At 45.0% G+C, this 115,343-nt stretch carries 98 protein-coding genes (2 of these 98 cut by a window edge); 60 read left to right on the forward strand and 38 right to left on the reverse strand.

What is annotated here, in order from left to right:
* On the forward strand, positions 1-292 hold the 3' end of the coding sequence (locus NL645_RS13000; protein ID WP_170902930.1) for a glutathione S-transferase family protein. Its footprint begins 656 nt before the window's first position; 292 of the gene's 948 nt are visible here — the last part of the coding sequence; the start codon falls outside the window, past its left edge; its stop codon occupies positions 290-292.
* 114 nt (positions 293-406) lie between these two features.
* Here NL645_RS13000 and NL645_RS13005 read toward each other — a convergent pair whose 3' ends face one another.
* A complete protein-coding gene (locus NL645_RS13005; protein WP_012841581.1) occupies positions 407-829 on the reverse strand; it encodes a hypothetical protein in 423 nt (140 codons plus the stop codon).
* Positions 830-1,115: 286 nt separating this feature from the next.
* Here NL645_RS13005 and NL645_RS13010 point away from each other — a divergent pair, with 286 nt between their 5' ends.
* Positions 1,116-2,390: a DUF4010 domain-containing protein gene (locus NL645_RS13010; protein ID WP_253651810.1), complete on the forward strand. Its 1,275-nt coding sequence runs from the start codon at positions 1,116-1,118 to the stop codon at positions 2,388-2,390.
* A 114-nt stretch (positions 2,391-2,504) separates the two neighbouring features.
* Here the strand turns inward: NL645_RS13010 and pta are convergent, their stop codons facing one another.
* The gene (gene pta, locus NL645_RS13015; protein WP_005396636.1) at positions 2,505-4,649 is read right to left on the reverse strand and encodes a phosphate acetyltransferase; all 2,145 of its coding nucleotides are present in this window, start codon (positions 4,647-4,649) and stop codon (positions 2,505-2,507) included.
* A gap of 136 nt (positions 4,650-4,785) precedes the next feature.
* A complete protein-coding gene (locus tag NL645_RS13020; protein WP_005396635.1) occupies positions 4,786-5,982 on the reverse strand; it encodes an acetate kinase in 1,197 nt (398 codons plus the stop codon).
* A 346-nt stretch (positions 5,983-6,328) separates the two neighbouring features.
* Between NL645_RS13020 and yfbV the strand changes: the two genes are divergently transcribed.
* The 6 genes from yfbV to NL645_RS13050 all read left to right on the forward strand — a co-directional run bounded on the left by yfbV (position 6,329) and on the right by NL645_RS13050 (position 13,600).
* Positions 6,329-6,781, forward strand: a complete 453-nt coding sequence (yfbV, locus tag NL645_RS13025) for a terminus macrodomain insulation protein YfbV (protein WP_005380809.1) — start codon at positions 6,329-6,331, stop codon at positions 6,779-6,781.
* Positions 6,782-7,110: 329 nt separating this feature from the next.
* Entirely contained in the window at positions 7,111-8,076 is a 966-nt protein-coding gene (locus NL645_RS13030; protein ID WP_253651811.1) for an ABC transporter substrate-binding protein, read from the forward strand.
* Between the two features lie 177 nt (positions 8,077-8,253).
* On the forward strand, positions 8,254-9,189 hold the full coding sequence (locus NL645_RS13035; protein WP_054574798.1) for an ABC transporter permease: 936 nt from the start codon (positions 8,254-8,256) through the stop codon (positions 9,187-9,189).
* Positions 9,186-9,980 carry an ABC transporter ATP-binding protein gene (locus NL645_RS13040; protein WP_005396631.1) on the forward strand — a complete coding sequence of 265 codons (795 nt, stop codon included), beginning with the start codon at positions 9,186-9,188 and terminating at the stop codon, positions 9,978-9,980. The genes NL645_RS13035 and NL645_RS13040 overlap by 4 nt, the downstream gene beginning before the upstream one ends.
* Positions 9,981-10,121: 141 nt before the next feature.
* Positions 10,122-11,948: a maltodextrin glucosidase gene (gene malZ, locus NL645_RS13045; protein WP_253651812.1), complete on the forward strand. Its 1,827-nt coding sequence runs from the start codon at positions 10,122-10,124 to the stop codon at positions 11,946-11,948.
* Between the two features lie 176 nt (positions 11,949-12,124).
* Positions 12,125-13,600, forward strand: coding sequence for a sensor domain-containing diguanylate cyclase (locus NL645_RS13050; RefSeq protein ID WP_139059459.1), 1,476 nt, complete (start codon positions 12,125-12,127; stop codon positions 13,598-13,600).
* Positions 13,601-13,635: 35 nt separating this feature from the next.
* Here the strand turns inward: NL645_RS13050 and dusC are convergent, their stop codons facing one another.
* Positions 13,636-14,595, reverse strand: coding sequence for a tRNA dihydrouridine(16) synthase DusC (gene dusC / locus NL645_RS13055; RefSeq protein ID WP_074191588.1), 960 nt, complete (start codon positions 14,593-14,595; stop codon positions 13,636-13,638).
* A gap of 170 nt (positions 14,596-14,765) precedes the next feature.
* Between dusC and NL645_RS13060 the strand changes: the two genes are divergently transcribed.
* Positions 14,766-15,383: a YecA family protein gene (locus NL645_RS13060; RefSeq protein ID WP_048625767.1), complete on the forward strand. Its 618-nt coding sequence runs from the start codon at positions 14,766-14,768 to the stop codon at positions 15,381-15,383.
* Between the two features lie 91 nt (positions 15,384-15,474).
* Here NL645_RS13060 and dsbB read toward each other — a convergent pair whose 3' ends face one another.
* On the reverse strand, positions 15,475-16,011 hold the full coding sequence (gene dsbB / locus NL645_RS13065; protein WP_005396949.1) for a disulfide bond formation protein DsbB: 537 nt from the start codon (positions 16,009-16,011) through the stop codon (positions 15,475-15,477).
* An 83-nt stretch (positions 16,012-16,094) separates the two neighbouring features.
* The gene (gene nhaB / locus NL645_RS13070) at positions 16,095-17,681 is read right to left on the reverse strand and encodes a Na(+)/H(+) antiporter NhaB (RefSeq protein ID WP_005396952.1); all 1,587 of its coding nucleotides are present in this window, start codon (positions 17,679-17,681) and stop codon (positions 16,095-16,097) included.
* A 639-nt stretch (positions 17,682-18,320) separates the two neighbouring features.
* On the opposite strand from nhaB, the gene fadR reads away from it, so the two are divergent.
* Positions 18,321-19,160 (forward strand): fatty acid metabolism transcriptional regulator FadR, encoded by an 840-nt coding sequence (gene fadR / locus NL645_RS13075; RefSeq protein ID WP_237308101.1) that lies wholly within the window; start codon positions 18,321-18,323, stop codon positions 19,158-19,160.
* Between the two features lie 119 nt (positions 19,161-19,279).
* Here the strand turns inward: fadR and NL645_RS13080 are convergent, their stop codons facing one another.
* Both NL645_RS13080 and metG read right to left on the reverse strand, forming a co-directional pair.
* Positions 19,280-20,089, reverse strand: coding sequence for a hypothetical protein (locus tag NL645_RS13080; RefSeq protein WP_046874414.1), 810 nt, complete (start codon positions 20,087-20,089; stop codon positions 19,280-19,282).
* Positions 20,090-20,295: 206 nt separating this feature from the next.
* Positions 20,296-22,371 (reverse strand): methionine--tRNA ligase, encoded by a 2,076-nt coding sequence (gene metG / locus NL645_RS13085; RefSeq protein WP_253651813.1) that lies wholly within the window; start codon positions 22,369-22,371, stop codon positions 20,296-20,298.
* Positions 22,372-22,532: 161 nt separating this feature from the next.
* On the opposite strand from metG, the gene apbC reads away from it, so the two are divergent.
* The 3 genes from apbC (at position 22,533) to NL645_RS13100 (ending at position 26,706) form a co-directional block, all read left to right on the forward strand.
* Positions 22,533-23,609, forward strand: coding sequence for an iron-sulfur cluster carrier protein ApbC (gene apbC / locus NL645_RS13090; RefSeq protein WP_074191583.1), 1,077 nt, complete (start codon positions 22,533-22,535; stop codon positions 23,607-23,609).
* Between the two features lie 180 nt (positions 23,610-23,789).
* The gene (gene udk, locus NL645_RS13095) at positions 23,790-24,431 is read left to right on the forward strand and encodes a uridine kinase (RefSeq protein ID WP_005396962.1); all 642 of its coding nucleotides are present in this window, start codon (positions 23,790-23,792) and stop codon (positions 24,429-24,431) included.
* Between the two features lie 187 nt (positions 24,432-24,618).
* Complete coding sequence (locus tag NL645_RS13100) at positions 24,619-26,706, forward strand: AsmA family protein (RefSeq protein ID WP_253651814.1); 2,088 nt, start codon at positions 24,619-24,621, stop codon at positions 26,704-26,706.
* Between the two features lie 62 nt (positions 26,707-26,768).
* Here NL645_RS13100 and cobO read toward each other — a convergent pair whose 3' ends face one another.
* The gene (gene cobO / locus NL645_RS13105) at positions 26,769-27,374 is read right to left on the reverse strand and encodes a cob(I)yrinic acid a,c-diamide adenosyltransferase (protein WP_170902936.1); all 606 of its coding nucleotides are present in this window, start codon (positions 27,372-27,374) and stop codon (positions 26,769-26,771) included.
* A 117-nt stretch (positions 27,375-27,491) separates the two neighbouring features.
* Here cobO and NL645_RS13110 point away from each other — a divergent pair, with 117 nt between their 5' ends.
* Positions 27,492-27,941 carry a low molecular weight protein-tyrosine-phosphatase gene (locus tag NL645_RS13110; protein ID WP_145473674.1) on the forward strand — a complete coding sequence of 150 codons (450 nt, stop codon included), beginning with the start codon at positions 27,492-27,494 and terminating at the stop codon, positions 27,939-27,941.
* A gap of 60 nt (positions 27,942-28,001) precedes the next feature.
* Here the strand turns inward: NL645_RS13110 and NL645_RS13115 are convergent, their stop codons facing one another.
* Together NL645_RS13115 and rne are read right to left on the reverse strand one after the other, a co-directional pair.
* A complete protein-coding gene (locus tag NL645_RS13115; RefSeq protein ID WP_005380840.1) occupies positions 28,002-29,561 on the reverse strand; it encodes a SulP family inorganic anion transporter in 1,560 nt (519 codons plus the stop codon).
* 333 nt (positions 29,562-29,894) lie between these two features.
* The gene (rne, locus tag NL645_RS13120) at positions 29,895-32,978 is read right to left on the reverse strand and encodes a ribonuclease E (RefSeq protein ID WP_253651815.1); all 3,084 of its coding nucleotides are present in this window, start codon (positions 32,976-32,978) and stop codon (positions 29,895-29,897) included.
* Positions 32,979-33,617: 639 nt separating this feature from the next.
* Between rne and rluC the strand changes: the two genes are divergently transcribed.
* Entirely contained in the window at positions 33,618-34,562 is a 945-nt protein-coding gene (rluC, locus tag NL645_RS13125; protein ID WP_005396975.1) for a 23S rRNA pseudouridine(955/2504/2580) synthase RluC, read from the forward strand.
* A 59-nt stretch (positions 34,563-34,621) separates the two neighbouring features.
* Here the strand turns inward: rluC and NL645_RS13130 are convergent, their stop codons facing one another.
* The gene (locus NL645_RS13130) at positions 34,622-35,203 is read right to left on the reverse strand and encodes a nucleoside triphosphate pyrophosphatase (RefSeq protein WP_104971955.1); all 582 of its coding nucleotides are present in this window, start codon (positions 35,201-35,203) and stop codon (positions 34,622-34,624) included.
* A 149-nt stretch (positions 35,204-35,352) separates the two neighbouring features.
* On the opposite strand from NL645_RS13130, the gene yceD reads away from it, so the two are divergent.
* The 15 genes from yceD to NL645_RS13205 all read left to right on the forward strand — a co-directional run bounded on the left by yceD (position 35,353) and on the right by NL645_RS13205 (position 48,503).
* Positions 35,353-35,877 (forward strand): 23S rRNA accumulation protein YceD, encoded by a 525-nt coding sequence (gene yceD / locus NL645_RS13135; RefSeq protein WP_005396977.1) that lies wholly within the window; start codon positions 35,353-35,355, stop codon positions 35,875-35,877.
* Between the two features lie 59 nt (positions 35,878-35,936).
* Positions 35,937-36,107: a 50S ribosomal protein L32 gene (gene rpmF, locus NL645_RS13140; RefSeq protein ID WP_005396978.1), complete on the forward strand. Its 171-nt coding sequence runs from the start codon at positions 35,937-35,939 to the stop codon at positions 36,105-36,107.
* Between the two features lie 10 nt (positions 36,108-36,117).
* Entirely contained in the window at positions 36,118-37,143 is a 1,026-nt protein-coding gene (gene plsX / locus NL645_RS13145; protein WP_253651816.1) for a phosphate acyltransferase PlsX, read from the forward strand.
* 5 nt (positions 37,144-37,148) lie between these two features.
* Positions 37,149-38,099 carry a beta-ketoacyl-ACP synthase III gene (locus NL645_RS13150; protein WP_005396980.1) on the forward strand — a complete coding sequence of 317 codons (951 nt, stop codon included), beginning with the start codon at positions 37,149-37,151 and terminating at the stop codon, positions 38,097-38,099.
* A gap of 75 nt (positions 38,100-38,174) precedes the next feature.
* Positions 38,175-39,098: an ACP S-malonyltransferase gene (fabD, locus tag NL645_RS13155; RefSeq protein WP_012841591.1), complete on the forward strand. Its 924-nt coding sequence runs from the start codon at positions 38,175-38,177 to the stop codon at positions 39,096-39,098.
* A gap of 46 nt (positions 39,099-39,144) precedes the next feature.
* Positions 39,145-39,879 (forward strand): 3-oxoacyl-ACP reductase FabG, encoded by a 735-nt coding sequence (gene fabG, locus NL645_RS13160; protein WP_031780596.1) that lies wholly within the window; start codon positions 39,145-39,147, stop codon positions 39,877-39,879.
* A gap of 246 nt (positions 39,880-40,125) precedes the next feature.
* Positions 40,126-40,359 (forward strand): acyl carrier protein, encoded by a 234-nt coding sequence (gene acpP, locus NL645_RS13165; RefSeq protein ID WP_004406112.1) that lies wholly within the window; start codon positions 40,126-40,128, stop codon positions 40,357-40,359.
* A gap of 93 nt (positions 40,360-40,452) precedes the next feature.
* Entirely contained in the window at positions 40,453-41,703 is a 1,251-nt protein-coding gene (fabF, locus tag NL645_RS13170; RefSeq protein WP_005396984.1) for a beta-ketoacyl-ACP synthase II, read from the forward strand.
* A gap of 107 nt (positions 41,704-41,810) precedes the next feature.
* Positions 41,811-42,626 carry an aminodeoxychorismate lyase gene (pabC, locus tag NL645_RS13175; RefSeq protein ID WP_253651817.1) on the forward strand — a complete coding sequence of 272 codons (816 nt, stop codon included), beginning with the start codon at positions 41,811-41,813 and terminating at the stop codon, positions 42,624-42,626.
* Positions 42,623-43,639 (forward strand): endolytic transglycosylase MltG, encoded by a 1,017-nt coding sequence (mltG, locus tag NL645_RS13180; RefSeq protein WP_253651818.1) that lies wholly within the window; start codon positions 42,623-42,625, stop codon positions 43,637-43,639. Before pabC ends, mltG begins: the two co-directional genes overlap by 4 nt.
* The gene (gene tmk, locus NL645_RS13185; protein WP_031780597.1) at positions 43,636-44,268 is read left to right on the forward strand and encodes a dTMP kinase; all 633 of its coding nucleotides are present in this window, start codon (positions 43,636-43,638) and stop codon (positions 44,266-44,268) included. Before mltG ends, tmk begins: the two co-directional genes overlap by 4 nt.
* Positions 44,269-44,295: 27 nt before the next feature.
* Positions 44,296-45,258 carry a DNA polymerase III subunit delta' gene (locus NL645_RS13190; RefSeq protein ID WP_253651819.1) on the forward strand — a complete coding sequence of 321 codons (963 nt, stop codon included), beginning with the start codon at positions 44,296-44,298 and terminating at the stop codon, positions 45,256-45,258.
* Complete coding sequence (locus tag NL645_RS13195) at positions 45,249-46,016, forward strand: TatD family hydrolase (RefSeq protein WP_145532886.1); 768 nt, start codon at positions 45,249-45,251, stop codon at positions 46,014-46,016. The genes NL645_RS13190 and NL645_RS13195 overlap by 10 nt, the downstream gene beginning before the upstream one ends.
* A gap of 444 nt (positions 46,017-46,460) precedes the next feature.
* Positions 46,461-47,891: a PTS glucose transporter subunit IIBC gene (gene ptsG, locus NL645_RS13200; protein ID WP_006743155.1), complete on the forward strand. Its 1,431-nt coding sequence runs from the start codon at positions 46,461-46,463 to the stop codon at positions 47,889-47,891.
* Positions 47,892-48,101: 210 nt separating this feature from the next.
* On the forward strand, positions 48,102-48,503 hold the full coding sequence (locus NL645_RS13205; RefSeq protein WP_253651820.1) for a hypothetical protein: 402 nt from the start codon (positions 48,102-48,104) through the stop codon (positions 48,501-48,503).
* Between the two features lie 63 nt (positions 48,504-48,566).
* On the opposite strand, the gene NL645_RS13210 is transcribed toward NL645_RS13205, so the two are convergent.
* The 3 genes from NL645_RS13210 to NL645_RS13220 form a co-directional block, all read right to left on the reverse strand.
* A complete protein-coding gene (locus NL645_RS13210) occupies positions 48,567-48,662 on the reverse strand; it encodes a MetS family NSS transporter small subunit (RefSeq protein ID WP_005372963.1) in 96 nt (31 codons plus the stop codon).
* On the reverse strand, positions 48,659-50,125 hold the full coding sequence (locus NL645_RS13215) for a sodium-dependent transporter (protein WP_005398219.1): 1,467 nt from the start codon (positions 50,123-50,125) through the stop codon (positions 48,659-48,661). The genes NL645_RS13210 and NL645_RS13215 overlap by 4 nt, the downstream gene beginning before the upstream one ends.
* Positions 50,126-50,695: 570 nt before the next feature.
* The gene (locus NL645_RS13220) at positions 50,696-51,286 is read right to left on the reverse strand and encodes an outer membrane beta-barrel protein (protein WP_005398217.1); all 591 of its coding nucleotides are present in this window, start codon (positions 51,284-51,286) and stop codon (positions 50,696-50,698) included.
* A 127-nt stretch (positions 51,287-51,413) separates the two neighbouring features.
* On the opposite strand from NL645_RS13220, the gene NL645_RS13225 reads away from it, so the two are divergent.
* Both NL645_RS13225 and NL645_RS13230 read left to right on the forward strand, forming a co-directional pair.
* Complete coding sequence (locus NL645_RS13225; RefSeq protein ID WP_005372970.1) at positions 51,414-51,506, forward strand: YnhF family membrane protein; 93 nt, start codon at positions 51,414-51,416, stop codon at positions 51,504-51,506.
* Between the two features lie 44 nt (positions 51,507-51,550).
* Positions 51,551-52,702: a patatin family protein gene (locus NL645_RS13230; RefSeq protein WP_005398215.1), complete on the forward strand. Its 1,152-nt coding sequence runs from the start codon at positions 51,551-51,553 to the stop codon at positions 52,700-52,702.
* Between the two features lie 121 nt (positions 52,703-52,823).
* Here NL645_RS13230 and pyk read toward each other — a convergent pair whose 3' ends face one another.
* Positions 52,824-54,266 (reverse strand): pyruvate kinase, encoded by a 1,443-nt coding sequence (pyk, locus tag NL645_RS13235; protein ID WP_005398214.1) that lies wholly within the window; start codon positions 54,264-54,266, stop codon positions 52,824-52,826.
* 412 nt (positions 54,267-54,678) lie between these two features.
* Here pyk and NL645_RS13240 point away from each other — a divergent pair, with 412 nt between their 5' ends.
* Entirely contained in the window at positions 54,679-55,896 is a 1,218-nt protein-coding gene (locus tag NL645_RS13240) for an ROK family protein (protein WP_005398213.1), read from the forward strand.
* A gap of 370 nt (positions 55,897-56,266) precedes the next feature.
* Positions 56,267-57,223, forward strand: coding sequence for a chemotaxis protein CheV (locus NL645_RS13245; protein ID WP_253651821.1), 957 nt, complete (start codon positions 56,267-56,269; stop codon positions 57,221-57,223).
* A gap of 68 nt (positions 57,224-57,291) precedes the next feature.
* On the opposite strand, the gene NL645_RS13250 is transcribed toward NL645_RS13245, so the two are convergent.
* The 4 genes from NL645_RS13250 to NL645_RS13265 form a co-directional block, all read right to left on the reverse strand.
* The gene (locus tag NL645_RS13250) at positions 57,292-60,366 is read right to left on the reverse strand and encodes an error-prone DNA polymerase (protein WP_253651822.1); all 3,075 of its coding nucleotides are present in this window, start codon (positions 60,364-60,366) and stop codon (positions 57,292-57,294) included.
* A gap of 27 nt (positions 60,367-60,393) precedes the next feature.
* Positions 60,394-61,797, reverse strand: a complete 1,404-nt coding sequence (locus NL645_RS13255) for a DNA polymerase Y family protein (RefSeq protein ID WP_253651823.1) — start codon at positions 61,795-61,797, stop codon at positions 60,394-60,396.
* Positions 61,798-61,801: 4 nt separating this feature from the next.
* Positions 61,802-62,494: a translesion DNA synthesis-associated protein ImuA gene (gene imuA / locus NL645_RS13260; protein ID WP_253644406.1), complete on the reverse strand. Its 693-nt coding sequence runs from the start codon at positions 62,492-62,494 to the stop codon at positions 61,802-61,804.
* Between the two features lie 129 nt (positions 62,495-62,623).
* Complete coding sequence (locus NL645_RS13265; protein ID WP_253651824.1) at positions 62,624-63,370, reverse strand: YciK family oxidoreductase; 747 nt, start codon at positions 63,368-63,370, stop codon at positions 62,624-62,626.
* 253 nt (positions 63,371-63,623) lie between these two features.
* Between NL645_RS13265 and sohB the strand changes: the two genes are divergently transcribed.
* From sohB to NL645_RS13305, 8 genes are all read left to right on the forward strand, one after another.
* Positions 63,624-64,685, forward strand: a complete 1,062-nt coding sequence (gene sohB / locus NL645_RS13270; RefSeq protein ID WP_005385819.1) for a protease SohB — start codon at positions 63,624-63,626, stop codon at positions 64,683-64,685.
* Positions 64,686-64,893: 208 nt separating this feature from the next.
* Positions 64,894-65,574, forward strand: coding sequence for a (d)CMP kinase (gene cmk / locus NL645_RS13275; RefSeq protein ID WP_005397113.1), 681 nt, complete (start codon positions 64,894-64,896; stop codon positions 65,572-65,574).
* A gap of 110 nt (positions 65,575-65,684) precedes the next feature.
* Positions 65,685-67,355, forward strand: a complete 1,671-nt coding sequence (gene rpsA / locus NL645_RS13280; RefSeq protein ID WP_005385817.1) for a 30S ribosomal protein S1 — start codon at positions 65,685-65,687, stop codon at positions 67,353-67,355.
* 213 nt (positions 67,356-67,568) lie between these two features.
* Positions 67,569-67,850, forward strand: a complete 282-nt coding sequence (gene ihfB, locus NL645_RS13285; protein WP_005385816.1) for an integration host factor subunit beta — start codon at positions 67,569-67,571, stop codon at positions 67,848-67,850.
* A 263-nt stretch (positions 67,851-68,113) separates the two neighbouring features.
* On the forward strand, positions 68,114-68,410 hold the full coding sequence (locus NL645_RS13290) for a LapA family protein (RefSeq protein WP_005397112.1): 297 nt from the start codon (positions 68,114-68,116) through the stop codon (positions 68,408-68,410).
* Positions 68,411-68,428: 18 nt separating this feature from the next.
* Positions 68,429-69,604 carry a lipopolysaccharide assembly protein LapB gene (gene lapB, locus NL645_RS13295; RefSeq protein ID WP_005376665.1) on the forward strand — a complete coding sequence of 392 codons (1,176 nt, stop codon included), beginning with the start codon at positions 68,429-68,431 and terminating at the stop codon, positions 69,602-69,604.
* A gap of 83 nt (positions 69,605-69,687) precedes the next feature.
* Positions 69,688-70,389 (forward strand): orotidine-5'-phosphate decarboxylase, encoded by a 702-nt coding sequence (gene pyrF, locus NL645_RS13300; RefSeq protein WP_253651825.1) that lies wholly within the window; start codon positions 69,688-69,690, stop codon positions 70,387-70,389.
* Between the two features lie 497 nt (positions 70,390-70,886).
* Positions 70,887-72,725 (forward strand): extracellular solute-binding protein, encoded by a 1,839-nt coding sequence (locus NL645_RS13305; RefSeq protein WP_114323270.1) that lies wholly within the window; start codon positions 70,887-70,889, stop codon positions 72,723-72,725.
* Between the two features lie 65 nt (positions 72,726-72,790).
* On the opposite strand, the gene NL645_RS13310 is transcribed toward NL645_RS13305, so the two are convergent.
* The 9 genes from NL645_RS13310 to dsrO form a co-directional block, all read right to left on the reverse strand.
* On the reverse strand, positions 72,791-73,030 hold the full coding sequence (locus NL645_RS13310) for a hypothetical protein (protein WP_005397103.1): 240 nt from the start codon (positions 73,028-73,030) through the stop codon (positions 72,791-72,793).
* 206 nt (positions 73,031-73,236) lie between these two features.
* Complete coding sequence (locus NL645_RS13315; RefSeq protein ID WP_046874433.1) at positions 73,237-73,815, reverse strand: membrane integrity-associated transporter subunit PqiC; 579 nt, start codon at positions 73,813-73,815, stop codon at positions 73,237-73,239.
* Entirely contained in the window at positions 73,815-75,461 is a 1,647-nt protein-coding gene (pqiB, locus tag NL645_RS13320) for an intermembrane transport protein PqiB (protein ID WP_253651826.1), read from the reverse strand. Before pqiB ends, NL645_RS13315 begins: the two co-directional genes overlap by 1 nt.
* Positions 75,454-76,785, reverse strand: coding sequence for a paraquat-inducible protein A (locus NL645_RS13325; RefSeq protein WP_006742665.1), 1,332 nt, complete (start codon positions 76,783-76,785; stop codon positions 75,454-75,456). Before NL645_RS13325 ends, pqiB begins: the two co-directional genes overlap by 8 nt.
* A 308-nt stretch (positions 76,786-77,093) precedes the next feature.
* A complete protein-coding gene (locus NL645_RS13330; RefSeq protein ID WP_253651827.1) occupies positions 77,094-78,143 on the reverse strand; it encodes a c-type cytochrome in 1,050 nt (349 codons plus the stop codon).
* Positions 78,144-78,151: 8 nt separating this feature from the next.
* A complete protein-coding gene (locus NL645_RS13335; protein WP_012841600.1) occupies positions 78,152-78,763 on the reverse strand; it encodes a c-type cytochrome in 612 nt (203 codons plus the stop codon).
* A 160-nt stretch (positions 78,764-78,923) separates the two neighbouring features.
* Entirely contained in the window at positions 78,924-82,016 is a 3,093-nt protein-coding gene (locus NL645_RS13340; protein ID WP_253651828.1) for a tetrathionate reductase subunit A, read from the reverse strand.
* Positions 82,017-82,033: 17 nt separating this feature from the next.
* On the reverse strand, positions 82,034-83,164 hold the full coding sequence (gene nrfD / locus NL645_RS13345; protein WP_253651829.1) for an NrfD/PsrC family molybdoenzyme membrane anchor subunit: 1,131 nt from the start codon (positions 83,162-83,164) through the stop codon (positions 82,034-82,036).
* Positions 83,161-83,928, reverse strand: coding sequence for a sulfate reduction electron transfer complex DsrMKJOP subunit DsrO (gene dsrO / locus NL645_RS13350; RefSeq protein ID WP_225462071.1), 768 nt, complete (start codon positions 83,926-83,928; stop codon positions 83,161-83,163). Before dsrO ends, nrfD begins: the two co-directional genes overlap by 4 nt.
* A 179-nt stretch (positions 83,929-84,107) precedes the next feature.
* Between dsrO and NL645_RS13355 the strand changes: the two genes are divergently transcribed.
* The 5 genes from NL645_RS13355 (at position 84,108) to NL645_RS13375 (ending at position 89,748) form a co-directional block, all read left to right on the forward strand.
* Entirely contained in the window at positions 84,108-85,931 is a 1,824-nt protein-coding gene (locus NL645_RS13355) for a sensor histidine kinase (protein ID WP_225462072.1), read from the forward strand.
* 25 nt (positions 85,932-85,956) lie between these two features.
* Positions 85,957-86,559 carry a response regulator transcription factor gene (locus NL645_RS13360; protein WP_047010025.1) on the forward strand — a complete coding sequence of 201 codons (603 nt, stop codon included), beginning with the start codon at positions 85,957-85,959 and terminating at the stop codon, positions 86,557-86,559.
* Between the two features lie 101 nt (positions 86,560-86,660).
* Positions 86,661-87,059: a hypothetical protein gene (locus tag NL645_RS13365; RefSeq protein ID WP_253651830.1), complete on the forward strand. Its 399-nt coding sequence runs from the start codon at positions 86,661-86,663 to the stop codon at positions 87,057-87,059.
* A gap of 65 nt (positions 87,060-87,124) precedes the next feature.
* Positions 87,125-89,236 carry a protein-disulfide reductase DsbD gene (locus NL645_RS13370; RefSeq protein ID WP_253651831.1) on the forward strand — a complete coding sequence of 704 codons (2,112 nt, stop codon included), beginning with the start codon at positions 87,125-87,127 and terminating at the stop codon, positions 89,234-89,236.
* Positions 89,233-89,748 (forward strand): protein disulfide oxidoreductase, encoded by a 516-nt coding sequence (locus tag NL645_RS13375; RefSeq protein ID WP_041852915.1) that lies wholly within the window; start codon positions 89,233-89,235, stop codon positions 89,746-89,748. The genes NL645_RS13370 and NL645_RS13375 overlap by 4 nt, the downstream gene beginning before the upstream one ends.
* Before the next feature lie 49 nt (positions 89,749-89,797).
* Here NL645_RS13375 and NL645_RS13380 read toward each other — a convergent pair whose 3' ends face one another.
* On the reverse strand, positions 89,798-90,331 hold the full coding sequence (locus NL645_RS13380; RefSeq protein ID WP_253651832.1) for a hypothetical protein: 534 nt from the start codon (positions 90,329-90,331) through the stop codon (positions 89,798-89,800).
* 376 nt (positions 90,332-90,707) lie between these two features.
* Between NL645_RS13380 and NL645_RS13385 the strand changes: the two genes are divergently transcribed.
* The 7 genes from NL645_RS13385 to NL645_RS13415 all read left to right on the forward strand — a co-directional run bounded on the left by NL645_RS13385 (position 90,708) and on the right by NL645_RS13415 (position 97,800).
* Entirely contained in the window at positions 90,708-91,520 is an 813-nt protein-coding gene (locus NL645_RS13385) for a TIGR02594 family protein (protein WP_046874446.1), read from the forward strand.
* A gap of 2 nt (positions 91,521-91,522) precedes the next feature.
* Positions 91,523-91,957 carry a hypothetical protein gene (locus tag NL645_RS13390; RefSeq protein ID WP_052708172.1) on the forward strand — a complete coding sequence of 145 codons (435 nt, stop codon included), beginning with the start codon at positions 91,523-91,525 and terminating at the stop codon, positions 91,955-91,957.
* A 227-nt stretch (positions 91,958-92,184) separates the two neighbouring features.
* A complete protein-coding gene (locus NL645_RS13395; protein ID WP_253651833.1) occupies positions 92,185-93,318 on the forward strand; it encodes an efflux RND transporter periplasmic adaptor subunit in 1,134 nt (377 codons plus the stop codon).
* On the forward strand, positions 93,311-94,582 hold the full coding sequence (locus NL645_RS13400) for a TolC family protein (RefSeq protein ID WP_253651834.1): 1,272 nt from the start codon (positions 93,311-93,313) through the stop codon (positions 94,580-94,582). Before NL645_RS13395 ends, NL645_RS13400 begins: the two co-directional genes overlap by 8 nt.
* The gene (locus NL645_RS13405; protein WP_253651835.1) at positions 94,579-95,793 is read left to right on the forward strand and encodes an ABC transporter permease; all 1,215 of its coding nucleotides are present in this window, start codon (positions 94,579-94,581) and stop codon (positions 95,791-95,793) included. The genes NL645_RS13400 and NL645_RS13405 overlap by 4 nt, the downstream gene beginning before the upstream one ends.
* Before the next feature lie 2 nt (positions 95,794-95,795).
* On the forward strand, positions 95,796-97,079 hold the full coding sequence (locus NL645_RS13410; RefSeq protein ID WP_253651836.1) for an ABC transporter permease: 1,284 nt from the start codon (positions 95,796-95,798) through the stop codon (positions 97,077-97,079).
* 22 nt (positions 97,080-97,101) lie between these two features.
* The gene (locus NL645_RS13415; protein WP_253651837.1) at positions 97,102-97,800 is read left to right on the forward strand and encodes an ABC transporter ATP-binding protein; all 699 of its coding nucleotides are present in this window, start codon (positions 97,102-97,104) and stop codon (positions 97,798-97,800) included.
* A 78-nt stretch (positions 97,801-97,878) separates the two neighbouring features.
* On the opposite strand, the gene NL645_RS13420 is transcribed toward NL645_RS13415, so the two are convergent.
* Complete coding sequence (locus tag NL645_RS13420; protein ID WP_253651838.1) at positions 97,879-98,562, reverse strand: topoisomerase I; 684 nt, start codon at positions 98,560-98,562, stop codon at positions 97,879-97,881.
* Between the two features lie 68 nt (positions 98,563-98,630).
* Positions 98,631-99,548, reverse strand: coding sequence for a leukocidin family pore-forming toxin (locus NL645_RS13425; protein WP_053809756.1), 918 nt, complete (start codon positions 99,546-99,548; stop codon positions 98,631-98,633).
* A 1,101-nt stretch (positions 99,549-100,649) separates the two neighbouring features.
* Here NL645_RS13425 and NL645_RS13430 point away from each other — a divergent pair.
* Positions 100,650-101,624, forward strand: a complete 975-nt coding sequence (locus NL645_RS13430) for a DUF1852 domain-containing protein (protein WP_124008320.1) — start codon at positions 100,650-100,652, stop codon at positions 101,622-101,624.
* Between the two features lie 30 nt (positions 101,625-101,654).
* Positions 101,655-102,683, forward strand: coding sequence for a methionine synthase (locus tag NL645_RS13435; protein WP_145473720.1), 1,029 nt, complete (start codon positions 101,655-101,657; stop codon positions 102,681-102,683).
* A gap of 440 nt (positions 102,684-103,123) precedes the next feature.
* Here the strand turns inward: NL645_RS13435 and NL645_RS13440 are convergent, their stop codons facing one another.
* Positions 103,124-104,143: a DUF2955 domain-containing protein gene (locus NL645_RS13440; RefSeq protein WP_253651839.1), complete on the reverse strand. Its 1,020-nt coding sequence runs from the start codon at positions 104,141-104,143 to the stop codon at positions 103,124-103,126.
* A gap of 9 nt (positions 104,144-104,152) precedes the next feature.
* Positions 104,153-105,217 carry an HlyD family secretion protein gene (locus NL645_RS13445; protein WP_017448397.1) on the reverse strand — a complete coding sequence of 355 codons (1,065 nt, stop codon included), beginning with the start codon at positions 105,215-105,217 and terminating at the stop codon, positions 104,153-104,155.
* A 99-nt stretch (positions 105,218-105,316) separates the two neighbouring features.
* On the opposite strand from NL645_RS13445, the gene NL645_RS13450 reads away from it, so the two are divergent.
* Together NL645_RS13450 and NL645_RS13455 are read left to right on the forward strand one after the other, a co-directional pair.
* Positions 105,317-106,177: a LysR family transcriptional regulator gene (locus tag NL645_RS13450; protein WP_005376746.1), complete on the forward strand. Its 861-nt coding sequence runs from the start codon at positions 105,317-105,319 to the stop codon at positions 106,175-106,177.
* Between the two features lie 150 nt (positions 106,178-106,327).
* Positions 106,328-106,870, forward strand: a complete 543-nt coding sequence (locus tag NL645_RS13455; RefSeq protein WP_253651840.1) for an isochorismatase family protein — start codon at positions 106,328-106,330, stop codon at positions 106,868-106,870.
* 39 nt (positions 106,871-106,909) lie between these two features.
* Here the strand turns inward: NL645_RS13455 and NL645_RS13460 are convergent, their stop codons facing one another.
* Positions 106,910-107,806, reverse strand: a complete 897-nt coding sequence (locus tag NL645_RS13460; RefSeq protein ID WP_053316013.1) for a 1-aminocyclopropane-1-carboxylate deaminase/D-cysteine desulfhydrase — start codon at positions 107,804-107,806, stop codon at positions 106,910-106,912.
* Between the two features lie 280 nt (positions 107,807-108,086).
* Between NL645_RS13460 and NL645_RS13465 the strand changes: the two genes are divergently transcribed.
* Entirely contained in the window at positions 108,087-109,325 is a 1,239-nt protein-coding gene (locus NL645_RS13465) for a leucine-rich repeat-containing protein kinase family protein (protein ID WP_253651841.1), read from the forward strand.
* 95 nt (positions 109,326-109,420) lie between these two features.
* Here NL645_RS13465 and NL645_RS13470 read toward each other — a convergent pair whose 3' ends face one another.
* Positions 109,421-110,710, reverse strand: coding sequence for a HAMP domain-containing sensor histidine kinase (locus tag NL645_RS13470; RefSeq protein WP_104971921.1), 1,290 nt, complete (start codon positions 110,708-110,710; stop codon positions 109,421-109,423).
* Entirely contained in the window at positions 110,707-111,384 is a 678-nt protein-coding gene (locus NL645_RS13475) for a response regulator transcription factor (RefSeq protein ID WP_152811957.1), read from the reverse strand. Before NL645_RS13475 ends, NL645_RS13470 begins: the two co-directional genes overlap by 4 nt.
* A gap of 577 nt (positions 111,385-111,961) precedes the next feature.
* Here NL645_RS13475 and NL645_RS13480 point away from each other — a divergent pair.
* The gene (locus tag NL645_RS13480; RefSeq protein WP_253651842.1) at positions 111,962-114,058 is read left to right on the forward strand and encodes a methyl-accepting chemotaxis protein; all 2,097 of its coding nucleotides are present in this window, start codon (positions 111,962-111,964) and stop codon (positions 114,056-114,058) included.
* A 134-nt stretch (positions 114,059-114,192) separates the two neighbouring features.
* On the opposite strand, the gene NL645_RS13485 is transcribed toward NL645_RS13480, so the two are convergent.
* Positions 114,193-115,343, reverse strand: partial view of a YgiQ family radical SAM protein gene (locus NL645_RS13485; RefSeq protein ID WP_253651843.1) — the final stretch only. The gene runs 1,189 nt beyond the window's last position; 1,151 of the gene's 2,340 nt are visible here — the last part of the coding sequence; its start codon lies off the right edge, out of view; the stop codon is at positions 114,193-114,195.

A 115,343-nucleotide genomic window follows, 5' to 3' on the forward strand; every position in this document is an offset into this window, starting at 1 on the left:
GGGGAATACTATTACTGAGGCTGATTGGCGTTTGTTTACGACTCTGATCCGTTTCGATGCCGTGTATGTAGGTCACTTCAAATGTAACAAGCAGCGCATCGCAGACTACGAGAATATTCAAGGATACTTAAAAGAGTTGTATCAAGTCGAAGGCGTCGAAGAAACCACGGATTTCTACCATATTAAACGTCACTACTATTTCAGCCACACTGGTATTAACCCGACGCAAGTTGTACCCAAAGGGCCTGATTTAGACTTAAACTCTCCTCATGGAAGAGAAATAATTAGCTAGTTTGCTGCCTCCATCAGAAATGAAAAAGTACTTAACGGTTAGCAATGTCGTTAAGTACTTTTATGCTAACTAAATACTAGGAGTAGGAGAGTGACTTTTAAGTGTGCGCTCGTCTTACTTAGCGCGTACGACGTCCATCACTAGTTTTCCGTCGACTTTTACAGGGCCATCTTCTTTGGCTCCGAGTGTATATTCAAATACGCCAGTCTTCATTCCCCCTTTTTCTCCGTGGACCATTAGCATCAGCATGTCGCCAGACTCAACCGGTTCCATCAAAATTGCATTCACGTTCTCATTCTGTCCCATCTTTAATGGGGCATAGCCGATAACAGGGCCAGGCTTCATTGATTCGTCTGTTCGGTGGACTACCATCCATCCGTTGTCGTCAGCATGAGCCATTTTTGCGGTTACCGTTCCTCCGGACATATCTTGATCAACGCCTTTAATGCTTGGGGCAGAAAAGCTGAATGAAGAAAAACTGAACAGAATTGCAGCTAAACCAAGCTTTAGCAGTGAGTTGTTGATGGAGTTGTTCATATGTATTCCTTACTTATGTGTGAGTTTGCTTAATAGCAGTCCATCTTCGTTACGTAGTTCGAGTAAGAAAGTTCAGTTGAAATGTAAATAATGCTGATAAATTGAACAGGGAGGGCCGCTTCGTTCTATTACGTTTTGGTGGTAGATAAAAGAATAATGAAATTATAAGACGCAATGGTAAGCAGGGAACCGGGGCCATTTTCTGATTATCCTCTCATCGTCACAGCTTCTTACCCATATTCAAATAAACTAATGATATAACAACCGCTTTTTAACGGGGTGATGCATGGATATCAATGAGTTTGTCAGTGGCGAGCATCTAATTTGGAATCTGCTTATTGCTCTATTACTAGGGGCAATTGTTGGCATCCAACGTGGCTGGGTGATGCGCAATAGCGCAGAAGGCAGTCGTGTAGCAGGCATTCGTACTTTTTCTTTAGTCGGTTTACTCGGTGGTTTAGTTGGCATTCTCGCCAACATCTATACACCTTTACTCATTGGTTTTGCGCTTATCGCTTTAGTCATCCTCACTTGCATCGCTTTTGTTATACAGCAGAAAAAGAGCGGAGATGTGAGCATCACTGGCGTGGTTAGTATCATGGTGGTGTTTGTTCTGGGTAACCTTGCCGTGTCGGGTGAGGCTGTTTTGGCAGCAGCAGCGGCCGTCATAACCGCGGTAGTGCTCGATAACAAAAGAGAGCTACATCAAGCGCTACAAAAACTGCAAGAGTATGAGTTAGACGCAGCACTGCGTTTATTACTTATCTCGATAGTCATGTTACCACTGTTACCAAATCAATCTTACGGCCCTTGGAATGCACTTAACCCGTATGAGATTTGGTGGATGGTTGTGCTGATCGCTAGTATCTCGTTTGTCGGTTATTTTGCGATAAAGATCGGCGGGGCGAAGCGAGGTATTTTGTTTACGTCTGTATTTGCGGGGCTTAGCTCTTCGACAGCATTAACGTTGCAGTTTTCCCATCTTTCTCGTGAGCAAGCGAGCATCAGCCCGTTACTCGCTAGTGGTATTCTTTTGAGCTGCGGAACCATGTTCCCTCGTTTACTTATCGTACTGTCCGTTATCAATCCACAATTAGTGAAACTGCTTTGGCCAATTGTGATGGCGATGATGGTTGCGCTGTACATTCCGGCATGGTGGATTTGGCGCAGAAGTGAAGTTGAGCAGATTGAGCAATCAAATAAGCAAACGAACCCTCTTGCTTTGCAGTCGGCACTGTTCTTTGGCCTCGTGTTGGCGGTGATTATGCTGCTTGCTCATGCTTTGTCTGACTGGTTCGGCAACGCGGGTGTGTTGATCCTTTCTGCTTTATCAGGGATTACTGACGTTGATGCGATCTCGTTAACCCTCGGGCGTCAAAGTACGCAAACATTGAGCGTGACCACTGCTGCGTTAGGCATTTTGATTGCCGCTTCGGTTAATACCATTGTGAAAATGGGGATGGTCATCGCGATAGGGGATAAGAAGCTTTGGCACCGAATCGCACCAGTGATGACAGGTTGTGTTGTGGTTGGGGCTGGGGTATTTATGGCGCTATATTGATAAGAGCGTATTAGTGCTATTGCTCATAGCCTCTTTGCTGTGTGGCCAACAATAGAAAAAGCCCTCGACGAATCGAGGGCTTTGGATAGTTGTCCAACTAGATGTCAGAAGCGATTATTTAGCTTCTTGGTCTGCTTGGATTGCTGTTAGAGCGATTGTGTACACGATATCGTCTACTAGCGCGCCACGAGACAAGTCGTTTACAGGCTTGCGCATACCTTGCAGCATTGGACCGATAGAAACTAGGTCAGCTGAACGTTGTACTGCTTTGTAAGTCGTGTTACCCGTGTTTAGGTCTGGGAATACGAATACTGTCGCTTTACCTGCTACTGGAGAGTTAGGCGCTTTAGACGCTGCCACGTTTTCCATGATAGCTGCGTCGTACTGCAGAGGACCGTCGATCACTAGATCAGGACGCTTCTCTTTCGCGATGCGAGTTGCTTCACGTACTTTATCAACGTCTGCACCCTTACCAGATTCACCAGTAGAGTAAGAAATCATCGCAACGCGAGGGTCGATACCGAATGCTGCTGCAGAGTCAGCAGATTGGATAGCGATTTCAGCAAGCTGTTCAGCGGTTGGATCTGGGTTGATCGCACAGTCACCGTAAACCAGTACTTGATCAGGCAGAAGCATGAAGAATACTGAAGATACGATAGACGCATTTGGTGCAGTCTTGATGATTTGGAACGGAGGAACGATAGTGTTCGCCGTAGTATGAACAGCACCAGAAACTAGGCCGTCAACTTCGTCGTTCTCAAGCATCATTGTGCCTAGGAATACTGAATCTTGTAGCTTCTCACGAGCCACAACTTCAGTCATGCCTTTCGCACCGCGTAGCTCAACTAGACGAGCAACGTAGTTTTCACGAACAGCATCGGCATCGATGATGGTTACGCCAGTACCTAGCTCAACGCCTTGTTGAGCTGCTACGCGACGGATTTCATCTGGGTTACCTAGAAGCACACAGTCTGCAATACCGCGTTCAGCACAGATTGCTGCCGCTTTAACAGTACGTGGTTCGTCACCTTCTGGAAGAACGATACGCTTGCCTGCTTTACGAGCAAGTTCAGTTAGCTGGTAACGGAACGCTGGTGGGCTTAGACGACGAGACTTCTGAGTACCTTCAGTCATTGACTCGATCCAGTTACCGTCGATGTGACCAGCAACGTGCTCGTTGATGAACTCGATACGCTCTTTATCGTCTGCAGGTACTTCGATGCTGAAGCTCTGTAGGTTTAGAGATGTCTGCCAAGTGTTACCTTGTGCTTTGAAGATAGGTAGACCAGTGTCGAACGCTGGTTTACATAGACCTTCGATTTCGCGAGGGATGTCGTAACCGCCAGTTAGCAGTACAGCACCAATATCCACACCGTTCATTGCAGCAAGAGAAGCAGCAACGATAACATCAGGACGGTCTGCAGAAGTAACAAGTAGAGAGCCAGGCTTGAAATGCTCAATCATGTTTGGCAGAGAACGTGCACAGAAAGTGATGCTCTTGATGCGACGAGTGTTGATGTCACCTTCGTTGATGATATCTGCTTTCAGGTGCTTAGCCATGTCGATTGCACGAGTCGCAATCAGATCAATGCTCCATGGCACGCAACCTAGTACACGAATTGGAGAAGTGTTGAAGATTTCCATCACTTTCAATTCGTTTTGTTTCGCGCTATCTGCATCGTCAAAGATTTCAGATAGGTCAGGGCGAGTACGGCCAGCTTCGTCAACAGGAGCGTTTAGCTTGTTGATGATAACGCCAGAGATGTTTTTGTTCTTAGTGCCGCCGAAGTTAGAACATGCTACTTCGATACGCTCTTTCAGTTGCGCTGGGTTATCAGTACCTGGAGTCGCAACTAGCACGATTTCTGCACCAAGTGTTGCCGCGATTTCCGCGTTTACTTGGTTTGCAAATGGGTGCTTACGAGTAGGTACAAGACCTTCGATTAGCGTAACGTCTGCGTCTTTGTTGATTTGGTTGTAACGTTCAACAACGGTTTCTAGCAGCTCGTCCATGTTGTCGTTACCGATTAGGCTTTCAGCAACAGACATCGCCATTGGTTCACCGATCTTCATATCGCTGTTGTGGCCAACGATAGTTGAAGTCAGATCTGGCTGATCACCACCTGAACGTGGCTGACAGATTGGCTTGTAGAAAGAAACTTTAACGCCTTTACGCTCCATAGCGCGAAGAACACCCATGCTAACGCTTGTTAGGCCAACGCCTGCGCTAGTAGGGATAAGCATAATAGTACGAGACATTCGTAGAGTACCTTTAGCTATTTGGGGGATAAAAGCTCAACTCTTATTCCATGAAGCTCGAAGAATAGGAGTTGAGCCCCTAAGAAATTCGTTTGAATGAAAATCTGGCTAGCCGAGTGGCTAGCCAGTAATTCAATTAAAGACCTGTCAGGCGTGCAGTGTCTTCAGCGATGACTAGCTCTTCGTTAGTAGAGATAACCATTGCAGGGATACGGCTGTTTTCAGTCGTGATAACGCCTTCGCCGCCGAAGCGAGCTTTAAGGTTAGCTTCGCTATCTACTTCGATACCGAAGATGCCAAGACGGTTTAGAACCATTTCACGGATAGGGCCAGAGTTCTCGCCGATACCGCCAGTGAAAGTGATTGCGTCTAGACGACCGTCCATTGAAGCAGTGTAGCCAGCTACGTACTTAGCTAGACGGTGGCAGAACACGTCCATTGCGCGTGTTGCTTCTTCTTTCTCACCGTAGTTGTCTTCAACGAAACGACAGTCAGAAGTCACTTCAGTTAGACCTTGAAGACCAGACTCTTTAGTTAGCATCGTGTTGATTTGATCAACAGAGTAACCTAGAGCGTCGTGTAGGTGGAAGATGATCGCAGGGTCGATGTCGCCACAGCGAGTACCCATTACTAGACCTTCAAGTGGAGTAAGACCCATAGAAGTGTCTACAGATTGACCGTTCTTGATTGCACATACAGACGCGCCGTTACCTAGGTGACAGTTGATGATGTTTACTTCTTCAACTGGTTTGTTTAGTAGGCCAGCAACTTCACGAGTGATGAACAAGTGAGAAGTACCGTGCATACCGTAACGACGGATACCGTGTTCTTTGTATAGGTTGTATGGAAGAGCGTATAGGTAAGACTCTTCAGGCATAGTTTGGTGGAACGCAGTGTCAAATACAGCAACGTTTTTCAGCTCTGGGAAGTTTTTCTTAGCCGCTTCGATACCGATGATGTGAGCAGGGTTATGAAGAGGTGCAAATGTTGCAGCGTCTTGAATACCTTTTAGAACTTCATCAGTGATTAGTGCAGATTGAGTGAACTGCTCGCCGCCGTGAACGATACGGTGACCGATTGCGCCTAGGTTAGCTTTAAGCTCTGGCTTAGAAGCAAGAATAGTTTCTACCATAAACGCTAGTGCTTCTTCGTGAGCTGCACCATTGCCTAGTTGAGCTTCGTGCTTGCCATCAAGTTTCCACTTGATGCGAGCTTCAGGAAGGTGAAGACACTCAGCAAGACCTGATAAGTGCTCGTCGCCGTTCTCGGCATCAACAACGGCAAATTTAAGAGAAGAACTACCGCAGTTTAAAACTAAAACTAGCTTAGACATGTATGACTACCTGTTATTCGTCTGATAAAAAATCAGTTAAAGAATGAAAAATTAATCACAAGAATAGCCGATACCCAGAAGGCTGCGTACTAATCCTGGTCAAAAATTGTTCTAATTCCATATAAAGAAATAGTGATGAACCCATCCATCACTATGATGCGATCCGTGCAGATAGATATCTCGGAGTTGCTTAAATTGTAAATAACAGCAACAATGAGATTGAGGGTCTGCAAAGGATAGCGATAATAAGCAATGATAACAAAAAAAATTTGAAAGAATATTAACTTTCATCAATTTTTTGTACCTTCAGTTGAAATGTTCAACTATTTTTTAGTGAGAGAGCGGTATGAGTAATAAAGTCGGATTGATCCATAGCCTGAAAGATGGCCAGAATTACATGGAGATCTGGCCGGTTCGTAAAGAGCTAAGCGCCATATTTCCGGAACAGCGTATCATTAAGGCGACTCGCTTTGGCATTAAAGTCATGCCAGCCGTTGCTGCGATCAGCGTACTCACTCAAATGGCATTCAACAATTACCACGCATTACCTCAGTCTATTGTTGTCGCCTTGTTTGCGATTAGCTTGCCACTCCAAGGGATTTGGTGGCTTGGTGCTCGATCCAACACGAAATTGCCGCCTTCTCTGGCGTCTTGGTATCGGGAGCTGCATCAAAAAATTGTGGAAACAGGTTTTGCACTAGAGCCTGTTAAAGCTCGCCCTCGTTATAAAGAGCTTGCGATAATACTGAACCGAGCGTTTCGCCAGCTCGATAAGTCGTCACTAGAGCGTTGGTTCTAATTTAAATTGTTTGAAATGGAGTGTGCACTAGCCGCTCCATTTTTGATCCTGCCTCTATTACCTACTTTGACGGTCGTTGATGAAGCGAGCGAAGCTTTGTTTACCAAAGATTCTTTCCGGATGAAGAAGTCCCCCGATCACAAATGTTGCTTTAGTGTTAAATCTTTCTTTTCTTTACTAAGACTTAGTAGTAATAATAAAAACAAGATGCGCAAGAAGTGCACAGTTATACGAACACAACATTACCCCCTTCAAACATTTGAATTCACGAGTCGATATTCATGTTGAATGCTCGCGAAACAAGGACGAAGTCACATCAAGGAGTTATGATGAAAACGAAACGTTTATTAGCCACTGCCGTTCTATCTGCTACTGCTATTTTCTCTTCTGCCAATGTACTGGCCGCCACTGCAACCGTTGCAGTTTCACAAATTGTCGAACACCCGGCGTTAGACGCGACGCGCCAAGGATTGCTTGATGGTTTGAAAGCGAAAGGCTACGAAGAAGGCAAAAATCTAGAATTTGATTATAAGACCGCACAGGGTAATCCAGCGATTGCGGTGCAAATTGCCCGTCAGTACGTCGGTGAAAATCCTGATGTGTTAGTTGGCATCGCGACACCTTCGGCACAAGCTTTGGTGTCGGCTACTCGCTCTATCCCTGTTGTCTTTACTGCGGTAACAGATCCGGTTGGTGCGAAATTGGTTAAGTCGATGGAACAACCAGGCAAAAACGTAACTGGCCTGTCTGATCTTTCACCCGTTGCTCAGCATGTCAATCTCATCCAAGAAATTCTTCCTCAGGTGAAAAGCATCGGGGTTGTATTTAATCCCGGTGAAGCTAATGCCGTGACTTTAGTTGAATTACTAAAAGAAAGCGCAAAAGCAAAAGGCATACAAGTGGTTGAAGCGACCGCACTAAAAAGTGCTGATGTTCAGTCTGCGACTCAAGCGATTGCAGCGAAATCAGACATTCTTTACGCCCCAACAGACAATACAGTTGCAAGTGCGATTGAAGGGATGATTGTGGCAGCGAATCAAGCAAAGAAACCTGTATTTGGTGGCGCGACGTCGTATGTCGAAAAGGGTGCAATTGCAGGCTTAGGTTTTGACTACTACCAGGTTGGTGTACAAACCGCGGATTACGTGGCGGCGATTCTTGATGGTCAAGAACCAGGCAAGCTGGATGTAAAAGTCGCGACGGGCTCTGACCTCGTAATTAATGAAAGCGCGGCATCTAAGCTCGGTATCAAGCTGCCAAGTTCTGTGGTTGAACGTGCGACAAGCATGCAATAAGTAACGCTCTTTTTTGGGGTTAGGGCCGTCACGTCTGTTGATAGAGGCTTGCCCCAAAATTGATACTCGCCGGACTTCTCGTGTAGAGCATTCTGCTAGAGAAGAATGGGAGTATACGTTAGAAGTCTTAAGTTCAGGTTGGTATTCGTCAGCCTGAACATGCAGAAAGGAGCAGTTATGTCTGCATTTGCTTTTTTTGGCGCACTCGAAATTGGCTTGATTTATGGCCTAGTCGCTCTGGGTGTGTATCTTACGTTTCGTGTTCTCGATTTCCCCGATTTGAGTGTGGATGGCAGCTTTCCAATGGGAGCGGCGGTGGCTGCAACGGCGATTGTCGCAGGTATTAATCCTTGGCTTGCGACAATAATGGCGATGATAGCTGGTAGTATGACGGGGTGGGTAACCGCTTTTCTGGCTGTTCGGTGTGGTATTTTGCACCTGTTAGCTTCCATTCTTACCATGATCGCGGCATTTTCAATCAATATTCGTATTATGGGCAAACCTAATATGGCGTTGCTTGGAGAGGATACGATTCTCACTCCGTTTGAAGCCTTGGGCGATCCGATGTTCATTCGTCCTCTGGTTGTTGGGGTCTTAGTTCTTTTGTCCGCTTTCTTTGTCATTCGCCTGCTGAACAGCGACTTTGGTCTTGGTTTACGGGCCACGGGCGTTAATGCGCGTATGGTTTCTGCGCAAGGGGCGAGCACTGGTTTTTATACCTACTTTGGGTTGGCTTTATCTAACGGTTTTGTCGGATTCGCAGGCGCGTTGTTTGCACAAACGAACAGCTTTGCAGATGTGACCTCTGGCGTGGGCACCATTGTGGTTGGTTTGGCTGCTGTGATTTTGGGCCAGACCCTCATTCCGGGGCGAAAAATTTGGGTTGCGGTATTTGCTGTCATCATCGGTTCGGTGCTTTATCGTCTTGCTGTAGCTTTCGCTTTGAGCTCTGGCATGTTTGGTTTGCAAGCATCAGACCTCAACCTTGTCACCGCAGTATTGGTGGCTGTCGCGCTTATTGCTCCAAAATTAAAACAGAGCATGAGAGCGAAACAACGCGTTACCGATGCTAAACAAGCGGCATCAAAAAATGGTTCGGGGGAGGCGTTATGATTGAACTTAATAACATTCAGGTCACGTTCAACCCAGGGACGATTTTAGAAAATCGTGCATTGAAAGGCGTCTCTTTAGAGGTTCCAGAGCATCAATTTCTTACCGTGATTGGTTCTAATGGCGCAGGAAAATCGACGTTGCTTGGTGCGGTGACAGGTGAGACGCCGATGATAGGTGGTCAGGTGATCATTGATGGCAAAGACGTCACCAAGCAGACGGTAGCCCAGCGTGCGACGCAATGCGCACGAGTGTTTCAAGATCCATTGGCCGGAACCTGTGGAGAGCTAACGATAGAAGAGAACATGGCTTTAGCGTACATGCGTGGTAAAAAACGCAGTTGGGGTTTGGCGCTTTCAGCTAAACGTCGCAAGCTGTTCCAAGAGCGAATTAGCATCCTAGGGCTTGGCTTAGAAGATCGTCTGGGCGATAGCATTGGCTTACTGTCCGGTGGACAACGACAAGCCGTTAGCCTTGTGATGGCGACGTTATCGGAGAGTAAGTTGTTACTGCTTGATGAACACACGGCTGCGCTTGATCCTCGTATGGCGGCGTTTGTTATCGACTTAACTAAACGTATTGTCGATGAGTTCGATTTAACCGTGATGATGGTGACGCATTCGATGAAAGACGCATTAGCATGTGGCGATAGGACCGTAATGCTTCACCAAGGTGAAATTGTGCTTGATGTGGCTGGAGAGCAGCGCGCTAACATGCAAGTACCAGACTTGTTGGATATGTTCTCCAAAGTGCGTGGTGAAGAGCTTGCAGATGACAGTCTCTTGTTGAACTAAGCAGTATCCTACCTGTCACTACGCCTACTAAGTGTGATCCTCCTTGGGAAAATTGGCTGATATGTCAACTCGCAAGGAGGATTTCTTGTCTCTCATTCTTTAATAACATAGTGGCATATCCGATGACGAGGAGTGCCCATAATGAACCTGCCATTTATCTTTCATAGTCAAACTATTGATGGTTTAGCTTTTAATCAAGAGCAAGTCACAGTCAGACTGAAAACCGAGACATTGGATTTTGATTCCGTATATGTGCGTCTTGAGCCGGACAATGAAGAATATCTGGTCGACATGACTCAAGTAGGAACTGCTGGAGAATTGTTACTATGGGAAGCATCGTTCCGACCAAATCGAGATCGAGATGTCACACATTATGTGTTTAAGCTCCTCAAAGACGGACAACAATACTGGCTCGATGCACGAGGCGTACAAAAGCGTATTCCACCCAAAGAGTTCCACTTTAAGTTGAATGTAAACCATCAACCACCAAGCTGGGTCCAAGAGCAAGTGTTCTATCAAATCTTTCCTGACCGTTTTTCTGCTAGTAAAAGTGAATCTGACATTCGTAAAGCTTATGCTCAGCATGATTCAGAAGCGATCATTAAATCGTGGGGAGAAGCGGTAGGCTCTCACCAAAATACCGGGGCAAGAGAGTTTTTTGGCGGCGACCTCAAAGGTGTGGAACAAAAGTTGGACTATCTTGAACAGCTCGGCGTTACTGCGCTTTATTTTAATCCGATCTTTTCTTCACCAAGTAATCATAAATACGACACCACCGATTATTTCACTGTTGACCTTATGTTCGGCACCAATGATCAGTTTGCTGAACTGTGTGAGAAAATCCGTGGTAAGAATATGAAGATTGTCTTAGACGCGGTGTTTAACCACACGTCAGTGCATCATCCTTGGTTTGATATCCAACAAAAAGGAGAAGGGGCGTATGGCAATCCGCAGTCAAAGTTCCGCGATTACTACTTTTTTGAAGGCGAAACCAATCACTATATTGGTTGGAAGGGCATTGGTAACTTACCGGTTCTGAACTTCGAAAATGAACAAGTGCGTGACTATATCTATCAAAGCGAAGCATCTGTCATTAAGCACTGGCTTAAGCCACCATACTCAGTCGATGGTTGGCGATTTGATGTTATTCATATGCTTGGCGAAGGAGAGGGAGCGAAAAACAATGCTCATTATGTTGAAGCGTTTCGCCATGCGACGAAGTCAGTCAATCCGAATGCCTATGTGCTAGGTGAGCACTTTTTTGAAGCAACACAGTGGCTGCAAGGTGATCAAGAGGATGGGGCGATGAACTACTACGGTTTTGCTCATCCAGTTCGAGCTTTTATCGCGCAGCAAGATATTATGTATGAACCAATCAACATTGATGGTTTGGAGTTTAAAGCATGGTTGGACGAAGCCAGAGCAAAAATTCCATTTTCGAATCAGCTATCGCAGCTAAATCAACTCGATAGTCATGATACTGCTCGTTTTATCACACTGGTTGATGGTGATAAGCGTAAAATGAACATCGCACTTGCTCTGCTCATGACATACGTCGGTACACCTTGTATTTACTATGGGAGTGAAGTCGGACTAGAGGGAGGGCTGGACCCGGATAATCGTCGCTGTTTCCCTTGGAATGAAATTGAAAACTCAGCATGGCTGTCGATTTACAAGCAATGGATTTCGATACGTAAACAGTACAAGTCTTTACAGTCTGGTAGTATTCAATGGCTGCATTGTGATACCAACGTGCTGGCTTATGCGCGCGTACTTGGAAGTGAAGCGATCGTTGTTGTGATGAATCTAAGTGGCGATGAGTGTTCAATTGACTTGCCTCTGTGGCAACTTGGTTTGGAGGCTACCCATCTTTCGTCACTTCTGGATGGACGCGAACTTATTGATTATAAGGGTCATCTTTCTGTCAATATACCTGCACAGAGCTTCAAATTGTGGCAACTGAAGTGACACTACATTCTATATTGATTAAACTTCTTTAATATATAAACAGTCTCCTACAATGCGTACACATTTGTTGGTTATCTGATTATCTGGCAATGCGCACTACGCATTGCCAGTTGATAAGACAGCGTAATCCCATTGTTTAATAAGAGACGAACTACCTTTCACATACATGGTACTCAATGGTTAACCAAAGGCGATTTAGTCTCTCATTTGTCATCTTTTTTCCCCTCGCATTATTTGTCGTGGTTTTGCTTGTTACGACAAAAAACTACTACGATGCGGTCAATCGCTATATTGATTCTGAGTATGCACGTATTGATCGTGCCATGTCCCGTGGTATTAAAGTCCTCACCGCCTTAGATTATAGTTTTACTAACTATACGAATTACGCTAACCCATTGTCTGAAGAGCACAATTCTTTAGTCAAAAAGGGGCTTTGTTATATTTGGCCGATAGACGTCTTGTTGCTGGAGAGTGTCTACAGTGAGGGGTTACCTGCGGTTGATCTTGATTACATGATTGTGGGCGATGAAAGCTTATGTCAGCAAGGTTCAACGATTAACCAATTAGCTGAACAAAAGGCGGGTTTTGCACCGTCATTGTCTTTTCTGCACGATATTGAATCCCATATCGTTGGTATTCATTACATCGATAAACGTGGTTACGTCATTTCGTCTCCTGACACGTACGCGAAAAACTTCACTAGAGAGCTTTGGTCAACGCTAAAAGCGCGCCCATTTTGGCAAAAAACCGCACAAGATAAAGTGAACATCACCTTGGCCGGACCTGGGCCGATGTTGGATTCGATGGAAGGTCAAATCATTAGTATGACGGTGCCTGTTTACGAAAAAGGGAGGCATCAAGGTGTGCTGTCCATTGATTTTGATGTCAATGCGTTGATGGCTTCGTCGCTAGGTCTTGTTGGTAAGTTTCATTTGGTTTCCAATTTACAATCCATTCCTTCAAACAGTACACGTATCAAACCAGTCGAGTTAGAGCGATTGAGTGCGAATCACAGCATGTATTACGAGTACAACCTTTGGGATGAAGCTAAGAACCTAGCGGTTTTCGAAAAATACAGCCTTATTGTTGCGATCTCTATTTACGTTTTGAGTACAGTCGTATTGTTCTATGTGAATATGCATAGTGAGCGACGTTATTTTAAAGATCTCGCCGCCAGAGATCCGATGACGAGCTTGTTGAACCGTCGAGGAATGCAAACCGTGTGGCGCAATAAGATGACGAAAAAACAGGTTGCATTAGCAGTGTTCGATATTGATAACTTCAAGAAGATCAATGATACCTATGGTCATGATGTCGGCGATTCTGCGATTCAGCTAGTTGCAAAATGTATACGTGAAAATATTCGCCACACAGATGTCGCCTCAAGATTTGGTGGCGAAGAGTTCGTGTTGGCGATTTACGACGAAGACTCGGAAGGCATTAAGCTAATTTTAGAGCGGGTAAAAAAAGCCATAGATGAACGCTCGACACGCGTGACTAAAGAAGGTTTTACGATCTCTGGCGGTGTGGTGTTCAGTAAAGAGAACCGAGAGGAAAGCTTTGATGAGTTATTTAAAGCGGCGGATGAAAAGTTATATCAAGCCAAGAGTACAGGCAAAAATAAGATTTGCTACGAAGATCTAAGCGCTTAAAGGGCGAGCAGTTCGCCCTTTGCAATGCTCAGGTTTTATGCAACCTGAGAATTTAACTCATCACGATAACGTTGAATATGCTCAACAATCGGCGCGGCTTTGTTAAACGTTCGGATTTCTCTGAATAGATCTTTTGCTTCAGGATAGGCCTGACGTAAGTAAGAGAACCATTGTTTTACGCGGTTTGGATAGTACAAGCCTTTGTCGCCTTTCATCTCAAACTTGGAGTAGTAGATCAGTAGCTCAACCACCTCGGGCCATGACATTGGCTGGTGGTTGTGTTTTACCATGTTGCCCAAGTTAGGGATATTGAAAGCGCCGCGGCACACCATCAAAGAGTCAACGCCAGTCGTTTCAATGCAACGTTGACCGTCCTGGTAATTCCAAATTTCGCCATTCGCAATAAGCGGAATATCAAAACGTTCGCGAATTTGGTTGATATAATCCCATTTTATCTCAGAAGCTTTGTAACCACCTTGTTTAGTACGTGCGTGTACTGTTAATTCATTTGCGCCAGCAGACTGAATGGCATCGACAATTTCAAAACAATCTTCAGGGTTCTCCCAGCCAAGACGAATTTTTGCGGTCACAGGAATGGTCTCAGGAACAGCTTCTCGACAAGCTTTAACCACACGGTGAATTAGCTCAGGATGCTGAAGTAGAGCAGCACCGCCCTTACTTTTATTGACCATTTTGGCTGGGCAACCAAAATTTATATCGATGCCTCTAGCGCCAAGGCTTGCCGCTTTAATTGCGTTCTCAGCCATCCAGTTTGGTTCTTGTCCTAACAATTGCACATGTACTGGCACACCTGATGCGGTTTGAGAACCTTGCAACAGCTCCGGGCATAAACGGTGAAATACATGATCGGGCAATAACTGGTCGATGACTCGAACAAATTCCGTAACACATAGGTCATAGTCGTTTATCTCGGTCAGGATTTGGCGCATCAAATGGTCTAAAACGCCTTCCATTGGGCCTAGTACAACTCGCATAGTTTGCCTAATACAGTTTGGTGATAAAAAGGAGGGCGATTGTAGCGATGTCAGCTAAGTTTGTCATTAAAAGACTCAAAGCACTCAATACAGTCAAACTCGCAACTCCCGGTTACGTGCTTTTATGCTCTGAGGTATAATGCCGCCAAATTTATGGGAAACCAGATGTCATGCAATACACATTGATTGAGAAAGGCGAAATTCACATCGATGAATCTTGCCTATTTATCGAAGGCGCAGTGCTCGCTGCTAATCTGACGACAAAACCACTCGCTCCTGAAAAGTGGTTAGAGCCGCTATTAGGTGAAGGATTCAAAGCGATTCAACCGGCAGTAGAAGAGCAAATTCACAAGCAGCACAACCGAATTCAACGAAACGAATATTCCGTGCTAGAGCTAACAGGCAAAGAACCTGAACAACTTGCTGATTTTGCCGAAGGCTTTATGTCTGTTTGGCCAATGATTGAAGAACAATGGCAAGACGTTGAGCTCAATGATGGATTGCAGCGTATGCTACAAGCATTACTGACCACTTTGATGCTGGCTATCGATGAGTCGGCAACGCAGCAACAGATGCGCGACGCCGGTATTGAAACGCCTCCAGCTCTTGCAGACTTGATCGACCAGCTTGATTTGATGGTCGGTGAAGTGGCGTTAGGTGCGGATGAGTTGATGGTAGGCAATAAGGCTCAAAGCCTAAACCCATTCAAAGGTATCGGGCGCAATGATCCTTGTCCTTGTGAGAGCGGCAAAAAGTTCAAGCAGTGTTGTGGTCAATCACGTGGTTGAGTTAACGTGGTTAAGTTAAATAGCCGCGATGTTTACTCAGTAAAAAGCCGACCATCTGGTCGGCTTTTTTCGTTATCATTTCTCTGAAGGATTAACGAATCGGATTAGTGCGTCTTGCTGGGAAGAATTGTGCGATCACAATTAATGCTAAAGCAATTAAATTGCCAGCGAAAATAACTACTAACCATTGTGGCATTGATAAATCGAGGAATTGCCAAACAATCTTCGAGCAATCGCCGTATGCTTCGAACATCCAAGGAACCCACTGATTAAGCGGAGCCCAACTAGGGAATGTTACGAATAAATCACAAGTCGCGAATGGTGATGGGTTAAACTGATAATCAACGTGCTGCTGAGCAAGCAACAGTCCTTTGTAAGAGCTTAATCCCCAGCCAATCAAACCTAGCCAACGGAAAACTGGGTTATTTGGTGCCATAAGACCAACGATTGCAGCGACACCCACTCCCATCATCGCGACTCGTTCGTAGATACACATGACACATGGTGCAAGCATCATGACGTGCTGAAAATAGAGGGCACATGCTTCAAAGAAAACGACGAATAGCAGAAGCAGCAGCCACGATAAGCGTCCCTTCGAAAACTGGTTAAGTGAATTTAAAATAGTCACGTTTTTGTTCCTGTCTGAAATAGAAAAAGCTCTGAATACTCAGAGCTTTTTAACGTGGATAAGTTTCCTAATCAACTCAAATTTTAGTGACCGCCGGAGACTACGGGAGTCAGATCACCACTATGAGGTAAAATCCAGCCTGCATCGTAGAAAGAAGCCGTTGCAGGCTCTAGGAAGAACATAATGCCCATTAGCCCGACAATCGCAAGAACGATGGTGTAAGGCAGCGCCATGATAACCATTCGACCGTAAGACAGACGAATTAATGGAGCGAGAGCCGAGGTGAGTAGGAATAGGAATGCCGCTTGACCGTTTGGCGTAGCAACAGATGGTAGGTTAGTACCAGTGTTGATAGCAACTGCCAGTAAGTCGAACTGCTCGCGAGTAATGAGACCTTCAATGAGTGCTGTTTTTACTTCATTGATGTAAACCGTACCGACGAATACGTTATCCGACACCATTGATAGTAAGCCATTCGCGACATAGAACAGAGCTAACTGAGTGCCTTTATCTTCAACGGCAAGCACCGCGTCGATAACTGGTTTAAACAACTCTTGGTCGATGATTACCGCAACGATCGAGAAAAATACCGCAAGTAGTGCAGTGAAAGGCAGAGCCTCTTCAAACGCTTTACCCATGGAATGCTCTTCAATGACGCCAGTGAAAGCCGTCGCTAAGATGATCACTGAAAGACCAATTAAGCCTACCGCCGCCAAGTGCAAGGCTAATGCCACGATCAACCAAACAGCAATAAGTCCTTGAACCCATAGTTTTGCAACGTCTTGATTGGTACGCGTTTTGCGCTCTTCATTGTCAAAGTCAACGAGGATTTGACGAACGTTGTTAGGAAGTTTTGCACCGTAGCCAAACACTTTAAGCTTTTCGACTAGAGCACAAGTGATGAGACCGCAGAAAAATACGGGTAGCGTCACTGGAGACATACGGATTAGGAATTCACCAAATAACCAACCCGCTTGGTCTGCAATAATTAAGTTCTGAGGTTCACCCACCATAGTGGTTACGCCACCTAACGCAGTACCTACACCAGCGTGCATCAACAATGAGCGTAAAAAGGCGCGGTAGTTTTCTAAGTCATCACGCGTTAGCTCAGTGATCGTGTCATCTTGTGTGTGGTCATGGTCACCAATCGGATTACCTGACGCCACTTTGTGGTAGATAGAGTAGAAACCGATCGCCACACTGATAACAACGGCGATAACCGTCAAAGCATCCAAAAACGCAGATAAAAATGCAGCGGCAAAGCAAAACGCAAGTGATAGAAGGGTTTTGGAGCGAATACCAAGTAAAATTTTGGTAAAAATGAACAGCAATAAATGCTTCATGAAGTAGATGCCCGCAACCATAAATACCAGAAGCAGTAATACTTCAATATTTGCCACCAACTCGTGCTTAACTTGCGCAGGGCTAGTCATGCCGATAGCGATGGCTTCAATAGCAAGTAAACCACCAGGTTGTAATGGGTAGCATTTTAATGCCATTGCAAGCGTGAAAATAAATTCAGCAACCAGCAACCACCCAGCAACAAATGGGTTTATTAGGAAGAATACAATCGGGTTAATTATTAAGAAGGCTATAATGGCAACTTTGTACCAATCAGGCGCTTTACCAAGAAAGTTCTTGATAAAAGCGTTTCCGAGCGATATCGGCATGATAATTCTCTTTATAACAAAATTATGAATAGACACTACAATAGTGCTTAAGTATCTGTTTGTTAGACTTATTAACTAGTCTTTTAAAACAATAACTTAGTAAAACAACAATCCTTTGTTTATTGCAGTCTTGCCAAGTTACTTCCCCTGAACTCAAGCACCGCTCACTTTCGACCGCAAACTCTACACTCAGGCATTTATTAGTCAATAACAAAACGTGATGCTACCGACTAAAATGACTTTTTAAATGTAATAACGCGATCAAAACGGCGTTACTATATCATGAAAGGCTCAAAAAAATCCTCTTGGATTTTAAATGACGGTCAGTGACGAGAAAAGGCAAATTAAGAAAGAATATTAACTGTGATATACAAAGTAATTTTTCATATTTTGAATATAAAATTGTGACGCAGTAGTCTTTATTTCTCCGCGATTTGTGAGCTGTTTAATTAAACGAAAATTCAGATTTTACCGCTTTCACTCGCACGTCAGACCATCCTAAATTGACACAATATATAGAGTATTAACTCTATATTGTAGAATCGTTTCAATTATTGATCGTAAATTTTCTCAAACCGTTAAGTAGTGGTATGATGAGTAGTATCGACCCTCAGAAATCAATATTGGATAAAAAGTAGAATGGTCATAAAGGCGAAAAGCCCTGCGGGATTCGCAGAAAAATATATTATCGAGAGCATTTGGAACGGCCGTTTTCCTCCTGGCTCTATTTTACCTGCTGAACGCGAGCTGTCTGAGCTAATTGGTGTTACTCGAACGACTTTACGAGAGGTTCTTCAACGACTAGCCCGTGATGGTTGGTTAACAATCCAACACGGTAAACCAACGAAGGTAAACCAATTTATGGAGACCTCTGGTCTGCATATTTTGGATACGTTGATGACGTTGGACGTAGATAACGCAACAAACATTGTAGAAGATTTGCTTGCAGCACGTACCAACATCAGCCCTATCTTTATGCGTTATGCATTTAAAGCAAATAAAGAGCATTCTGAGCGCACGATCAAGAATGTAATTGAATCTTGTGAAGCTTTAATGAATGCTGCTTCTTGGGACGATTTCATCGCTTCTTCACCTTATGCTGAGAAAGTCTTACAGAACGTGAAAGAAGACAACGAGAAAGATGAAGCGAAGCGTCAAGAAATCTTGATTGCTAAAACGTTCAACTTTTACGACTACATGTTGTTCCAACGCCTAGCATTCCATTCAGGGAATCAGATTTACGGTTTGATTTTTAATGGCTTGAAGAAGCTCTATGATCGCGTTGGTAGCTATTACTTCTCAAACCCAGCTTCTCGTGAGCTAGCGCTGAAGTTTTACCATCAGTTGCTAGAAACTTGTGAAAGTGGTCAGCGTGAACAACTGCCAGTTGTGATTCGTCACTATGGTATGGAAAGCGCGCTAATCTGGAACGAGATGAAAAAGCAATTACCAACGAACTTCACAGAAGATGACAGCTAAGCGCTGAGAAGTTAGATGAATGAAAAACCGCAGAACCTAAGGTCTGCGGTTTTTTTGTTTTTACCTATAGATACCAGTTACGTTCCTGTTGTGACAATTGGCACGGCATTGTATAGAGCTTATCTTGCTACAGAGAGTTTGGGCAACGGTAGATACAATGCTTCAACGATGTCTGAAAGAACGTGGTCGTAAGTATTGAAGATGGTCAACGATAAGTCTGATGTGACTCCATAAAGCTCTGCTTCTGTTAAATCGACATGACTTCCTGTCACATAGTTATTTAATGTCTGTATTGAGCGTGTGGAAGCAGGAGAAACGATACTAAGCGGAGCGATAACTGCTAATTGATTTAGCTTACGTGTCATAACCGATGCGTAATTTTTGAAACGCTCATTCCCCCCTTGCTCTCCCAAGTCTTGAATGCTAATTCTCAATTGAGTCAGGGTTTCTAAGCTATCCATGATGTTTTGCCAGTTCATGTGGTACTCATTATGTAGATCATCTCGTTGTTCTACCGCTAACCAAGCAATCGTGACTTCATCCATCAAAAACAAGCAATGACGAATTAACTTACCATGCTCCATCTGGTTTCTTGCAACACTATGGTCATTCCATTGTTCAAGTAGTTTCCCTACTTTAATCTGTAATACGCGATACATGGGTTTGTTTTCAAACCGTGAGGTTTCGACTAAAAGATGCAGCTTGTTGGTTAGATCGTTATGAAGGACTTCTAATTCTTGTTCGTTATTTTGTTGAAATTGAAGTGAGTAGTGCGTCGCAGCTCGATGGCGTCTCAGCAGATGAACAACATCTCGCAATAATGTTAACAGCTGATATTTACGCGCGTGTTGCTGCTCTCGTTTAGAAGATAAGTGATATATTCCGGCTAAAATAGCGATAGATAATAATGTGGAAATCAAAACAAACATAACCAACTCCTTGTTAGTGTTTGGACCTAGCAAGGAAGGTTTGCAGTTTTGATGCCAAACAAAAATTAAATTAAAACAACTGGTTATGTTAAATGTTCTTTTGGGGCGGTCGTTATTGGTGCATGGGTTCACCAAAGTTGTGAATATGATCAAAAAATCCCTGCCAAATTGGCAGGGATTTTATAGTGTTATATTTGGGATGCGACTTACATTACACGCATCCCTGGTTGAGCGCCTTCGTGTGGCTCAAGGATCCACAGGTCGCTACCACCAGGGCCAGCGGCTAGGATCATGCCTTCTGACATACCAAACTTCATCTTACGAGGTTTTAGGTTTGCTACCATTACCGTTAGTTTGCCTTCTAACTCTTCAGGTTTGTACGCTGACTTGATGCCAGAGAACACTTGACGAGTTTCACCACCGATGTCCAGTTGGAACTTAAGCAGTTTGTTTGCTTTTGGCACTTCTTCACAAGAGATGATACGAGCGATACGCATATCTACTGCTGCAAAAGCGTCGAACTCAATCTCTTCAGCGATTGGCTTTTTGTCTAGCTCAGTTTGGCTAGCCTTGTTCTTTTCCGCTTCTGCTTTCTCTTTCGCCGCCATTTCTGCCGCCGCATCTTCTTTAGATGCTTCGATCATCGCTTCAACATTCTTCGGATCGATACGGTTGAAGAGTGCTTTGAACTTAGTGATCTCGTGGCCTGTTAGTGGCGCAGCGATGTTTTCCCAAGTCAGCTCTTGGTTTAGGAATGCTTCAGTACGTGCAGCAAGTGCAGGCATCACTGGTTTCAGGTAAGTCATCAGTACACGGAACAGGTTGATACCGACAGAACAGATGTCTTGTAGCTCCTGATCTTTGTCTTCTTCTTTTGCTACAACCCACGGTGCTTTTTCATCAATGTATTGGTTAGCTTTGTCTGCCAGTGCAGTGATTTCACGGATTGCACGACCAAACTCACGCGTTTCGTAAAGTTCAGCGATACGGTCAGCAGCAGCAACAAATTCGTTGTAAAGTTCAGGCTCTGCAAAGTTGTCAGACAGTTTGCCTTCAAAACGTTTTGCGATGAAACCTGCGTTACGAGATGCCAGGTTAACGATCTTGTTAACAACGTCAGCGTTTACGCGCTGAGTGAAGTCTTCAAGGTTAAGATCTAGATCGTCGATACGGCTGTTTAGCTTCGCCGCGTAGTAGTAACGTAGACATTCAGGGTCTAGGTGCTCTAGGTAAGTGCTTGCTTTTACGAAAGTACCTTTAGACTTAGACATTTTCGCGCCGTTTACGGTTACGTAACCGTGTACGAATACGTTGTTAGGCTTGCGGAAGCCAGAACCTTCTAGCATTGCTGGCCAAAATAGGCTGTGGAAGTAAACGATGTCTTTACCTATGAAGTGGTACAGCTCTGCTGAGCTGTCTTTTTTCCAGTACTCGTCGAAATCTAGGTCGTCGCGCTTGTCACATAGGTTTTTGAAAGAGCCCATGTAGCCGATAGGTGCGTCTAGCCATACGTAGAAGAATTTGTTCTTCTCACCTGGGATCTCGAAGCCGAAGTATGGCGCGTCACGTGAGATATCCCATTGTTGTAGACCTGATTCAAACCACTCTTGCATCTTGTTCGCGGTTTCAGCTTGTAGCGAGCCAGAGCGAGTCCACTCTTTTAGCATGCTTTCAAACTGAGGCAGGTCGAAGAAGAAGTGCTCAGAATCTTTCATTACTGGCGTCGCACCAGAAACCGCAGATTTAGGATTGATCAGTTCTGTTGGGCTGTAAGTCTCACCACAGTTGTCACAGTTGTCACCGTACTGGTCTTCTGACTTACATTTTGGACACGTACCTTTTACGAAACGGTCCGGTAGGAACATCTCTTTTTCTGGGTCGAACAACTGAGAAATTGTGCGGCTAGAAATGAAACCGTTTTTCTTCAGCTCAAGATAAATGTGTGATGCTAGCTCACGGTTCTCATCTGAGTGTGTGCTGTGGTAGTTATCAAAGCTGATATCAAAGCCAGCAAAGTCTTTCTGGTGCTCTTCGCTAACTGCGGCAATCATTTCTTCAGGAGTAATACCCATCTGTTGCGCTTTAAGCATGATTGGCGTGCCATGAGCATCGTCAGCACAGATGAAGTTTACAGTGTTGCCGCGTAGGCGTTGGTAACGAACCCAAATGTCCGCTTGGATATGCTCAAGCATATGACCAAGGTGGATCGAACCGTTAGCGTACGGAAGGGCACAAGTTACCAGCATTTTCCTTGAAGGAAAGTTTCTTGGATCGTTTGCCATACTTAATATTCGCTTTTCTTGATAGGTATAAATAAATTTTGATGGATAATACTACCCCATGAACTCACTAACTCCAAGGTGTCAAACTGCGGAATGCCTTAGTTTTTTGGGGTTCTGGTTGAGGCAGGACGGTGTTAGCATGACATCTAAAAGGAGGACTTATGCATCAGTTCACTTCAAAACAAGATTTTTGTCACTGGTTTAACCAATTCCAGCATCCACAGTTGGTGGAAAATTGGGCAGATATTCATGGCGCAATTTCGATTACGGCACAAGGTTCTGTTGAGATAACGTTGCCATTCGCAAGTAATGAGCTTCAAATTATATTGCATGACTGGATTAAACAGCAACAAACCGCAGGTAAAGTGGCTGAATTCCCATTCAATATTCGCCTTGGAGTTAAAGCATTAGAAACTCAAGTGGCCAATCCGGTTAAAGGTGTTAAGAACATCATTGCCGTTAGTTCTGCGAAAGGTGGGGTCGGTAAATCAACGACTGCGGTTAACTTAGCGTTGGCGATTGCTCAATCTGGGGCGAAAGTGGGATTGTTGGATGCGGATATCTACGGACCTTCCGTCCCTATGATGTTAGGGCAAGAAGATGCAAAACCAGAAGTTCGTGATGGTAAGTGGATGGAGCCCATTTTCGCTCACGGCATCTATACTCACTCTATCGGCTATTTAGTGGACAAATCAGAAGCGGCAATATGGCGCGGTCCAATGGCTTCAAAAGCGTTGTCGCAGTTATTAACGGAAACAGACTGGCCCGATTTAGATTATTTGGTGATTGATATGCCGCCAGGCACGGGTGATATACAGTTGACGTTGTCACAACAGATTCCGGTGACAGGTAGTGTGTTAGTCACTACACCGCAAGACTTAGCGCTTGCCGATGCAAGAAAGGGAGCGGCAATGTTTAACAAAGTCCATGTCCCAGTTATTGGTGTTGTGGAAAACATGAGTTATCACATTTGTAGCCAATGTGGCGCGAAAGAGCATATTTTTGGCATGGGTGGTGCAGAAAAAATGTCGCAAGAGTTTGGCTTAGCACTGCTAGGACAAATTCCGCTTCATATCTCTATGCGAGAAGATATTGACGCTGGCGTGCCAACAGTAGCAAGGCGCCCAGAAAGTGAGCATGCAGGGTATTACAAGCAGCTTGCCGATCGTGTATGTAGCACGATGTTTTGGCAAGGCAAAGCAAAACCAGATGCGATTAGCTTTACAATGGTGAACTAAGTTTACTATGCCTGTTGGTTGATAATTGCACATTTTAACGTTTGCTCGGAGGTTAATCCTCTGAGCAGGCAGAAACTTATGACTAAACCCTAATTCCAGCTAGTAACTATGGGGTGAACTCCCTATAATCAGGCAGTTTATCTTTTTATGTGACTAGAAATCATCATCGGGTGCAAACTAATGTCTGATAATAATCAATGCGTCATCGTAGGTATTGCTGGCGCTTCTGCTTCTGGAAAAAGTCTGATCGCGAGCACTATTTATAATGAGCTTCGCGCGAAAGTAGGCGATCATCAAATCGGTGTCATCACGGAAGATTGCTACTACAACGACCAAAGCCACCTAAGCATGGAAGAGCGAGTAAAGACGAACTACGATCACCCGAGTGCGTTGGACCACGACCTACTGTGTGAGCACCTTGAAAAATTGGTACGTGGTGAAGCAGTAGAAGTACCTGAGTACAGCTACACTGAGCACACAAGAACAAGTAACACGACCACAATGACGCCTAAAAAGGTGATCATTCTAGAAGGCATCCTTCTTCTTACTGACCCTCGTCTTCGTGATTTGATGCACGCGACAGTATTTATGGATACACCGTTAGATATTTGTTTGCTTCGTCGTGTTAAGCGTGACGTGGAAGAACGAGGCCGAACTATGGAATCTGTTCTCAAGCAGTACCAACAAACAGTACGTCCGATGTTCATGCAGTTTATCGAACCTTCTAAGCAATATGCGGACATTATTGTTCCTCGCGGTGGTAAAAACCGTATCGCAATCGATGTATTAAAAGCTCACATTGCAAGACTTTTGAAAGCTTAAGTCTTTAGACGGCTATATCGCTTTATTTTTGAGAGAAGAAGTGGCACCTTAAGTGCCACTTCTTTTTTGTTTTTAAATTAGTCAGTTGCAGGTTAAAACCAGACATTTTTCACGCTTTTGTGGAACTGTCAGCGGTAAATGGAGTCTGCGCTTATAATTGTAAAAACACTCGAGCAAGGAAAAACAAATGAAGAAACTGCTCTTAATTCTAGCAATACCTATTGTGGTCATTTTGGTCGCAATTTTAGCGTTAACCATCTTCGTCAATCCTAACCAGTTTAAGCCCCTTATTGTTGAGCAAGCGCAAAAGCAAACCGGTTTAGAGCTAGTGATTGAAGGAGATATCAGTTGGCAATTTTTCCCATCGATCGGCTTTGAGTTGGGACATACAGAATTGCGAAACCCACAAGGCTTTAGTAAACCCAATTTATTCAAAGTTGATACCGTTGGTGTAGACATCTCTGTCATGCCACTTTTTAGTCAGCAGCTTGAAATTGGAAACGTCACGCTTGATGGGGCTGAGTTCTATATCGAAACCAAGAAAGATGGCAGCAAGAATATTGATGCATTGACGAAAGCCCAAACACAACAAGCAGAGCAAGCGAGCGATACTGCGCCTACGCAAAATGGTGAAACGCAGCCTTCTGGCTCTGATTGGAGCATTAATCTTGCTGGTGTTACGGTTTCTAATGGCTCATTAGAAATGCAGGATAAGCAAGCCGATAGTTACACCAAACTTTATGATATCTCATTAAACCTTTCCGAATTCGCTTTTGACAACTGGACAACGGCTGATTTTGGCGTGAAGGGCGAAATGAATGACCAAAAGTTCACAGCGAAAGGTCAGGCCGACTTTAAGCTAGAAAAAGGTTTGGCAAACTACGCGCTAAAGAACATCAACTTTGATGCGACATACTCTGACCCTGCCAATAAGATTGAATCGGCAACGATCGGTTTAGATACGTTTGAATTCGATAAAGTAAATAACCTGACTTATGCCATGAAAGGCGACGCTGGTGGTATGAAGTTAGATATGCAGGGTGCTGGTCAACTTAGCGTGGACAAGGCTATCAGCAAAGTGCAGTTGGATAAGTTAACTCTTAAATCGACTTTTGAGGGGGATGCTTTACCTCAGTCACCGATGAAAGTCGACATGGTGTCTGATCTGTCTTTCGACCTAACGAAAAACCACCTGAGTTTTGTCCTAGAGAAGTTAACAGCGAATGCTATCGCCTTAGATGGTAAGGCAGATGTGACACTTGGCGATATTCCTAAAGTACGATTTGCTCTCCACAGCCCAAATATCGATCTTGATGAATTCTTAGGATTAGATCAGCAAGATTCCGAAGGTAATAAGCCTGCTTCTGGTGGCGAGAGTGCTCCAGCTGGGTCTGAGGTTGAGCCTGATTTGTCTGCGTTGAAAACGTTAGATGTAAAGGGTGACATTACCATCGACAAATTCAAAGCGGCAAATGCGAAGATGGAAGCGGTAAAAACGAGCTTCACTGTAAATCGTGGCGTATTTGAGCTTACTTCATTTAGTTCGAAGCTGTACCAAGGCACAATCTCAGCGACAGCGAAGTTAGATGCACGCCAATCACCAGCGACTTACAGTGTGAAAAAGTCAATCAAAGGCGTGAAAGTTCAACCGCTACTTATTGATGTCGCTGATAACGACAAGCTTGAAGGGACGGGTAACATTGATGTGAATGTTACCGGTAAGAGTCTCACGCCTACCGGTATCAAGAAGAATCTTTCTGGTACGGTTGTTATCAATTTTGCTGACGGTGCGGTAAATGGCATCAACGTTGCTCAATTGATTCGTGAAAACTACGCGAAATTTAAAGGTCAAAAAGTCGAAGGCACCAATGAAGTTAAGAAAACAGATTTTAGTGCGATGACGGCGACATTGAAGCTCAATAAAGGTGTCGTATCAACGGATAATATGCAAGCTCAGTCTCCATTGCTCCGTGTTCGTGGTAAAGGCACCGCAAACTACATCAATGAAACTGTTAACTTTACTATCAGCACATCAGTCGTAGGTAGCCTAGAAGGCCAAGGCGGCAAAGATATAGATGAGTTGAAAGACATTACTATTCCGATCAATGTGTCTGGTAAGTGGGCGGATCCTAAATTCAAGCTCGTATTTGATGATGTTTTGAAACAGAAAGCTCAGAAAGAAATTGACCGTGGTGTAGAGAAGCTAACGGACAAGATCAAAGACGAAAAAACCAAAGAAGCAGTCGATGGTTTGATAAAGAATCTATTCAATTAGATTCGAGCCAAAGCAAAAAGGGTTGGCATTAGCCAACCCTTTTTTAATTCTGCTGGTGAGCTTTACCAGTCGACACCTTTCAGCGCTTTGACGCCTGACTCAAATGCATGCTTTACATTCTTCACTTCAGAAACGGTATCAGCCATTTCAATCAGAGTGCGATGAGCGCCACGACCAGTAATGACAACCGACTGCATTTTAGGGCGGTTGTTCAGCGCTTCAACGACCTCGTCTAAATCAATGTAGCCGTAGCTCACCATGTACGTCAGCTCGTCAAAAAGAACCACATCGATAGATTCATCTTTGAGCATGCGCTTACATTCTTGCCATATGCCTTGCGCTGCTTCGGTATCAGCGGCTTTGTTTTGAGTTTCCCATGTAAAGCCGGTCGCCATTACTTGGAATTCAACGCCGAGTTTCTCAAGTAGGTTGCGCTCACCATTGTCCCAAGTACCTTTAATAAACTGCGCGACAGCACAATTCAAACCATGACCCACTGCGCGTGCTATCGTACCGAATCCTGATGTCGATTTACCTTTACCATTTCCGGTAATGATCAGTAGCAGACCTTTTTCCTCTTGAGCAGCAGCAATTTTTGCGTCTACCTGTTCTTTGACTTTTTGTTGGCGAGCCTTATGGCGTGCTTCTTTATTTTCTTCGATAGACATAATACTTCCTCAATTCCTTTTTGTGCTTTGCCCAAGCTGATTTGGGTTCATTGATTTATCTCGCTATGATAGACCAACATATCGTGAAGAAAAACCACCGATAATTCAGGGAATAAAATGAAGAAAATACTTGTTGTTTGTATGGGAAACATTTGTCGGTCACCAACCGGAGAAGCAGTGTTAAGAGCGAAAGCTCAAAAGCTAGGCGTTGAAGTAGAGGTTGATTCGGCAGGTACAATTGGCTACCACGCAGGAAACCCACCGGATTCAAGAGCGATGGCAGCAGGAAAGCTGCGAGGTTATTCTTTTAAAGGAATGCAAGCGCGCCAAGTCACCATTGATGACTTTGACAAGTTTGACCTTATATTAGCCGCGGATAAAGCAAATTTGGCCGATTTATTGGATATTTGTCCGTTGAAGTATCGACACAAAGTATCGTTATTTTTAAGTCATTCTGGGTCAGGTTACGACGAAGTCCCTGATCCATATTATGGTGGAGAAGATGGCTTTGAACTGGTGCTTGATTTAATCGAAGAGGCATCAGACGCGATTTTGAAGAAGCTATAATCGCCGGGCTTGAAGACAATAGAAAAAGGGATGAGCTGAGCTCATCCCTTTTTATTCGTGTTAACCCGCGAGTATGTCGGTTGCGACTTTGTAGCTTGGGTCTTCCTTCACGTTAATTTCAACCAAGCTGCCAGCTTTGTCCAAAAGTTTACGACAATCTGGGCTTAGGTGACGAAGGTGCAGCGTTTTACCTTGAGCATTGTAACGCTCTGCTAGTGTTTCAATCGCTTCAATTGCAGAGTGATCAGTCACGCGAGAGTCTGCAAAATCGACAATCACATCTTTTGGATCTTCAGGCGCGTTAAACAACTCCAAGAAGTTAGCGGCAGAACCAAAGAAAATAGGACCGTGAATCTTGTACTCTTTTGAACCTTCCTCGTTTAAGCATGTGTCGGCATAGATGTGCTTAGCGTGTTGCCATGCAAACATTAATGCAGAAACGATAACACCAACTGCTACGGCAACAGCAAGGTCAGTAAGAACAGTAACAACGGTCACAAGAACAATAACGAAGAAGTCTTGCTTCGGTACGCGGCGCGCTAGCTTAAATGTTGCCCATTCGAATGTACCAATTACAACCATGAACATCACACCAACCAGAGCAGCGAGTGGGATCATTTCAATTAGCGAAGAAGCGAATAAGATAAACATCAATAGAGCGATAGCAGCAACGATACCAGATAGACGACCGCGACCACCTGAGTTTACGTTGATCATCGACTGACCAATCATTGCACAACCACCCATAGCCCCAAACACAGAACAAGTCATGTTTGCCATACCTTGACCGATACATTCGCGGTTAGATTGACCACGAGTGTTCGTCATCTCATCTAAAACTGTCAGCGTTAGCAGAGATTCAATTAGACCAATGGCCGCTAGAATGATCGCGTATGGAAGAATGATTTGTAGAGTTTCTAGCGTAAATGGCACCGCCGGAATAGAGAAGGTCGGCAGTGAACCTGCGAGTGTTGCCGCTTCATCACCAGACATTGTACGCAAGAAGTCAACAACAGTGCGAGTTTCCAGATCCAAACCAACCACTAAAGCAGTCACCGTTACGATTGCAACAAGTGAAGAGGGTACAGCCGTTGTGATTTTTGGTAGAAAGTGAATGATTGCCATAGTTAGCGCAACCAAACCAAGCATTAGTAGCATTTGGTCTTGTGGTAGCCAAGTAAGCATGCCGTTGATATCTGGCGCTTTAAACTGACCCAACTGAGCTAGGAAGATAACAATAGCCAGACCGTTCACAAAACCAATCATCACAGGGTGAGGCACGATACGGATGAACTTACCCAATTTAAACATACCAGCGGCAATTTGAAGTATACCAGCGAGCATGATGGCTGCGAATAGGTACTGGACACCGTGAGTCGCGACAAGCGAAACCATTACGACTGCCATGGCACCTGTTGCACCAGAGATCATGCCGGGGCGACCACCGAAAATGGAAGTAATAAGACCAACGATGAATGCAGCGTAAAGACCGACCATCGGATCTACGCCTGCGACGAACGCAAATGCGACAGCTTCAGGAACCAATGCTAGCGCAACGGTTAAGCCTGATAGCACATCATTTTTTACGGAGTGCTTAGAAAATTGGGGAAATTCGAACATGTTTGTTTTTAAGTTCTCTTTGCAATGAGTTAAACCCGACACATATTCGTATTTGCACAAGCCACTGAGTGGTTGATTTCTAATCAAACATTGCAGTGTAAACCGTAGTATCAAAAGAGCAGCATCAGAATGGTGTCGAAAACTTGAGTCGGCGCATGCTACCGAAAAGTGTGATTAAGTTCAAGAATGATACGAATAATGGCGTACAAATGTGATCACGAATTGGTATTTATATGAACAATTTATTGGGCAAATATGAAGATAAAAAAAGGCTACCATCTGGTAGCCTTTAATTTATTTATGCCGTTAAGCAGTTGAACGTAATGATTTAGCCTAGTTAAAGTTAGGCTTTGTCATCTCTGCCGATGCGCGGTTTTTAGCCACTTGGCTACCCGCACCTTTAGCTTGGTAACGTTCGGTTTTGAACGGCGCTGCTGCAACCGTGATTTCGCGTAGCTCTTGAGGGCCAGGTGCTTTCGTCATCGGTGCGCTAGCGTTTAGCTTAGCCGCAACTTTAATGGCTTCGACTTTAGGCTCTGGTTTAGCTACTGGCGCTTCGGCTGCAATCTCTTTTGCTGCTTCAACCACAGACTCTTCAGCTGGTGCCGTTTCTACAATGGCATCAACCGGTTCAGCATGTTCAGTTGCAGGAGTTTCAACGATAGGCTCTACAGAGGCTGTTTCTACTACTGCCGATTCAGTTTTTTCTGCGATTACTGCTTCCACAACAGGTGCTTCTACTGCTGGAGATTCAACTTTCGCTTCAACTGTTTCTTGAACCTTTGATTCAACAACTGGTGCTTCTGTTACAACAGGTTGCTCGCGTCGAATAATCACTTTACCCATAGCCATTTCTGGGCAAGCAAAACCACCTTGCATTGTAGGTACTGCTGCTACTTCTTCTTCCTTAACTTGCTCTTCTTTCTTAGGTGCTGGTTTCGGAATGTAGCGTGGCATTACTTTACCCATAGCCATCTCAGGAGAAGCTACACCACCTTTACGCAGGCGGAACGGGTTAGGACGGCGATCGCGACCACGGCGACGGCGCTGACCGCTTGCACGCAGGTGACGTGGCGAACGACGGTTACGACGTTGCTTAGACTCTGCTTGCTTGTTGTCTTGCTGTGCTTCTACCGCTGCTTCTGTTGGCTTCTCAACTTTGGTTTCAACTGTTTCTTGAGTCTTAACCGCCGTTTCTTCTGTTTTCTTCTCAACCGCTTCTTGGTCTTTAACGCGTACAGACTTGTTCAGTTTGCGACGTTGGCGACGCTCCTTCACTTTTTCTGCTTTCGTGTTTTGTTGCTTTGGTTTGCTCTCTTCTGGTTTTGTTTCAGTTCGAGCTTCCGCTGCTAGCTGCAGACCTTTTTCCGCTACTTTTGCATTTGCTTTTTGCTCTTGGGCTTTGTCTGCTTGTTGAGCTTTAGGCTTACGCTTTTGGTTGCGGTTTTGCTGTTTATTGGTTTGTTGTTGCGCTTCGTTTTGCTCATTCGCTTGCTCATCACGAGGCTTACGACGACGTCGGTTATCACGGTTATCACGATTGTCGCGGTTCTCACGATTATCGCGTTGGTTGTTATTGCGACGACGATCATTGCGATCACGTTTGTTGCGTCGATTATCGCGATTTGGCTTTTTCTCTTCCTGAGGTTTCGGTTCTTCTTTTACTTCTTCAGAACCGCCGAATAGGAAACTACCAAGTGCTTTAAACAAACGGCTGAACAGTCCAGGTTTTTCTTCTTGTTCAACTTTCTGTTCTTTCTTCTTCGCCTCAGGGGCAGGTTTAGCTGCTGGTGCAGGTGCCGTTTGAGAAGGAGCCGCAAAGCCTTTAAGAACAGGTTCTTCGATTCGTTTAGGTTTTACGTCAACTTCCGCTGGCTCTTTACCTTCCGCTTCTTTCATTGCTTCCAGTTTTTTAGGAAGTAGGTAAGAAATCAGATCGAACTCTTCACCTTCACGAACACGGATAACTTCGAAGTGCGGCGTTTCCATGTCAGAGTTTGGAACAACCGTAATCTTCACTTCTTGAATGCGTTCGATATGGTTAACTGAACGACGTTTTTCGTTCAACAAGTAAGAAGCGATTGGCACAGGTACAACTGCGAGAACTTGCGCTGTATTGTCTTTCAGTGCTTCCTCTTCGATTAAACGAAGTACAGAAAGTGCTAGAGATTCGTTGTCGCGAACGACTCCAGTACCGCTACAGCGAGGACAGATGTGGTGGCTTGCTTCTGCTAGAGAAGGGCTTAAACGTTGACGTGACATCTCCAACAAACCAAAGCGAGAAATACGACCGATTTGTACACGAGCGCGATCAAGACGAACGGCTTCACGTAGACGGTTTTCTACTTCTCGTTGGTGGCGAACAGGTGTCATATCGATAAAGTCGATAACCACTAAGCCACCCAAGTCACGTAGACGTAACTGGCGAGCAATTTCGTCGGCTGCTTCTAGGTTCGTGTTTAGAGCTGTTTCTTCAATATCGCCGCCCTTGGTTGCACGAGCAGAGTTGATATCGATAGACGTTAGTGCTTCGGTTGGGTCAATAACAATAGAACCACCAGATGGCAGACGCACTTCACGTTGGAACGCTGATTCAATTTGGCTTTCGATTTGGTAGTGGCTGAATAGTGGAACTTCGCCTTCATATTTCTTAACGCGGTTAAGGAAATCAGGGCGCACCAATTGAATGTGCTCTTTTGCACGCTCGTAGATGGTGTTGCTGTCAATTAAGATTTCGCCAATATCACGACGCAAATAGTCACGGATTGCACGAACGATAACGTTACTTTCTTGGTGGATTAAGAATGGAGCAGGGTTCGAGTCCGCTGCACCTTTGATTGCACCCCAGTGGTTAAGTAGTACATTCAAATCCCACTCAAGTTCTTCAGCACTCTTGCCAACGCCAGCAGTACGTACGATTAGGCCCATGCCCTGAGGCAGTTCCAAAGTACTTAATGCGGCTTTTAGTTGAGTACGCTCGTCACCTTCGATTCGACGAGAAATACCGCCAGCACGAGGGTTGTTAGGCATCAGAACAAGGTAACTACCAGCAAGAGAAATGAAAGTAGTAAGAGCTGCGCCCTTGCTTCCACGTTCTTCTTTTTCCACTTGAACGATAACTTCTTGGCCTTCCGTTAGCACTTCTTTGATGCTTGGACGACCTTGGTAGGTGTAACCTTCAGGAAAATATTCGCGGGCAATTTCTTTGAGAGGGAGGAAACCGTGACGCTCGGCGCCGTAATCAACAAATGCGGCTTCTAAGCTTGGTTCGATACGTGTGATACGTCCTTTGTAGATATTCGCTTTTTTAGATTCATGACCTGGACTCTCGATATCAAGATCGAAAAGTCGCTGGCCATCAACCAGAGCGACACGCAACTCTTCTTTTTGAGTTGCGTTAATTAACATTCTTTTCATTGAAAATTCTCGTTGTCTTTTCTTTTATATCTTTCTTGTCGACTTGCCACTGTTTTTTCGCTCTTTCACGGTGCCTGATCCCATGGCTTGTATTTTGCAGCCTCCCGGCTGGAAGGGGATGCTCTCGGGCACTTCAGTCATCACAAGCCTCTTGTGGTTTCTGTTGGAAACGTAGACTTGTGACCCGCTATTTGGGCGGTAGGTACTCAACGTGAATATGCGAGGAGTAGGGTGGCAAGAGTGTTGAATTCGATGTGTCTCACGCCAATGCTGCACTCGACCTTCAACGATCTACTCACATTGCTTGAGGATAAATGATTGGTAATGAATAAAATGTAACCAAACCTTCCTTAGCAGCTGTGAACTATAGCAGTGCGCGTGGCTATCAGCAATCTGCTTTCACGCAAACGATAGAAAATTTGCCGCTAAACTCAAAATTTCTAATTTATAACTGGCTGTTTCATAAGCAATTGAGATGTGTAAACTGATCAAGACAGAAAACAAATTGAGAACTCGATTGAGAGTTTTAATAATTTAAACAAAAGCTTGGCGAAATTTAGACCAGTTTGTACTATCAAGTGTTTCTTTTACGACAAGAATAATGTGAAGTCGCGCGAAATTGAGTTTACAATACGGCCCATGAGCGAAATAAGAACAAAAGTCCAGTTCGTCGACATTGACGAAGATATGGCGGGTCAGCGCATTGATAATTTTTTGCGCAACCAATTAAAAGACATCCCTAAAAGTATGATTTACCGAATCGTGCGTAAGGGCGAAGTACGTGTAAATAAAAAGCGTATAAAAGCAGAGTACAAGTTAAAAGCAGGCGATCTCGTTCGTATTCCACCGGTGACAGTCGAGAAAAAAGATGACGATGTCGCGCCAAGTACGAAACTAAACAAAGTCGCAGAGTTGGAAGATATGATCATCTTCGAAGATGATCATATGTTAATTCTAAACAAACCATCTGGTACCGCTGTGCATGGTGGCAGTGGCTTAAAGTTTGGCGCGATTGAAGCGCTTAGAGCTCTGCGTCCTCAAGCTCGCTTTCTTGAACTTGTGCATCGTATTGACCGTGATACTTCAGGTATCTTGCTGGTTGCTAAGAAGCGTTCTGCACTTCGTCACTTGCAAGCCCAGTTTCGTGAAAAGACAGTGAAGAAGTTTTACTTAGCTCTTGTCATGGGACAATGGAAAAGCAGTTGTAAGGTTGTGAACGCGCCACTGCTTAAAAACGAAGTGAACAGTATTGTTCGTGTTAACCCTAACGGTAAGCCGTCTGAAACGCGTTTTAAGATTTTGGAAAAGTTTGAACAAGCAACATTGATTCAAGCGAGTCCGATTACTGGCCGAACTCACCAAATCCGAGTTCATACACAATACACGGGCCACCCAATCGCTTGGGATGATCGCTACGGTGACCGCCGCTTTGATGCTTACACAGGTCAAGTTGGTTTAGATCGTTTGTTCCTACACGCGGCAAACATCAAGTTTCAGCACCCATCAAATGATGAGTGGATGGAAATCAACGCACCGATGGAACCGAAGTTAGAAAAAGTGTTGGCGGGTTTAAGAAACGCGTAACCATGTTTTCCTAGTGGACTATAAAAGGGAGCCTGTGGCTCCCTTTTATAGTCTTTGGATTAAATGACATCGAGTCCCTGAACATGCAACATATCAATCAAATCAATCAGTGGTAGCCCGACAAGTGTATTCGGATCTTTCCCCACTAATTTGTTAAACAAACAAATTCCCATTCCTTCGCTTTTAAAGCTGCCTGCGCAGTAAAAAGGTTCTTCCCTGTCGACGTATCGTTCGATTTGTTCAAGCGTCAAATCTCTAAAGTGTACTTCGAAAGAATCAAAGCCGACTTCTGTATGGTTTGTGACGGTGTTATGTACCGCAAGACCAGTATAGAAAGTGATGACTTTTCCACTTTGAGCCAAAAGTTGATTTATTGCGTTGTCTCTATTTAAAGGTTTGCCAACGATTTCACCATTAATGACACAAACCTGGTCACTGCCGATAACTAAACTTGCTTTATCCGTCTGGCAAGATGTTGCTTTCTCTTGGGCCAATCTTTGCACCAGTTCAAGAGGCGTTTCCTGGTCAAACGGTGTTTCATCGCAATCAGGTGATAAACAAATGAACGGTAGTGAAAGCTTTTCAAGCAGTTGTTTACGAAAAGGGGAGGTTGAAGCTAAAACCAGTTGGTAATTTTTCATTTTGAATTACAATTCGTGGGAGCATTTCCGATAGGATAATCGATCAAAAATGATTCTGGCTAATGCTCTGTATGTTAAGCGTAAAAAAGTACAACTTTTTTGCCTTTTTCTTTGACTAATTTTGATTTGGAAGATAATATTCGCGCCCTATGCAAAAGGTAAAAATACCGCGAACGGTTGACCCAGCGAAAGCTGCACAGAAACGATTAGATTACGATGGAATCATCCAAGCTAGTCTTTTCAAGCGCTTAGCGGAAACAACTGAAGGCGTAAAACGCGACGCAGAAGTCTCATTGTCATTTGGGATGGATGAACAGCGACTCGTTGTTATCTCTGGTAAAGCTAACATCGAAGTCGATTTAGAGTGTCAGCGTTGTAATGAGGTATTCGCACATGAGTGCGAAGTTGAATTCCTTTCTACTCCTTACTACGGTGAGAAAACGGAACAGGAAGCACCAGAAATTTATGATTTGGTAGATCTAAATGAATATGGTGAATTAGACCTTATACAACTGGTTGAAGACGAGTTCATCTTAGCATTACCTCAAATTGCGATGCACGATGAAGCGGATTGTAGCGTTGATTCAAATAACATGGTTTTTGGTGAGATTCCTGAAGAAATTGAGGAAGAAAAACCGAATCCATTCGACGTTTTGAAAAGTCTGAAAAAGTAATAGGTGTGGTAACCGATTCTTCTTCAGGTTTTTAACCCAATAGTATAGGAGTAGGGTCAATGGCCGTACAGAAAAACCGTAAAACTCGTTCTAAGCGCGGTATGCGTCGTTCACACGATGCGCTAACTACAGCTGCTCTATCTGTAGACGCGACTTCTGGTGAAACTCACCTACGCCACAACGTAACTGCTGAAGGTTACTACCGTGGTCAAAAGGTTATCAACAAGTAAGGTTGAACCTTTGCAAAGTATTACCGTTGCACTTGATGCAATGGGCGGGGATTTCGGTCCACGCGTAACAGTGCCTGCCGCCGTGCAGGCACTGTCTCATTTCCCAGAGCTAAAAGTGATTCTTATAGGTGATCAATCTCTGATCACGTCTCAATTATCTCAACTCGGTACCTCGACCAGTTCCCGCTTGACTATTCTTCATAGTGAGAAAGTTATCTCGAACTCAGAAAAACCTTCATTGGCACTACGTAATAGCCAAAATAGTTCCATGCGTATGGCTATCGATTTGGTTTCTGAGCAGGAGGCGGATGCTTGTGTTAGTGGTGGCAACACCGGTGCATTAATGGCACTATCGCGTTTCATTCTTAAGTTACTTCCTGGTATTGAACGTCCTGCTTTAGTTTCAGCTTTACCGACGATTACTGGAAAGCGTACTTGGATGCTAGATCTAGGTGCGAATGTATCGTGCGATGCTGATAGTTTGTTCCAATTTGCTGTAATGGGCAGTGCATTAGCAGAAGAACACTTAGGTTGTCCTCCTCGCGTTGCTGTACTCAATATTGGCGCAGAAGAGATTAAAGGTAACGATTTAGTCAAACGTTGCGCAGAAATGCTTTCTCAGACCGACGCGATTAACTTTGTTGGTTATATTGAAGGTAATCAAATTTTGCATGATGTTGCAGACGTCATTGTATGTGATGGGTTTGTCGGCAACGTATGCTTAAAAGCCAGTGAGGGAACAGCTCAACTTTTTATCGAAAAAATTAAAACCAGTATGATGGCGTCAACGATAAAGGGTTGGATTGCTAGAAAGTTGTTTTCTCGGCTATTTAATGAACTAAAAACACTGAACCCCGACCAGTATAACGGCGCAAGTTTGCTAGGATTGCGCGGCATTGTCATAAAAAGCCATGGAAGTGCGGATGTATCTGCGATTGTCAATGCACTTGGCGAGGCAGTACACGAGGTCAAACGACAAGTACCAAGCCGTATTAGCGATCGTTTGGAAGCGGTTTTACTCGAGAGGCATTATTAGTCTTCATGTATAGCAAAATTTTAGGTACTGGCAGCTACCTGCCATCTCAGGTGCGTACAAACGCAGATCTAGAGAAAATGGTAGATACAAGTGATGAGTGGATCGTTGCTCGCACGGGTATTAAAGAGCGTCGAATTGCTGCAGAAAATGAGACTGTAGCGGACATGGCATTCTACGCAGCTGAAAACGCTATCGATATGGCGGGTATTGATAAAAACGATATCGACCTGATTATCGTAGCCACAACGAGCAGTAGCCATACTTTCCCTTCATCTGCGTGTCAGGTGCAGGCAAAGCTTGGCATTAAAGGTTGTCCAGCTTTTGACTTAGCCGCTGCTTGTTCTGGTTTTGTGTATGCATTATCTGTTGCAGACCAACATATTAAATCGGGTATGTGTAAAAACGTACTTGTTATTGGTTCAGATGCTTTGTCTAAAACGTGTGATCCGACAGACCGTTCAACCATTATCCTATTTGGTGATGGTGCTGGAGCCGTTGTCGTAGGCGCTAGCCAAGAGCCAGGTATTATTTCTACCCACATATACTCGGATGGTCAATTCGGTGAGCTACTAAGCCTACCTGTACCTGAGCGTGGTCAAGATGCTGACAAATGGCTTCATATGGCAGGTAACGAAGTATTCAAAGTTGCTGTCACTCAGTTATCGAAACTAGTAAAAGATACGCTTGAAGCCAACAACATGCATAAGTCTGAACTCGACTGGCTAGTACCGCATCAAGCGAACTATCGAATTATTTCGGCAACAGCGAAAAAGCTTTCAATGTCTTTGGACCAAGTCGTAGTGACATTAGACCGACACGGGAACACTTCTGCGGCGACAGTACCGTCTGCGCTGGATGAAGCTGTGCGCGATGGTCGCATTAAACGTGGGCAGACTTTATTGCTAGAGGCGTTTGGTGGCGGTTTCACTTGGGGCTCCGCTCTGGTGAAGTTCTAAGTTTCACGAGAATTCAAAATTTAAGGTGCACTTGTTGCATCTTATTTCTTTTTACTTTGCTTAAAGGAAAACAACATGAGCAAGTTTGCTATCGTATTTCCAGGTCAAGGTTCTCAAGCTGTAGGTATGCTTGCAGAACTAGGCGAACAATATGACGTAGTAAAACAAACATTTGCAGAAGCATCTGACGCACTAGGTTACGATCTATGGGCGCTTGTTCAAAATGGACCTGCAGAAGATTTAAACGAGACTTTCCGCACTCAACCAGCTTTGCTAGCTTCATCTGTTGCAATCTGGCGTGTATGGCAGGAGCTCGGTTTAGAGCAACCAGCAAACCTAGCCGGTCACAGCCTAGGTGAGTACTCAGCACTTGTATGTGCGGGTGTGATTGACTTTAAAGAAGCAATCAAGCTGGTTGAATTACGCGGTAAGCTAATGCAAGAGGCGGTACCAGCAGGTACTGGCGCTATGTACGCGATTATCGGTTTGGCTGATGATGCGATTGCAAAAGCGTGTGAAGACGCAGCGCAAGGTGAAGTGGTCTCTCCAGTAAACTTTAACTCGCCTGGTCAGGTAGTTATCGCGGGTAGCAAAGACGCAGTAGAGCGTGCGGGAGCGCTATGTAAAGAAGCTGGTGCGAAACGTGCACTTCCTCTTCCTGTTTCAGTTCCATCACACTGTGCGCTTATGAAGCCAGCAGCGGAAAAACTTGCAGTAGCTCTTGAGTCTATCGAATTTAACTCACCACAGCTGCCAGTTATCAACAACGTTGATGTGGTTGCTGAGACAGATCCTGCAAAAATCAAAGATGCGCTTGTTCGTCAGCTACATAGCCCAGTTCGCTGGACTGAAACAGTCGAGCTTATGCACGAGCAAGGGGTAGAACAGCTTCTTGAGCTTGGTCCTGGTAAGGTTTTAACAGGTCTAACAAAACGTATCGTGAAAACGCTAACTGCAGCAGCAGTGAATGATGTTGCGTCGCTAGACGCGGCGAAGTAATCCATCAAGCGATAAAACTTGCGATAAGAAAAGGAAACACAACATGATGAATCTAGAAGGTAAGATCGCGCTAGTTACCGGCGCAAGCCGTGGTATTGGCCGCGCGATCGCGGAACTTCTTGTAGAGCGCGGTGCGACGGTTATCGGTACGGCTACTTCTGAAAGTGGCGCTGCTGCTATCAGCGAGTATCTTGGTGATAACGGTAAAGGTCTGGCACTGAACGTGACTGATGTCGAGTCTATCGAAGCGACACTAAAAACGATCAACGAAGAATTTGGTGTGATCGATATTCTGGTGAATAACGCTGGTATTACTCGTGACAACCTATTGATGCGTATGAAAGATGATGAGTGGAACGACATCATCGATACCAACCTAACGCCTATCTACCGCATGTCTAAAGCGGTTTTACGCGGCATGATGAAAAAACGTGCGGGTCGTATCATCAACGTAGGCTCGGTTGTTGGTACCATGGGTAACGCAGGTCAAACTAACTACGCAGCAGCGAAAGCGGGCGTGATTGGTTTTACTAAATCAATGGCTCGTGAAGTTGCGTCTCGTGGTGTAACAGTGAACACTGTTGCCCCTGGTTTCATCGAAACTGACATGACAAAGGCACTAAATGATGAGCAACGTGCGGCAACGTTGTCGAACGTGCCAGCTGGTCGTTTAGGTGACCCACGTGAAATTGCATCAGCAGTAGTTTTCCTTGCTTCTCCTGAAGCAGCGTACATTACTGGTGAAACTTTGCATGTAAATGGTGGCATGTACATGGTTTAATGAGACAGTTTGTGCAAAATAAGCTATTTTACATTGTGAAAAATAGCCTATAGTTGCAGTTAACTGTCATGAACTTGTCATGCTTATGCGCAAGATTTGTGCATGATTTAAGTCAAAAATGTATTGAAATTCGGTTAAATTCGCTAATTTTGTGGTTTGACCAGCAAGGACCCCCTTGCAACTTTCAATAGTTCGAATAAACTACGGAATCATCGCATTAGGCGAAATCTGTAAAGGAAAAGAAAAATGAGCAACATCGAAGAACGCGTAAAGAAAATCATTGTTGAACAGCTAGGTGTAGACGAAGCAGAAGTTAAAAACGAAGCTTCTTTCGTTGACGATCTAGGTGCTGATTCTCTAGACACTGTAGAACTAGTTATGGCTCTAGAAGAGGAATTCGACACTGAGATTCCTGACGAAGAAGCTGAGAAGATCACTACTGTTCAAGCTGCAATCGACTACGTAAACAGCGCTCAGTAATTAGCTCTCCTAGGCGGTCTCCTAGACCGCCTGTGTTCTTTCTAACTTCTTCTATCCTCTCATAGAAATATTCAATTCCCGGAGAATTATATCGTGTCCAAGCGTCGTGTAGTTGTCACTGGCATGGGTATGTTGTCACCGGTAGGCAACACAGTAGAATCATCTTGGAAAGCCCTGCTAGAAGGTCAAAGTGGTATCGTGAATATCGAGCACTTTGATGCTACGAACTTCTCAACTCGTTTTGCAGGTCTTGTTAAAGATTTCGATTGCACAGAGTACATGTCTAAAAAAGATGCTCGTAAGATGGATCTTTTCATCCAGTACGGCATTGCAGCGGGTATTCAAGCTCTTGATAACTCTGGCTTACAAATTACCGAAGAAAATGCGGCTCGAGTTGGTGTTGCTATCGGCTCAGGCATTGGCGGTCTAGATCTGATCGAAACAGGTCACACTGCATTAGTAGAAAAAGGCCCTCGCAAAGTTAGCCCATTTTTTGTTCCTTCGACCATCGTAAATATGGTTGCAGGTAACCTATCTATCATGCGTGGTCTTCGTGGTCCAAATATCGCGATTTCTACAGCATGTACTACTGGCCTACATAACATCGGTCATGCTGCACGAATGATTGCGTACGGCGATGCAGATGCGATGGTTGCTGGTGGCGCAGAAAAAGCGTCTACGCCTCTTGGCATGGCTGGCTTCGGTGCAGCTAAAGCGCTATCTACTCGTAATGACGAACCTCAAAAAGCGTCTCGTCCATGGGATAAAGGCCGTGATGGTTTTGTTCTAGGTGATGGTGCTGGCATGATGGTGCTTGAAGAGTACGAACACGCGAAAGCACGTGGCGCGAAGATTTACGCAGAACTGGTTGGTTTTGGTATGTCTGGTGATGCTTACCACATGACTTCTCCAAGCGAAGATGGCTCTGGTGGTGCACTTGCGATGGAAGCGGCAATGCGTGACGCGAACATCACAGGTACCCAAGTAGGTTATGTGAATGCTCACGGTACATCTACTCCTGCTGGCGACGTTGCAGAAATCAAGGGCGTGAAACGTGCTCTTGGTGAAGAAGGTGCGAAGCAAGTACTTGTATCATCAACTAAGTCTATGACTGGTCACCTATTAGGTGCAGCAGGCTCTGTTGAAGCAATTATCACGGTTATGTCTTTGGTTGACCAAATCGTTCCACCAACGATTAACCTTGATGATCCAGAAGAAGGTCTAGACATCGACCTTGTGCCGCACACTGCGCGCAAAGTTGAAGGTATGGAATACGCTATCTGTAACTCGTTTGGCTTTGGTGGTACAAACGGTTCTTTGATCTTCAAAAAGTTCGCTGAGTAACACTATCTAACCTTATTTAGATAAGCGAAACTTGTATTCTAACGGCTCGATGCTTAGCATTGAGCCGTTTTGTTTTATTTGTTGTCTGCTAATTTGAAGGTACGCGAATGTTTTGGGTAAATGGAGTTCCACAAACGCATGTAGAACTGGGTGATCGCTCATTCCAATACGGTGATGGAGGTTTTACCACCATCCTGACCCAAAACGGAGAGTTGGTTTACTGGCAAGAACACATTGAGCGTATGAAGTCCTGCCTTGACGCATTGAAGATCTCTTCCCCTGACTGGCAAGTTGTGCATGATTGGGCAAGCAAAGCGGCTTTATCTGACGCACAAGCGGGGGTGAAAATTCACGTTAGCCGTGGTATTGGTGGGCGAGGGTATAGTCCTAATGAGATTGAAGGCCCTATCGTGACGATCTCGAATTTTGCGTTTCCTTCTCATTACTCTTCTTGGCAAGAAAAAGGCGTGGATTTGGGCGTTTGTGAGACTCGTCTCGGGATTCAACCTTTACTTGCTGGACACAAGCACAACAACCGTTTAGAGCAGATTCTCGCCAAGGCTGAAATCGACGATACCGAGTTTGCAGATGCAATAACGTTAAATGTGCAAAACCATGTCATTGAAACTACAATGGCCAACCTTTTTTGGGTTAAAGGTAATAAAGCATTTACACCGGAGCTGACCTTATCTGGCGTTGCGGGCGTAATGCGTCGTAAGGTGCTTGAGTTACTAAAAGTAAGTCATATTGAAGTCATCGAGGGGCGTTTTATACTTCCAGATTTGCTGAGCGCAGACGAGGCTTTCATGTGTAACTCAATATTAGGTGTCGCACCAATTCGCAGCATAGTGGCATCTAACTCTAAGACTATATTTCCGATAGGAAAATTGACTCAACGACTGCAAGGGAATTTAACTACGTGATTAAAAAACTGTTGGCTTTTGTTGTGCTGATCGCAGTGATAGGCGCAGCAGCTGTTTTTTATATAATTTCACAGGCTAAACAATACGTTGAAAAGCCTATTCTATTGGAACAACCTCAGCTGTTTACTGTAGAAAGTGGTACAAGCTTTCATCATGTCATGCGCGCCTTAGTTGAAGATGAGGTAATTGAAACATCGGAGTACATCCGTTTAATACCTCACTTATATCCAGAACTGTTGCAAGTGCGAGCGGGTACTTATCAACTAGAGCCTGGTATGTCGCTTTCGCAAGCATTGGAGCACCTGAATACCGGAAAAGAATACCAGTTTGCGATCACTTTTGTTGAAGGCAGCCGCTTTTCTGAGTGGGTAGAGCAATTGAAAAGTGCTCCTTATTTAGAGCATGACTTAACCGATCTATCAGAAAAAGACATGGCAGCAAAGTTGGGTATAGAGCGAGAAAAGCTTGAAGGACTGTTTTTAGCAGAAACCTACCATTACACGGCGGGTGCAAGTGAAAGCCAGTTATTAAAACGAGCGCATCGAAAACTCAATAAGATTCTGGATGCTAACTGGGAAGCTCGTCAAGGAAAGCTGCCATTGCAAGACAAATATGAAGCCTTGATTCTGGCGTCTATCATCGAGAAAGAGACGGCCATTGACTCTGAGCGTGAGCGCGTCGCTTCTGTGTTTATCAACCGATTGAACAAACGCATGCGTTTACAAACGGATCCGACGGTTATTTATGGTATGGGTGAGGCTTACGACGGAAATATTCGTAAGAAAGATTTGCGCACGCCGACACCATATAACACCTATACCATCAATGGCTTACCTCCAACCCCAATCGCGATGGCAGGTGAAGCCTCTATTGAAGCGGCTTTGAATCCAGAAAGCAGCAACTATTTATATTTCGTAGCAAGTGGAAAGGGCGGACACGTATTTTCGAAATCCCTTGCAGAGCACAATCGTGCTGTTCGAGCCTATTTAAGAGAACTAAGAAAGAACAAATGATGAAAGCAAACTTTATTGTCGTTGAAGGCCTAGAAGGCGCGGGTAAAAGCACTGCGATTAAAACCGTTTTAGATACGCTAAAAGCGGCAGGTATTGAAAATATCGTAAATACTCGTGAGCCAGGAGGCACGCCGCTAGCAGAAAAGATGCGCGCTCTGGTGAAAGAAGAGCATGAAGGCGAAGAACTTAAAGACATGACGGAGTTGCTTCTTCTATATGCTGCACGTGTCCAGTTGGTTGAGAACGTGATCAAACCAGCTTTGGCGAACGGTCAGTGGGTGGTGGGTGACCGCCACGATATGTCGTCGCAGGCTTATCAAGGTGGTGGCCGTCAGATTGACGCGTCGCTAATGAAAAACCTTCGAGACACAACGCTTGGTGATTTTAAACCTGCTTTCACTCTCTATATGGATATCGACCCTCGCGTTGGGCTTGAGCGTGCGCGTGGGCGTGGTGAGCTCGATCGTATCGAGAAGATGGATATCAGCTTCTTTGAACGTACACGAGAGCGTTATTTGGAGATTGCTCATGCTGATCCTTCTATCATTATCATTAACGCTGAGCAGGCGATCGAAGACGTGTCGCGTGATATTCGGGACGCTCTTAACGAGTGGTTAGCTCGTCAATAATAAGTGAAACTTAAATTTAGGTGACTCATGTTAAATGATTATCCATGGTTGCAGCCAGTATGGGATAACCTCAAAGTAGGGCTAGAGTCGGACAGAATACCAGGTGCGCTTTTATTGCAAAGCGAGCAAGGCTTAGGCATCGAAAAGCTTATCGAGTTTTTTAGCCAAGCACTTCTTTGCCAAAATTACGCCAGTGAAGCGTGCGGTTTTTGTCATAGCTGTCAATTAAATCAATCACACAACCACCCAGATTTACACTGGATCAAACCAGAAAAAGAAGGAAAAGCGATAACGGTGGACCAAGTTCGAGCTTGCAACCGTCTTGCACAGGAATCATCACAGCTTAATGGTTATCGCCTATTTGTTATAGAGCCAGCGGACTCTATGAATGAATCGGCATCGAATGCATTGTTAAAAACGCTAGAAGAGCCCGGGGCAAAGTGCTTGTTTTTGCTCGTTACCCACAATCAGGAGCGCCTGCTTCCAACTATTCGTAGCCGTTGCCAACACTGGGTTGTTGCGCCGCCGTCAACGGAACAAGCGATGCAATGGATGCGCGAACAAGGGGCGCAGCAAGTTCCTGCTTACGCCTTAAAACTGAATATGGGCTCTCCGATAAAAACATTGGATGCGTTAAATAATGGCGATCTCGATGCTTACTTGGCTTTTGAGCGCACTTTTATTAAGGCGATGTCTTCTTCTACCTCAGACATTTCTGAGTGTGCTTCTTTAATGGCTAAACACTCGGAACAATCACTAGACTGGGCGTGGTATTTACTGACAGATGCTCAGAAAGCGCAGTTTGGTGTATCAGAAGCACAAATGCTTCCTGGCGCTATAAAGTTTCAGCCGAACAACTACAACGGTTTGTACTCATCAGCGAAGGCGCTGATGGACCTCAAAGCTCAGGTGCAAGCCTTTCCTGGTCTAAACCTTGAGCTACTATCAATGAACTGGTTAATTGAATCACGAGAGGCATTATGTTCGTAGATTCTCATTGTCATTTAGACAAATTGAATTACGACGATCTCCACATTAATGTGGAAGACGTTATTAACAAAGCTAAACAAGCAAAGGTAACCGAGCTGCTTTCTGTGGGAGTCACGCTGGATTCTTTCCCTAGAATGATGGAAATGATTGAGCCTTATGAGAATGTTTATGCTTCGTGCGGTGTACACCCACTTGATGTTGAAAGCGACTTTTCGATGGACGTGCTACGTCACCACGCATCGAATGAAAAAGTCGTTGCCATTGGTGAAACAGGCTTGGATTATCATTATAAGCCAGAAACGGCAGCGTTACAGAAAGAGCGTTTTGAGCAACACGTTGATCTTGCGGTGGAGCTTAACAAACCTTTAATTATCCATACCAGAAACGCACGTGCGGATACTCTAGATATTTTGCGTAAGGGTGGGGCGGAGAAATGTGGTGGTGTTATCCACTGTTTTACAGAAGATCTTCCATTTGCTGAAGCTGCACTTGAGCTGGGGTTTTATATTTCTATCTCGGGGATTGTCACTTTCCGTCAAGCTACAGAGTTGAAAGAAGTGGTGAAGACTCTACCTCTAGAGAAGCTTCTCATTGAGACAGATTCTCCTTACTTGGCTCCAGTCCCTCACCGAGGTAAAGAGAATCAACCTGCTTATGTTGTCGAGGTGGCTTCTTATATTGCGCAACTCAAATCGTGCTCTCTTTCTGAAGTGGCACAAAAAACCACCGAAAATTTCCGAAATCTTTTTTTGCGATGAAAAATCAATAAGAGCATAAAAAAGGAGCGTATGCTCCTTTTTTGTTGATAAAAACAACAGATATACTCATGAGTTTAATGTTTACTAAAAATGTTGATTTAATAACATTCAAAAATCACAAATGTAATTTTGTTACTAAAAATAACATTGGGGCGTATTTTATTTACGCCTTAAAATTAATTATATAAATAGTAAACTCTTTATAAAACAGTAATATAACTGCAATGCAAACCTTTTCATCAGCTGTTTTTGGGTGTGATCCAAGACTTGTTTTGAAACTAAATTTCGTAACTGTGTGGAAAGTTTGAGGGTCATCAATATATATTTAGAGCCGGAAAATATAATGCAGTTGTGGTTACATTTTCATTGGGTGCTAACCTTTAGGCTACGGGGGTGTGCCGTTAGTGCCCAAATAATACTTATAAATTTATCAGGAGCATAAACATGTTTAAGAACCTTTTTGCTAACCTGCAAAAAGTTGGTAAGGCGCTGATGCTTCCAGTATCAGTTTTACCAGTTGCAGGTATTTTATTAGGTGTGGGTGCTGCCCATCTAAGCTTTATTCCAGAGATCGTTTCTAATCTTATGGAACAAGCTGGTGGTTCAGTATTCGGCCAAATGGCACTTCTATTTGCAGTAGGTGTAGCTCTAGGCTTCACTAATAACGACGGTGTTGCTGGTCTTGCAGCAATCGTTGGTTACGGCATCATGACGGCAACGCTAGGTGTAATGGCGGGTGTTATGGGTGTTGAGAAAATCGATACAGGTGTACTAGGTGGTATCCTTGTCGGTGGTGTGGCTGCTTGGGCATTCAACCGTTTCTTCAAAATTCAACTTCCAGAGTATCTTGGCTTCTTCGCTGGTAAGCGTGCAGTGCCTATCATCACTGGTTTTGCAGCGATCATCCTTGGTGTTATCCTTTCTGTAATTTGGCCACCAATTGGCGGTGCAATCTCTGCATTCTCTGATTGGGCTGCGCACCAAAACCCACAACTAGCATTCGGTATCTACGGTGTCGTAGAGCGTTCTCTAATCCCATTCGGCCTACACCACGTATGGAACGTACCGTTCTTCTTCGAAGCAGGTTCTTGTGTTAACGCTGCTGGTGAAGCTCAAAACGGCGTACTAACTTGTTACCTAGTTGCTGATGAAGCATCTCGTGCTGCTGGTAATGGCTTCGGTCAGCTAGCGGGTGGTTACATGTTCAAGATGTTTGGTCTACCAGCTGCAGCAATCGCAATTGCTCACTGTGCTAAACCAGAAAACCGCGCAAAAGTAATGGGTATCATGGCGTCAGCTGCACTGACTTCATTCCTAACTGGTATTACTGAGCCTATCGAATTCTCATTCCTATTCGTTGCTCCACTACTATACGGTATCCACGCTCTACTAGCTGGTTCTGCATACATTGTTTCTAACACTCTAGGCTTTGTACACGGTACTTCTTTCTCTCACGGTCTGATCGACTTCCTAGTTCTATCTGGTAACGCTCAGAAGATGGGTCTAATGATTGCTGTTGGTCTAGTATACGCAGTGATTTACTACGTAGTGTTCCGTGGCGTAATCACAGCACTTGACCTAAAAACTCCTGGTCGTGAAGATGAAACAGAAAGTGCGGCAGCAACTTCTGGCTCTGACATGGGTGGTGAACTGGTTGCAGCGTTCGGTGGTAAAGCTAACATTACTGGTCTAGACGCATGTATCACTCGCCTACGTGTCGCGGTTGCAGATACAGCAGCTGTTGACCAAGACAAACTGAAACAACTTGGCGCTGCTGGTGTTGTAGTTGTTGCAGGTGGTGTACAGGCTATCTTCGGTACTAAGTCTGACAACCTAAAAACTGAAATGGATGAGTGGATCCGTAACCACGGCTAATCACCGTCATTCATAACAATGTATAAAAGGAGGCTTCGGCCTCCTTTTTTAGTTCCTCTCTCATTGCTAAAAGTGCTTTCTGAGTGTGATCCTAAACTCATCTTTACTTTTGCCAGTCTTTTCATACATCGCGCTTACTCATCGTTGACATATTGAAACACCACTATGTTTGAATAGCGCATGATGTTTTTTTAATAATTGATAACGTGTATGAAGAGCAAATTAATTTTATTAGCAGGACTAGTTTCTAGTACCGCAATGGCGGCAAATGAGCTAACGAACTTGTCTGTTGGTATGGCTGTCGATCAACAGTTGAGTGTTGTTGTTGAGTTAGATAATAAGTATCGCGGCATTATCGGTAACGATGGTATGGCGTTTGATTACATCGCTAAACGTGGAACATTCGATCAAAACATGCCTGTGACCTGGTATGTTGGCGTTGGTGGTTGGTATGAGTGGGATGATGAGTTTGGCGTGCGTGTACCTCTCGGTGTGAACTGGGATTTATCACGCGGCTGGGATCTTTATGGTCAAATACACCCAGAGCTAGATCTTTACAAAGGTGCTGACTTACAACTTGGTGGTGCCGTTGGCATCAAATACAGTTTCTAGAATAAAAGAAACATAAAAAAACGCCGGTAAATACCGGCGTTTTTTGTTTGGAATGCAATACTGCTATTGTTTATCCATGGCTCGCTTGATACAAACGGCAGCGCCGCCCCAAGTGATACCTAAACCAATAACCATCATAATAATTGCGCTGATTGTCATTTCGCTGTCTCCTTGCGATTCACTGCGTTAATCACTAGACCAAAGATAAATAGTGCGGCGATAAGTGCCCAGCCTACAGTTAGATCATAACCACCGTAGCCTTCAGTAAATAAAGCATAAAGCTTAGTCGCTAAGATAATGGCGAGCATAATCGGTGTTACGAAGCGTAAACAGATCTCAAACCATTGACCAATAGAGAAATCAGAGCGCTCATTTACGTAATTACGTACTTCAGGCACGCGTTTCAATAGCCACGCCATCAATACAATCTCAACCAAGCCGCCTACCATAATGCCAACGTTGTTTGCAAAGTGGTCTACTAGGTCTAGCAGCAATAGACCGCCATTTGTTGCGAACGCCATAGAAACCACAAAACCAGTTCCAATTACAACGTTTGCAGCTTTTTTTCGGCTCCACTTTAGCTTATCGATGATGGCGGATGTTACGGCTTCCATGATAGAAATGTGCGAACTTAGACCAGCAACCACCAGTGCAAAGAAGAACAGAGGACCAAGAATATATGGTGCGGGTAATAAGTTAATTGCCGCAGGTAAAGTAACAAAAGCAAGGCCAACGCCTGCAGATACCACTTCTGTTAGCGGTTTACCTTGTTCTTGAGCCATGTAACCCAAGACAGAGAAGATCATAATACCAGCTAGGATGGAGAAGCCACAGTTGATCAACACGGTCATAAACGCGTTATTCGTGATGTCTGATTTTTCTGGCAGATAACTAGAGTAAGCCAGCATGATCGCGAAGCCGATGCTTAGGGTAAAGAAGATCTGACCGTACGCAGCTGCCCATACTTTCACATCCCAAATTTTGCTGAAATCGGGTTCAAACATGTAGTTAACGCCATCCAAAGCTCCTGGCAAGAAAACCATACGTCCGATTAAAAAAATCACCATCAAGAATAGTATTGGCATCATGATTTTAGATGCGCGCTCAATCCCTGATTTCACGCCTTTGGCAATGGCGGTATAAGTAATGGCCCAAGCAATCACCATAGATAAGGCTATCTTCCATTGAATACTGCCTAAGTCTGTTGGTGAGTTGTCACCTAACTTTAGGTACTCGCTAAAGAAAAATGCGTTTGTATCGGTTCCCCAACCTTGAGTGAACGACAACCCAAAGTAAGAAATTGACCAACCGATAACTGCAACATAGTAAACGGCGATAACTGCTGCAACACCAACTTGGAACCAGCCAAGCCATTCAAATTTAGAATGAATTTTCGCTAGCGTTTTTGGTGCTGAGCCTCGGTACTTTTGTCCCATACTGAACTCAAGGATCATAAATGGAATACCGGCCGTGATCATGGCGAAAATGTAAGGAATAAAAAATGCGCCGCCACCGTTTTCATAGGCCATATATGGAAAACGCCAAATGTTTCCCAAACCGATAGCAGACCCGACTGCTGCTAAGATGAATCCCGCTCGGGATCCCCATTGTTCTCGCTTCATATTTGACTCCTATACGACTCCCTGAGGAATGAAGCTCTCTCCGTAACACAGTAATATTGGCGTAAACTGTTGGAAGAAAGGACCGCTGTTATCTATCAGCTTTTCTATCCTTAATTCTAGCTTATTATAATTTTCTAGAGCTATATTCTGGTTATTGTGAGAGAAAGTAGATTATTAATCTTAAAATTTTGATGTGTGTTTGATAAAACTGAAATATTTATCTGTTTTCACTAATCAGACTAACTTCTAATAATACTTAGCGCAATAGAATCTAAATGTTAACTCAGATGCGTTGTCTGGTTTTAATCTTGTTAAATTTGAGTTTGATTATAGTTTTGTGTGGGGGATTGGTTGGTTGTATGGAATAAATGACTAGAATCCAATAATCGACTTGGTGTTTAAAACTATTTTGATGAACTAGGGCGTACGGCTATCTTTTGCGCACCCCGCTAGAGAATGCTTCGTTACTTTTCTAAGCGATGATTTTTAGATGATATTTTCTATCTGCTTTGTGTAGGACTCGCCCAGCACTCTTTGCGGAGAGCCCTACGAAGTGAAGTGTACAAAAAATTAGAAACGGAAACTAAAACCAATATTTGATTGGAATTGATTCATCCAATCGGTATCGAATTTAATGATGCAGTTTGAGCCGTCATTAGGTAGGGTGCAGGCTCCAGAGGTATCGTTATCAACGACCGTTCCCAACCATCTCAATTGGGCTGTCAACGCAAAGTTCTTTGAAAACTCATATTCCAGCCCTGCAAAAGCGCTCGCCGAAAATCCGTATTTTTTGTCTACCCAATCAACATCGGTGTAAGAGGCTCCCAAGCCAACACCAATATAGGTTTGCCAGTTTTCTGCAACAGGGTAGTACATGCTGCTTTGAAATTGCAGGTAATGGATGTCTGCCGAATTTGATAACTTTTCAAGTTCTGTTGATTGGTTGGAGTAAAATAATCCAATTCTTCCTTTCTCAAAAGGCGTCTCGATTGAAAGTGCGTAGTTCACTGCGGGATCGAGGTCGTATGTATTGCCACTTTCGTCTTCTACTTGACCGCCACCTGTATAGCCTATGAATGGAGTAACGATAATATTGGCTTGTGCACTTACCGCGGTGCTGAGCAGTATGCTTCCTACCAGCCAGCTGAGTTTTTGGTTCATGTCCTATCTCCTTATTATGACTAAGCTAATTGTGATGGGTTAGTCAAAATTGCGCGACTAAATTAAGCAAATCTTGAACATATTTCACACTGGTGTTATTAATTTGTTACATATTAAGGAGGTGTTTATGGAACACGATCTAAAATCCGCATTAATCATCGTGGTGACTGTTTTTGCAGTACTTTTGTCGTTTGGCATCATTGCGATTACAACGGCTTAAGATAACTACTTTTACCAAGTGTTTTAACAAAATGGCGTGAGCCTATGATACGTAACAGCGGTATAATCACAGAAAGCCATACTGAGCTTGATGTCAAAGTTTATGAGCATTTCAGGCATGGAAAAACTGCTTTAGTCACGCAAGGTGGAGGGCAGAGAGGGATTTTTACCGCTGGCGTATTAGACGCATTTTTACTTTCCAACTTTGATCCTTTCGATGAATTCTACGGTACCTCTGCTGGGGCACTCAATTTATGCTCTTACTTATGTCGTCAGCACGGTATGGGCAAAGCTTTTATTACCGAACTGACAACGTCTCCTGAGTTTTTTAATCTGTTTCGTTATATTCGAAAGCAGCAGTACTTGGGTTTAGAGTGGGCGTTAGAGCGGATTCAAGATTTCCCTTACAAGCTTGATCTTGATTTAGGCCGCAGTGCACTAGGAGGACGAGGTGCGTTTGCAGCGGTAACAAATGTAGAGACGCTATCGGATCAATATTTACCAATCTTGGGTGACACGTGGTTTAACACCATGTTAGCAACATGCGCGATTCCTAAGTTGTACCACGGACCTGTCGACGTTAATGGCAATAAGTTTGTTGATGGTGGTGTGTCGGCTTCTATCCCTGTTCAAGAAGCGTGGCGTCAGAATGCTCGCAACATTATTGTCATCCGAACAGAACCGTTCTCGGAGATTGAAGCGAGAGCGCAAAGTGAAGTAGGGGATGTGCCTGTCGAGTGGTATCGAGAGTCTATCAATTCGGTGCAGCAATCATGGCAGCAAAAAGTGAATCGATGGAAGTTGGATTGGGCTTCGTTCTTCCAACAAAAAATTAATGCCGCCCATCAGTCGAAGCTTGCAGGAAAAATGCTATTGAATGGAGGCCGTTGGTTGTTCGGTGCTGATAATTTGTATCGTCTAAGCCATTTAATCGGTGAGAATTTTGACTCAGGTTTAGCCGACATGCTGATGATTCACTATCAAACATTTGAGCTCACTCAGGCCTTTATATCTGCTCCACCTGACGATACTTTCATTTTACAAATCGCGCCTAAAGAGGGGCTTCGTTCTTCTTCTTTGTTAAGTGACCAAGAATCACTAGAGCATGATTATCAACTCGGACTTCAGGCGGGGTTTAATCTGGTTCAACTCTATGACCAACTGAATATTGAAATTGATGGCAGAGAGAGTGCATAACCTTTTGTATTAACGACATACGCTAAATACAAAGTGAAGTGTAAATAAATGAGGCTCCGTTTTCGGAGCCTCATTAGTGTGCGTACCTAATCTCTGTGGTTAATAGGGTTAGGTATAAAGGTTATGCTTGCAGAATTCGCATGCAGTTGGTTGAACCAACGACATCCATTACATCGCCTTGAGTTATCATGACTAAATCACCCTTGTGCAAGAACCCTTGTTCTTTAAGGCTGGCAATCGCAGCTTGAGCTGTCGGTAAACCTGCATCACTTTTTGACTCGAAATATACCGGTGTCACGCCTCGGTATAGTGCAGCTCGATTGAGCGTGGATTCATTACGTGATAAGGCAAATATTGGTAAGCCAGAGCTTAAGCGAGACATCATCAACGCAGTCCTGCCAGATTCTGTTAACGAGATCATCGCTTTAATTCCTTCCATGTGATTCGCAGAGTACATGGTTGCCATTGCGATGGTTTCTTCAGCTGTTTCGAAGGTGCGATCTAAGCGATAAGTGGATAGGCTTGCCTCAGACATCTTTTCTGCGCCCACACACACCTCGGCCATGGATTTGACCGTTTCTACAGGGTATTTACCTGCTGCGGTCTCTCCAGACAGCATCACCGCGTCAGTGCCGTCTAGAACCGCATTGGCCACGTCCATCACTTCAGCACGCGTCGGCATCGGGCTAGTAATCATGGACTCCATCATTTGTGTCGCAGTAATTACGATGCGGTTTAAGCTGCGTGCGCGGCGAATCAGCTTTTTCTGGACGCCAATAAGTTCAGGATCGCCGATTTCTACACCCAGATCGCCACGCGCAACCATCACCACATCGGATGCGAGAATAATATCGTCAATAGACTCATTAGTCGCGACGGTTTCTGCTCGTTCGACTTTAGCCACCAACATGGCTTCGAGGCCTGCATCTCTGGCTAGGCGTCGAGCGTAATGCATGTCTTCGCCGTTACGTGGGAACGAAATAGCAAGGTAGTCCACTTGAATTTCTGCGGCGGTAAGAATGTCGGCTTTATCTTTCTCTGTGAGCGCATCGGCTGACAATCCGCCGCCTTTTTTGTTGATCCCTTTATTATTAGATAGTGGACCACCAACAATCACACGGGTATGAACTTTATTGCCTTCGACGCTGGTGACTTGCAGTTGAACGCGTCCATCATCGAGTAACAGAATGTCGTTTGGTGACACATCTTGCGGCAGTTCTTTATAATCTAGCCCTACGGACTCTTGGTTGCCTTCACCTTTTGGTAAATCACTGTCTAATGTGAATTTGTCGCCCACATTCAACATGACTTGGCCGTCTTTAAAGGTCGATACGCGGATTTTAGGGCCTTGCAAGTCGCCGAGGATAGCAACTTGACGCCCAAGCTTTGCCGCAATGGTACGGACTTTTTTGGCGCGTTGAATGTGGTCTTCACTGGTTCCATGTGAGAAATTCATACGGACAACGTTTGCACCGGCTTTGATGATCTCCTCAAGTACATTGTCCTTATCCGTTGAAGGACCAAGCGTGGTGACAATTTTTGTTCGTCTTAGTTTGGAAGTCATAGATTCTCCGATGAATGTATGTGTAAAGGTAACTTGAACTCTATCCTTACTTTCCTCAATCGCTCTCAAGGTCTGCCTCGTTGCTGAGCCCACACCTTAAAGCTGCTTGAGTATAAGTATATGCACAGAATGTTTACATTAAGAGTAATCCCGGTAAAACAGACAGATATTCCATAGGCTTCAGCCCCTATTGAAGAGAATGCGCTGTTGTAACAGGAGTTGCTTCATAATTTAGTGAATAAAAATAAGTTATTTTTCAAACAATTTAACAGGAGTAGATTCTTCGTTATTTGATTGAATACACAAACAAACAGGTTTATACGTGATGCTTGTCACGGGGATTTATTAATTCACTTCACAATTAGTTCGCAAAGTAAAAAAATTGTCTCGTTATAGAATTTCGGAGTGCAAGATGTACATGGCTCAACCGGGCCATATTGATCATATCAAACAGGTCAATGCTGGTCGTGTATATAAACTAATTGACCTAAAAGGTCCTATTTCTCGAATTGATTTGTCCAAGCAGAGTGAGCTTGCTCCTGCCAGTATCACCAAAATCACTCGAGAATTAATTGAAGCGCACTTGATTCATGAAACCACAGTACAAGAAGCGACGAGTCGTGGTCGACCTGCCGTCGGTTTGCAGGTCAACAACGAAGGGTGGCAATTTCTGTCAATGCGTTTGGGGCGAGGTTATTTAACTATTGCTCTGCATGAGCTAGGTGGTGATGTGTTGATCGATACTAAAATCGAGATACACGAACGTGACCAAGACGATGTGCTTGAGCGTCTGCTCTACGAAATTGATGAATTCTTCCAAACTTACGCGGATCAACTTGACCGTGTTACCAGTATTGCAATTACGCTGCCTGGCCTTGTGAATTCAGAGCAAGGTGTCGTGCTGCAAATGCCTCATTACAACGTCGAAAATCTTGCTCTTGGACCAGAGATATATAAAGCAACAGGCTTGCCAGTTTTCATTGCCAATGACACGCGAGCTTGGGCATTAGCAGAAAAGCTTTTCGGCCATTCTCAAGACAATGACAACTCTGTTCTTATCTCTATTCACCATGGTTTAGGTGCCGGCATCATTCTGGATGGGCGCGTTTTGCAAGGTCGTCACGGCAACATTGGTGAGCTTGGGCATATTCAAATCGATCCAAATGGAAAACGTTGTCATTGTGGCAACATTGGTTGTTTGGAAACCGTTGCCAGTTCTCAAGCCATTCGTGAAGAAGTCGTAAGACGAATTGCTGATGGCGAAGACTCTATTCTTGCTGAACAAGAAGAAATGAGTATTGAGAGCATTTGTGAAGCGGCAGCGAACGGTGATCCGTTGGCAGTTGATGTGATTGAAAAGCTTGGACGCTACTTAGGTTCCGCAATTGCTATTGTGATCAACTTATTTAACCCTGAGAAGATCTTGATCGGTGGTGTGATTAACCAAGCAAAAGATGTACTTTATCCTGCGGTGCGTCGCTGTATCGAAGAGCAGAGTTTACCGGTTTATCACCAAGATCTTGAGCTGGTGGAATCTCGTTTCTATAAGCAAGCAACAATGCCTGGTGCCGCGTTGATCAAGCAAGCGTTGTACGATGGTCAGTTATTGATGAAGGTTGTGGAAGGCTAATTGCTTCAAACATGATGAAGTGCTTAGGTGTCGAGCCTATACATTTTTAGATGATTTAGGGTGAGACTTAACGGCTCACCCTTTTTGATCGCCTATTATTAGAAGGTTAATTTGAGTTGTGCTGCATTGCTATATCTGCGCCATTCATGTAATTTCCTAAAAAGCTCAAGTAAATAAACCCAAATGGCTTTCAATGTGTAGAGTGACTTTGTGTCTGATACAAATAGAAGGGAAGTAATACGCTGAAACCGTTGTACTTTCAAGCCATGCTCGAAAAACAAATATCTTAAGGTTATTTGGGCTTAGAACCTTGATGTGTCTGTATTGATTTTGAGTAAAAATAAGAATTATCCATAATTTAGGTAGTAGTATGTCCGGAGTGTTAAATACGGTTGACCAGCGTACGAACTTGGTTGGTGAAAACCGACTAGAGCTTCTGCTGTTCACTTTAAATAGTCGCCAATTGTTTGCGATTAATGTGTTCAAAGTGAAAGAGGTCATCAAGCTGCCACCGTTAACCAAGCTTCCTGGCTCACACTACAACATTCGTGGGGTCGCTTCTTTACGAGGTGAAGCAGTGCCAGTGATTGATTTGCGTGGCGCGATAGGTTTCCCAGCTTTGCGTGGTGAAGCGGAAGAAGAAAACTTGATCGTGACAGAGTACAACCGCACGGTGCAGGGCTTCTTAGTCGGTCCGGTTAAAAACATTATTAATACGGCATGGACTGAAATTCAGCCGCCTCCTTCCACGTCTGGTCGCTCGAATTACCTCACAGCTATCACGCAAATCAAAGAGGGGGATGCCTCTCAAATTGTCGAAATTATTGACGTTGAAAAAGTTTTAGCAGAGATCGTGCATTACGACGTCACGATTTCAGTGGACATTCTGGATCAAGAACTTGCCCAAGCAATGGTCGGGCGTAATGTTCTGATTGTGGATGATTCATCTACAGCTCGTAATCAAGTTCGCGATACGCTTTCTCAATTGGGTATGAATATCATCGAGTGCCGTGACGGACTAGAAGCGCTAACAGTTTTAAAGCGCTGGTGTGATGAAGGGAAAGACGTAGAAAAAGAGCTGTTGATGATGATTACGGATGCTGAAATGCCTGAAATGGACGGTTATAAACTGACTCATGAAGTGCGCCAAGATCCACGTATGTCTAAGTTGTTTATTACGTTGAACACCTCTCTGAGCGGCAGCTTTAATGAAGCCATGGTACAAAAAGTAGGCTGTGATCGTTTTATCTCTAAATTCCAACCAGATCTGTTGGTTGAAGTTGCTCAAGACCGATTACGCCAGATGCTTTCAAAAGTGCATGATTAGATATAGTGAAATCAGAGGGAGAGCAGCTCTCTCTGATTTTTAACACCTCTCTCCTTAATACCTCTGCACTAATGAAAGTCGCGAGATTTACTTTGTAAATTATTCAAATAGTGCGTGCAATCAATCAACTTGCCAGCAATAACGTGCGTGACTTCTCCCTCTCTTTCAAGAATGCCTTTCACCATTAATACTTTAGCGCCTAAATACGCTTGCTTTTGGGCTCGTGCTGTCGCTTGCCAAACGACCACATTAATGTTGCCTGTGTCATCTTCTAACGTAAAAAATGTCACGCCAGCGGCGGTGCCTGGAGATTGTCTTCCCGTTACCACGCCTACCACTGTGACCAATGACCTATGCGGTTTCTCTGCTAATTGCCTCATGCGGGTAAAATGAGGGAGTTTGCCCGTTTCTTCTAATAATTTAATCGGGTGGCGGCTAAGAGATAGTCCTGTGCTCGCGTAATCCTCAATTAAATTTTCATATTCAGAGGGCTGAGTTTGGTAGCTAACACCGGGTTCTTTGACCTTGTGAAACAATGGTAGGTCAGATAAGGAATCCATTGCTGCCCAGCGTGCGTTATAACGATTCCCCGATAGGACCTGAAATGCATTAGCTGAAGCTAATAGTTCAATGTCACTTCGGCTTCTTAATATCTGCTTTACTTCTTGAATCGAGCGGTAACCATTAAGTGGTTTGCGCTCAATAAGCCTTTGCGCACTTTCTGCGTTAAAGCCTTTCACCAAGCGAAAACCAAGTTGCACGCCGAGCCTGCCATTCGGACGTGAGACGAGATGATGCTGATATTTTGAGTGATTGACGCACACCGGCAATACTTCGACGCCATGTCGGCGGGCATCTTGTACTAATTGCGATGGGCTATAAAACCCCATTGGTTGGCTGTTCAACAGTGCAGTGTAAAATTCTGCTGGGTAATAATATTTTAACCACGCAGAACAATATGCCAGCACTGCGAAAGACGCTGAATGGCTTTCAGGGAAGCCGTACTCACCAAAGCCGCAAATCTGATCGAAAATGCGCTCAGCAAACGCTAAGTCATAACCTCTCTCTTGCATACCATTGATCAGTTTTGGTCTGAATTTAGCGAGATCGCCATTCTTCTTCCATGATGCCATCGCTCTACGGAGTTGATCGGCCTCGCCACCGCTAAACCCTGCGGCTACCATGGCTAGCTTGATGACTTGCTCTTGGAAAATTGGGACGCCCATAGTCCGCTCAAGAACGCTTTTTACTTCTTCCGATGGATAACTGACAGGCTCTTTGTGATCACGCCGTTTTAAAAAAGGATGCACCATATCACCCTGAATAGGGCCTGGACGAACAATCGCAATTTGAATCACTAAATCGTAATAACAAGCGGGCTTTAAGCGAGGGAGCATGCTCATTTGTGCACGAGATTCAATTTGGAATACGCCTATCGTGTCGGCTTTTTGGATCATGCGGTACACGTGTGGATCATCTTGTCGGCGAGTGATCTCGGAAATAGAGAGGGATCGCTGGTGATGTTTCTCGACTAGTTGAAAGCACTTTCTGATGGCGTTTAACATGCCGAGTGCGAGCACATCGACTTTTAGTAGTTTCAAGCTTTCTAAATCGTCTTTATCCCATTGAATGATAGTGCGATCTTCCATCGAGGCATTTTCAACTGGTACCAACTCATATAAAGGGCCAGATGAAATTACAAAGCCACCTACGTGCTGAGATAAATGGCGTGGGAAGCCAATGATCTCGTTGACCAATTGGATAAACTGCTGCCCTTTGAGAGATTCTGGTTGTAAGCCAAGTTCAATAATTTGAGCTTGCCAGCCTTGGCTGCGATCTCGGCGATTAACGTTCTTAATGAAAAAATCTAATTGGGTCTCTTCAATCCCTAGTGCTTTACCGACTTCACGCACGGCGCTTTTAAAGCGGTAGCTGATCACTGTTGCAGCAAGTGCTGCACGCTCACGGCCATATTTTTTGTAAATATATTGGATAACTTCTTCACGGCGCTCGTGTTCAAAGTCCACATCAATATCCGGCGGTTCCTTACGTTCTTTACTGATGAATCGTTCGAATAAGACAGCGATTTGTCGAGGATCGACGGCGGTAATTTCCAGGCAATAACACACCACAGAGTTTGCAGCGGAACCTCGCCCTTGGTAAAGAATGCCTTGCTGTTTCGCGAACATTACAATGTCGTGAATAGTAAGGAAGTAGTAGTGGTATTTCAGCTCTTGAATAAGCGCCAGTTCATTCTCGATGGTTTGATTGACTTCTGCTGGCACGCCTTCAGGAAAACGCAGCTTTTTACCACGCTCGACCAACATACGTAAGTAAGAGTCGGGTGTATAACCATCTGGGATCAGCTCGGTAGGATATTCGTATTTTAAATCGGAGAGCTTAAACTCGCATAAATCGGCGATGTAAGTACTTTCTTCCAGCCATTCTGGTTTGTAAATCCGAACCAGTTTTTTAAAAGGACGAAGCGCTCGTTCTGTATTCGAAATACGATCAAAACCGAGTTTATCGACGCTACACCCATGCTTTATAGCGGTAAGTACATGCTGTAATGGCAAGCGTTCAACATCATGCATGAGAACGCCTCCGCAGGCAGTTATAGGTAATTGAAATTCATGTGCTAACTGCTCGCAGTGCGCAATGTACTCAGTATCGTTGTTACTCAAATGGCGCTGAATCGCTACCCACAAACGATTAGCGTGGTGTTGATTGAGCCAGCGTCCCCAATAGTGGTCACTCTCTTGATGTGTGGGCAGCCACAATACCAAGCAATGTCGAATCGACATCAAATCCCATTCGAACAGTTGATAGTTGCCTTTTTCACTTCGTCTTCTTGCGTTTGTGATGATACGACACAACTCGGCATAAGCCTTGCGACAAGGGCAAAGCAGTACGATTTGGCATTCATCATTTAACCAAAACATACTTCCAACGATTTGTTTGATATCGAGTTTATGTTGTTCGATGGTCGCATGGGCTTTGACAACGCCCGCGACCGAACATTCATCCGTTATAGCTAGAGCTTGATAGCGATAGAAAGCAGCTTGGAGTACCAGCTCTTCTGCATGAGAAGCCCCAGTCAAAAAAGAGAAGTTAGACTGACAAAATAGTTCCGCGTAACTCATAATGATCCAACAAAAATAACTGTCGATTTAACAAAAATAGCCATGAAGAAACCAGTGCTTGTGCTGATCGCGAAAGATCCATAACCAGCGGCCTTGCTTGGTGTGTGCAATGTAGTAATCACGCATGATCTCATCACCATCCCACCATCCAGAAACGATTCGCTCAGGTCCGTGGACCAAAGAGACTTGCTCTTGCAATGCAATGGGAGTGGGCAATTGCATTGCGGGGCGTAGTATGGATGGTATGGCGTGCTCCTTTTCATCTGGAGCATCAGCAGGGCGATATTGACTGGCCTTTTCTGGTCTAGGATCACAAGCGATGTTGGGTTTTAACACGGCACTTTTCCCCAATTTAGCTTGCAGTAAAGAGAGCAGTTCTAAAGCATTCATGTTCCCTTTTTGCCCAGCAAAGAGATCGCGTGATGCACTAAGAGGCTCACCTTGACGGACGATTTTTAACGTTATCCCTGTGACTGGGCCATTGAGCGAGAGTGACTCTAAGCTTAAACTCGCTAACTGCTGCCAACGCTGACATAGGTAATCACCTTGCGCAGAAGTGAGTTGAAGGTGTTGCTCTTGTTTCTCACGCTGGTGGAGTGTTAAACACAGCTCAAAAGCGACCTTATCTCTTAATTTAAGAAAGGTTTCGAGTTGACGAAGTAACTTGGCCAGCGGCTTTTCAATCCACTGAACGTTTTCGAACTCAAACAGCAGTTCTAAATAAACTTGGAAGGATTCGGTCGGGTGATAAAAGTCGACAGGATGCTTAAACTGCCCAGTCAGTCGACCAACGTAGTTCACCAAATCGATATCAAAGCGTCGAGCGATGTCTTGCAACGGCAGTTCAAGTAACCCTTTTAAGGAAGTAACGCTTACGCGGTGCAGCTTTTCAACCATAGAGCTCGATAAATCGGTTAGAGGCAGAGGTAATGGGAATAACATTTGTTCGATAAGAGATTTGTCGTCACTAAGAACATTTGCTCCTGCCAATGCCATTAACTTGGCTGACAGAGGTGAAAAACCACAACCAAATTGAAAGCTTAACTGCAGTTTAGTTAAGTGAGCACTGACTTTATTCCAGTAATTGTCCAACCCTTCATATAGGGTGAGCATCGGTGTGGCACGTAGCAAAATACCTTGGTTTGGCATCAACACAACGTCAGATGTGATCAAATACAACCACTGAGCTACCTCTTGTAATTTATTTAATTCGGTTTGTGGATGATAAGGATGCACTTGTAAATCTCGACACAAGGACGCAGCACTGCCTAAGCCCATACCAGGCTTAATACCTTGTTGCTCGGCAATGCCGTTGTATTGAATGATCTGACAACGTTGGCTTTCTACAATCACCACGGGGTGATTTTGGTTATCACCAAAGAGTGCGTCTAGCTGTAGGCGAGGGAAGTGCAAGTAAATCCACAAAGCCATATCACTAACCTTGGTTCGCCAGTGGGAAATTGACCACAGTCGAGTGCAGAGTTTTAGATGATGGTTTCACCAGTTGCGGGTAATGGTGTTGGAAGCCGATACTAACGCTACCTCTATTCCAGCCTCCTTTCCTTTTCAGCACTTCAACATTAATCCCTTGCTCGTCGCCTTTCAGTTTTAAACTGAGTGACACAGGCAAAGACAAGCGGTTGATAGTATCTGTTTTAAGCATAAAGAGAGGGCAAGTACCTTGTTCACTCGCTACCTGTAAGCGTTTCACTTGATGTATTTCAAGCTCTTCTTGCCATAACAAAACATTACTGCATACCCCACTTTTCAGACATTGCTCTGCAGCCCAAAGAGCATCTTTGGGGTGAGTTGGAGTAACAACCCACACTTGGTTTATATCCAACCCTATGTAGTGCAAAAACAGAGAATTCACTAACGCAGGTGGTTGAATAAATGCGGTCACACCATTGGTCTGAGTGGCTTTTAAATAGGGAGCGAGCAAACGCAATTCACCAATACTACCAATAGATTCCATCTCCACCACGCCATGAGGTGGAAAGCCTCCGCCGAGCAAATCATCTAATTCAGAAAAACCGGAACTAGTCTGCAACTGCTGAGGATCTGTTTTCGTTAAATTTGCTTGCCAAACAAGGTGCTGGCTTTTTAAGTGCTGAATAATATCGTGCATAATAAATACCTGTATATATGTACAGTATATTTCTATGACAGAAAGTCGCAAGATTTTTATGAAGAGAGAAATGAAAAAAGGCAGCGTTTGCTGCCTTTTCAATCGATTATGTGAGGTAACCTGAATTCGTTATTTACGCTTCGGTTGAGCGTCGATGCACTGACCATTCACATCGGTAACCGCTGGATCCATTAAGTGCAAATATAGCGGCATGATATCCAATGGCGTTTTGAGAGTATTCGCATCTTCACCCGGATATGCTTTTTCACGCATGCGAGTACGAGTGGCACCAGGGTTAATTGCATTAACGCGGATCGGTGTATCACTCAGCTCGTCAGCCAAAACTTGCATCATGCCTTCTACGGCAAATTTAGAGATAGCGTATGGCCCCCAGAAAGCGCGACCAGAGTGGCCGACGGTCGAAGAGGTAAAGATAATACGCCCAGCTTCTGATTTACGCATCACAGGCAGTAGTGCTTGAGTCATTAACATTTCTGCTTTCACGTTGATCTGCATGATATCGTCGAAGTCTTCCTCTTTGATTTGATCAAATGGACACAGCGAACTCAAGACACCTGCGTTGTGTAATAGGCCATCCAAACGACCAAACTGTCCTTCGATTGTCTCTGCCATATCAATGTAATTTTGCTTAGTTGCGCCCTTGAGATCCAGAGGAATGATAGCAGCTTGTGGGTAGCCAGCTGCTTCAATCTCATCATAGATAGATTCAAGGTTTTGCACATTTCTACCCAAAAGAATAACAGTTGCACCGTGCTCGGCATAAGAAAGTGCGGCTTGACGGCCGATGCCATTACCAGCGCCAGTAACAAGAATGACTTTACCTTTTAGAGCATCAGCTGAAACGGAGTAGTTCACGGCGATAAATCCTTATTATTGTAAGAGGGTCCATGATAGTTAATTGACGCTAAAAACGCCTGTTTCTCAATGGAAAATCTTGGTAATCGTGACAAGATGGTTACAATACACCAATTCATGTGTTATACCAATTCCAGAACTTTCGTTAGGTATGCTATCAATCAGAACAAGTGGTTACAAACCGCGCTGCCTTCTCGCTGATGTTTCTGCGTAACATACTAACGTCATCTGAAATGAGATAAAGGAGCTCTCGTTGGAATTTTTATTAGATTATGGTCTGTTTCTGGCCAAAATTATCACGGTGGTTGCTGCGATAATTGTTCTGCTCATTATTGCAAAATCGGCTGGTGGCAAATCGGGTGCGGCGAAAGGGGAGTTAGAGATTACCAACCTTTCAGAGCAACACAAACAATCTGTTGAGCAGTTAGAACATCATTTGCACGACGATGCTTTCATCAAAGCTCGAGATAAAGCGGTCAAGAAAGAAGAGAAAGAGAAAAACAAATCTCGTGAAAAAGAGATCAAACAAGCGAGCAAAGACGGTTCATTAGATAGCAAGCGTGAACCACACCTATTCGTTCTTGATTTCAACGGTAGTATAGATGCAAAAGAAGTTGCGTCTCTACGTGAAGAGATCACTGCTATTTTGGCTGTCGCACGTGAAGGTGATGAAGTATTACTTCGTTTAGAATCTGGCGGTGGTATGGTTCATGGTTACGGCCTTGCCTCTTCTCAACTGGACCGAATCAAAGCTGCGGGTCTTCCTTTGACCATCTCTGTTGACAAAGTTGCGGCAAGTGGCGGTTACATGATGGCATGTGTCGCAGATAAGATTGTTTCTGCACCGTTTGCAATTGTGGGCTCTATTGGCGTTATCGCGCAAATTCCTAACTTCAACAAACTGTTGAAGAAACATGACATTGAGTACGAACAACTAACCGCGGGTGAATATAAACGCACGCTAACGATGTTTGGTGAGAATACCGATAAAGCGCGCGATAAGTTTAAGCAAGAGCTTGAAGAAACACATGTCTTGTTTAAAGACTTCATTCGCGAGCGTCGTCCTAGTTTGGACCTAGACAAAGTAGCCACAGGTGAGCACTGGTTCGGTACACAAGCGAAAGAGCTTGGTTTGGTGGATGACATTAGTACATCTGATGATATCGTTGTTGCGGCATGCAAAGATAAGACCGTACTTTCTGTGCATTATGTGCAGAAGAAAAAGCTGGCAGACAAGCTAGCAGGTGTCGCGGGCAAAGTTGCTGACAGTGTGATCTTAAAGTTAGCTGAGCGTGGCCAAAAACCGATTGTTTAATCGAACCTAAGATCATGACATTTAAAACGGCGAGGGTGGAAGTTCTCGCCGTTTTTGTTGAACCTTATGTTTATTGATGAATCCAATTGCGCATTAGGTGTAATGCTTTACACGACATTTTTCCTCGCTCCAAAGGGCGATTACCCGTATAATGCGCGCCTCGAAAACCGAGCAAATTGCTGAAAAGAAACTATAGGTGGAGAAGAACATGTCCTCTCAAACTCCGGTTGTAACCGTAGATGGACCTAGTGGTGCAGGTAAAGGCACTTTATGTATGTTGCTGGCGAAAAAGTTGGGTTTCCAACTCTTAGATTCTGGCGCAATTTATCGTGTACTTGCACTCGCTGCGATTCACCACGGTGTCGACACAGAGTCAGAAGACGCACTTGTCCCACTGGCAACACACCTAGACGTTCAATTTATCGCAGAGGGTGACTTAGTTAAGGTCGTTCTAGAAGGCGAAGATGTGTCAGGGGAGCTTCGCAAAGAAGAAACGGGTATGGCAGCATCTAAAGTTGCGGCTCTGCCACGTGTTCGTGAAGCATTATTACGTCGTCAGCGTGCATTTGAGGCCGCTCCGGGCCTAGTGGCTGATGGTCGTGATATGGGCACAATTGTATTCCCAAGTGCACAAGCGAAAATCTTCCTTGATGCGAGCGCAGAAGAGCGTGCAAATCGACGCCTTAAACAGTTGCAAGAGAAAGGGTTAGATGTTAAATTTGCTGACCTTTTAAGCGAGATCCAAGAGCGTGACGACCGAGATCGTAACCGCCCAGTGGCGCCACTACGCCCTGCTGAGGATGCGCTTGTGCTAGATTCTACGTCGATGACTATCGACGAAGTAGTAGAAAAGGCACTACAATATATCGAATCGAAGCTAGCTGAGTAATGATACTCGGCTAGACTAAGAGCGTTGGTCGCAAGGATGATGACTGGCGAATTTAATAACCCCATGCGGTAGGATACCCGTGGAAGTTTAATTTATTGAAGATTAACTAAATGACTGAATCTTTTGCTCAACTCTTTGAAGAGTTTCTAAACGAAACAGAATTCCAACAAGGCAGCATCGTTAAAGGTACTGTAGTAGCTATCGAGAACGGTTTCGTTCTTGTTGACGCTGGTCTTAAGTCTGAATCTGCTATCCCTGCTGAACAGTTCAAGAACGCTGCTGGCGAACTTGAAGTTGAAGTTGGCGCTGAAGTAGACGTAGCTCTAGACGCTGTTGAAGATGGTTTCGGTGAAACTCAACTTTCTCGTGAGAAAGCTAAGCGTCACGAAGCTTGGATCGTACTTGAGAAAGCTTACGAAGAAGCTGAAACTGTTGTTGGTATCATCAACGGTAAAGTTAAAGGCGGTTTCACTGTTGAACTAAACGGTATCCGTGCTTTCCTTCCTGGCTCTCTAGTAGACGTACGTCCAATCCGCGACACTGCTCACCTAGAAAACAAAGAGCTAGAGTTCAAAGTTATCAAACTTGACCAAAAACGTAACAACGTAGTTGTTTCACGTCGTGCTGTTATCGAATCTGAAAACAGCGTTGAGCGTGACGAGCTTCTAGAAACTCTACAAGAAGGTTCTGAAGTTAAAGGTATCGTTAAGAACCTTACTGACTACGGTGCGTTCGTTGACCTAGGTGGCGTTGACGGTCTTCTACATATCACTGATATGGCTTGGAAGCGCGTTAAGCACCCATCTGAAATCGTTAACGTTGGTGACGAGATCCAAGTTAAAGTTCTTAAGTTCGACCGTGAGCGTACTCGCGTATCACTAGGTCTTAAGCAACTAGGCGAAGATCCATGGGTAGCAATCGCTAAGCGTTACCCAGAAGGTCACAAACTAACTGGTCGCGTAACTAACCTAACTGACTACGGCTGCTTCGTTGAAATCGAAGAAGGCGTTGAAGGTCTAGTTCACGTTTCAGAAATGGATTGGACTAACAAGAACATCCACCCTTCTAAAGTTGTTAATGTTGGCGACGAAGTTGAGGTTATGGTTCTTGAAATCGACGAAGAACGTCGTCGTATCTCTCTAGGTCTGAAACAGTGTAAAGCTAACCCATGGCAGTCATTCGCTGAAGCACAAGCTAAAGGCGACAAAGTTACTGGTAAGATCAAGTCTATCACTGACTTCGGTATCTTCATCGGTCTAGAAGGCGGCATCGACGGTCTAGTTCACCTATCTGACATTTCTTGGAATGTTGCTGGCGAAGAAGCTGTACGTGAGTACAAGAAAGGCGACGAGATCTCTGCAGTTGTTCTAGCAGTAGACGCTGAGCGTGAGCGCATCTCTCTAGGCATCAAGCAAATGGAAAACGACCCATTCAATGCTTACGTTGCTGACAACAAGAAAGGTGTTCTAGTTAACGCTACTGTAACTGCTGTTGACGCTAAAGGCGCTACTGTTGAAATCGCAGAAGGCGTTGAAGGTTACATCCGTGCTTCTGAAGTATCACGCGATCGCGTAGAAGATGCTTCTCTAATCCTAAGCGCTGGTGATGTTGTTGAAGCGAAGTTCACAGGTGTAGACCGTAAGAACCGCGTAATCAACCTATCTATCAAAGCTAAAGACGAAGCTGACGAGCAAGAAGCAATGGCATCTATCAACAAGCAAGATGACAATGCATTCGGTAACGCAATGGCTGACGCTTTCAAAGCTGCTAAAGGCGAATAATATACTCGCTTAAGCAAAAAAGGAGCCGCAAGGCTCCTTTTTTATATTTGAGCATATTTAAGTAGTAATACTAATGACGGTAAACTATCTTAATAAAAGGCATTTCTTCATTGCGCATTTTGCATAAAATTTGTCTAGAATTGTCAGCAAGTGTTTGTTGGAATTAGTATTACTTACTATAATAAGTGATAAAGATACTCAAAGAGGGCAACTATGACTAAGTCTGAACTGATTGAAAGACTCTGCGCTGAGCAAACACACTTATCAGCGAAAGAGGTAGAGGATGCTGTAAAAGATATTTTAGAGCACATGGCCTCTACGCTAGAGAGCGGTGACCGTATCGAGATCCGTGGCTTTGGTAGTTTTTCTCTTCATTACCGCGAGCCTCGCGTAGGTCGTAACCCTAAAACGGGCGATAAAGTGGAATTGGAAGGTAAATACGTTCCACATTTCAAACCTGGTAAAGAGCTTCGTGAGCGTGTAAATATTGGCTAACGCACTCTTATTAGTTTGAAAAAAGCGGCATACGTTTGTGTATGCCGCTTTTTTGTAATGTGTCCAAGCAGTTTACGAAGCGAGCTGTTGATTCTGGCTGTTTTCTTTGCAGCTTTCTACACCCAAGTAACTTTAACTTCTAGGCGTGTCTACAAACTAAGCATCTTGAGGTTACTTGGGTATAGATTATTGCTAATATACGTAGTCTGAAGAAGCATTTTCCTGCATAATCTTACCGACTTACTCCTAGAAGGGTGATGTAAATGAAAATTATAAAAATCGTTGCTGTTTTAGCTCTCTTTTTAATTGCATTGGCGTTAGGTTCTCAAAACCAAGAGCTAGTGACTTTTAACTATCTTCTAGCCAAAGGAGAGTTCCACTTATCTACACTATTAGGTGTGGTATTTGTGGTTGGCTTTGCTTTAGCGTGGGTTATCTTTGGTAGTATCCAGCTGAAAACTCAGCTACAAGTTCGTCGTTTAAAGAAAAAGCTGAAAAAGTACGAACCTACAGATGCAAACAAACCTGCTGATAAGCCAGCCATCGAAAAACAGGCATAAGGATAAGGCTTAACTTTAATGCTTGAACTACTCTTCTTGTTGTTGCCTATAGCTGCTGCGTATGGCTGGTATATGGGGCATCGCAGCGCTCAGCAAGACAAGCAGAAGCAATCTCATCAAATCTCTCGTCAGTATATGACGGGTCTTAATCTGCTGCTCTCTGACCAATCAGATAAGGCTGTCGATCACTTTATTGAATTGCTCCAAGTTGATAACGAGACCATCGATACTCACCTTGCGTTGGGTAACCTATTCCGGTCTCGTGGCGAAGTCGACCGCGCAATCCGAATTCACCAAAATCTCATTTCTCGCTCTGGCTTAACACTGGATCAAAAGAATCTTGCACTTCAACAGTTGGCGAAAGATTACATGGTCTCTGGTTTTCTCGATCGTGCAGAGAAAATCTTCGAACAGTTAGTCGAAGAGCCAGATTACAAAGAAGCGGCCCTTCAGCAATTGGTAACCATTTACCAACAAACACGTGAATGGGAAAAAGCAATTTATTACGCCAATCAATTGGCTAAGTTGGGTAATAAACGCTCCAGAATGCGTGCGAATATTGCTCATTTTTGGTGTGAAATTGCCATGCTCGACCAAGCCGATGGTAATACTAATAAGGCAATACAGCACTTTAAAAAAGCCCTAGCAGAAGACCCAAAGTGTGTTCGAGCGAGTATTGCTTTGGGACGAATTTATCTAGAGTCTGAAGATTATAAACACACGATAAAATACCTAACGGGTGTGCTTGAGCAAGACAAAGACTTTATCAGCGATGTCTTACCAACCATTGCAGAGTGCTACCATCATTTGGGCCAGGAAGATGAACTTGTAGAGTTTCTGCGAGCTTGTATTGATAAGAAAGCAGGCGTATCAGCCGAGTTAATGTTGGCTCAGTTGGTTGCTCACCACGAGAACGTAGGGGCTGCACAAGAGCTGCTGACCAAACAGCTGCTGAAAAATCCAACCATGAAGGGCTTTTATCGATTAATTGACTACCACATTGCTGAAGCAGAAGACGGTCGCGCGAAGGACAGTCTATCGACGCTACAAGCGATGGTGGGTGAACAGTTAAAAGTGAAACCACACTACCGATGCCGGAAGTGTGGGTTTTCTACTCATTCCCTTTATTGGCACTGCCCGTCCTGTAAAGGGTGGGGGACGATCAAGCCAATCCGCGGATTGGATGGTGAATAATTTTAATGCAGCTGGCAGAATTTCTGTCCGCTGCATTTTTTTAACTTTTTATTTAATAAGAACCAAAATAGTTAGGAGATGAAATGATCGACCAAAAAGTTATTGTCGCACTGGATTATGATAACCAAGCAGACGCACTTGCGTTTGTAGATAGAATTGATCCTGCGTCATGTCGCCTAAAAGTTGGCAAGGAAATGTTTACGCTATTTGGTCCTGATTTCGTACGTGAACTCCACAAACGTGGTTTCTCAGTCTTCCTGGATTTGAAATTTCACGATATTCCAAATACCTGTTCTAAGGCGGTCCGCGCAGCCGCGGAATTAGGGGTTTGGATGGTGAATGTGCATGCGAGCGGTGGTGAGCGTATGATGACGGCATCACGTGAAATTCTTGAGCCATACGGTAAAGAACGCCCATTTCTGATAGGAGTAACGGTACTAACCAGTATGGAACAAAGTGATTTAGCGGGTATTGGTTTGAACATTGCGCCTCAGGATCAAGTTATTCGTCTGGCGACATTGACCAAAAACGCTGGTTTAGATGGTGTCGTATGTTCAGCTCAAGAGTCTTCATTGCTTAAGAGCGAACTTGGTCAAGACTTTAAGTTAGTTACACCAGGAATCCGACCTGCTGGCTCTGAGCAAGGTGACCAGCGCCGTATCATGACACCAGTAGAGGCTATTCAGTCAGGCTCTGACTATCTTGTTATTGGGCGTCCAATTACTCAAGCTGTGGATCCTGCTGCAGTGTTAAAATCGATCAATGATAGCTTGTCTAGTATGTAAGCACAGTCTTGTATTGTATAAAGAAAGGTGAGGCTGTGATGCCTCACCTTTTTTGTATCTAATAAAAATACCAACCGTAGTAAGCAACTGCTCATTTTTACCAGTTGTATCTGCTCGCTTACTTGCTTGCTTTAATTGGTGTAGGGGGGATCTTATTCGGATAAAGGTTCTACGGTTTATTATGAGGAAAGTAGGGCTTGGTACTATATCGATCACACTTTTGTAACATAACTCACTGTGATGTATAGAAAATGCGACCATGTATTATTGATGACTTGCGTTACAAAAGCCTAAAGAATACTATGGCGAAGATGCATTCACTGCGTTGTAAGGTCTAGGATGACCTAGTGAAACTCTTTGAAATTAATATAGAAGCTGGCAGGAAGTCACTTCATATTACGCTCCTATTATTTCCTATCTGCGTATTTTCTATTTGCAGCTTTCACACTCCGTCTTCCTTGCTACGACCTTAATCGCAAACACAACAAGGAAGAAACATGACTAAAAAACTGCCATTTTCAGTACTTGCAACACTGACCGCTGCCAGTTTTCAACTGAGTGCGGCAGAGCTACCTGCTGATATAGAATGGATTTCAAATAACAATGAACCTCTGTTCGCCTCTGAAGAAGCGGTACGAGGTGGTACTTATCGTACTTACATTCAGAGCTTTCCTCAGACATTACGAAGTGTTGGTCCAGATGCGAACTCCGGCTTGCGCCAATATTTAATGGATGGTTCACCAAAGCTTGCTCAGCGTCATCCAAATACTGGTAAATGGATCCCCCAACTTGCTAAGTCATGGGCATTTGGAGAGGACAACAAAACCGTATTCTTTAAGCTTGATGAAACGGCCGAGTGGTCAGATGGTGAAAAAATTACGGCAGATGATTACGTCTTTATGATGAAGTACTACACGTCAAAAGACATTATCGACCCGTGGTACAACGACTTCTTCACGAACAGCGTTGTTGGTGTTGAAAAAATTGACGACTACACGATCAAAGTCAATCTTGCTGTAGCTCAAAGTCATGACTCGCTCATGGTTATGATTAACATGCCGAGTAATGGTTTTCAGCCTCGTCCGGAACACTTCTTTGAAGGAGAAAAGGACGCAAATAACGATGGCATGCCTGATAACTTCGTCAGGAAGTTCAACTTTAAATCTGAGCCAACTGCGGCGCCTTACTACATTGATAAAGTGAAGAAAGGTAAGAGCGTGACATTCAAACACGTGGGCGAAGATTGGTGGGGGTATAACAACCGCTACTATAAAAACCGTTACAACGTAGAAAAAGTCCGCATTAAGGTGATTCGCGATCCTGATATTGCCATGAAGCACTTTGAGAAAGGCAACTTGGACTACTTTGAGATGGTGCTACCAAGCTTTTGGCATGACAAAACCGATAGTGATGTGTACAAAAAAGGCTATATCCAAAAGTACTGGGGCTTTAACGAAGCACCACAAGGCGCTGGTGGCCTTTGGATGAACACCGCGATGCCGATGTTGGATAACCTAGAAGTGCGCAAAGGCGTTATGGCAGCCACTGACTATGACGGCATGATTGAAAATATCATGCGTGGAGATTATTCACGTAAACCACATGGACTCGGCTTTGGTCATGGCGAATACGATGATCCTAACAATACACCGCCTAAGTTTGATGCCGATGCGGCGGTTAAACATTTCGAAAAAGCGGGCTTTGACAAAGTTGGCGCAGATGGTATTCGTGTCAATGACAAGGGCCAACGCTTGAGCTTTGCTATCACCTACGGATACAACTCTTGGACACCGCGTATTGCGTACTTAAAAGAGCAAGCGAAACTTGCAGGTCTTGAGTTCACGTTAAACTTGGTTGATGGTTCATCTGCGTTTAAATACATTCTTGAGAAAAAGCATCAGTTAGCGTTCTTGAATATGGGTTCTGGTGAGATTCCTGCGTATTGGGAATATCTACACTCGGATAATGCGAATCGACCACAAACGAATGCCCACACCAACTACAGCAGCCCTGAGCTGGACCAGTTGATTGAAGCTTATGACTCTGAGTTTGATCAGGAGAAGCGTTACGATTTATCGCATCAAATCCAAAACTATGTCAGCAAAGCGAATATCATCGTTCCTGGATACATGGTGCCTTATTCTCGAGTTGCACATTGGCGCTGGGTTAAAATTCCTAAAGATGGCATGACAAAAGCGACAGAATGGGTGCTTCATCCAATGGATATTGGTAATTTCTGGATCGATAGCAAAGTAAAAGAAGAGACTGAGGAAGCGATGGACGAGGGTAAAACCTTCCCAGAGACAACGGTTATTGATGATCGCTACAAGTTGTAACTCCACAACTTAGCGGCGATAAAAATGAAAGCCCCGGTAATTAAGTTACAGGGGCTTTTTTATTTTTACTTAACTAAGTAAGACGCTTCTAAAAGGTAGGTTTTCACATCACCAAGCAAAGAGAAGGCCTTGTCGATGGTTTTAAATCGCTCATCAAGTGAGTCACTAGATATAAGTTGGCTGAACGTTTTTACCGAGAAAGCTTCGTTTGCTTTAAAGAACTGATGCACATTTTCAAGCTGAACTTTATGAATATGCTCCACCTTATTTAGGGCGGTGGTTAAATCGGAAATGTTAATCGACATTGCTACTCAAGAACCTTATCAACAAGACCTCTACATAAGGTCATAGGATGGGGCTTTATATTTTGCCGTAGAGTAGCACCAAAGAACGGATTGCAGTCTGACTAAGATCAATTTGTCTCGCTTGATTATCTACATCTATTTCGATCGAAAAACTTCTCGCAGCACAAAAAGGGAAGCAACTTGCTTCCCTGTAATTAACATCGATCTTAGATTTTTTTGGCAATGTCCGAAGTCAGTTCTTCCAACCCGACGGACAGTGCGTCGACAAGTGCTCCATAGCCTTCGTCCTGTAGAGGCTGAGAGATTTGTATTGGTGCACTGTTTTCTACCTTACCTTCAGCATTGATGAGTAACCATTCCCCCTCAATTTCGATATTGCCTTTGTAGCTACCATTAAATTTATTTAACGTAAGCTGTAGTTTGGCTTCACCATTTTGATCCAACAGGTTGTTCATTTCAGTCGGCCAGTAATGAGTCTGTTTGTGGCGTAGTTCTGTGACGACTCTCTGAGTGATTTGCTCGGAAATACTATGCGCCCATTGATTGTTTCTTGCCTGGATAACTTGAGTCTCAGAGGTTCGGTAAACGATACCACTGTCGTTTAAATAACTTGCCAGTTTTACTGGACGAACAACTAAAGTAGGGCGCTGTGAGATATCAGAAGAGCTCAGAGTCACTGGTTCCGCCTTAGGTAGAAGGTACAAAGCCCCTTTAGTTTCTGGAGCGCTACTGCAACCCGTTAGACCGACAAATAGCGCGATAGACAAAAAGAATACTCGTTTCATTAGTTTTGGCCTTTAACTGGGATTGGGTCACTGATTTCATCTTCTCCAAACACGAGAGAGTTTGGCTTTTCGTTTAGCTGTTTAAGTACGGGTTTAAACTCTGTCATCACGCTTTCTAGTTCTTTGAGCGTGGCTTCCATTTCATTGTACATGGTTGAGTTTGGTCCATAACCATCGAGTGTTTTTTGCAACTGCTGCAAGCTTTGGCGAATATCTGTTGGGATCTCTTGAGTCTCTTTTTGATTTAAAAGTTTATCAATACTGTCCGCGACACGTTCTGCTGACGCCAACGTCTTTTCCGACGTTTTTAACGTTGAATTGAGAGAGTTAAGCGTTTCTTCCATTGGTAAGCTATTAATCTTATTTAGGAAGTCATTGACTTGGCGCTGGACTTGGGCAAAACCACCACGCATGGTTGGGAAAACATCTAAACCTTCAAATTCACTTGGAACGTACTGATCATCATTAGGGTAAAAGTCTGCATCAATATAAAGCGCGCCAGTTAACAAGTTACCAGTCTTTAAGGTGCCACGGAGACCGCGAGCAAACTCTTCCTTCAACTTCTCTTTGAACATAGATAAAGATTGGGATTCTAAATCTCCGTACACTCGACCGAGCTCAACGCGCACCAAAACAGGAATTTTTTTCGCAGAGAAGTTTTCTTCTGGTGTTGGTAAACGCATCGGTACTCTCGTTACGGTACCAATACGAAGACCGCGGTACTCAACAGGCGCATTCGCTTTTAAGCCACGTACCGATTCATCAAATAACATGACGAACTCAATGTAGTCATCGTACATGCCTTCTCTCAGCTGCTTAATATCATCGTACAAGCGGAAGTTAACCATGTCTTCTGTGAGTAGTTCGCCGGACTCAAGACCTGGAACGGTATCGAAGGTAACGCCACCCGTTAGCATGCTCTCTAGCGAGCCAAACTTAACTTCAAACCCTTCGGCATTGAGCTGTAAATCAACACCAGAATTCAGCCAAAACTTAGTACGAGTGCGCACTAAGCTGTCATAAGGTTTGAAAATAAAGAGTTGATACAGCGCCTTGCGAGTATCAACATCAAAGCTGGTTTTCTCTACACGACCAACGGTAAAGCCTTTATAAATAACCGGGTCACCAACACCTAGTTTGCCAGCTTCGCGGTGCGTTAATACAAGACGCAGGCCTTCTGCATCAGGAGAAGCGACCGGTGGCACATCTAATACCGTAAAGTGCTCCTTTTCTACTTTAGATTTACCCGGCTGAAGTTGGATATAAGCGCCAGAGAGCAAGGTCTCTAAACCTGAAACACCATCACGGCCAATTCGAGGCTTCACCACCCAAAACATGGTGTCATTTCGCAGCATGCGCTTCGCGTCTTTATTCATCTGCGCCTTAGCGATGATGTGATCGTAGTTTTCACTGAGAGTAACTTCAGTAATCAGTCCGACTTTTACATTCAATGCTCGGATCTCGGTTTTGCCAACCTCAATCCCATCTGCGGTTGGTAGTTGGAGAGTAATTTGTGGGCCTGTACTGTTGATGTATTGGAACAGCATCCACGCTCCCATGGCTAGCGCAAGGATCGGTACAATCCAGATTGCAGAAATCTGCTTTTGCGGTTTTATTTGAGCGGTTACGTTGTTCTCATCACTCATATTTGGCTTTCTCGTTTAAGTTGTCAGAAATCGGCTCCTGCACTTCGTTTTGTGGCAACTGCCACAACAAACGTGAGTCAAATATCATTGCAGAAAGCATAGTGAAAATGACCACTGCCGCGAAAGAGAGCGCAGCAGGGCCTGGATAAATCGCCATTAAGTTTTGCAACTGAACCAGTGCAACTAAGATGGCAACGACAAAGATATCGATCATGGACCAACGACCAATAAACTCAGTTAAGCGGTATATCTTTAAGCGTGAAATACTTTCTTCAGGAGGAAGATATCGCGCTTTTTGCGCATTGTAATACAGCCACGCGAGTGCCAGCATTTTCGCCATTGGAATGAATACGCTAGCAAAGAAAATTACCATCGCAATAGGGTAAGAACCTAAATGCCAAAGCAGTATTACCCCTTCCATGATAGTTGAACCTTCTGAATGTCCAAGGCTTACGGTATACATCATTGGGTAGAGGTTCGCTGGGATATAGAAAATGACTGACGCAAACAAAAGCGCCCAAGCTTTTTGTAAATTATCTGCTGGGTTGTATTTATGAATAGGGCTTTTACAACGAATGCAGTATTGGTGCTTTTTCGCTTCAATTGGGTTGAGTTGGTGACATGTATGGCAACCAATATGGTTGTGGTTATGGTGTGTATCGCCCTCATTTACATCGGGCAGCACGATGGCTGGAATGAAGTGTCCCCAGAGCCAGCTTTTGTCAACCATAGAAATACATTTGACTACCAGTACGGTATAAACGCAGAACGCCCAGAATGAAGTCCCCATTCCAATGTCTGCCAGAGAAGCGATTTTAATTAAGCTGACTAATACGCCAATCAAGAATACATCGACCATCAGCCAGGGTTCGACTCGAAACAGAAGGCGACATAAAACTTTCGCCATTCGTTGCTGTTTTTTGGATGGCGTATGTTTACGCGCTTTTAATGCTTCGAGATGAAGAAAGAGAATGAGACCGACATAGATAGCAGGCAATACGACGACCGTTGCGAGAAGCAACACACCTAAAAGTACATTTTGAAATTCAGCCAGCATTTTGGCTGCATGCAATAAGGTGATTTCTTGCGATAGCCCTTGCACACTGAACGACATAAAAGGGAAAGAAATGCTTAACACCAACATGATCAAACATGCCGATGAAATGGCGATCACGCTTTGATAGGGTTTAGCATTCACTTTTGTCAGAGAATGCGCGCATCGAGGACATTGAGCTTTTTGCCCTTGATCGATATCGGGAATACGAACAACAAGGCCGCACTCTTCGCATGAAATTAACTGACGGGAATTAGGTTGAATACTCATCGGGTAGGTTTTGGATTCATTTGTCCTAAGAATACTCTTTTTTCATTAGACACGCTTGTTTTGATTCAGGAGTTTACGAGTTTCTTACTTTTGGCACCATAGTATATGGAAGCTCTAAGATATAAACAAAGTCGCGTTTGGCGCATTATTTTACTGCGAAGATTGGTATGTTGGAAGCCGAAAACCACTTAACGTTGCTGGTTTGGAGGGGGGGGGGCAGTGATTGCTTCAGGAGAGTAAAACAACCCTGCCCAGAGAGCCTGAGCAGGGAGGTGGGAGCACTGGTATTTAAGATGAACGGTTGTCTTTTACTCGACGGTACCGCTCTTGAAAGCATTCGAGCCGACTTGCTTACCACTAAGTGTTTTTCCGTAATAGCCTTGATGTTGGTGATATCTCTCTGCGTTTGCGCTCACGTTGCCTTTAAATCGAGGATCTTGTGGACGCTCGTGGCTATTGACGTATGCCGCGACATCCCACGCTTCTTGTTTGCTTAACTGGACACTTTTCCCAAGCGGCATGTTTTCGTAAATAAAATAGGCCGCGGTGTTAATCCGGTGCATACCTGCACCCCAGTTATACGAATATTCGCCCCAAAGTGGTGGAATGTATGAATGGCCGTCGGTGCCTTTGATACCCGAGCCGTCGGCGCGATGGCAAGTTTCGCAGTTCTTTTCGTAGACCAGTGCGCCTCGCTCTGGTGATGGTTCTTGCTCAGGGGCGGCGATTTTTGGGTAACCACGTCCAGAGAGATTACCTCGTTCTTCAATTGGTAATGCTTGCGCGATGGCTTCTGGCAGCGGGAAGTCTTTTGCTTTTCCACCAACTTGCAACGCTTTAGCATCTAGCTCTGGCACCGCTTCATCGCTCATACCATAACTATCGAGTAATCCACCCATTGCCAACCAATAAGCGTAAGCGCTGAGGGCAACAATTTCGGGTGAGTCGTAAGCGGGGGCTTTGCCGTTCATGGAGTATTCGAAGCAACCTTGAATACGGTCTGCGTAGCTGTTTACGCGATCGTTTTTCTTGCGATAAGCCGGGTAGGCCATGTACGCCGCCCACAGCGGTGCTGCATTGGCTTTTCGTCCTGCTTCCATATGGCAGTTCACACAGTTTTGCTCATTGCCAACGTATTTGCCGCGCATCTGTTGCGAGTTAACAAAGAGCGAGTAACCACGTTTTACTTGCTCACCAAATGCGGTGTTTGGAATTTTACTCAGATCGCGAGGTTGCAAATATTCGCCATGATTTTCTTTTTTCACAGCTGGCAGTTCAGTTTGACGATCCGGTAGTGGCTCGTTGGCCAAAGTAGCAGAGATGAGAGGCAATGCGAACAAAGAATAGAAACGTTTCATGTCTGCTCCTAGTAACGTAATGAGGCAAAGTAGTAGGAAAGGTTTTCAATCTCTTCGTCAGTGAGATTTTTCGCGATAGTACCCATCATATTGAGCGGGTCACCACTGCGAGTGCCGTTTTTCCATGCCATCAATTGCGTTTTTAAGTAATCAGCATGTTGGCTTGCGAGGCGAGGGAATTTGTCGACGCCCATTCCGCTGGCTCCATGACAAGTCGCGCAAGCTGGAATGTTTCTATCCCAATCACCTTGGAAGATTAATTTACGATACGGGTTACGAATGTCGGCTTGGTCGCCGCGTTGCTCTGGGTTAGTGAACTCGTAGCTCGGGAGGTTAGCAAAGTAATCCATGACTTCTTTACGAACGGCAGGATCGCTAAGCTCTTTCGCCATGCCTTGCATGACTACGTTTTGGCGTTCACCACTAAGGAATAGTTCGATTTGAGTGTTGAGATAATTTGCGTTTAAACCAGCGATCATCGGGGCGATATTTGGCTGTCCCATGCCATCTTGGCCGTGACAACCACTACACACGCTGGCTTTTTCCGGAATAGACGAGGCGCTTGCGCCCATAGTGGTGGCTAGCAAATAGGCTGTCACCACTGGAAGAATCTTTGACATGCTGACTCACTTTAATTGTTATTAATATGTCCAAGTGCTACTTGGTAGTCACTGGGACGATATTGTCGGCCTTGTCAATAAGGAAAGGTATTGTGGATTTCCACATATTTAGAGGATGTGAAGAGCTGCTAAATGGCAGCTCTTCAGGTTTGGTTGTCTACTACGCCTTGCGTATTTTGGCTGGCAGGGACTGACGCGCCGCAGCGCCCACTACCCAATCCAACAACACGCCTTTGCCTTCTCTGGTTGGGTCAATTAAGCCAATGTCGTTAATGTTGACGCCATCTTGGCTGCGCGCTTTTACAGGTTGCTGTTTATCGCCAATCCAATGTGAGCGTTGTCCTAGCTCGGTATGGCCAAACCCATGTTCAAATCCGAGTGTGCCGGGGCGAATCCCGCTGACTATCATCGCAAGTGCTATGGTGCTTGCAGATGGAGTCTCGATAACAAACTCATCACCCGTTTTAATGCCTGCGCGCTCGGCATCGATTGGATGGATGTACACTGGGTTTACGCCTTTGATCGAGTTCAACCTTGGCGATAGGTTGGATACCGCACTGTGAATGTTGGATTTAAAGTTCGTCAGGCTGAATGGCCATTCTGAGCTTGGGAACTGGTCTTCCATTGGTGTGCCATCGGCCAGCTTTTGTGGATGCCATGTTGGGCAACCGGTGTAGAAATCACCGGTCATGGTGTTTCTTGCGCTGCCGACACGTTCATTCCATATCGCAACTGGTCGTGTCCATTTATGCTTCATCTGCTCACCTTGATACGCTTCGCTGGCATTTTCAAAGCGTCCACCGCGAGCAAAAATAAACGCCACACGTTTCATCTCATCTGCTGTCAGCGTCTTCTGCATGGCTGGCATTAAACGCTCTAGGCCGGACCACGCAATGTCTTCTGCCGAAACTTCAGGCACGCCGCCTTTCACATAAGCCAAGTTTGCCGCAGAGCGTAAGTAGAAATCTTCGGCGCGATGGAGAGCGTGCCAATTTCCTTGTGCATCTTGAATCGCGTTGTCACCAAAGCCGCCTAGTTGCATTTTCTTGGCGACATCAATCAAAAAGTTTTCTAAGCAAATCGAACGACCATCGGCGGTTTTCTCTGTTCGCGCTTCCACAATCGGCCAGCGAGCGGTGACGGTTTTCACCGGAACGTCGTGCCAAGGCGTTGCCATACCCCAGCTTTCGTAAGTAACGGTGTCTGGCACAATGTAATCCGACAATGCGGTGGTTTCGTTAATGAACGCATCAACAGATACAATCAAACCGAGCTGCTTTGGATCTTTAAGCTTGTCTTCCAGCAGCGTTTTCAAACCGGGTACACCATACATTGGGTTTGCCATGTGGTTGATCCACGCTTTAACGCGGTATGGATAACCATCAATAGCCGCAGACAGGTGCTCCGTTAGCAGTGGCGCGGCGAACGGATACCAAGGTGCGCGAGTAGGGTACGGAGACTCACCAGCCTCAACGCGACGTTTGTATTCGCTGGTTTTGTGGTATGGGAATTTACTGCGTGACAGAAAGACGCCTTTCGGGCCGACTTTGCCAGCAAATTTGGTGAAGTCGTAACGAGGACCCGCAGCGGAAGTTGGGTAGCCACCCGCTTTGGCCATAGCGCCGCCTTTCATATTTATGTTACCAATCAACGCATTGAGCATCATGATGGTAAACGAGTTATAGAACCCATTGGTGTGCATGTTGCCACCGTGGGTATCGACCACCGCTTTTGTGCCATAGCTTGTGAAGCGTTTCGCTAGTTCTGCGATTTGCTCAACAGGGATGTCACATTGTTGGCTGTAGAACGCAAGGCTGTATTTAAACGCCTCTTCTTTGAGCCTTTGTAGAGACGATTTTACTCGCACTTCGCCTGATGCAAGCGAAACCGTTTTATCGACAAAAAGGGCCGCTTCCTCAGCTTGGGTATGAAGACCAAATTCGCCGCTTTGATCATCCACGATGACGTACGGATCGGAGTCAGACAACGCTTCGCCTTCGAATGGCAGGTTCAGATCCGACGCGCGTAAAAACGTGCCGTTTCTCGGGTGCTGCTCATCGCTTATCACGAGATGTGTCGCATTACACCAGTGCGCGGTGCCTGCTCGTTTCATCGCGTTCGCGCCCGGCTGCGCCAAGAAGGTTTTGTTGTAGCGTTGGTTTTCGATGATCCATTGGATCATGCTAAGCACGAGGGCAGAGTCGGTGCCTGGTTTGATTGGTATCCAGCGGTTATTGTCACCTGCCGCCAAGCTTGATGAACCCGCAGGCAAACTTGGCGTGATGATGGTGTATTCCAAGCTGCCTTCTGTTCGCGCATTGGCGAGTTGGCGCGCCTGACGCTTAAAAGGGTTACCCGCTTGAGCAGGTGACATACCAATAAAGATGATGTATTCGGCATTATCGAAGTCTGGTTTTAAATGGGCAAATTTATCCAGATCATTCATAAATGCACCGCTGCCAGCACGAAATGCGTAGCCGCAGTACGAACCGTGGTGCCCAAAGTTTCGCGTACCATAGCTGTTGAACGCGAAGCGCTTGAAGATGTCGTCTCGGCCTTCGTTACCGGCGTTGGTCATTAACAGTTGGTTGGCTTTCGGGCCATATTCTGGGTTTTCAGGATCAACGGGCGTTGTTAAATCGCGAATGTCGCGCAAGCCATCAACATGGCCTTCACCAAATAAATCTCCGCCTTCTACGACTTCTTCTATCAATTGCTCGTAGCTGATCGGAATCCATTTCCCCTCGCCGCGTTTGCCTACTCGTTTCAGCGGCTGAGTAATGCGGTACGGACTGTTGCGAATTTCTAGCATCCCATTGCCACGAGCACAGGCGGTGGAGCGACCTTCAAGACCCGCTTCTCCTGCCAAACTTAAATAAGCATCTTTGACTGGAGTTTCGAACGGAATGTGTTGCTGATGAGACAATGGGTGATATGGGTTGCCAGTAATACGCAAAATCTCGTCGTTACGGTTATCAATGCGCACACGCAACCCGCACAGTGACCAACAGCCAAAGCACATGGATGGAGCGACGCGCTGATTTGGATTCGGGATTAAGTTGCCTTTGTTGTTGACCGTGTACTCTGGTTCAAGCGAGTTACCGTGGTGAATATCACGCGTTTTTTCTCCTGCGGTGCCTTCGAGCGCACCCTCGACCATATGTTTGGTAGTGGTGGCGTAACCCGCAGCGAATGCGCCAAGCCCACCCACTGCAATACCTGATTTCAAAAACTGACGGCGTTTGTTATCCATGATGAAATCCTCTTTGATTAGCGTTCAGTTAAGGTGAGTGATGAGGCTTTTGCTTCGATATTTTGTTTTGGTTGAACCAGCTCTGAGCCGAGCAGTGCCAGTGCAAGCCATAATCCGAGCATGCCGATAATGCCTATCCAACCATTTCCATCCATAGTGAGTTGGTATGGATAAAGCCCTGCATCAAATTTAGCGATGGTTTGTACTTCCATGATGGTAAACCAGCGAATCAGCCACGCGCTTGCCAACGTGATCAACGACAGGCACAACGAGCCCATGACACGATGTATACGAGACGTTGTTGACGATTTGGTGTCTCTCATCGTCATAAACGCGAAGGTAATGCTGCCCAAAATAACGAAAGTGAGCAGCGCTATGTTTTGTATCCATTGCTCACTGGAATAAAGTGAAAATGCGGAATTGTTAGATGCCCAAATCGGTAGCAGTATCAGCGTCAATACACCGCTGGTAACCACCGATTTCTTTAGTAGATTGGTATCGCCAGATGTCAGCGTTTTTGACTGACTAGGCAGCAAGATCCAAATCAGCAGAGCGAAGCCGACTGCGCCCATAAAAGCAGTGACAAACCAAAGAATCGGCGATGCTGGTTGGTGCCATAATGAGCGTGATTTAACGACCGTAATTTCAGCGCCTGTGTAAATTGCAATGGTTATGCCGGATAGCACTGTGATGGCAGACACCATAAGCATCGCTCTACGAGAGAGCACCCATTCACCCAGTGACAGCTTTGAAATTAGAGGCAGTACTTTCCCTGGCTGATTACGTAAGTTGATCAGATCCTCGCGGAGATACAGCCATGCGGTCACTACCGCTAAACCTGAGAAAACAGGCAAGAAAAGTGACCCTAAAGACATCCATGACCACGGCGTGATGTGTGCGTAAAAATGCCATGCTCGTCCCGGTTGGTGTAAATCACCAGTTAACGCTAATGGTCCCACGATGGCGCCGATGGCCAGCGTCAGCACAAGCGCAGCGCGCAGTCTGTGGCTGGTGTGTTTTTCAAATAATAGGGCGATTAAGAATAAAATAGCGGCCGCATAAGCCGAACCGATGTAGAAGAAATACTGCACCGCCCACGGTAGCCATGCCATCGCTTGAGGTTGGACTAACACTTCGGTGATGTTCATGCGCGATCTCCTTGTGGGTCGTAAATAGCAGGTTGTCCGTCGATGTGGCTGGTGAAGCGCCCATCCATGCCGATATAAAACACATGAGGCTTGGTTCCTTCATTGGGTTTCAGTACTTTGATGTCGTCCTGGTGTTCTGTGATTAAGCGGCGAATCTCGCTTGTTGGGTCGTTTAAATCACCAATCACACGCGCACCGCCAATACAGGTTTCTACGCAGGCAGGTAATAGGCCTTGTTCTAGGCGGTGAGCGCAGAAGGTGCATTTGTCCGCGGTGAGGGTGTCCTCATTGATAAAACGCGCATCGTAAGGGCAGGCTTGTACACAATACGCACACGCTACGCAGCGACTGTTATCCACCATGACGATGCCATCTTCTCGCTGAAAGGTTGCTTGAACTGGACAAACGGCTACGCACGGCGGGTTTTCGCAGTGGTTACAAAGGCGAGGCAGCATAAAGGCCTTTGCTTCTCGCGTGGCTTTCGAACCGTCATCCAGTGTGACTTCGTATTGCTTTACGGTGGTCCGAAACTGGCCGATAGGCGCTTGGTTCTCAATGCTGCAACCCACGGTGCAAGCCTGGCAGCCGACGCACTTTCGTAAATCTATCACCATGGCATAACGCTTCCCGGCTTGTCCTTTTCGGTCAGCGGACTGGTTATTTCGAATAATGTTTCCCGCAGTTGCCGTGCCAATGCCTGCGACTGGAATTAACGCGGCTCCGGCTGTGACCGCGCTGAGAAAGCGACGTTTGGTGGAATCCATAACTCACCTGCTTTTTTTGTTGTATTTGAATTGACTGATTCCATTGTGAGAAATGCACCGCGAGGCTTATATTGTGGATTTCCACATACCCAGATCAAACTTGATCTAAAACAAATGTGGTTTAGGGAAGGTAGCTGTTATTCTTGTCGCACTCTTTTGACGGAACGATTCGACTCATCATGAAAAAAGCACTGTGGCTTCAGCTTTGGATTCTTTGCTTGGTTGCCTTGGCATCTTTGGCTCAGGGTGCTGTTTCTGAACAAGCAGATCTGCAAGAGCAAAAGGCAGTGCAGCCAGAGGCCAAGCAGAAAGTCGAAGTGGGCGTGTTAGCGATACGTGGTCATCTTTATGCTGAGCAGAGATGGCAACCGACCATTGATTGGCTCAATCAGCAAATTTCTGATGTGCATTTTGTTCTTCATCCCCTTAACTTGGATGAAATGGGCCAAGCGGTGAAGTTTCAGACGATGGACTTCATCTTAACTAACCCTGGTCAGGCAGTGCGATTGGGTAGGCAATACGCGCTATCGTGGATGGCAACGCTAACCAGTCGAGCGCCGCAAAATTCGAACTACGGCATTGGTTCGGCGCTGGTGGTTCGAGCCAATTCAAGCTATCAAATATTGCAAGATGTCTCAGGGCTTCCTGTTGCGGCTGTATCAGAAAAAGCCTTTGGTGGTTACTTAACGTTGCGCTATCAAATCGTGGAAATGGGTCTTAATCCGAACGATTTCTTTGCTGATGTCCGTTACCTCGGCTTTCCTATTGATGCCAACCTGTATCAATTGCGTGATGGCAATGTGGAAGCCGCTGTCGTCCCTGCTTGTTTATTGGAACAGATGCAAAATGAAGGTCTGTTACAGCAAGGTTATTTTCGAGTCCTAAATCAACAGCTAAATGAACATTCTTCGTGCGCTGTTTCTACGCCGTTATATCCAAACTGGTCCTTTGCCAAAACAGAGCGTGGCTCAGCTCAGCTCGCCAAACAGATTGCGCAAGTCTTGCTTGCTATGCCGCCAGATCACCCTGCGATTATTGCGGCAGGCGCGTCAGGTTGGACGTCACCCGTCAGCTTGCTGAGCATCGACAAACTTTATCAGGCGCTAGACCTCCATCCGTTGCAGCAGCCTTGGTGGCAAGAAGCATTGCGCTGGCTGCGTAGTCATCAGGAATGGGCGTGGGCGCTGTTCATTTTTGTGATTGTATTGAACGCTTACCACTTTTGGCTTGAGTATCGATTTAGCAAGAGTAAGCAGGCGTTGGAACAGACATCGTTACGTTTAAAAGAGAAAAGTGAACAGTTAGAGCATTCACAAAGAGTCGCGATTGTCGGTGAAATCGGCACCAGTCTTGCCCATGAACTCAATCAGCCATTGGCGGCCATTCGCAATTACAGTGAAGGCGGTTTACTTCGCTTGGCCAAAAAACGCCCTCATGAAGATATTGTCCCTGTGCTTGAGAAAATACAGGGGCAAGTTGAACGAGCAGATGCAATTATTCAGCGCTTAAGAACGTTGATCCGCAAGCGTAGTGTCGACAAAACGTCGTGCGATCTTCAAGTACTCATTGATGACACGATTGAGTTGCTCCATTTTCGAATGCAGAAGCAAAATATTTCGATTGTGACCAGTATAGAAGGGAACGTCCGTTCGGTAGTTGTCGACGCTGTGGGCGTTCAACAGGTTTTAGTTAATGTGATCAGTAACGCGATTGATGCGTGTACTTTGTTCCAAGAGAAATATCACTCGTCAGGTTATCAAGGTAAAATTGCCCTGCATAGTGACTACCAAGTCAATCAACTTTCCATTCGAGTATTGGACAACGGTACAGGGTTGCAGCAAGAGAATCCAACTCAAGCGTTTGTGAGTAGCAAAGAAGAGGGGCTCGGGCTGGGGTTAGCCATTTGTCGTGATGTAATGGAAATGCATGGTGGCGAGTTTCTCATCAGTTCGACAGCGCCACATGGCTGTTTGGTTGAGCTCGTGTTTCCATATCAAAACTAATCTGAACTAGGCATAGGAGCATTCAATGAGCAGCGGTGAAAAGCAGCTACCTGTTTTTGTAGTCGACGATGATGAATCGGTGCGTGACTCGCTCGCTTTTATGTTGGAAGAACATGACTTCAATGTCACCACTTTTGCTGATGGGCAGTCTTTCCTCGATGAGGTGGACGTTCAGCAAGCGGGGTGTATCATTCTTGATAGTCGAATGCCAAATCTTCGTGGTCAGCAAGTCCATCAAATTTTAAATCAAGCCAACAGTCCCTTGGCCGTTATTTACCTGACCGGACATGGTGATGTCCCGATGGCGGTCGATGCATTACAAGCTGGCGCGGTCAATTTTTTCCAAAAGCCAGTCAAAGGAGATGAGTTGGCACAAGCCATTTTGCAGGGGCAAGTGCAGTCGGCTGCAAACCTTGATATGGCGGCGGCAAAATCGGCGTATGAATCGCTCACTCCCCGAGAAAAAGATATTTTACGTTTGATCATCGCAGGCAAGCGGAACATTCGAATTGCGGATGAGCTTTGCATTGCAATGCGAACGGTTGAAGTACACCGCGCCAACCTATTGAAAAAGTTCTCAGCGAAAACCGTCGCAGAGTTGGCATATATTTATGGCAAGCTAGATTAGAGCTTAGTGAGTGACGCTTCTTAATGTTATTTGTGGATACAACTTGAGCTTTATGACGACTCGCGTATTATCTTCTTCGTTCCTACTTTATCTGAATTCTTATGAGTTTATTGACTAAACGACATTACACACCACATAAACGGGTGAAATGGCTACTAGCGATTATTGGCTGGGTGGTTATCGTGTGTCTGATGCAAAATTCAGGTTTTGCATCATCATGCTCTATGAAGTACGAGACGGTATCGCCTGCTGTTTCACTTACTGATGAGGGGTCGAGCGTCAAGTCGATTGATGCTAACGAAACCAGCAAATGCGAATTGTCTGAAAAGCTAATTCAATTTTCTCAACATCAACTCGATACATTTATTGTTGTTCTGTTTGTCGGTCTTTTGGTGTCGGCAATTTGGTTGTGCAGTGCCTATATTGGTGCGCAACATTGGACGGAACCGATAGGCCGTAAGTATCGAGTCCATCTGACTTTCTGTGTATTCCAAGAATAAAAACGTGCTTTCTGACCAATAAAGTCAGCGATTTAGCACATTTGTTTTTATTATTAGGAATTACTATGAATCAAATTACCAAACTGACTCAGTTCGCGTCTATGTTCTTTATGACGCTGGCGCTGAGTTTGTTCTCTCTGAATATTTCAGCACAAACTACCGATACCGGTTGGATGACCAACCCGCAACATCCTCCAGTGCAAACGCGCTTTGTACTAACGGGTCAACAAGATCCGCAAGCCAAAACACTTACAGGTTATTTGGATGTCAAGTTAACCGGAGACTGGAAAACTTACTGGCGATCGCCGGGCGAGGGTGGTGTCGCGCCATCGATAGATTGGCAAAACTCGCAAAACCTGAGCAAGGTTGATTGGCAATGGCCATATCCGCAAAAGTTCGAGTTATTGGGCATTGAGACTCTCGGTTACAAAGGCGACACTTTGTTCCCAATGACGCTGCATATCGACGATATGTCGAAACCCGTCACGATTGATGCAGTGCTCACGCTTTCTTCCTGTACGACGATTTGTGTGCTGACGGACTACCAAATTCAATTGACGTTCTTACCCTCTGAGCTGAAAGTGGACGAAGACGTGATGTTCAGTTACGCCCAAGCGGTGAGCAATGTTCCTCAATCTTCGCCTTTTGTTGAGGTCACGCAAACAAATTGGGATGCGACTCAATCCAAATTACAAATCAAACTAAAGAACACGCAAGGCTGGCAAAATCCTCAAGTGTTGGTGGATGGTGTTGGTGATGCGATTCGTGACTACAGCTTCAAGTTGGATGGACTTCAGCAAGAAGGTGATATCGTCACAGCAAATTACTCGGTTGATACCTGGCTGGGTGAGGTAGAGCTTAATGAACAATCGTTATATGTTTCTATCAAAGATGATAACTTGCTGGTCGAAGAGGTAACACAAGCACAAGCAGGAGCGGTTACATCGTCACTGCCAACTACCTCTTTAGCGAGTATTTTCTTATTTGCACTGTTAGGCGGTTTGATTTTGAACATCATGCCGTGTGTGCTGCCTGTATTGGGGATGAAGCTCAGCAGTATTGTGGCTGCGCATGGTGTAGAGCGCCGTCAAATTCGTACCCAGTTTATCGCTTCTTCTCTGGGGATTCTCACTTCGTTCTGGCTGATAGCTGGATTCATTTTGGTGTTGAAGCTTACAGGTAACGCGATCGGTTGGGGCGTGCAGTTCCAAAGCCCTTGGTTCCTAGGATTGATGGTACTAGTCACTGCTTTGTTCGGTGCCAATATGTTGGGGTTATTTGAAATCCGTCTGTCATCGGGTACCAATACATGGCTCGCATCGAAAGGTGATAACTCTCTAGTGGGTCACTACGTTCAAGGTATGTTCGCCACTTTGCTTGCGACACCTTGTTCCGCACCGTTTTTAGGCACTGCCGTTGCTTTTGCCTTGGGCGCGGACGTATTAACGTTATTTGCAACCTTTACAGCATTAGCATTGGGTATGGCACTGCCTTGGATCTTAGTCGCTGTGTTTCCAAGTATCGCGCTAAAACTACCAAAGCCCGGTCCATGGATGAATGTCGTTAAGATCGTGTTTGGCATAATGATGTTGGCAACCAGCGTTTGGCTACTTTCATTAATGGCAAATCATGTACCGATGTTATGGATTGCACTCATCGCTGTGGTTGCTTTTGTAGTAATGATGGCAAGAGTTAAGAAAGTGTATGGTGAGAAAGCACTTGCTGTATCGGGGACCGCATCGTTAGTGTTGATAGCTGGTGGCCTGTTACTTGGTAGTGTCACTGCCGACCAATGGGCGACACCGCTTCCTGAGGACTTAGCGTGGCAGAAGCTTTCTAATTCAGCGATTGAAGAGCACGTCAATAATGGGCGAGTGGTGTTTGTTGATGTGACTGCGGATTGGTGTGTCACGTGTAAAGCGAACAAGATCGGCGTGATCTGGCAAGATCCTGTCTACTCATTGCTGCAAAGCCCTAATGTGGCGACGTTAAAAGGGGATTGGACGCATCCGGACGGCTCGGTAACGGACTTTTTACGAGCTCATGGGCGTTACGGTGTGCCGTTTAATATCGTCTATGGCCCGGCGGCGCCACAAGGTATCCCGTTACCTGTGATTCTGACTGATGATGTTGTTTTAAGCGCGGTGAAACAAGCGAGTGGGGGATCCATTCAATGAGTTCGACAAAGCAGCGTAGAACAGTCCGATATTGGCTCGTTCAAATCGTACAGATGGTGCTCATTGTCACCGTTATTTCTATCGCGATGGATTGGTATCGCACCAAAGATATTCCCAAACAGGAGGCACCACCATTGAGCTCCGTATTGAGCGATGGTGAATACTTCGATGCAATCGCACAAAGTCATGAACAACCTGTCGTTGTTTATTTTTGGGCGACTTGGTGTCCCGCTTGTAAATTTGTAAGCCCAAGCGTGAGCTGGCTGAGTGATGACTATGCCGTAGTTGGCGTTTCTGGCTCATCGGGACCGAATGAGCGCGTGGCGCAGTTTATGCAGGCAAAAGAATATCGTTTTGAAAACATAAACGATCCTTCAAGCGATATTATGCGTGAATGGAAAATTAGCGTGACTCCAACCATTTATATTTTAAGAAATGGTGAAGTGACCTCTATTACGACAGGCATCACAACGCCGATAGGAATATTGGCGAGAATTTGGTTGGCTCGATAACGAAATAAAAATCCGATATTCAAAATACTGAATATCGGATTTTTTCTTTTTATTTTCTCGCTCCAACGGGAATCATAATGTGTGCGTATGGAGTGCCTTTCCACATCACGTATGGGCCACCATAACTTGGATCGGTTGGTAGAGAGTCGAGCAACGCTTGGTCTGGCGTAATAATCATCAAGTGTGGTCCTTCCACAATCCATTGATTATCGTCCGTCATCCCTTCTGCAAATGGGTCGGTGTTACTGGCACCGCCATCACCCGCTAACATGTAAGAAATACCTAATGCTTTGGCTTGGAAAGGTTTTTTGTTCATCCAAGCGTCTGCCCATTCCATCCAAGGACCATCCATACACATTGGCGCTGTGCCTTCCAATTGAGGTGGCGTTGGGAAGCAAGTGTCTTGGCTAGAACCTTTTTGAAGAACGTTATTGTTCCAGTCCATCACCGTTACTTTATCGCGAATAGTCGGTGGTGCAGCACTCAGTGCATCTTCTAAAAGTGCTTTTGAATCATCGGCTGCGAATGCGCCAAAAGCGCAGCTGACCGAAACAACAGCAGTTAAATAAGGAGTTAGTTTCATAAATTAAACCTCAAGTTAATACAACATGAGAATTTGAGCACTTTAATTATAGAATGATATTAAAAATAAGAACCATTATTTAAATGGAAAATAATAAGCGATAGGTTTGTTATGTTAATTTAAGTGTTCTTTCATATACAGTTTATCGTCTACTAATACGTGTAGTTTAAAAACATCCGGCTGTTCTGCTTTGAAGCGTTACCAAAAGATGCTAGATAGGTGTTTTTAGTGATATGAGCTGAGTTTATTTGTAATCTATATTTTCAACACCTAATTTCCCTCGTATGGCTAATCGTATAAAAAATATTTCATCTTTATTGTTGCCACGCTAAGGCGTACTTTCTTAAGTATATGATTAGCTATAAAGGTAATGAGAATGGGACTAAAAATCCGTGGTTCTGTTGGTATAAATGGCACTAACTCTAAAAATGATGTTAAAGCAGTTCAACAATTTTTAAATGATAACCAAAAGAGAATAGGGTTTACCCGACTGTTGGTTGTTGATGGCTCGTTAGGGCGGAGCCCTCATTTATCGAAAACAGTAGAGGCAATAAAAGTGTGTCAGCGTAAGCTGCTTTATATGGTAAAGCCAGATGGTCGGATTGATGTAAATGGTAGAACTCATCGTAAGCTCAATGGATTACCAACCTATAGCTCAGTGAAAAATGATCCTCATGATGCTCAAAAACTAGTAACCAAAGTACCTTGGATGAAAACAGCGTTGGGAGAAATTGGACAAAAAGAAGTTTCAGGCACTAAGGCCAATCCAAGGATTTTAGAGTATTTTACAGCATCTAAGTTCTGGGGCACTGATGACTCTGGAGGTCAAAATGCTTGGTGTGGTTCGTTTGCCGCTTGGGTTTTTAAACAACACGGAATCACTCCAGTAAAAGAAGCTTATCGAGCAAAGGAGTGGAAGGGTTTTGGTAAAAACATCTCAGAACCTATACATGGAGCTCTAGGGATTAAATCGAGAAAAGGTGGTGGGCATGTTGCTTTTGTCGTGGGAAAGAGCCCTGATGGTAGGCATTTGTACATGTTAGGAGGAAACCAAAGCAACCAAGTCAATATAGCAAAGTACTCTATTGATGTCTGGGACAAGTTCGTAGTACCGAGTAACTACGATGAAACAAAAGGTACTTTACCTGTATATACAAAAGGCTCTGCCTTAGCAGGAACGGAAAGTTAAATATGAAGAAATTTATAAGTTTGCTAGGCTGTGTAAGCTTATCAGCTTGTGCTTCACAGGGAGTGTACTCTCAGAATGAGGTACTCAAAGATGCGATAGTTCAAACGCCCTATTCTGCAGTGGTGAAAATTACAGGTTTTGAAAAGTTTGCTGAACACGAGGAAGATGTTCTCTTTAAAGTTCAAGCAGAAGTGATTCAGAAACTTCGTGGAGACGTTGGGTCTGAGATTACTTTCAGTATGTATGGCGAGCTAGGAGATGAGCCCAATATACACAATGATCCTGTCATTCTCACACTATGTCGTGATAAAGATACATATTATTGGCCTGGAACAGGGGCTGAGTTTGGGGCTAATCAAGAGAATATATTAAACGCTCAAGAAACAGCTGCTCACTTGGATACAGAGCAGCGCCATTTTGCACATTGTTCAGAATGAAATGGATAGCGGTTGAAACGAGCGGTTACAGAGCTTGTTAGTCGCCATCGTAGACAGCGTCTTTGCTGAATGATTCGTCGAGGTTTTTTAGTCTTTGATTGTCAGAGGCGACTGACAAAACCATACCAACTGTGACAACCAAACCGCTATTAAAGCAGGATATTATTCCTTCAACTTTGTGTTTTAGGAGTAGTCATTAGACTACCCAATAATTGTTGGAATAAATAATGACGAAACGTTGGCTTGTCTCCGCTGTGAGCATCGCGCTGCTCGGCGGTGGTACGTATTTCTATCTCCAATCTGCTGCTCAACCAGAATTGCTGCCTACATTGATTGTGGAAAAAGGCACGATTGAAAAACAAGCGGTGGCTGTTGGTAAAATTGTCCCTGCACACTCTGTGTCTATTAAGTCACAAATCGACGGTATCGTCGGTGAAATTTACGCGAAAGTTGGTGAAAAGGTGAAGCAAGGCCAGCCGCTGATCAAAGTGCGTCCAAACCCAACCCCCCAAGCATTAACGGATGCATCGGCAGAACTCATGCGTAGTGAAGCCGATCTGGAATCCGCCAAACAAAAACTGTCCAACTTAGAAAGCTTGGTCAAGCAGGACATTATTCCAAGTAACTACGACGAATACGTAAGTGCGCGCTCGGCAGTCAAATCTGCGCAAGCGGACGTATTGCAAAAGCGCCAGAATCTCGAACTCATCCGCAGTGGTGAGGCGTCTATCGGTGATGCGCGTTTAACGTCGACGATCTACGCGCCAATTGATGGCACGGTACTCAACCAGAAAGTTGAGGTCGGAGAGCCGATCATCTCGACTCAATCAAGCCAAGCCGCGACTGAAATGATGTCATTGGCCGACATGAACAGTCTGATTTTTAAAGGTAGCGTCAGTGAGCATGATGCTGCGCAGTTGTCTCCGGGAATGCACGTTATGTTGACGGTTGCGCCTTATCCTGATGTGGCGATTTCTGGTGTGCTAACCAAAGTGGCGATTCAATCTGAGAACCTTAACTCACCAGAAGGCAACGCTTCGGCAAAAAGTTTTGATAACGGTTTTGAGGTTGAAGTGGGAGAACTCAAGATCCCACAAGATGTGTTGCTTCGTTCTGGTTTTTCATCGACGGCTCAAATCATTCTGAAGAAGTCTGAAAACGTGCTCACTCTACCGGAGCGCGCTCTGCAATTTGATGGTGACGCACCGAATGTTCTGATCCCCGACAGCTCAGAACAAGGGTTTCATAAACAACCTGTGAAACTCGGTCTGTCAGATGGCATCAATGTCGAAATGCTTGACGGCGTGGAGCTTGATGAAGAGGTTATCGACAACAGCATGATGGGAGCGGCGCATGGTTAAACTGCAACGATCAAAAATCGCCTTTGCATTGTTGGCTTCCATGCTCAGTTTGCCGACCTACGCAATTTCTATTGAACAAGCTTGGCAACAAGCAAAGCAGAACGATCCAAATTACGAAAAAGCGAAAATCGGCGTCCAGCTTGGCGAGGTTGGCGTACAGAGTAGCCGCAGTGCGTTATTACCGGGTTTAAGTGCCAGTGCGTCAGCGGACTGGAATGAGTCCTCAAGCCATTCCAACAGTTACGGCGCGACCTTATCTCAAACTATTTGGGATAGCAGTTTGTGGTCGGAACTGGATCAAGCGAATGCCAATTATCTCAAAGCACAGTTAGAGCTATCTCAATCGCATAACGAGCTTGCGCAGAAGTTGCTCACCGCTTACCTAGATGTGGCAAGCGCACAGGGCGACCTCAAATTGGCGCAGTCCAAGCTGGAGGAGGGGAAGGAACTTCTCAACATCATTGAGAAACGCTATCGAGCAGGCAAAGTGAAGTCGGTTGATGTTGAAGAGATGCGAGCGAATCAAGTCTCTGAGCAAGCAAGTATCCTCAATGCAAAAGCCGATCTCGAAGTGAAAAAAGCAGAGCTTGCGGCGTTAATCAATCAAATGCCGGAGAGTGTCGACCAAATTCGAACGGATTCTTTAATTCAGCCGCCGATGCAGGTGGACTCTCAGGAGCAATGGCTAAAGCTGGCGAAAGACAGCAGTCCAGAGCTGTTGGTGGCGGCGCAGATGGTGAAAGCGAGCGAGTTCGCGAAAGATTCAGCTAAAGGTGGATACTACCCGACCGTCAAAGGCAGTGTGGGCTACAGCGATGGTGACAATCGTTCAAACGGCGAGTTTAACGCTGGGATTAGTTTGAGTTTGCCGATTGACCTCAATGGTGCAGTGCGAGCGAAAGTGGACGAAGCATCGTTGAACATTTTAAGCGCCAAGCAAGATATGCGTAGAGTGGAAATTGATATTCAGAAACGAGTTATTCAGCAGTTTACGCAGGTCGATATCAACTGGAATCAAGTTTTGATAGCGAACGAGCTGGTTGAGTCGCGCGCCAGAGTGTTGCAAAGCAAAGAGAAACTTTACGACGCTGGCCTGCTTGAAGTGTCGGAAGTTATCAGCGCACACAACAGCTTGTTTGAGGCGAAAAACAGTCTGCAAACCAACTTGTACAGCTACTGGCGCAAGAGAATCGGCTTACTGCAAACCGCAGGGAAACTCGATGACGATACCATGGCGTTGATCTCTCGAGCTTTTCATTCATGAGCAGTCTATTGCAACAAACTTGGCAAACGTTGATGGCGCACCGCATGAAGAGCGTGCTGGCCATTATCGCGATTGCTTGGGGCGTGATCTCTGTGGTGGTGTTAATCGCACTTGGCGAAGGCTTTTATCGCCATCAGACCCAGTCGTTTTCATTTATGATCAACAATGTGCAAGTGGTGTTTCCGTCGAGTACCAGTAAACCGTGGCAAGGGTTAGCTTCAAGACGACAAATTGATATTCCACAAGAAAAAGTCGACATGATCAAACAGTCGGGCTTCGTGCAACAGGCGTCAAGCGTTTACGCCAAATGGGATGCGAATATCACCAATCTCAAAGGACAGAACTTATCGAGTACGGTTAGCGGTATTGATACGTCTTACTTTCCTTTAATACAACGCAAGCTGCAATCCGGTTCGAGAAACCTGTCACCAAGTGATATGCAAAACCACACTCTCGTGGCGGTGTTAGGCGATCAAATTGCGCAAATGGGCGGAATCCAAATCGGGGATAGGCTCAAAGTCAACGGCATTCCGTTTTTGGTGATTGGGATAACCGTCGGTGAGGACACTGGCATTTCATTCGGCGATAGCCGCACGGTTTTCATTCCTCAAACAACGTACCGCGATTTGTGGGATGCGAAACCTTGGATGGTATTGATGAAGCCCAGAGACGGGATGGATGCACCGTCGTTTCGACAAAATATCGTGAACTTTTTCGCCAAGCAGCTTCATTTTGACCCAAGTGATAAAGATGCGGTCGAATTACCCGATTTTAGTGAAGGTGCGGCGGTCATCAGTGGAATTTTGCGTGGCATTCAGATTTTTCTCGGAGCGAGCGGTGCGATGACCATGGCGGTCGGTGCGCTTGGCGTTGCCAACATCATGTTTTTATCCGTCACGGAGCGCACGCGTGAAATCGGTGTGCGTTTGGCGATCGGGGCGACTCAAAAATCCATACTCAGTCAGTTTATTCTTGAAGGGCTTATTTTGGTAGCTGTGGGCACGGCATTAGGTCTGATGTTTTCGTATGCAGTGGTGTCTGTCCTAAGCAGCATGGCATTACCGGAATGGATTGGTTTGCCTGTGATCACGCCAGATTCCATTGCTTGGTCTTTACTTGTGACACTTATCTTGGCATTGATGGCATCGTATTTCCCAGCAAGGCGAGCATCGCGTCTCACGCCAGTCATTGCTTTGAGTGCGAGGGCCTAGTCATGTTGTTACCGATGAGACAAATTTTCCAAGAAATGGCTGCAGAAAAGCTGAGATTGGGTTTGACCATTCTGGCTGTAGCGTGGGCGACCCTCTGTATCGCTGCTATGTTGGCGGTAGGTGAGGGTATTCGTCAGGGCGTATTGAAAACCGCACAAAATGGTAACGGCAACTTGATTTATTTGACCGGAGGGATGGCCACCGTCGACCACGGTGCTTTTCACCAAGGTAAATTTCTGACATTAAAAATGGACGATTCAGAGGTCGTTCGAGCGTTACCCGATGTAAAAAGTGTTGCGCCAACTGCGAAGTGGAAAGAGCGCATCACCGTTGGTGACAGAAGCTCGTGGCAAGAGCCCTTAGCGGTCACGAGCGAGTTTCAATCCATGACCAATTTGGTGCCGATGGCGGGAGGGCGATGGTTAAATCCACTCGATCAAAAAGAGACGCGCAAAGTCGTTGTACTGGGTTATGAACTGGCAGCCGACTTATTCAACCCGAATGAGGACTTTAGTTGGTTTGCGACAGTCACATTGCAACTCAACCCTGTGGGGAAAAAGGTAAAAATCGGCAATGAGGAGTTCACCGTTGTGGGCGTATTGGAGAAAAACAGCGCCCAAATAGAACAGGGGGAACTTATCAACTATTCCAGCTTTGTGCCGTTAGCGACGTGGAAGCGATTTCATGTCAACGGTGAAATTGGTGGCATCAATGTGCAACCACAAGCGGATGTAGACCGAGAAGCCTTAGCAAAGACGATCAGGCAAGTGATTGCCCGTAAACACGGGGCAAGTGTCAGCGATGAGCAGGTCGTCCAAGTCGATGATATGTTCCTTAAGCAAAAGAGTATGCAGCAATTTCTGATAGGTTTGCAGAGTTTTCTTGGCATTATCGGCTTCGTGACGTTAGCTGTTGCTGGCGTCGGCATTGCCAATGTGATGTATGCCACCGTAAAGCGATCTACGCGTGATATCGGCGTGCGCATGGCAGTCGGTGCAACCCCAACGGCCATTCGTATGCACTATTTAGTACAGTCTTTATTGACAATGATGATGGGGGGCGCGCTTGGATTAGCCGTGACGTACGCGCTGGTGTCTGCCATCAGTTCCATTCCTTTAGAGGGCAATGCCTTTTATGAACAACTGGGTAAACCTGTCCCTGAGTTGTCGTGGGTCGTTGTCGCGATTGTCATCCTCACCTTAGTGATAATTGGTGTGGCATCTGCATGGTTACCTGCAAACCGAGCCGCAAAAGTCAGCCCATTGGAGGCGCTACAAAGTGAATAACAACAATAACTCTGGAGAGAACATGTCGAACCAGCCGCTTGTTGAGCTAACCAACATCTGCAAATACTACTCAAGCGGAGAGGCGGAAGTACGTGCGCTCGACGGCGTAGACTTAACCATTAATCAAGGCGAGTTTCTTTCGATTCTTGGCCCGTCCGGTTCGGGTAAGTCAACGTTGATGAACATGCTCGGCTGTTTAGATAAGCCCACCGATGGCGAGTATCAACTTGGCGGTCAAAACGTCGCAAGTTTAAGTGCGAATGACCTGGCTGGCATCCGTAACCAGAGGATCGGATTTGTCTTCCAAAGCTTTAACTTATTGGAATACGCGACGGCGCTCGATAACGTGGCACTGCCGTTGGTTTACTCTGGCATCAAAGCCAAAGAACGTCGACAGCGCGCTGCTAAATTGCTAGAGCAAGTCGGGCTAGGGGATCGTTTAGACCATAAACCAAACCAGCTTTCTGGTGGTCAAAAGCAAAGAGTTGCGATTGCAAGAGCCTTGGTCAACGATCCGCAAATCATCTTAGCGGATGAACCAACGGGTGCATTGGATTCAAAATCCGGCGCAGAGATTGAAGCCTTGTTCAATCAACTTCACGCTGAAGGCAGAACATTGATCATCGTGACGCACGATAACGCCCTCGCAGAACGCACCAAGCGCATCATCACTATCAAAGATGGCAAGGTGATTTCGGATAGGGATCCGGAGGGAAGATAAATGAATTTTTCTTGATTGAGACTGGAGTTATTTTAAGGAAGATAGCCATGGAATAGGAGACGCTATCTTCCTTTATTTTTATTCGCGATGTTCGCCTTGTCTCTCTTTTATCAAGTCATGCTTTTGTTCTTTAAGTAGAGTGATTGCGAGCTTAGTGTCCTCAATCAATTTACTGTTATCGTTGAGATCTTTGCCCTTCAAAGGCAAAACCAGATAATGAATGCTGCCATCTTCATTCTGCACTCCGGTAGCAATGATGACATCACCTTCTGACGCTGTACCAAAATACTCTGAAACGACTTTGGTTTCGCTGACACCGTAGCTATCCAAATAGGATGATTCCGTGTTGTCAAACAAGATAGGAACCCCTTGCTTAGCTAATGTTCGCAATTGTTCTTGCTTTTGCTCGTCGAATGGATAGTCGGTTGTACTGATATAACTTACCTGTTCAGCTTCAATAAAATCGTACAGTTCATTGCTCAATTCATTTAATGGGGCAGATATCCAAGGTGTAGCTGGAATGACGTCGGAAGTAGCGTCATTGTCATTCTGTGGTGTTGGAACGGTAACCACCTCTTGAGCAGCATCGCTCTCAGGAGGCGTTACACTTCTTGTCTCAGTTTTCTCTGTCTTGATTTGCTCGTCAAAGCTTGCAACAGAATCGCTCTGGGAAATCTTGTTATTTGAATTAATTAGAAATATGGCGAGTACTGCACCAAGTGCTAGCGCCGATCCAGTCAAGAGTTTTTTATTACTTGTCATGTCTTACCGTTTATTTCATTAGTAAATACGGCGGCCACTTATTCACTCCGTGGCCGCAGGCTAATAAGTTAGTGGTAGAGCGCGTCATTCCAAGAGATAGTTACGGCTCGGCTAGTCTCTGTCCATTGACTACTATCCCGATTTTTCTTCCAGGTATTTTCTGGGGTGGTATACCAGCTACACCAGTCACGACCAAAGTAGTAATTGGTTTTTCGCCAACCTGCAACCAGCTTGACTTCTGACGTATCTAGGCCATCTTGAATATCATTTTTTCGATATACAACACCGACTTGCGGTTTAAAGTCAGAGCGCATCACGACAGGTAATTCGCTATAGTCAATTAGGTTGCCCATGTCACAGCTGGTCCAACGGTACAATAACCAGTCTTTAGGTGGAGTATTGTGGCGGATAGTCTGGTTTTCGATAAGCCAATTAATGCTCTCATTGGTCTGATCAAAATCAGCCACCGTCTGAAATTCTGGTTGATCGTAAGTTACGCGGTTGCTCCAGGAGATACCACCGCTAATATTTGGAGAATCAGAAGCACTGAAGCCAAGATTAAAGTCCAGAGACTCACTTACGGATGCTGTTGCAATCGTGTTTTCTGGAGCATGGCTCATATGACGTAAAGGGGCACCATTTAAATAACTCAGTGCCAGTTTAAAGGCTGTTGGGATTGTGTAACGGTAGTCTCCACCGGTGGCAAAACCATAGATCTGCTCTTTATTCGGTACATTAGTCATGTCGAAACCAGAACCTCCGTTTAGAAGCAACTTGGCTTCCTTAGCTCCATTCGGCAGCAAAGATTGGTTCCAGACATTTTCTAAGGAGTAAATTAAGCGGATCTTCTTCGAGCGTGCATCGCTATCATCGAGCTGTAGCAAGGTCGAAGTGTAAGCTTTTAATGTATCTTCAGCATGTGCTGGAGCTAGAGAACCAAGTAATGCGAGCGCGATAATACTCGCGGAAAGATGCTGTTTTTCCATTGTTGTTTCCTATTAGTCAGCCCATAAAGGTTATTATTGGTTTTTAACAATAACTCTATGGGTGTTTTATAATTATGGACAGGTTATTAATTGGTGCTCAATAATTGAGCGGTGAAATATTGCATCTTGTTTTTTAATAAAAAAGGAAAAGTATAGATTCGTGGGATTAATGTCTCATAGTTTTTAAATTCATTACTCAACTATAATAAATAAGAATGTGGTTATTAAGTCTTACCTTTTTAAGTTATTACTTAATTTTTATTTTCTAATGTTATGTTTAAGTTCATTATTGATAGAAGTGAAGTTTATAAATTTTAACCATGTTATTGCTGAGGTTTTTGTTATGCCAAACTAAGTAAAGTGTCGTTATGTGGTCATTACGGCTTCCTGAATTTAATTTAAATTAAAACAGTGGTTTATGTTTGTTTTATTATTGGTTGTTTCGAGCTTAATGTAATAGTTGGGTGACAAAGTTCGTCAATGAAGTTGTCATATTCGTGTATGAGGTTATATGTGCTTTTAAAACAGAAAAATTAAACTTTACGTTTGAGATGGTAAGTATAGGAAAAGAAATAATTAAATAATCATGTTTCCGAGGATATAAAATGTAAGGTACTTTTAATTAAACGAATGCTTGAATAAATTATGGAGTGTGAAAAAAGTGCTATTTAAGCTACGCTGTCCTATATTCCAGGTAGCATCTTGTTTATACAATGCGTTTTCTAGGCTTAAAACTGGTTTACGTACTGTTAATCCCTTATCAGTTTCTTAATTACACATATTGGCAATATGCTCGCCAAGTTACGTGTATTGGTGTCAATGAATAACAGTATCTACGATAGTTCCCTCTGGGTTGGAACTCCCACTATGAATTTCTTTCATGTTCAATGTGAAACAATACCAATATTACTCAACTCGTGAAGCAAGTATAAAAAAAGGACTGCTCTGGTGTTAGGCACTGCGACCGTCATTTTTAGTACGAACTGTTCGTCGTAAGTGCTGTGCAACCTAACGATTGGGAAAACCAAAAAACAAAAATGTCCCCATGCACAGAGTTAGGAAAAGTCTGCTTTATCTAAGGAAATAGGATACCAACTTACGATGAATAACGATTTCACATTTGCTATCAAAAGCATTCGCTTTGATGAGAATTACCAACCATCAGACAACACGCGAATCACTACCAACTTTGCTAATCTGGCTCGCGGAAACTACCGCCGAGAGAATCTGCGCAATGCACTCCGAATGATCGACAATCGTTTTAATGCCTTGGCATATTGGGATAACGCGCAAGGTGACCGCTACTCCGTTGAGCTTGAAATCATCTCCGTTGATATGGATATCCAAGGCAGTGGCGAAGCCTTCCCATCAATTGAAGTGCTCAAAACCAACATTGTTGACCACAACACCAACGAGCGCATCGAAGGCATTGTAGGCAACAACTTCTCTTCATACGTTCGTGATTACGACTTTAGCGTTTTGCTGTTGGACCACAACAAAAACCAGCCACGTTTCAGCATCCCAGCTAACTTCGGTGATTTGCATGGCAAACTGTTCAAAGCTTTCGTTAATTCTGAGTCTTATAAGCAGCATTTCAAAAAGCTGCCTGTGATTTGTTTGAGCGTATCGGACAACAAAGTATACCGACGCACCGAAAATCAACATCCTGTTTTGGGCTTTGAATATCAGCCGAACGAATCTTCGTTGACGGAGCAGTACTTCAAAAAGATGGGCTTACAGGTGCGTTACTTTATGCCACCAAACAGTGTCGCACCATTGGCATTCTACTTCTTCGGTGACTTGTTGAACGATTATTCAAACCTAGAGCTTATCAGTACGATTAGCACGATGGAGACATTCCAGAAGATTTACCGACCCGAGATTTACAATGCCAATGCGGTTGCCGGTAATTGCTACCAGCCAAACCTAAAAAACCTAGACCACTCGCTAACTCAAATCGTTTACGACCGAGAAGAGCGCAGCCAACTGGCGATTGAACAAGGGAAATTTGCCGAGGAGCATTTCATCAAACCTTATCAATCTGTGCTTGAACAATGGTCTGCAAACTACGCGTAACCGACAACGAGAATCTAGAAAGGAATGACGATGAAAACACTATTACCGACTTCAACGGCTGGCAGCTTGCCGAAACCTTCTTGGCTAGCGGAACCAGAAAAACTTTGGTCACCGTGGAAACTACAAGGTGAAGAACTGATTGATGGCAAACGCGATGCGCTACGTGTCGCTTTGCAAGAACAAGAACTGGCAGGCGTTGATATCGTCAGTGATGGCGAGCAAACTCGCCAACATTTTGTGACGACCTTTATTGAGCATTTAAGCGGCGTAGATTTTGAAAACCGTAAAACGGTGACCATTCGCAACCGTTATGAAGCAAGTGTTCCGACGGTGGTTGGCCCAGTAAGCCGCACAAAGTCCGTGTTTGTTGAAGATGCAAAGTTCTTGCGTCAGCAAACTAAGCAACCGATCAAGTGGGCGCTGCCAGGCCCTATGACGATGATCGACACGCTTTATGATGATCATTACGGTAGCCGTGAAAAGCTGGCTTGGGAATTTGCGAAGATCCTCAATCAAGAAGCGAAAGAGCTTGAAGCTGCAGGTGTCGACATCATTCAGTTTGATGAGCCTGCGTTCAATGTGTTCTTCGATGATGTGAACGAGTGGGGCATTGCATGTTTAGAGCGTGCGATTGAAGGGCTGAAATGTGAAACGGCGGTGCATATCTGCTATGGCTACGGCATCAAAGCGAACACGGATTGGAAGCAAACGTTAGGCACTGAATGGCGACAATACGAAGAAGTATTCCCTAAATTGCAGCAGTCGAATATCGATATTATCTCGCTCGAATGTCATAACTCACGAGTGCCTATTGAGTTACTTGAGTTGATTCGAGGTAAGAAGGTGATGGTTGGTGCGATTGACGTTGCTACCAACGAAATTGAAACGCCAGAAGAAGTGGCGAACACACTGCGAGAGGCGTTGAAGTACGTTGATGCTGACAAGCTTTACCCATGTACCAACTGCGGTATGGCGCCTTTGTCTCGTGAAGTATCGACCGCTAAGCTTAATGCGCTAAGTGCGGGAGCGGAGATTGTTCGTAGAGAGTTGGTGGGTTGATATTAATACTTAGGCTCCGCACCATGAACTAAAGTTAGGGTCATTCCAGCGAGTTTAAACGAGACTAGGAATCTGATTACAGCTCGCTAGGAAATGGCGATAATCTCCAAGCTTTACAGCACTCGGTGGGTAGATCCTGAATCACGCTCGTCCCTCGCTGTTCAGGATGACGGATGTTGGAAGATACATTGCTCGCCACAAAGCTGGTATTTGAACAGCCCGATACAGAGTTATTTCTGCGAGTTTAAACGAGACTAGGAATCAGATTACTGCTCGCAGGGGAATGGCGATAAGCTACGAACTTCAAATTACTCGGTGGATAGATCCTGAACCACGCTCGTTCCTCGCTGTTCAGGGTGACCGTTTTAAATAAAAATGCCGCTCGCAGTAAAGTGAGCGGCATACTTTGTTTTCCGTTTCCAGCCTCGGCCAGGCTTAACTCAACTCCACTCCACGTTCTTCATCTCAGGATGCTTTAGCAACATCACACGTATCCAGTGATGCACCACCCACATCACCATCGCGGTGAGCAGAACCGCAACGAAAATCGAGCTAAAACGGTACAAGATCGAAAAGAACGCGTCTTTTTGTTCTGGCACTAATGAGGTCGTCAGCGGAACCGATAGGGCAGACATGGCAGAAAACGCGATAGCCGCTTTAATTTGCCCCTTGGTGAGCCACAAGCAGAATGGCCCCATAGCAATGGTAAAGGCGAGCCAAAAGAGTAGCCCATGCCCATACCAACTGCCCAATATGAGCTGAACAGCCATCCCCGCGATGCAGCCTAGTGCGGTGCCGATGATACGAATTTTTGCCATGGCGAGCGAGCCCGCTAAAGTCATTGGGGTTAGGATGATCAAAATGGAAGCTTGTGCGGATAACGAGTCATATAAGTCCGCTATTTGGAATACGATAAACGCCGCCATCGCCACGACCCAACCCATGGCAACTTGGCTGATGTAGTCGATATCGCTTTTCACTGGGGTCGACATCTCAATGTGCTCGGCGGGGGACTTCGGCTCAGGGAACAACCAGTACGCGAATGCGCAAACAAAAATATTGCTGAACGCCATCACCCACATGTTGACGTTGAACTCTTCAATATCCATGAAGTTATAGCTGGCAAAATTCAACACAATTGAACCCACTAACAACCCCATGTAACCAAACAAATAGGTTTTCTGGTTCATCATTGCAATGCACTTAAACAGCATCATGATTCCGACGGCAACGGTCATTAATGTTGGATGAAACTGCAAGTACTCCAGCAAAAATGTGGCTTGTACGGTTGTCCATACCGCAGAGAAAAACACGATCAATAAAGCCGAAAGATTAAAGTGGTCCATTCTGCCCAAAATAAACAGCGGCATCATGATGGCAAAAAATCCGTAAGACCAACCGAAGATCATGCTTAGCGCGAGCCCTAAAGAGCAGCCGAACCAAATTCGTAAGGTTTTCATTGTCGCCGCCTAGTAAATGAAGTGGAACCAGCTTGCGAGGTGAATCTGTGCTTGCGCCATCCACTGCCAGAAAATGCTGTTGTCTGGGTACAAAACAATGGTAGCGCGAGAGCCGACAAACAGTGCTGGTGGTAACTCTTCGCTGCTGGTTAGGTTCACTCGTGTACGCTGCGCATCACGTACCCAGCGGTTGTTCACTTCCACTTTGGTTAGTGCGCCATTAGGCGTTTGTTGTGCGGCTGCTACACCGTAATCGCGGCTAGCTAAATCAAAGTCGTACACCGAACCTGGGTTGGCATCAAATGTGACCAAGGCGTGGAAAGTCTTGTCTACGTTCGCAACGGATTTTTCACGAAAGTCAGCGGCTACCCAGAGTGATCCTGTTGGTACAAATGTCAGCAATGGCATGTTGGTGTTTGCCATCGTGCCAACTTCTAGTTGCAGGTTGGTCACGACACCATCACTGGGAGCGAGTACCGCGGTATTTGCCAAATCAAGTTGCGCCTTTTCGATGCCGTTTTTGGCAATTCGAACGGCGGTGCTTTGACCTTTTTGATCGCCTAATTGCGCCTCAATGACTTTTAAGTTTTGTCGTTCCGCTTTAAGCGCTGCGCGTGATACCTGATTTTGGGCAAAGGCATTATCGAGTGTCGATTGAGAGATGACTTTCTGCTTCGATAGCGTCAGTAAGCGGTTGTACTCGCGGTGTGCATTATCAAATGTCGCTTGGGCGCGGGCAATATTGGCAAGAGCGGCTTCGCGTTGAGAATACAGCGTTGCTTCTTTTTCATAAGCGGATTGCAGAGACAGCTCCGCCTGTTCAAGCGCTATCTTGTATTTACGATCATCAATCGTAAACAACACATCGCCTTTTTGAACGGACTGATTATTTTCGATGAGAACGTCGGTCACTTTGCCAGATACCTCGGGCGCGACTTGGACAACGTATCCTTGCACTCGTCCTTCGGTCGTTAAGGGGGCGTGGCGGTCAGCAATGATAATGTACAAAAATAGTACGATGAACAGGACAATCAAAGTTCGCATCCAGTGTTTGAATTTTTGGTCAGCCGTCATTACAAGTTCCGTTAAACATATTGGATAGCGGATTATAGAGAAGTCACTCACAATTCAGTAGAATGATAATACGAACATAAATGACCTAAAAATAGGACAATGAACGTTAGTTTTGATGATATTTACCTATTCACTCAGACGGTGGTTCACGGCGGTATAAGTGCAGCGGCAGAGGCGAATCAACTACAACGCTCAAAAGTGAGTCGTCGCCTGCAAGAATTAGAGAAATCGCTCGGGGTACAGCTTTTGATCCGCACAACACGCAGCATTGAGTTGACGGAGCACGGGAAACGCTTGTTTGAGTTAGTGGGGCAGCCTATTGACCATATTCAGCAAGGTTTAAATGCCATGCACGAATATCAACAAGAGCTGACGGGCAAGGTGCGTTTAGCCATTCCTTCTGCATTGATGAGCTCTGCCGCGTTTAACGCGATCATCACCGAGTACACAACGAGGTATCCGGAGATTTCGGTCGAGATTGAAAACCATCAAGAGAGTGTCGATCTCAAGCGTCAATCGTTTGATTTACAGCTTCTTCCGAGCGTGGTCAAAGTCACCGATGACAGCTATGTGCAGTTCAGTCTTTTGCCTTATCGTAGTCACTTTGTTGCGTCAAAAGCCTATCTAGAATCGCATCCGCCAGTAAAAACGGTGGAAGATCTTAAGCAGCATCGCCTTTTAACTAATCGTTACAATGCCGATTTGCTCGATTCAGATCTGCATGTGGCGTTGCGCTCGGACGACCTCAACTTGCTGCGCTCGATGGCGATAGCAGGAAACGGCATCGCGTTTATTCCTCAAATTCATTCTAAGCCTGCATTGCGAGATGGTTTGTTGGTCGAGGTGCTGCCTCAATTCGCGCATCCGAAGCAGCATCTTACTCTGATTTATCCCTCGGCCTTATTTCTGCCCAATAAAGTCAAAGCCTTGATTGAACTAATTCGAGAGAAATTTAAATAGTCAGTTCAAACCACACTTAAATAAGGGCAAATGTGTGAGCGAAGGTCATCTTTCTAGGTTTTATTGCTCTAACATGAAAGGGTTCTGATACATTAACTGTTGCTCAACTTGTTGAGTATGGTTTGTGGTCGCACAAGATAGGAGATGGAAATGTTATCGAAAGGAAACACGGGCCTGATTGTGGTGGATGTTCAGGGCAAACTCGCTACATTAATGCATGAAAGCAACGCACTGATTGAAAATATCACGAAACTGGTAAAGGGTGCCAAAGCGCTAGATTTGCCTATTCTGTGGCTAGAACAGAATCCAGAAAGGTTGGGCTCAACCGCGGAGCCGATTCGTGAAGTGCTTGAAAGCAAGCATTTACCTATTACCAAGTACACGTTTGATGGTTGCAAAGAGGCGACGTTTAAGGTCGCGGTGGAGAACGCGAAAGTGGATACCTGGTTGGTTTGCGGTATTGAATCCCACATTTGCGTCTATCAAACCGCGGTTTCTCTGCGCCAGTCCGGTTATCGCGTTGAATTAGTCACGGATTGTGTATCTTCCCGAACCGCTGCCAATAAAGCGCTCGCTCTTGCGAAGTTAACCGCTAACGGTGTGGTGCTCACTGGGCTAGAAATGTGTTTGTATGAAATGGTCGAAGATTGCCGAGCACCTGAATTCAAAGAAATTCTGGCGCTCATCAAATAGTGTAATCACTGGAATCAACAACAACTTTATCTGAACACGCTATTCAAATTCTCGTTGATATCTTGGCAACATCGACTCGTTGCCAAGTAACCCGCCTTGGTGAATGTAAATCACCGTTTTATCTGTGTTCTCTTCCAACCAAGGGGTGAGGCATTGCCACATATACGGGTCGTATAACAGGTCAAATTCGAGGTCGGTTTGCTCAAAGAGTGCTTTCCATGTGATGTAATCTTCTTCGTACAAGCGGCCAAAATGGTGTTTGTTGCGCACGGTTAAAATGGTTGGGTGGCTGTTTTCACCGAGCTGGTTGAACTGTTCAGTTAAGTAATCTGCATCACCTACGCAAGGGCAAGTTAGCACTTCTATGCCGTGTGGGCTTAAATGTTTATGAAGATATAAAGCGGTCGTGCCAGTGCCTGATGGCAGGGCGACGGTAAACTGTTCTTTACCTCTCAATCGCGTCCAATCAAGAATTTCTCGTGCTAACTGTTTGATGCCAGCTTCAGCGAGGTGGGAACGTCCACCCTCTGGAATAAGCAATGTCGACTCATCTAATCTTCGTACCTGGTGGACGTATTCACTAGGGTGGAGTTCGCTACCGATGTCTTGCATGGCGGTGATTTTCATACCCAAATCGAGAGCGCCACGATAGTTTCCGATGGGGGAGCTTTTTAGCCAAGATGGAATGTGATGAACATAAAACTCAAATGCCCAACCTTTAATCTGGGCGAGAGCCGCTAGCGAGTACATGGCATTAGATTGAGCGGAGCCAAAGCTTATTAACGTGGTGATGTCGGGATTTTGCTCTTCCATTAACGTCATAAACTTACGTGCTTTGTTCCCAGAAAAGTGGGAGTGGAGCATGTCGTCACGTTTAAGGAAAAATTTGCGCCCATTAAAGCTATGTTGGGTGATAGGACTTTCTGAGAGTTTCATGTCGATGCTGACGGAATAAACCGTGTCACCTTTGCCATTTAAAAAGGGCGCGTAGTGTAACGCCATTAAACCCAGATAAAAAGTCTGTGTTTCAGTACAACCATTTCGGTTATTCCTGATGTTTTGACTCGCACTCACCGGTGCTGTAATACCATTGTAATGGTTTCACTTCTATCCTTTGGTTGCTTTGATTCCATGCTATTCCACCCCATGTCTCGCCTTTCTGCCTCAAGCCACGTACACTACTCAGCTTATTTCCATTCAATCAGAAGGCTTGGTTTTGCAGACTCTAGAACAATTAAAAACAGGACAATTAGTAGGAATTAAACAACTGAAGTTGGCGGAAGGGCTAACTGAGTTCCCTATGGAAATTTTAGAGCTTGCAGACTCGCTTGAAGTGTTAGATTTATCCGGCAACGCACTGTCAGATTTGCCACAAGAACTGGAACAGTTGACCAAACTAAAAATCATCTTTGCGTCCAATAATCAGTTCACTCATTTACCAGAGGTATTGGGCAAGCTGCCAAACCTTGAGATGGTTGGGTTTAAAACCAACAAGATCAAAGTGGTGAGTGAAGCCTCACTACCAAGTCAGTTACGTTGGCTGATCCTGACCGACAACGAGATTGAAACGCTGCCAAACAGTCTGGGTGAAAGGCCGCGCTTAAGAAAGCTTGCACTGGCGGGGAATCGCATCAAACGACTGCCAAGTAGCATGGAAAACTTAGTTAATTTGGAATTGGTTCGTCTCTCTGCGAACCAGCTAGAGCACTTTCCGGATGTGCTGATGAAGCTACCTAAATTGGCATGGTTTGCTTTTGCAGGTAATCCATTCTGCAAACACCCATCTTCGCTAGACAGTGTGCCGAAAGTGACCTCAAACAGTTACTCGCTTAATCATGTTCTCGGCCAAGGGGCAAGTGGCGTGATTTCTCATGCTAACTGGACTGACGCTCAATACAACTTCCCGAGTGAAGTTGCGGTAAAAGTGTTCAAGGGCGAGGTCACCAGTGACGGTTACCCTCATGATGAACTTGAAGCGTGTTTGCAAGCTGGGCATCACAACAACTTAGTAAAATCCATCGCGCAAGTGAATGACGGTAAAGAGCTTGCTTTGGTGATGGAGCTGATTCCAAACAGTTACTACAACTTAGGTTTGCCACCAACGTTGGAAACCTGCACCCGAGATACGTTCCCACAAGGGTTTACGCTGACAGTCGAGCAAGTGAATTCTATTGTTGAGCAGATGGTGGACGTATTCAATCACCTACACGACATCAAGGTGTGTCATGGTGATTTGTATGCGCACAATACGTTGGTGAACGAGCAAGGGGAGATGATCTTCGGTGACTTTGGCGCGGCGAGCATTTACGGCTATTTATCGGACGAGCAGCAAGCTGCAATCAGAGCCATTGAATCCAGAGCGTTGAAGTACTTTATCGAAGATGTGTTTTCTGTGTGTGAAGCGTCGGAATCGGCATCGCAAGCATTCGAACGACTAGTTGGGCTTGCGGCATAAGATTTCATTCAATCGAATCAGAAAGAGGTATCGAACTGCCCGTTTTGATACTGAGCAAATGAGATACCTCTTGATTGAATCTAGTGCTGAGGAAGTTACTCTGAGCAAGCCTCATGATGCTCTGACGAAAGGTCAATCACTGCCTCACATCCCCCCTCAGGATGTGTATCAATAGTGAATTGCCAGCCATAGCGTCGGCATAAGTCGTCCACAATCATGAGTCCCAAACCATGGCCTTCGGCATCTGGCACGGAAGAGAAGCCTTCGCCTTCATCTCTCACCGACAGTGTGGTATCGGTCATGGTGATATGAATCGTTCCCGCTGACGTGGCTGCAATGCCGTTGCGAATTAAGTTACTCAACGTAATGTTAAGAACTGCAGTGGTCGCTTTGGTTTGCGGATGCCCCAATATTTGTACATTAAATTCCAGCGATTTTTCATCGGCTTGCGCTTGGCTAAGAGCAACGATGTTGTGAAGTTCTTGCTCTGATATGGTTCGAACGGGGCTGTCGTCTGTGTTGCGTTCATATCGCACCAAACCCAACAAAGCATCAACCATGGTCGACATCTGCAAAGTGGCATCTTGAATACGGCCAATCTGACGTTCTTGAAACGATGTACTTGGACTTCTGGCTAGCAAGCTGCTTGAGCCTTTCATCACTGTGAGCGGTGTTCTCAGTTCATGGCTGGCATATCGTGCAAAAGCTTGTTCACGTTTAATCACTTGATTGATTTGATGTCGATATTCATTAAGCTGATTTGCGAGCGTTTGGAATTCATTTGCAGAGCCTTCAGGGACAACAAATTTTTGTGTAGTGTCACCTTGATGGCGGTCCAGTTGTGTTTTTAGGGCACTGACAGGTTCAATGAGACGCAGAGAAAGTCTCGATAATAGGCTGCCAAAAATCAAAAGTAACCCGATGACAACCGCCAGCACCATAACGAGAACAAACATGAACTCGTTAGATGTAATTTCTATCTCATCAATCAGAGAGATCAGAATAATAGGATGTTCCTCTCCATCTTGCGTGTAGGTGCTCATGTAAATCATGCGAGTGTCTGGTTCGTCAGCAACTTCAGCGAGAAAGTACTTTTTATCTTGGATGAAGGGTTGATAGAGCTCAGGGACGAGATTGATGTCGTTGTATGCCGTTGTCAGTAAATCTAGTTTGATGATTCCGCTATCAGGATGGTTTCGAAAGTGCTCAATCGCCTCTTTTTTATCGATCATAATACGTCGCTCACCGACGCGATCTTCCGACCATAATAGCGCTCCGCTAACCAATGCGAAGCATAGCAAGCCAATCACAACCGACACTAGAAGGAAGAAGAGTTCAAGGCGTCCGGTTAAGCTTTGTGTATTGTTAAATAAGCGGCGAATCATGCCCCGGGCTCCAATCGGAAGCCGACTTTTGGAATAGTTTTCAAAACGTGCTCTTTGAATGGTTTGTCGAGCTGCCCACGCAATTGATAAATATGGCTACGCAACACATCGTTATTTGGCTCATCTTCTTGCCATAATCGGAAAGCAATCTCCTCACGTGTGACCACTTCTGGCGCGTTTTTCACCAGCATTTCTAGAATCGTGTACGTGGTTGGATTCAACGCCAACAGCTTATCTTGACGGTAGGCTTGATGCGTTTTTTGATCGATAGACACTTCGCCATACTGGAGTTTGGTTGATGCAACCGTACCGCGGTAGCGTTTAATCAATGCAGTCATGCGTGCTTCAAGAATATCGAGATCAAACGGTTTGGTGAGGTAGTCGTCGGCGCCGTGTTGGAAGCCTTTGAGCATGTCGTCTCGGCTATCAAGTGCTGTCAACATCAACACCGGAGTGTTATTACCCGCTTCACGCAGCTTGTTGCACAGTGTTAGGCCATCCATGCGCGGCAGCATGAGGTCGAGCAAAATGATGTCAAACGCATTATCCATCGCCAGTTTTAAGCCTAGCTCACCGTTGTCGGCATAATCCAGTTGCATGCCAGCACACTCAAAATAATCGAACAACATTCCCGCTATTTCACGATTATCTTCTATCAAAAGTACACGTTTCATTTATTCTTATCCAATCTCGATAAATTCGAATGCTGATCTTAACGAACATTATTCACTATAGGTGTGAAAAAGTTGTCGACATGATTTTCTCACCTTTGTATCGGTTTTCAATGTCTAGCTTAAATACCGTCTTATTATCCAAGTAAATCTACGACCTTTTGTTCATATCTATCAATTTTTCTTGGTGTATAAATGAGGCAGATTGTTTGATTCTGTTAACTCTATATAAAACATGAAGATACTAAATTATTTATGTGATATTGAGCACATTGTTAGTAATTGCTGATTTTTACTGACTCACTCATAGAAAAAGTTCTTACTTCTCTTAATTCCCCTTTTTAATTGTGGTTATTGCTTTTAAATACAAACACTTAGATTCTGCTTTTTGAGATAATTCAATTAAATCAATGGCTTCATGTATAAGCGAAAATCTGCATTATTTTATTTTTATTAATAAAACTACATTTTCTGTTCTTGCTCTGTTTATAAATGAAAGCCTTCCATTAACTTTACTTGTTTAAAATCCATGATCCTTCCAATGCTTAATGCCAGATAAAAATCAATTTGTGAGGCTATCATGTTTAACAGTATACGCACTCGAATTGCTGTCAGTGCGGGTGGGGCAATGGCCTTCACTCTATTGATTGCAATGGGTATGACAACCAATGCGTTCACGCAAGTGAATGAACAAATCACTACAAAAGTAAAATCTCAACTGACCGAAGCCACCACGACCGACCTGAGCAATACGGCGATTCAGCAAGGGCTGAATATTTCCAACCAGTTAGAGCCAGTGTTGGCGAACCTAAAGCAAGCGCGTTCAATTATCGAATTAAGCGCAGAGACGGCCGCGACGCCAGACATTATTGTTAAACAGTTTATTGTGTCGCTAGAAGCTCAGAACAAAGCTGTGTTTGCTGGTTACATGGTGTGGGAAAAGCCATCGTGGGTTGAGCCAACGATTCAAGACAAAAGCCTTGGCTTTAATAGCGAAGGCTACTTAGCGCCATTCTTTTCGCCAAATTCGCACAACAGTTTTGATGTTGTGGCGATGGATAGCTTTAGTAATACTGAATTAAACAACAACGGTGAGCGTAAAGACGATTGGCACTTGATGCCTTACGAAACGGGCAAAACGTTCGTGATGGAACCATACATGTATCCGGTTCGCGGCAAACAAGAACTGATCACGACCATCAGCCAACCAATCAAGTTACGTGGCGAGATCATTGGCTCTCTCGGTTTTGATTTGTCATTGAACGAGTTACAAAGCCAAAGTGAAGATTACGCGAGCGACTTGTTTGATGGACAAGGCCGTATTCTGATTTCTTCGTGGAAAGGCATCACACTGGCGAACAGCAGCCAAGCGGATCAAGTGGGCAAGAAAGTCTCTCATGAATTGGCGTCTCAATGGGCTCGTATTCAATCCATTGCGAAACAAAAAGGCGCAGGCCTTGTGACGTTTGGTGGGGATGAGTACGCGATCACTGCAATTGAAACCAGCGACGCGCCTTGGATCGTTATGGTGTCGGTTCCCAGTAGCTTCCTTAAAAAGAACGTGGATGACTACGAGCGATGGAGTGAAGAACAAAGTGCAGAAGCTCTTGAAAAGGGAGTGTGGGCAGGGATTATTGCGGCTCTGATTGGTATTGTTGCGATGACGATGATCGCGACCTCGTTGGGCAAAGTGTTAACTAACTTAGTGGAGCGTTTTAAAGACGCAGCACAAGGCGAGGGTGACCTAACTTACCGCATTGAGGTGAAAGGTAAGGACGAAACCGCCCAACTGGCGCACTGGTTTAATACCTTCCTCGCTCGCATTCAGGAAATGCTTTTAACCGTAATGGCGACGGCAGACCAAGTTGATAAAAACGCAAGTGAAGGCCAAGCTCGTGCGGCGGCTTCGAGAGATCAACTGAACGTTCAAGTGAACGAAGTCAACTCGCTAGCAACGGCGATTAATGAGATGAGCGCAACCGCACAAGAAGTGGCAAATTCTGCGGTACAAGCAGCGGCGGCGGCAAGCCAAGTTCAAAGCAATAGTGCGAATGGCATGTCGCGTATGGACAATGCTGCAAGCGCGGTGGATAATCTCGCTTCGCAAGTGAATGATGCACAGCACCAGACGCAGAATTTGGTGGCTTCAAGCACGGCTATTCAGGGTATTCTGAGTGAGATTGGTGGCATTGCCGATCAAACCAACTTGTTGGCTCTAAACGCTGCGATTGAAGCTGCACGTGCTGGTGAAGCGGGTCGTGGTTTTGCTGTGGTAGCCGATGAAGTCCGCAACCTTGCAACGCGGACACAAGGCTCGACAGAAGAAATTCGTGCAATGTTGGCTCGTTTGGAGCAAGAAACGCAATCAATCGTCGTGTTAATGGAGCAAAGCCAGAAGCAAGCGGTGGATACCAAAGAAGAAACACAAGCAGCGCAGTTGGCGTTGGCCGAAATAAACCAAGCTATTGAAGTGATTAATGATATGAATAATCAGATCGCTTCAGCGGCAGAAGAGCAAAGTTCGGTGTCGGAAGAGATCAACCGTAATGTGGTTGTGATTAATGATACGGCGATGGAAGTGATGGATACCATGTCATCTTCTGTAGCGATCAGTAACAAACTGACAGTAAAAGCCAGTGATCTTCACGGTGAGTTGAGTAAGTTCAAGTTGTCTTAATCAAGCGAGTGAGTGAGCTCAAGCCAGCTCACTCGGTTCATTTCCGGCAAAACAATTGGCGAGAAATATCGAACAAAACAAAAGGGCTCCAGAGTTACCTCTGGAGCCCTTTCTAGTATTTAAGTGCTAAAGAATTAGCGACGCTTTGGTTTACGTTGACCAGCTGGTTTGCCTTGTCCTTGTGGGCGACCTTTACCTTGACCTTGCGGCTTGCTGCCTGCCGGGCGGTTTGCACCGTTGCCGCTAGGACGTTGGCCGTTGCTTGCAGGGCGTTGACTACCTTGTGCTTTGCCAGAACCGTTACGGTTGCCAGATGGTTTACCATCTTTTGAACCGCCTTCAGAGCGTTTGTTCAAATGACCACCGAAGCCTAGTTGGTTTTTGGTATGTTTGGTTGCAAAGCGGTTTGCCCCGTGACGACCAGATTTACGACGTTGTGCAGGTGTTTGTGCTTCAATGTCTTCCGCAGGAACGAGACAGCCTTGTTTGTCACCAATCAAATGTTTTTTACCCATACTGATTAGGGCTTCGCGAATCATTGGCCAGTTTGCTGGATCGTGGTAACGCAACAGCGCTTTATGTAGGCGACGTTGACGTTCACCTTTTGCTACAGGTACATCTTCACGTTTTTTATACTTCACTCGTTTCAGAGGGTTTGTCTCTGAGTAGTACATCGACGTTGCGTTACACATCGGTGATGGGTAGAAGTTTTGTACTTGGTCACACTCGAAGTTGTTTTTCTTCAGCCACAGAGCAAGATTCAGCATGTCCTCGTCTTCTGTGCCTGGGTGCGCAGAGATAAAGTAAGGGATTAAGTACTGCTTTTTGCCTGCTTCAGCACTGTACTTCTCGAACATTTCTTTAAAGCGATCGTACGTGCCCATGCCCGGTTTCATCATCAGATCAAGAGGGCCTTTCTCTGTATGTTCCGGTGCAATCTTCAAGTAACCACCTACGTGGTGAGTTACGAGCTCTTTTACATATTCTGGTGATTCAATCGCAAGGTCGTAACGTACGCCAGATGCGACCATCACTTTCTTCACGCCTTCAACTTTACGCGCTTCGCGGTATAGATCGATGGTGTGTTTGTGGTCTGTATTTAGCTTGTTACAGATGCCCGGGAATACACAAGACGGACGACGACAGTTCGCTTCCGCTTTTGGATCTTTACAACCTAGGCGGTACATGTTTGCAGTCGGGCCACCAAGATCGGAAATTGTGCCGGTAAAGCCCGGAACTTTGTCGCGAATTTCTTCAATCTCATTGATGATCGATTCTTTCGAGC

The sequence above is a fragment of the Vibrio sp. Y51_MX_L26 genome, assembly GCF_024181935.1.
Lineage (GTDB): Bacteria > Pseudomonadota > Gammaproteobacteria > Enterobacterales > Vibrionaceae > Vibrio > Vibrio diabolicus.

Coding starts and splice junctions, on each gene's coding strand:
- NL645_RS13005 (WP_012841581.1), bottom strand. CDS start 829: ATGAACAACTCCATCAACAACTCACTGCTAAAGCTTGGTTTAGCTGCA.
- NL645_RS13010 (WP_253651810.1), top strand. CDS start 1,116: ATGGATATCAATGAGTTTGTCAGTGGCGAGCATCTAATTTGGAATCTG.
- pta (WP_005396636.1), bottom strand. CDS start 4,649: ATGTCTCGTACTATTATGCTTATCCCTACTAGCGCAGGCGTTGGCCTA.
- NL645_RS13020 (WP_005396635.1), bottom strand. CDS start 5,982: ATGTCTAAGCTAGTTTTAGTTTTAAACTGCGGTAGTTCTTCTCTTAAA.
- yfbV (WP_005380809.1), top strand. CDS start 6,329: ATGAGTAATAAAGTCGGATTGATCCATAGCCTGAAAGATGGCCAGAAT.
- NL645_RS13030 (WP_253651811.1), top strand. CDS start 7,111: ATGAAAACGAAACGTTTATTAGCCACTGCCGTTCTATCTGCTACTGCT.
- NL645_RS13035 (WP_054574798.1), top strand. CDS start 8,254: ATGTCTGCATTTGCTTTTTTTGGCGCACTCGAAATTGGCTTGATTTAT.
- NL645_RS13040 (WP_005396631.1), top strand. CDS start 9,186: ATGATTGAACTTAATAACATTCAGGTCACGTTCAACCCAGGGACGATT.
- malZ (WP_253651812.1), top strand. CDS start 10,122: ATGAACCTGCCATTTATCTTTCATAGTCAAACTATTGATGGTTTAGCT.
- NL645_RS13050 (WP_139059459.1), top strand. CDS start 12,125: ATGGTTAACCAAAGGCGATTTAGTCTCTCATTTGTCATCTTTTTTCCC.
- dusC (WP_074191588.1), bottom strand. CDS start 14,595: ATGCGAGTTGTACTAGGCCCAATGGAAGGCGTTTTAGACCATTTGATG.
- NL645_RS13060 (WP_048625767.1), top strand. CDS start 14,766: ATGCAATACACATTGATTGAGAAAGGCGAAATTCACATCGATGAATCT.
- nhaB (WP_005396952.1), bottom strand. CDS start 17,681: ATGCCGATATCGCTCGGAAACGCTTTTATCAAGAACTTTCTTGGTAAA.
- fadR (WP_237308101.1), top strand. CDS start 18,321: ATGGTCATAAAGGCGAAAAGCCCTGCGGGATTCGCAGAAAAATATATT.
- NL645_RS13080 (WP_046874414.1), bottom strand. CDS start 20,089: ATGTTTGTTTTGATTTCCACATTATTATCTATCGCTATTTTAGCCGGA.
- metG (WP_253651813.1), bottom strand. CDS start 22,371: ATGGCAAACGATCCAAGAAACTTTCCTTCAAGGAAAATGCTGGTAACT.
- apbC (WP_074191583.1), top strand. CDS start 22,533: ATGCATCAGTTCACTTCAAAACAAGATTTTTGTCACTGGTTTAACCAA.
- udk (WP_005396962.1), top strand. CDS start 23,790: ATGTCTGATAATAATCAATGCGTCATCGTAGGTATTGCTGGCGCTTCT.
- NL645_RS13100 (WP_253651814.1), top strand. CDS start 24,619: ATGAAGAAACTGCTCTTAATTCTAGCAATACCTATTGTGGTCATTTTG.
- cobO (WP_170902936.1), bottom strand. CDS start 27,374: ATGTCTATCGAAGAAAATAAAGAAGCACGCCATAAGGCTCGCCAACAA.
- NL645_RS13110 (WP_145473674.1), top strand. CDS start 27,492: ATGAAGAAAATACTTGTTGTTTGTATGGGAAACATTTGTCGGTCACCA.
- NL645_RS13115 (WP_005380840.1), bottom strand. CDS start 29,561: ATGTTCGAATTTCCCCAATTTTCTAAGCACTCCGTAAAAAATGATGTG.
- rne (WP_253651815.1), bottom strand. CDS start 32,978: ATGAAAAGAATGTTAATTAACGCAACTCAAAAAGAAGAGTTGCGTGTC.
- rluC (WP_005396975.1), top strand. CDS start 33,618: ATGAGCGAAATAAGAACAAAAGTCCAGTTCGTCGACATTGACGAAGAT.
- NL645_RS13130 (WP_104971955.1), bottom strand. CDS start 35,203: ATGAAAAATTACCAACTGGTTTTAGCTTCAACCTCCCCTTTTCGTAAA.
- yceD (WP_005396977.1), top strand. CDS start 35,353: ATGCAAAAGGTAAAAATACCGCGAACGGTTGACCCAGCGAAAGCTGCA.
- rpmF (WP_005396978.1), top strand. CDS start 35,937: ATGGCCGTACAGAAAAACCGTAAAACTCGTTCTAAGCGCGGTATGCGT.
- NL645_RS13150 (WP_005396980.1), top strand. CDS start 37,149: ATGTATAGCAAAATTTTAGGTACTGGCAGCTACCTGCCATCTCAGGTG.
- fabD (WP_012841591.1), top strand. CDS start 38,175: ATGAGCAAGTTTGCTATCGTATTTCCAGGTCAAGGTTCTCAAGCTGTA.
- fabG (WP_031780596.1), top strand. CDS start 39,145: ATGAATCTAGAAGGTAAGATCGCGCTAGTTACCGGCGCAAGCCGTGGT.
- acpP (WP_004406112.1), top strand. CDS start 40,126: ATGAGCAACATCGAAGAACGCGTAAAGAAAATCATTGTTGAACAGCTA.
- pabC (WP_253651817.1), top strand. CDS start 41,811: ATGTTTTGGGTAAATGGAGTTCCACAAACGCATGTAGAACTGGGTGAT.
- tmk (WP_031780597.1), top strand. CDS start 43,636: ATGATGAAAGCAAACTTTATTGTCGTTGAAGGCCTAGAAGGCGCGGGT.
- NL645_RS13190 (WP_253651819.1), top strand. CDS start 44,296: ATGTTAAATGATTATCCATGGTTGCAGCCAGTATGGGATAACCTCAAA.
- NL645_RS13195 (WP_145532886.1), top strand. CDS start 45,249: ATGTTCGTAGATTCTCATTGTCATTTAGACAAATTGAATTACGACGAT.
- ptsG (WP_006743155.1), top strand. CDS start 46,461: ATGTTTAAGAACCTTTTTGCTAACCTGCAAAAAGTTGGTAAGGCGCTG.
- NL645_RS13205 (WP_253651820.1), top strand. CDS start 48,102: ATGAAGAGCAAATTAATTTTATTAGCAGGACTAGTTTCTAGTACCGCA.
- NL645_RS13210 (WP_005372963.1), bottom strand. CDS start 48,662: ATGACAATCAGCGCAATTATTATGATGGTTATTGGTTTAGGTATCACT.
- NL645_RS13215 (WP_005398219.1), bottom strand. CDS start 50,125: ATGAAGCGAGAACAATGGGGATCCCGAGCGGGATTCATCTTAGCAGCA.
- NL645_RS13220 (WP_005398217.1), bottom strand. CDS start 51,286: ATGAACCAAAAACTCAGCTGGCTGGTAGGAAGCATACTGCTCAGCACC.
- NL645_RS13225 (WP_005372970.1), top strand. CDS start 51,414: ATGGAACACGATCTAAAATCCGCATTAATCATCGTGGTGACTGTTTTT.
- NL645_RS13230 (WP_005398215.1), top strand. CDS start 51,551: ATGATACGTAACAGCGGTATAATCACAGAAAGCCATACTGAGCTTGAT.
- pyk (WP_005398214.1), bottom strand. CDS start 54,266: ATGACTTCCAAACTAAGACGAACAAAAATTGTCACCACGCTTGGTCCT.
- NL645_RS13240 (WP_005398213.1), top strand. CDS start 54,679: ATGTACATGGCTCAACCGGGCCATATTGATCATATCAAACAGGTCAAT.
- NL645_RS13245 (WP_253651821.1), top strand. CDS start 56,267: ATGTCCGGAGTGTTAAATACGGTTGACCAGCGTACGAACTTGGTTGGT.
- NL645_RS13250 (WP_253651822.1), bottom strand. CDS start 60,366: ATGAGTTACGCGGAACTATTTTGTCAGTCTAACTTCTCTTTTTTGACT.
- NL645_RS13255 (WP_253651823.1), bottom strand. CDS start 61,797: ATGGCTTTGTGGATTTACTTGCACTTCCCTCGCCTACAGCTAGACGCA.
- imuA (WP_253644406.1), bottom strand. CDS start 62,494: ATGCACGATATTATTCAGCACTTAAAAAGCCAGCACCTTGTTTGGCAA.
- cmk (WP_005397113.1), top strand. CDS start 64,894: ATGTCCTCTCAAACTCCGGTTGTAACCGTAGATGGACCTAGTGGTGCA.
- rpsA (WP_005385817.1), top strand. CDS start 65,685: ATGACTGAATCTTTTGCTCAACTCTTTGAAGAGTTTCTAAACGAAACA.
- ihfB (WP_005385816.1), top strand. CDS start 67,569: ATGACTAAGTCTGAACTGATTGAAAGACTCTGCGCTGAGCAAACACAC.
- NL645_RS13290 (WP_005397112.1), top strand. CDS start 68,114: ATGAAAATTATAAAAATCGTTGCTGTTTTAGCTCTCTTTTTAATTGCA.
- lapB (WP_005376665.1), top strand. CDS start 68,429: ATGCTTGAACTACTCTTCTTGTTGTTGCCTATAGCTGCTGCGTATGGC.
- pyrF (WP_253651825.1), top strand. CDS start 69,688: ATGATCGACCAAAAAGTTATTGTCGCACTGGATTATGATAACCAAGCA.
- NL645_RS13305 (WP_114323270.1), top strand. CDS start 70,887: ATGACTAAAAAACTGCCATTTTCAGTACTTGCAACACTGACCGCTGCC.
- NL645_RS13310 (WP_005397103.1), bottom strand. CDS start 73,030: ATGTCGATTAACATTTCCGATTTAACCACCGCCCTAAATAAGGTGGAG.
- NL645_RS13315 (WP_046874433.1), bottom strand. CDS start 73,815: ATGAAACGAGTATTCTTTTTGTCTATCGCGCTATTTGTCGGTCTAACG.
- pqiB (WP_253651826.1), bottom strand. CDS start 75,461: ATGAGTGATGAGAACAACGTAACCGCTCAAATAAAACCGCAAAAGCAG.
- NL645_RS13325 (WP_006742665.1), bottom strand. CDS start 76,785: ATGAGTATTCAACCTAATTCCCGTCAGTTAATTTCATGCGAAGAGTGC.
- NL645_RS13330 (WP_253651827.1), bottom strand. CDS start 78,143: ATGAAACGTTTCTATTCTTTGTTCGCATTGCCTCTCATCTCTGCTACT.
- NL645_RS13335 (WP_012841600.1), bottom strand. CDS start 78,763: ATGTCAAAGATTCTTCCAGTGGTGACAGCCTATTTGCTAGCCACCACT.
- NL645_RS13340 (WP_253651828.1), bottom strand. CDS start 82,016: ATGGATAACAAACGCCGTCAGTTTTTGAAATCAGGTATTGCAGTGGGT.
- nrfD (WP_253651829.1), bottom strand. CDS start 83,164: ATGAACATCACCGAAGTGTTAGTCCAACCTCAAGCGATGGCATGGCTA.
- dsrO (WP_225462071.1), bottom strand. CDS start 83,928: ATGGATTCCACCAAACGTCGCTTTCTCAGCGCGGTCACAGCCGGAGCC.
- NL645_RS13355 (WP_225462072.1), top strand. CDS start 84,108: ATGAAAAAAGCACTGTGGCTTCAGCTTTGGATTCTTTGCTTGGTTGCC.
- NL645_RS13360 (WP_047010025.1), top strand. CDS start 85,957: ATGAGCAGCGGTGAAAAGCAGCTACCTGTTTTTGTAGTCGACGATGAT.
- NL645_RS13365 (WP_253651830.1), top strand. CDS start 86,661: ATGAGTTTATTGACTAAACGACATTACACACCACATAAACGGGTGAAA.
- NL645_RS13370 (WP_253651831.1), top strand. CDS start 87,125: ATGAATCAAATTACCAAACTGACTCAGTTCGCGTCTATGTTCTTTATG.
- NL645_RS13375 (WP_041852915.1), top strand. CDS start 89,233: ATGAGTTCGACAAAGCAGCGTAGAACAGTCCGATATTGGCTCGTTCAA.
- NL645_RS13380 (WP_253651832.1), bottom strand. CDS start 90,331: ATGAAACTAACTCCTTATTTAACTGCTGTTGTTTCGGTCAGCTGCGCT.
- NL645_RS13385 (WP_046874446.1), top strand. CDS start 90,708: ATGGGACTAAAAATCCGTGGTTCTGTTGGTATAAATGGCACTAACTCT.
- NL645_RS13390 (WP_052708172.1), top strand. CDS start 91,523: ATGAAGAAATTTATAAGTTTGCTAGGCTGTGTAAGCTTATCAGCTTGT.
- NL645_RS13395 (WP_253651833.1), top strand. CDS start 92,185: ATGACGAAACGTTGGCTTGTCTCCGCTGTGAGCATCGCGCTGCTCGGC.
- NL645_RS13400 (WP_253651834.1), top strand. CDS start 93,311: ATGGTTAAACTGCAACGATCAAAAATCGCCTTTGCATTGTTGGCTTCC.
- NL645_RS13405 (WP_253651835.1), top strand. CDS start 94,579: ATGAGCAGTCTATTGCAACAAACTTGGCAAACGTTGATGGCGCACCGC.
- NL645_RS13410 (WP_253651836.1), top strand. CDS start 95,796: ATGTTGTTACCGATGAGACAAATTTTCCAAGAAATGGCTGCAGAAAAG.
- NL645_RS13415 (WP_253651837.1), top strand. CDS start 97,102: ATGTCGAACCAGCCGCTTGTTGAGCTAACCAACATCTGCAAATACTAC.
- NL645_RS13420 (WP_253651838.1), bottom strand. CDS start 98,562: ATGACAAGTAATAAAAAACTCTTGACTGGATCGGCGCTAGCACTTGGT.
- NL645_RS13425 (WP_053809756.1), bottom strand. CDS start 99,548: ATGGAAAAACAGCATCTTTCCGCGAGTATTATCGCGCTCGCATTACTT.
- NL645_RS13430 (WP_124008320.1), top strand. CDS start 100,650: ATGAATAACGATTTCACATTTGCTATCAAAAGCATTCGCTTTGATGAG.
- NL645_RS13435 (WP_145473720.1), top strand. CDS start 101,655: ATGAAAACACTATTACCGACTTCAACGGCTGGCAGCTTGCCGAAACCT.
- NL645_RS13440 (WP_253651839.1), bottom strand. CDS start 104,143: ATGAAAACCTTACGAATTTGGTTCGGCTGCTCTTTAGGGCTCGCGCTA.
- NL645_RS13445 (WP_017448397.1), bottom strand. CDS start 105,217: ATGACGGCTGACCAAAAATTCAAACACTGGATGCGAACTTTGATTGTC.
- NL645_RS13450 (WP_005376746.1), top strand. CDS start 105,317: ATGAACGTTAGTTTTGATGATATTTACCTATTCACTCAGACGGTGGTT.
- NL645_RS13455 (WP_253651840.1), top strand. CDS start 106,328: ATGTTATCGAAAGGAAACACGGGCCTGATTGTGGTGGATGTTCAGGGC.
- NL645_RS13460 (WP_053316013.1), bottom strand. CDS start 107,806: ATGAAACTCTCAGAAAGTCCTATCACCCAACATAGCTTTAATGGGCGC.
- NL645_RS13470 (WP_104971921.1), bottom strand. CDS start 110,710: ATGATTCGCCGCTTATTTAACAATACACAAAGCTTAACCGGACGCCTT.
- NL645_RS13475 (WP_152811957.1), bottom strand. CDS start 111,384: ATGAAACGTGTACTTTTGATAGAAGATAATCGTGAAATAGCGGGAATG.
- NL645_RS13480 (WP_253651842.1), top strand. CDS start 111,962: ATGTTTAACAGTATACGCACTCGAATTGCTGTCAGTGCGGGTGGGGCA.